This window comes from Bacillus sp. AFS088145, from assembly GCF_002564465.1.
In the GTDB taxonomy this organism is placed as follows: Bacteria; Bacillota; Bacilli; order Bacillales; family Bacillaceae_G; genus Gottfriedia.
The window spans coordinates 115343-230685 of sequence record NZ_NUUX01000005.1; the positions used below are offsets into that span (position 1 = coordinate 115343).

Genomic DNA, 115343 nt, shown 5'->3' on the forward strand with positions numbered 1-115343 from the left:
GTCAAATTTGATCGTTATCAAATTTTTAAGAGGCAGAATATTTCTGCAACTAGGGTGGTACCGCGAATAATTCGTCCCTACTGATACAATCAGTAGGGACTTTTTTATTAGTTTAAAACTGAATATAGAATATGCAATGAAGGGAATACAGTAATGTTTGTTTCACTGTTTAAGAGAGCTGATGGATGGTGTGAATCAGTACAAAAACAAGCATGAATTACGATCCTGGAGCATCTTTTTCGAAGTAAAGGTCGACATTTACTTTGAATAAGACGGTCATCGATCGTTAAATAAAACAAGTGGCAGATTTAATTCTGCAATTAGGGTGGTACCACGGTGAAAATCGTCCCTGTCGTTAGTGGCAGGGGCGATTTTTTTTTATAAAATCACAAGCTAGAAAGAGGAGATAGAAAATGGAATTACAAAAAAATTTACTACCAAGACATATTCGTTTCATGGCACTCGGTGGAGCAATTGGCACTGGTATTTTTAAAGGAACATCAGAAACTGTATCGATTGCAGGACCCGCAGTTATTTTTTCATATTTGTTTGCTGGATTATTGCTTCTTGTTGTGATGAGTGCGATTGCGGAAATGGCTATTGCGTTTCCAGGTTTGAATATGAAAGGATTTATTCGTAAAGCGTTTGGTACAAGAGTTTCTTTCGTAATTGGTTGGTTGTACTGTTTTATGTGGTTAGTTGTTTGTGTTATTGAAGTAATCGCAGCTGGTAGCTTTCTACAATATTGGTTTCCTTCACTGTCGTTATGGTCTTTAAGTTTTATTAGTGCAATTTTTATTGTGGCTGTTAATTTTATGAATGTGAAACGATATGGTGAAATAGAATTTTGGTTTGCAGGAATTAAAATTACAATGATTGTTTTATTTATTGCGTTAGGCGCTGGAATTTTATTTGGAATTATTCCAAGTGATCATAGCGGTTATGTACAAAATTATGTTCAGCATAAAGGATTTTTCCCACATGGCTGGTCAGGAGTATTTTCTGCTTTATTAATAGTCATTTTTTCTTACGGTGGTTCAGAACTAATTGGATTGACTTTAACAGAAACAAAAGACGCAGAAAAAGTAATACCAAAAGTTATAAAAGGGGTTATTTGGAGAATTGTTTTATTCTACACGCTTCCAATTCTGATTATTTGCGGATTAATTCCATGGAATGAAATTGGTAATCAAGAAAGTCCATTTGTTCAAGTTTTATCAACAGTAGGTTTCCAAGGTGCAGCTCATATTATGAACTTTGTTCTCATTACGGCGGTTTTATCTGCTGCAAATTCAGGAATTTATGGTTGTACACGAATGATGTATTCATTAGCAACTGAAGGTGAAGCGCCAAAGGTTTTTGCAAAAATTTCTAAAAATGGTGTACCAGTTTATACGGTGATTGTAAGTGCAATTATTTTAATTGGGGGCACTTTTGTAGCATATTTTTCACCTGATCGAGTATTCGGTTATTTAATGGCGATTCCTGGATTTACAGTATCATTAGTATGGATCAGTATTTGTTTAGCACAATTGAAGCTTCGCAAAACTTATACTAAGATGCCACACTATAAAGTATGGGGATTTCCGTACGTAACAACCTTTACAGTAATTGCATTAGGTGTGAGCTGTGTAGCATTTGCATTCAGTGAACAGAACAGGTTAAGTATTTTTGTATGCTTAGGAATGTTGATTGTATTAATTTTATGTTCATTTACAACAGGAAAAAAACAAATTCATTAAACAAAAAATAAAGGGCACCTCATTTGGTGCCCAAACTTATATCGATAAATTATTGATTGTTAGCCAATGCTAAAAGCTGTTCATTTACATTTTCATTTACAACTCCGCCATGGTAACAAATGATTGTTTCAATATCATATTTTGTTAATTTTTTAATGGACAATAGCGCTGTTTCCATATCAGGTGTAGCATTTGGATTTGGCCCCATAATTACGCCATCAGCTGCGACAACAGCATCACCTGCAATTAATGTTTTGCTTTGTTGATGATATAAACAAATGTGACCAGGAGTATGTCCAGGTGTAAAGATCACAGTGATTCCACCAGCATATGGTAAAACTTCTTCGTCAGATAAAGTTGTATTAACTTTAGCATTAAGTGGTGTATCATAGATTGCTTTTATTTTTTTTCCTATTTCTTCAGGAACAGATTCAATCATTTTTGCGATTCGTTCTGGATTTACTTTAATTAAAGCTTTATCGCCTTCAATATATGGCTTGTCTTCTTTATGTGCAAGCACTTTAATTTCTTGATGAGCAGTTTTTAAAAGCTCAGCAAGGCTCCCAATATGATCAATGTCTTGATGTGTAAGAATGATTTTAGACAGCTTGTTAAATTCTAATCCGGCTTTTTCTATCGCTTCACGAATTTCCCCAGTTTGCCCTGGCATTCCTGTATCTACTAAGATCACTTCTTGTTCATCCCAAAGTAATGTTGGGTTAATAATATTTACCTGTCCTGTAAAGTTCATTTCTAATTCAATTGTTTCAATACCTTTAGCTATTTTCATTTAAATGGTAAAAGCTTTTATTGCCTTTACCACACCTCCCTTTGTTTTATGTGAGCACTAAACTAGACATCTAAGGAAAGTTGCCTAGTTTAGTGTTCACATTATTTTTTTTGCTAAAAACTTATTTTACTTTTGCGTTTTTGAAACAGAAGAAATAAAGTCATCAATCATAACGTCAAAGCTGTCATCTACATTTACTGGATGTTGGAAATATCCAAGGAAATTCATAGAGACAAATCCGTGTAAAATGCTTCTTAATGCACGGCCTTGATGAATTAATAAAGTAGGGTCCGTAATATAAAACTTTAGAATTTGATGAATAATTCCAGTAGTTTCCCTAGCAAGTCGTTTAACATCATCATTTTCTGTACTCGGGATATTCATAAAAAGTCCATAACCAGTTCTATTATCAAATGCAAAATCACGGTATACATAAGCAATTTCTCTAATCGCTTGTTCACCACTTTTACCGACTAATCGTTGCATTAAAGTAGAATTTAATTTATTTAAAAGTGAAATCGTCATTTTCAATTTTAAATCGTCCATATTCGCAAAATGGTTATATAAAGATGGATATTTAATATCTAGTTTCTCTGCAATTTTTGGAAAGGTTACTTGATTAAGTCCGATTTCATTAGCCAATGAAAAAGCCACTTCAATAATTTTTTCTTTTGTTAAATTTCTTTTTTGAACCATTTTTTTGCTCCCGTCTCATGTTTAGGTAAGTTGTTTTTTAAAGAATATTAGGCTGATTTCCACTACCAATCAACTTATGTCCTTAAAGATACAATACCTAAATACAAAGTATTTTTAAAGAGAGACTATATTACTGAAAATAGTTTAACACTTCTGATGATAATTAGTAAACTATAAAATATAATTTACAAACTATAAAATATAATTTACAAACTATAAAATATAGTTTAGTGTTATTTGTATATTAAAACTTATTGTTATTTTTTATTTGTCTCATTCTCGGGACTTTTTTATATTGATTTTAATTTTTATCAAAAAGGAGGGGGAAATCTTGTTATTGTGGAAAAGAAATTTGATTGTTTGTTGGTTTGGAATGTTTGTAACGAGCATTGGGATGAGCCAACTTGGTCCGGTATTACCCCTATATATTGATAAACTTGGTGTTCATAATTCTGCATTAATTAGTCAATTTTCAGGGATTGCTTTTGGAGTAACTTTTATTATTTCAGCCATTTTTTCTCCTATTTGGGGTTTGGCAGCGGATAAGTTTGGACGAAAACCAATGCTGCTAAGAGCAAGTCTTGGTATGTCGATTATTATTTTTTGTATGGGTTTCGCACATAATGTCTATGTTTTAATTGGTTTAAGACTTTTACAAGGTGTCATTACCGGTTACGGTACAGCTTGTACAACTCTAATCGCAACGCAAACAGATAAAGAGCATGCGGGATCGGCATTAGGTACACTTTCAACTGCAAGTATAGCAGGTTCATTACTTGGTCCTATGATTGGAGGTTATATTGGAGAGACTGTAGGCTTACAAAATGTGTTTTTTTTAACAGGTGCACTCATGATGGTTGCGTTTGTTACAACAGCATTATTTGTAAAAGAATCATTTACTCGCCAAGATAAAAAAGTGCTTAAGTTTAAGGAAATATGGAGTATTATTCCGGATAAAAGCTTAATGATCACAATGTTCATTACTTTTTTTGTTTTAACAATAGCGCTTTATTCGATAGAACCAGTCATTACTGTCTACATTTCTCAGCTATCTGCTCATTCTACACATGTAGCATTGCTAGCGGGTATGGCATTTTCAGCATCAGGCTTGGCAAGTATTATTGCTGCTCCGAGATTAGGTAAGATTTCAGATCGAATTGGTCCACATAAAGTTATATTCGTTGCACTGATTGTTTCAGGTCTAATGGTTATACCCCAAGCATTTGTAAAAAACGCTTGGGAATTGATGGGACTACGATTTATTTTAGGTTTGGCAACGGCGGGCTTAACTCCGTCTATTAATACATTAGTTAAACGAATTACACCTGATGCCATTACCGGTCGAGTATTTGGATTTAATATGTCAGCTGGATATTTAGGCGTATTTGTCGGTTCCATTTTAGGTGGGCAAATTGGAGCATATTTAGGTGTGAAATACGTATTTTTTGTTACAAGTGCATTATTGCTACTTAATGCAATTTTGGTTTATGTTAAAGTGAATAAGAAATTGAATGTAAAAGAAGATTTTAAATTATCGATGTAAAAAGTTATAATTTTTGGGAGCTACTTAATGTGGCTCCCTTTAATAATAGTACCCTACATAACTTAGCAAGAAATGTCGGATTGATTAATTTCGTACCTGTTATTCTATTGATGAAGGAGGTTATAAAATGGATTTGTTAAAGAATATGAATGATGCTCTAGTATATATTGAAGAAAATCTGACAAGTGAGATTGACTATAAAGAACTTTCTAGACGGGCTTTTTGTTCTGAGTATCACTTTAAAAGAATGTTTTCGTTTCTTGCTGGAATTTCTCTTTCAGAGTATATACGTCGCCGCCGTCTTACCGCTTCTGCATTTGAACTTAAAGATCATAACAAGAAAATAATTGATATTGCTTTAAATTACGGATACAATTCTCCGGATTCCTTTACGCGAGCCTTTCAAAACTTACATGGAATTACTCCGTCAGAAGCTAGAAATAACGGTAATTCGCTAAAAGCATTTCCACGAATGACCTTCCAATTATCAATTAAAGGGGGAAATGAAATGAACTATCGTATTGAAGAAAAAGAAGCATTTCGAATCGTAGGGATCAAAAAGAGAGTTCCGATTATTTTTAATGGAGTGAATCCGGAAATTGCATCCATGTGGAAAACTTTAACGATGGAAAAAATAACGAAACTAAAAGAACTCTCCAATGTTGAACCCAACGGCATAATAAGTGCTTCAACAAATTTTTCTGAAGATAGAATGGAAGAAAAAGGAGAGCTTGATCATTATATTGGTGTTGCCACTACAAATGACTGTCCTAATGAGTTAACTCAGCTTGAAGTTCCTGCATCTACATGGGCAGTTTTCGAAGCAATTGGAAAATTTCCAGATGCATTGCAAGAAGTGTGGGGACGAATTTATTCTGAATGGTTTCCATCTTCTATTTACCATCAAGTAGAAGGTCCCGAAATTTTATGGAATGAACAGAAAGACATCACATCACCAACTTTTAAGAGCGAAATTTGGATACCAGTCTCTAAAAAATAAAAAAAAGAAAGAGGCATACGCTCTTTCAGGTTTCTGAATGATTGTTATTTAAGTGATCTAGTTTATTTGAAATACTTTTAAGAATTTGATTTTTCTCCTGTTGAATTTTTAGGAATTTTAAAAGAAACCAAATCATAAAGACAAAAGGTGCTATGTAAAACAAAATCGGTATGATTGAAAATAAAGGAAAAAACATGTTATGCATATTAATTTCACTCCTTTTGGAAGATTATACCATAATAATTAGATTAAAACCTTCTTATTATTGAAGGTTTTTTTATTTATAACTTATTCAGTTAGATTTTTGTTTAAGAATGATTTTAAAAGGAAAATTGCGTTATTTAGAGAATGTACTATTAATTAAGAAATTACTATAAGTCGAATTTAATAGTAGGAGAAAAAAATGAAAATAGTAAAACAATGGGTACAAGAAGATAGTGATTTTATTAGAAAAAAAGTAATTGAATTTAATGCTAAAAACCTTCCTGAAGAGAGGAAAGCACCGTCTGAAAATATAAGCTTTGTCGTTAGAAATGATCAAGAGGAAATAGTAGGTGGAATTACAGGAAGGATGTATTGGCACCATTTATCTATCGACTTCTTATGGGTGTCAGATGAATATAGACATGAAAGTTTTGGTAGTCAGCTAATGAATCAAATGGAAGAATTTGCAATCGAAAATGGATGTCGCCTTATTAAAGTAGATACTTTTAGTTTTCAAGCTCCAAAATTTTATAAGAAGCATGGTTTTAAAGTATTTGGAGTAATTGAGAATCATCCAAAAGGGTATAATCAATATTATTTTGAAAAAAGATTATAAGAAAAAAACTAAATTTTTGACGACATGAAGTTGCTTTTGCAGCTTATTTTTTTTAGCTTTTAGACTTAAATGGTATGATTAATTAAAAGTTGATGAGACAGGAGGAATCGTTAATGAGCGAGCTTAATTTATTGTTTCGAAAAAGAATCGGATTACGAGATACTGAATTGATTAACTTTAATAATTTAAATGACGTTCTTGAAAAAACTGCCAAAAATATACCTTTTGAAAATCTTTGTATTATAGAAAATAAAACGAATGAGATCACCCGAGAAAATTTAATTAGTAAATTATTAGTAAAAAATGAAGGTGGTCTCTGTTATGAATTGAATTCATTACTGTATTTATTTCTTCTTGAAAATGGGTTTAACGTGAGGTTAGCAAGAGGGGTTGTTTATGACAATATAGCTCAAAAATATCCTACTTTTGGAAGAACACATGTCACAATCCTATTAACACAAAATGAACAAACCTACTTAATTGATACGGGATTTGGAGCGAATCTTCCTTTAAAAGCAGTTCCCCTTACCGGTGAGATGATTACTTCTAGTAATGGTGAGTTTCGAATTAAAAAAGAAGACACAGAATTCGGGGATTATGTATTGCTGTTAAAACTAAAACATAAAGATCCCAATTGGAGAATTGGATATGCATTTGATTCACGCGATGTGATTTCGAATGTGTCCGAATTTAATGAAATTCAAACAATTATTGCTGACCACGTGGAATCTCCATTTAATAAAAACCCTTTAATGACTCAACTGACAAATGAAGGAAATAAAACTTTAACGATTACTTCTTTTACACAATGGATTAATGGTGTAGTCACAAAAGAGGATATTGATGAGATGAGATATAAGGAATTAGCAAAGCAACATTTTGGTCTTTAATAAAAAATAGATTTACGATTTATTAGTAAACACTTAGATAATTTTTGGTGAAAATTGTTAATAACTTTCATCAAACCATTCTATTGCCTATGAAAATTTAATGATCTATCATTTGCTTAATAAGTAATCAACCAAGTAATTTTAGGAGTGAAAAGCAATGAGTAGTGCAAACAGAGGTGTCAATATTGGTCCACCTCGTTTTAAAATAGCAGTTCATGCAATAGTTTGGTTGGCAAATAGTGGTGGAATGTTATCAAGCGCAATGATTGCAGAGCAAGTGGATTCTCATGCGACATTCATGCGAAGAGTAATGCAATCTTTATCCTCAGCGGGTATTGTAGAATCCAAAGGTGGACGTGAAGGTGGTTATATTTTAAAAAAGGCGATTGATTCAATTACCATAGGTGAAATCTATACTGCTGTTAATAAGGGTCCCATAGAACAAGAAATGTCAGTTGACTGTGGTGAAGCTGCAGAACAGCTAGATTTAGAAATAGAAAGAATACTATTTGAAGCGGAGCGCCATGCTTTAGATTATTTAAAGCAATTTACAATTGAAGATGTTATGAATCGAATTGATTTTTTTTTAAGGATTAAACTTAGTATACTAGCTTGATAAGGAATTAAAAGTACTAAATAATATAGCAGGTGATACTGCTTTTTTATTTTGTCTAAATTCTGTTTTTTAAATTGCTTTTATAAAAATGAAGGATAAAGAAATTATATTGCATTCTAATCAAAATTTTAAATTGAATAGTTACTTTTGTAGTAATATGTGCTTTTTTCAATTGCATATATATTAGTAAAGGGGTGATAAAAAAATGGATATTTTATCAATTATCTTGCAAATTTTATTAGCTCTTATGTTTTTAATTGCTGGGTTAGGTAAACTTTTTGGTTCAAAAACGAGTGTTGAAAGTTTTAACCACTTGAAATTAGCACAATGGTTCAGAGTAATTACTGGATTAGTAGAATTAGTTGGAGCGGCTTCACTGATTATTGGATTTTGGGAAGAAAGTTGGGTTCCAGCGGGTGGTTTATTACTAGGAGTTGTGGCAATCGGTGGAATAATTTCACATATCCGTGTTAAGGATTCGTTTAAACAAACTTTTACAATATTGTTATTAGGTATTATTGCGTTTGTACTTTTATGGATTAATTATTCTGATCTTTCAAGTTTCCCGGGATTTAATTAATTTACGATCAATATATGCAGGGATTAATAAGGCGACGACAGAATAATAATGACAGTACTTAAATCAATCTTATATGTAAAAAGGAGCGATTTTAATAATGTATGATATCGTAATTATCGGCGCCGGACCGGCAGGAGCAAGTGCTGCTTTATTTGCAGCAAAAGCTGGTAAAAAAACGTTAGTTTTAGACAACGACAAGAGTATTACGAAAAAAGCATGGATTGAAAATCATTATGGGGTTTCAGAAATTACAGGCCCGGATTTAATAGAAACAGGAAAAAATCAAGTTAGAAAATTTGGAGCTGAAATTATCCAAGGTACTGTAGGTAACATAGTGAGTACAGAAAATGGCTTCAATATTGAAACTGAAACAGCAACTTATGAGGCAAATCAAGTGATTTTAGCTACAGGCTTAAGTGTGGATTTAGCTGAAAATGTGGGACTAAAAACAAAGGCCGGAACAGAACCTCGCATAAAGACCGTACTTGATGTAGATTCGACTGGTAAAACAAATGTTGAAGGAGTATGGGCAGCGGGAACTGTTGCAGGAACAAGTGTGCATACGATTATTACAGCAGGTGATGGAGCAAAAGTTGCGATTAATGTTATTAGTCAATTAGATGGGAAACGATATGTTGATCACGATGTTTTGAAATCATAATCTATTATTAAATAAATAATTTAGCATTACTTCAATTGAAGTAATGCTTTTTTTATAAACTAATTTTAAATTTTTGTAGACTAATAGCTAATCTACTTAATAAAGATGTATCTGTAATAATTCATATTTTCAATCAATATATTAGAAAGTGAAATGAATGATGTTAGGAGGGGACCGATTGTCGGATGCATTTATAGCACGTTCTTTAGATGAGATTCAGTTTTGGTCAAGGATCATGAAAGAGCATTCACTCTTTCTTAAATTAGGCTTTAATTGTGATGATACTGAGTTAATTCAAGAAGCAGATCAATTTTATCAAGTTTTTGAAGCAATAGGAAATAAAGCCCAATCATTTTCGCTTCAAACGGATCCTCAGCAAATTAAACAGTTTAATAATGAGGTTCATCAAGCAGCTTCCATGATTTGGGCATATAAGCGGAAAATCCTTAATTTACTCCTTACTTGTAAAATAACGGGCAATAACTTTCCTTTATTAGTTGACCATACAAGTAGGGAAGCAGCTTATTTTGCAAATCGCTTGACTGAATTAAATAATGGTCAACTCCAACCGCTACCTGCTGCAATTATCCAGGAAAATGTTTTCTTTTTAAGAATTATGGCAGACCATGCAAAATTTATCGGACATTTATTAGATCCGTCAGAAAGAAAACTAGTAGATCAAGCGAGGGAATTTAGCCATGATTTTGATCAACTTTTATATCAAGCAGTAGATTTAGAATCAATGAGACCACAATCGGAAACAATACCGATACTTGATCAATTCCTTGATGAAAACCGAGTATCGGTAAAATCACTTAGAGATTTTAAGAAAACAGCTCGCGACCTAATAGAAGCTTGTAGAATTAAAAGTATCATTCACCCACTGCTAGCTGACCATGTATTTAGAGAAGCAGATCGATTTTTGCATATAATTGACGCGTTCGAAGCACAGTTAACAGGCAATAGAAATAGGAATGTTATACTGGACGACCATTAAGAACAACGGAAGTTACCAATATAGACAAGAAAAAAGAATCTGATTATAGATTCTTTTTTTACTGCGCGTTTTAATGGATAGGTTACGCATGAGTATATAGAAAAGGGCATCCTTTTTATGTAGAAATTATTTTCTCTGACTATAACTCTTTAACAAATCTTCAATTAAAAAGCCATTAATTTTCAATCCTGATAAATTGCAATTATTAATTTCGACATGACTTAAATCACAGTCCGTGAACTGACTATTTGTTAAATTGCAATTCTCAAATTTAATAGAACTAGAGTCATCTTCTGGAATGACAATATTACGGAAGATTGTACCAGCTAAATGAACATGATCAATTACTAAGTCTCTTAAATTACCATTTGTTATTTTTGTATTAGATAAATTAACATCTGAAATTCGAGTTCCAAATAAATTCACGTCATTTAATTCGAGATTTCTCATGTTTGCATTTGTAAATTTCGAATTCGCCAAGCTTACATTATTAAAGTCTAAGTTTTCAGCTCTTACTTCATTAAAAGTTGAAAAAGACATATCTGTTTTTTGTAACTCAAATAATGCAGTCTTCCAATTTGACATTTCTTCTCCTCCTAAAGCTTTGATAATTGAATATATTTAACTTTTTTCCTGAGAATCCCTTCACTCTTAATCATTTTTATTTTCGACAAATAATTGAATCAACTTTTATTTTGTATCTCATACTATATAAAAATCTTAAATCGTTTTGAAATAGTTTGACTTTTCAATATCTTTTTTATAAAATCTTTTTAACATTTGAATAAAAGCAATGAAGAGGAAAAGTAGAATAATGTTATTTTTTATAGAGAGCTTCGGTAGCTGAAAAGAAGCATGAATACTTATTTGAACAATGGCCTCGGAGCTTCGTACTGAACGTATATTTCATATTAGTAGGCTACGACAAGAGTTGGCACTTGTTACCAAAGTCACAGTATATAAGCATTTTTATGCTTTTCGTACTTGCAAAGACAAATGTATGCAAATACTTTGTGAACTAAGGTGGTACCACGTGGATATTAAACCTCGTCCTTATCTTTTATAGATAGGGGCGAGGTTTTTTGCATTTAATAAATTAGGAGGAATTGGAATGAATATTTTTATTGGAGGAGCTTGGCCTTATGCAAATGGTTCATTACATTTGGGGCATATTGCAGCTTTACTGCCAGGTGATATTCTAGCTCGATATTTTCGTTTAAAAAAAGAAAATGTATTATATGTTTCAGGAAGTGACTGTAATGGAACACCTATTGCTATTAAAGCAAAACAAGAAAATGTAACTTATAAAGAAATTGCAGATCGTTACCACCATGAATTTGAGGATAACTTTAAGAAATTAGGATTCACCTATGATTATTATTCAAGGACAGACGCCGAGTATCATCATCATACTGTACAAGAGATTTTCTTAACTTTATTACAAAATGGGTTAATTTATAAAAAAGAAATTGAACAATGCTTTTGTGAAGAATTTGAACAATTCCTACCAGATCGTTATGTAGAAGGAAATTGTCCAAATTGTGGTCAACATGCGCGTGGAGATCAGTGTGATTATTGCTCTGCTATTTTAGACCCTTTAGATTTATTAAATAAAACATGTAAGTTATGTGGAAATCCTCCATCTGTAAAAAAAACAGAGCACTTTTATTTTTCATTAAGCAAGTTACAAGAGTAGCTAAAGGAATATGTTGATTTTGCAAAAATGAGTGGATGCTGGCGTTCGAATGCTATCCAATTAACAGAACGATATTTAAATGAAGGGCTTCATGACCGAGCAGTATCAAGGGATTTGCCAAATGGAGTAAGCGTACCAGTCAAAGGGTATGAAAAGAAGAAAATTTATGTTTGGATCGAAGCAGTATCTGGTTATTATTCAGCAAGTAAACAATGGGCACTTAGCACGAATCAAGATGACACTAACTTTTGGAAAAAAGAAACAACATCATATTATATTCATGGTAAAGACAATATACCGTTCCATTCAATTATTTGGCCATCTATTTTAATTGGTTTAAAAAAAGAGACTCTTCCAACTCATATTGTTTCAAATGAATATTTGACGCTTGAGAAGAAAAAACTGTCCACTAGTAAAAACTGGGCAGTATGGGTACCATATTTAATCGAAAAATATCATCCAGATTCAATCCGATATTTTTTAACTATAAATGCTCCAGAAAATAGAGACACTGATTTTTCTTGGAGGGAATTTATTTATAGTCATAATAGTGAACTATTAGGCGCATATGGGAATTTTGTAAACCGCACATTAAAGTTTCTTGAAAAATACTATAATGCGGTAGTCCCAGAAGGGGAAATTGAACAATCGATTAGATTTGAAATTAAAGGGCTTTATAACGCTGTTGGTTCACAGATTGAATCGGCTAATTTCAAAAAGGCCATAGAGGAAGTATTTGAATTTATCCGATCTGCAAATAAATATTTTGATGAAGCTGCGCCTTGGAAACAAGTTAAGGAGAACTTGATTGAGTGTCATAACACGATGGTGAGTTGTGTATATGCTATTGCCAACCTGGCGCAAATCTTACATCCATTCCTACCTTTTTCGAGTAATGAAATAAAAGAAATGCTCAATTTACCAAACTTTGAATGGAAGGAAATTTCTCCGTTTTTAGTAAAAATTAACGAAGTAAAGCCTCTTTTTGAAAGAATTGATGTAGGTAGAATAGAGGAAGAATTAGAACAGTTAACTAACCAATCGAAAAATTAATAAAATAAAGCATTAAAAATCAGTATGATCTTTAATGCTTTTCTTATGGAAAAATATAAAATAATTGCTAAAGATTTTAATATAGAACGCTGATAAATTCAAAGGCTGTAAAGATAAAAGATCCAAAAATAATAGTTGCTCCTGTTGAAGTGAAATATTCATCAGGATCGATGATTACAGATGTTGTATGCCATCCATTAATATCAGGTGTTGCCTCACCAGTTGTACGTGGAGCAAATTTAATATAAAGCATGAGTAATAGAGCAAATAGACCAACAAATGGTGCAGTAGATGAAAATGGCATATCAAAATAAAGTGCAATTAAAAATGATATAAAATATAAAACTATAATTGATATACTTAATTTTAAGAATTGTTTAAGCCAGTAATTGCGTCGATTGATTGGCTGGTCGCGCAATACTTCTTTCATTTTCTGTGTATCCTTGTATCGAAAATATAATCCGACTGGCCATGCAATTAAGAAGCAGATAAAGGTAAAGGCTAAGCATAGTATAAGTTTTCCTCCGAAAGCTGTTATGAATAATGACATATTTTCCTCCAAAATTTAAATGATTATTATTATTTTATCAAACTTTAAAATTAAAAATATTGGAAAATGTAAAATCAAATAGAAAATGTAAACGTTTTATTTAACTGGCTTAATAATGTATATTATAAAATAATTGAATATAAGCACTATTCTAGTAATCTCATAAAAATTAGAATAGATAAATGAGGTGAGAAAATGAAGAATATTATCGTATACCATTACGATGCTTTTAGTAAAGAGCCCAATAAAGGAAATCCAGCTGGAGTCGTTTTAGATTGCGATTCTTTGACTGATTATGAAATGCAGGATATTGCGAAACAAGTGGGATTTAATGAAACTTCATTTCTATTAAATTCGAAAGTTGCTGATTATAAAATTCGTTATTTTACACCAGGGCATGAAATGGATTTATGTGGTCACGGGACAATGGCAGTCATATATGCTTTGGTCACTAGAGGGATCATTGAGTTTAAAAGTGAGTTAACGATCGAAACAAAGGCTGGGATTTTGCCAATCAAGATTCATAATTCAAATAATGAGATCTCCATAACGATGAAACAAAAAACACCAGAATTTGTAGAGTTTAAAGGCTCGATTGATGATGTAGCGTCCTCAATTGGTCTTAGTATGGAGGAAATCGATAAAAGTCTACCGACTCTGTATGGAAGTACAGGTGCCTGGAATTTACTTTTACCGATAAAAAAATTATCTTCATTTGAGAATATGAATCCTAATAATCTACTTTTTCCTAGTATATTGAAAGAAATTCCAAAAGCGTCCGTTCATCCATTTTGTTTAGAAACATACGATTCAAATGCAGATTTTCATGCTCGTCATTTTTCTTCTGCATTTTCAGGAACGATTGAAGATCCGGTTACAGGGACTGCTTCTGGGGTTATGGGAGCTTATTATGCTAAATATATTGATAATGATGCTAATGATGTAATTGAATTAGTTGTTGAACAAGGTACGGAAATTCAGAAAGACGGACGTGTAAAAGTAAATGTTAAAAAAGTAAATTCGACTTATGATATAGAAATTACTGGAAATGCGGTTTATGTTAAGGAGATGGAATATCAAATATAAAATGAAAAGGAGTACGGTATGTTTTTGAGCGATGAACTATATGGACAATACAATATTGATCAAGTACTTGTTGAATTAATAAATACAAAACCTATACAACGGTTAAAAAAAATCCATCAAGCTGGTGCTACATTTTTAGTGGATCATCATTTTAATGGAAATCGATATGACCATTCTATTGGCGTTATGTTGTTAATTAAAAAGTTAGGTGGTTCTGTAAGGGAACAAATAGCTGGTTTATTACATGATGTTTCTCACACGGCATTTTCTCATATTATTGATTTTGTTTTTGATAATAGTGAAGAAAATTATCATGAAACAATCTTTGAAAAAGTAATTTTAGATTCGGAGATTCCTTCAATACTTGAAAAATATCAAATAGATAGTAATGAAATTTTTGAAATAGACAATTGGGAACTACTTGAAAAAGAGCTTCCGAAGTTATGTGCAGATCGAATAGACTATACATTAAGAGATATGCATACATATTTTGGAACACCAAAAAAAGAAATTGAAGCATTTTTAAATTCATTAGTTATTGTAGATGGAGAAATCTGTGTAAACTCTATTGAAATGGCGGAGTGGTTTACAGTGATTTATTATCAACTTGCGATTGATTATTTTTTAGATCCGATTAGCATTTATTCATATGATTCACTTGCAAAGATTATTAAACTGGCATTACAAAATGAAATGATCAATTTAAACGATTTATTATTGGACGATATGCAGTTAATGACATTAATTCAAGAAAGCAATGATAAAGAAATTCTAGAATTAATAAACTGTTTAAATGCAAAAGTTGAGCTCGAAGAAAATGATCAGGATTATGATATTCATCGAAAAGGTAAAAGAAGGATTATCGATGTGTCTGTATCATTAGACGGAAAAACTATCCAACAATCATCTCTTTTATCAGACAAAATTGCTAAAATGAATAAGATCGCAATTGAAAAGTCTGAAAAAGGAACATTTGTAAAAATTAAAAGATAAAGTAAAAAGAAATTTGAAGTATGTAAATTATCTAGTTTGAAGCTAGGGGGAGTCCTATTGAAATCAGAGCTAGAACTTATGGAAATGCATATTAACGTATTATTTAAACACGATGAAGTTGGAAAAATAACACAGATAAATGAACCACCATATACAAAAGCACCAAGATTTTATATAGGAAGCACCAAAATGGGAAATGTGAAAAGGTTTTTAGATTGTCTCAAAAAAGAGGAACTAACTGAATTAGAGAAAGCCTTAGATACAAACTCTAGTATACCAATAGTAAATATCATGCAGATTTTAAGTGGAAATCATCAGATAGACAGTTTATGGATGGGGCCGGCATATGTATTTCAAACAGTTGGCAAGGCATCATCGAAAGCAATTAAAATTACCCAGGCAAATAAACAATATTTATTACCGAACTTTCCTTATACATATGAGGAGCTAGAAATGAAAGAACCATGTTATGCAATTATTGAAAATGACATAGCCGTATCGATTTGCTGTAGTGCCAGACAATCAGCCGAAGCTGCTGAAGCAAGCGTATATACACTCGAGGACTTTCGTGGAAAAGAGTATGGATTAATCGTTTCAAATGCATGGGCTGCGGACATCCAAGGCCAAGGGCTAACTGCTTTGTATAGTACTTCTTGGGATAATTATGCATCGCAGGCAGTTGCACGAAAATTAAAATTAGTTCAATATGGAACGGATTTACATTTTAGTTAAGGATGTATAAGTTGAATTGACCTATATTAAGAAATAATTCTCTTAAGATCATTAAAGGAGGATTTAAATGCAGTACTTTATCGGAATTGCGCCACCAGAGAATATGAAATTGATATGTCAAAAGAATTAGCCATCTTAAATTTAAGAACATTAAGTAGCATTACTTCTCAAAATGAAGTAGTGCTTTTTAATTGAAATATAAGTGTATTATTACTTGAAAGCTAATATAATTAATGAATGTTATTTAATCAATTTTAGTGTAGTAAATCTGTTTGAAAGAAGGAGAAGGATGGAGAATCAATTTTCAGTTAAACAGGCAAGTTTCCTAATATTAGTAACTTTGACTGGAATTATTAGTTCCGTCATATTACATATCTCTCTCGTATTTGGAATTTTACCAGGATTAATTTTTTTAATCGTATTAAGTTTAAAAAGAGGATATGCAGTTAGAAATATTATGAAGTTAAGCTATCAAGGGATGGGAAAAGTTAAAATTGTTCTCTTTATCTTATTTTTAATTAGCTTTTTACTTCCATCTTGGTATTTATCAGGAACGATAACATCGATGGTTTCGATTACTTTACAGGCAATAAATCCACATCATTTTTTTGTGTTTTGTTTTCTAACGACGATGATTTTTTCAATGATTTTGGGTTCGTCGATTGGAACATTAAGTGCTTTAGGAGTTCCTCTTATTAGTAGTGCCATACTACTGCATATACCTGTGGAAATATCGGCGGGAGCGGTTATTTCGGGTGCATTTGTTGGTGATCGAACGTCACCTTTTTCAAGCGCACATCAACTTTTAGCTAATATTCTTGAAACAACTGTTAAAAAACAAGGTAAAGCGATGCTTTTTACATCCATTACTGCTGTAATCGTAACAATCATATTTTTTAGCGTAATGGATTTACAGTTTGCGCAAGGAATTACCCAGACACATCATGAAATCGTGAGCAATAAGGATATTTCATTCATTCAATTTATTCCACCGATTTTATTAGTTGTACTTGTTTTATTTCGAATTAACATTATTTACTCGTATGTCATTAGTATTTTTTCTGGAAGTTTAATAGCTTTGTTTAATGGAATTTCTTTTAGTAAAATTGTGAATTCTTTTTGGCACGGAATTAATGGACTTGGTGGAGGGCTAAGTCATATGTATAGCTTGTTATTGTTTATTGCTGTAGCAGGAATTTATAATGCATTGTTAGAGGAGCTTAATATCATTCAGCCTATGCTAGATAAATGGCTTCAAACCTCAACTTCAATGTTATCCGATTCTCTAAAAACAATTGGTGCAACAGCTGTTATATGCGTAATAGCAGGTAACCAAACGATGCCTATTATTTTAACAGGACGATCTTTTTTAGCGCATTGGTCAAATAAATATAACAAAGAAGAATTGGCTCGGTTAATGGCGGATACAACTTTATTATTTCCAGCGATGATCCCTTGGAATGTTCTTGCAATCATGAGTAGTACAGTCATTAATATGAAGTTACATGAGTATTTACCTTATGCAATATTCTTATGGCTTCTTCCATGCTTAACGATTTTCATCAATGTATTTAAAAAAGTTAAGACTTACGAAACGAAGTATGAGGTCAGTTCTTAATCAGCAAGGGTAAAAATATAGAAAAAGAGATAAATAGCTAATATGCTATTTATCTCTTTTTTTCATACAACACTAGCAGACTGTATTTCTTTTAATTGTCTAACTGTAATACTGTATTTTGTACGTATAGCTTCTAATTCCATTATAGCCACATCTATGTATTCGGGATCTGCATAAATAAAATTAATTTCTTTTAGCTCTAAAAGTTTTTGTAAGCTTCTTAACTCATTATGTAAAAGTTGTGATGGCGTTTCATCAATTAAATGGTTTTTAGTAAAACGTTGAAAGAATGATTTGAATTTGACAGTTTTTCTACTAATTTGTTCTTGACTCGTTATTAATTTTGACATTCTGTAATCCTCCCTAAATATAGAAAATATCTACTATTTGAAGACGTAGGCTTGTCCAACTTAATAAACTTGAAAGAAACTTAAGAATTGGTTGTTCTAAATCTTATTACAGCGTTGGTAAAAATATTCATGTAAATTTTTAAAAATATATTTTTTTACTAAAATTGATTCTTTATAAAAAGATGGTTTAAAAGTAGAACGATTTAGAAAAGCTTTAAGTGTATTTACAATTTAATGTTTTGCACCATTCTGTTACACTAAAGGAACATAAAGGTTTTTCTTTATGCAAAATGAATAATTTGAAATAAGTGAGGTCAATATTTATGGAAAAGATTGAAGTAGGCGAAATTCTAACACTTAGCTATGATGAAGGAGACGAGCAAGATTACGAAGTACTAGGCTCAATTACGATTGAAGGTCATGAATATATAGCAGTAGGTTTACTTGAAGAAGTAGAAAAAGAAAGTGAAGAGGATATTGATGTTTTCTTCCTAAGAGTCGAAGAAGATGGCGAGTTTTACGATATAGAAACAGAAGAAGAGTTTGAAAAAGTTTCAGCTGCTTTTGATGAAGTCTTAAGATAATAAGATCAGAAATAAGTAGGATTAAAGCATTGGAATACGGGCAAAGGAATAGGAAGTATTTCATAATTTTAATAAAATTAGAACACTTGTAGATCATACAAAGTGTTCTTTTTTGTATGTTTATGTAGAAATATGTAGGTTTTATTAAAAATTAGCAGTACAAACTATTAAATTTTCGGTATACTACAAATAGCAATTATATTAGGAGGAAGCTTATGAAATTTTCATTTAGAAATTACGCTTTCCCTTTGATTTTACTAAGTAGTATCATCATAGGTTCAGTCATCGGTTACACTAACGAAAGCGTAGGAATAGCCCTTAAACCAATAGGGGATTTCTTTTTAAACTTATTATTCGTAGTAGTTGTACCGCTTGTGTTTTTCTCTGTAGCTTCAAGCTTTGCAAATGGTGGAGGAGAAAAATTCGGTAAGATTATGCGAAATATGTCAGGGGTATTTTTATTTACAGGTATTACTGCAGCAATCATAATGCTTGTTGTTATGAAAGTTTATCCACCTGCACATGGGGTTCATATCCCAATTGTTAAGCCAGATGCAACTGATAAAGTATCAGTAGCGGAGCAAATTGTAAATACATTTACGGTGAATGATTTCTCAGGCTTGTTCTCAAGAAGCAATATGTTAGCAATTATTGTATTTGCTGTATTAGTTGGTTTAGCAACGAATAAAGCTGGCGATAAAGCAGACATTGTTAAAAAATTATTATCAAGTGCTAATGTAGTAATTATGAATATGGTTAACTATATTATGTATCTTGCACCTGTGGGACTTGGAGCTTATTTTGCTTATCTTGTTCCAACATACGGAAAGGAATTACTAGGTTCATATGAGCGAGTTTTTGTTTTATATTATGTAACTGCTATTCTATTTTATTTTATTGTTTATAGTATTATTGCTTATATGGCCGGAGGTAGTTATGGATTTAGAATTTATTGGAAAAATGTATTACCTTCAACGTTAACATCTTTAGGAACTTGTAGTAGTGCAGCAACAATTCCAACAAATTTTGAATCAGCTGAACAAATGGGCGTATCTAAAAATATTAGAGAGACTGTTATTCCTTTAGCTAGTGCATTACACAAAGATGGATCTGTTATGGGTGGAGTCGTAAAAATTGCTTTTGCCTTTGGTGTATTTGGAATGAATTTCTCTGGTTTGAATATTTATCTTGTAACAATCGGTATTGCATTACTAGTGGGTATGGTAATGGGAGCAATTCCGAATGGTGGAATGATTGGGGAAATGTTAATTCTTTCTCTGTTTGGTTTACCAGTAGAATCTTTACCAATTCTTGCGGCAATTAGTACGTTAATTGATCCGCCTGCAACAATGTTAAATGCAACAGGTGATTTATCTGTAAGCATGTTAGTTGAGAGATTGACTAACGGGAAAAAGGCTGCATAAAAACGAAGACTGGGAATCTCCCAGTCTTTTATTTTTGTAAGAGTATTATTCCTTGTCTTCTCATTTTTCAAGTTTCAGTCATAATACCTCCATTTACATGAAGTACTTGGCCTGTTACATAAGAAGAGTCATCAGAGGCAAGATATATTTCAAATCAATCGATACAAAAAAGAACACATAGCTTATTATGTGTTCTCATTTTTAAAAGATTATTTTAAGTTTTCAGGGTTTAATCCTTTTAATTCTTCGATTACGAAAAGACCATCTTTACGGATTAAAACGTCATCAAAATAGATTTCTCCTCCACCGTATTCAGGACGTTGGATACAAACCATATCCCAGTGGATATTTGAGTTGTTACCGTTGTATGCTTCATCATAAGCTTGACCTGGAGTAAAGTGGAAACTTCCATCGATTTTTTCATCGAATAAGATGTCTCCCATTGGGTGTAAGATGTATGGATTTACACCAATTGCGAATTCACCGATAAAGCGTGCACCTTCATCTGTATCAAAGATTTTATTGATACGCTCAGTGTCGTTAGCAGTTGCTTCAACAATTTTACCTTCTTTGAATTTAAGTTGAACATTTTCAAAAGTAAATCCATTGTTAGGAGATGGCGTGTTATAAGAAAGTGTACCATTTACTGAATTACGAACAGGTGCTGTAAATACTTCACCATCTGGAATATTCATTTCACCAGCACATTTAATAGCTGGGATATCTTTAATTGAGAATGTAAGATCAGTTCCAGGTCCTTTAATTTGAACTTTATCAGTACGGTTCATTAATTCAACAAGAGCATCCATTGCTTTGTCCATTTTACCGTAATCTAAATTACATACATTAAAATAGAAATCTTCAAATGCTTCAGTGCTCATTTTTGCTGATTGAGCCATTGAATCAGTTGGGTAACGTAGTACAACCCATTTAGTATTTGGAACACGAATTGCTCTATGTACTTTTTGGCCTACAGTTTTACCATGGATTTTAGTTTTTTCGTCTGGTACATCAGAAAGTTCATTAATATTAACACCTGAACGTAAACCGATATAAGCGTCCATATCTTTCATTACATTTGCTTCGTATTCTGCTACTTTATTAAAGTGTTCTTCAGTAGCACCCATTAATAATGCGCGATCTACTTTATGATCCTTGATTGATACGAAAGGAAAACCACCAGCAGCATATGCTTCTTTAACTAAAGCTGTAACTAATTCAGTTTCTAGCTTAAAGTTTTCAATTAAGATTTTTTCTCCTGGTTGTAATTTTACTGAGTAATTGATTAAGTTTTTAGCTAATTTTGAAATACGTGGATCTTTCATTGAAAATTCCCTCCAATAATTATAACTATATACCTATTGTAAACTATTTAGTCAGTTTTGTTTACTAAAGTATTCTTTTTTTACTAAAGAATTTGAAAACTTGTTTTACGACTAGTTTAGTGTTTGGTAAAATTTGTAGTATAATACGAAATAAGTGATTAAATTTGTGGAAGGCTATGAAGGAAAGGGGTTTTTTCGAATGGATTTAATTTCTATTAGTGCATTAATCGCAGCAATTGCATTTGTGATCTTAGTAGTATTTATTAGTCGTACTTTATTCCGACTAGAAAGGGTATTTAGAGGTGTAGAGTCTACTATTGCTGAAACACAAAAAGATTTACATAATGTTTGTGTTGAAGCCGTTCAATTAGTACATACTTCGAATCATTTAGCAAATGAGGCTAAAATTTTTGTGAATAATTCGAATGAACTTACGAAAGATATGCGTGAACGAGCAAAATCCCTTGATGTATTAGCTAAATCAGTCGAAGAAGTCGGAGTTACAATCTCAGAAATGAATGAAAAAGTACGAGATACTGCTAATAATGTATCGAATACTGTAAAAGTTAGTACTGAAAAAATGTCCCAATTAGTAAATTGGGGAAATACAGCAATGGATTTATGGGAAAAGTACAAAACTAAGCGTGAGGGAAAAAAGAGAAATGGTAAATCGAATATCAACGATTCAACAGTTTGATGAACTAATTAACAACGAAGAGAAATTTGTGTTTTTAAAGCATAGTACAACATGCCCAATTAGTCATGCAGCTTATACTGAATTTTTAGCATTTGCATCTGCATATGAGAATGTACCATTGTATTTCCTACAAGTCCAAGATGACAGAGAATTGTCTAACTATATTGCTGAGAAAACGGCAATAAAACATGAATCTCCTCAATTATTTATTTTTGAAAATGGAGAAGCAGTTTATAATACTTCTCATTTTTCAATTAAGAAAGATTCAATTGAAAATGCTTTATTAAAAAAATAAAAAAACTGCACCTTAAATCGTAACTTAAGGTGCAGTTTTTTTATTCTACGTCAAAACCAGCAGCTTTCCACGCAGCAGTACCACCATCGATATATGCAACATCAGTGAATCCCATTTTTTTAAGTAAATATGCTCCTAAAGATGCTTGACCACCTGCGCCACATGTAACGAGAACAGGGCGATTTCGATCTGCTAATTTAGGCTCGCGTAAATGTTCAGGTAATTCTAAATCAGCACGGATTGGTAGCATTCCAAGTGAGATATTCAAACTGCTTGGTATTAATCCACATGCACCTGCATCAGCTGCGTCTTGAACATCAATTACTAATGTTTCAGGATTTGATTTAATTTTTTCACGAGCATCTGCTGAACTGATTCCTTGTACATTGTCACGTGCTTCTGCAACCATTTGTTTAAAAGTAATTGCCATTATTACTCCTCCAGTATAATGAAATTAGAAATCCCTAAATTTGGAAATCTCATCTATACAATACACCGAAAGTCTTATCCAATTCAAATTGATGGAGAAAATCATAAGATTTATAGGAAAAAAGTAATGAGAATTTATAATTAAAACAAGGGAAATGAAGTTACGTGCAGAAATTATTTATAGTTAAATTATTTTTACATATTAAAATCGAGCGTTGAAAGAAGGAGTAAATATGCCAGAAACATTTAAATTTAAGACATCAGATCAGCATTTGCATGCATCTTTTAGTAATGAATATGAACCAATTCAAATCATTCGTTCTGGTGATTCGATTGAATTTGATACGATTGATATCGGATGGGGTTATTCGAATCAAAATGGAGAAAGAGTAAGATTCGAGTCAAGGGAAAAGGAAGAAGAATGGGGTCATCCTATGATTGGTCCATTTTTTGTAGAAGGTGCTAAACCGGGTATGACACTTGAAGTTAAAATAAACGAATTAAAAGCTGGCTGGTACGGCTGGAATTGTGCAGGTGGTAAAAAGAATTGGCAAAATAACGCATTAGGTATTTCAGAAGAACTAGAAGTGACATTAAATTGGTTAATCAATGAAGAAAACAATACGGCGAAGACTAAAATTAGAGATAAGGAAGTTTCGGTACCATTAGTACCATTTTTAGGAGTTCTAGGTACAGCGCCTTCTGAATCAGGTGTACATTCGACCATACCACCGAGATATTGTGGGGGAAATATCGACTGTAAAGAGTTGGTAGAAGGTAGTACTTTGTATTTACCTATAGCCGTTGAAGGAGCACTTTTTTCTGCGGGTGATGGACACGCTGCACAAGGAGATGGGGAAGTATCTGGTCAAGCGATTGAATCTCCATTTGATAAAGTGAATCTAACTCTTACAGTAAGAGAAGACATGCAGATTAATATGCCACGAGCTAACACGCCGGTAGGGTGGCTTACTTTTGGCTTTGATGAAGACTTAAATAAAGCAACTAAAACAGCATTAAATGGCATGGTCGAATTAATTCAAGAGTTATATGCTATTGAAAAAACAGAAGCGGTTGCTTTAGCTAGTGTTTGTGTTGATTTGAGAATAACTCAAATTGTTAACCATATTAAGGGTGTCCATGCTGTTTTGCCTCATAATATTAATATCACTTCAATTTATTAAAATGAATAGATTTGAAAATTGGAGGTTAATGAAATGCCTTTTTGTACTTTAGATAATATTGACATAAACTATGAAATAATTGGAGAAGGAAAACCAATCGTTATGATTCATGGGTTTACTCCAGACTCCAGGTTAATGCAAGGTTGCATGGAACCGATTTTTACTAAGAAAAACGGTTATAAAAGGATTTACTTTGACCTTCCAGGTATGGGTAAAACTAAGGGCGGAACAAACATTAATACGACAGATGATATGCTGAATATCGTCTTAAAATTTATTGATATGATCATACCGAATCAATCATTTTTATTAGCCGGAGAATCTTACGGGGGATATTTAGCAAGAGGAATAATTGCTAATAGACCTGAAAAAGTCAAAGGCATTGCATTAATTTGCCCAATGATTATTCCAGAATTTGACAAAAGGTCGTTACCAAGCCATACCATAATAGTTGAAGATAAAAATTAAACGAACTTGAAAAAACTGATTTTCGTTCAAATAACGTAATTCTAGATGAGAAAACTTGGGTTCGCTATAAAGATGAAATTGTTAGCGGATGTTCAATCGCCGATCAGGAATTTTTATCTAAGATTAGGAATAACTACGGATTTTCATTTGAAATAGATAAAATTAAGTTTAATGAACCAAGTTTATTTTTATTAGGATTACAAGACTCGGTCGTAGGGTTTAAAGACGCATTTACTATTCTTGAAAAATTTCCAAGAGCAACATTTGCAATTTTAGACAAAGCTGGCCATAATCTTCAAATAGAACAAGTGAATCTCTTCAACTCGCTAATCAATGAATGGTTAGAAAGAGTATTAGAAATAGAAAAAGGACGTACTACTACTTAAGACCAAATAAAAAGAAGAGNNCTCTTCTTTTTATTTGGTCTCGCAACTATTCCCAATGAGAATACAAAATATTCACAAAAAAACATTTTTTTAAAATAATGCTCATGTTTTGATTAGCTTTCAATAAAGTGTCATAATAACAAATGAGATATTGGTATTTGCAAGGAGGATTTAAATTTGACTAAAAATGATTTAGAACAACTTAGAATTGAAATAGACGAGATTAATCATCAAATATTTGAGTTATTAAATAGAAGAGGCGAAATCGCAAAGAAAATTGGAATAGCAAAAATTGATCAAGGTGTTAAACGCTATGACCCAGTGAGGGAACGTAAGATGCTAGATCATATTGCCGAAATCAATGAAGGTCCTTTTAGTACGGCTACCCTCCAACATATTTTTAAAGAAATTTTTAAAAGTAGCCTAGAGCTTCAAGAAGAAGACGATAAAAAAGTTCTCCTTGTTTCAAGAAAAAGAAAATCAGAAAACACAATCGTAAATGTAAATGGTGTTAATATTGGTGATGGAAGCCCAATTATTATTGCTGGTCCATGTGCAGTCGAGAGCTATGAACAAGTTGATTCAGTAGCGAAAGTATTAAAGGAACAAGGAATAAAAATTATGCGTGGTGGTGCATTTAAACCACGTACTTCGCCTTATGACTTCCAAGGACTAGGTGAAGAGGGCTTAAAGATTTTAAAAGAAGTTGGCCAAAACCATGGGTTGGCAATTATTAGTGAAATAGTAAGCCCAGAACATATCGAAATGGCATTAGATTATGTTGATATCATTCAAATCGGCGCAAGAAATATGCAGAACTTTGAATTACTAAAAGCAGCAGGTTCTGTTAATAAACCAATTTTATTAAAACGAGGTTTATCAGCGACAATCGAAGAATTCATTTATGCAGCTGAATACATCATGTCAGAAGGCAATCAAGAAATTATTTTATGTGAACGTGGTATAAGAACTTATGAAAAAGCTACGAGAAATACATTAGATATAACAGCTGTTCCAATTTTAAAACAAGAAACACATTTACCAGTATTAGTAGATGTTACACATTCGACAGGTAGAAGAGACTTACTAATACCTGCAGCAAAAGCGGGACTAGCAATTGGAGCTGATGGTATTATGGCAGAGGTTCATCCAGATCCTGCAACTGCTTTAAGTGACTCATCTCAGCAAATGAATTTTGATCAATTTGACCAATTTATGTCTGAAGTTAATTCTTTTATAAATCGATAATCAACATAAAAGCGCTGGCTGAACAAAATCAGTTGGCGCTTTTTGAATAATTTGTGAACGTTTGTTTTAAATTAGCAATATATAGTGATAAACTACGAATAATTTACATTTTTTTCTAATAGGTGTATTGAACGAATATTCGTTTCACTATAAGATAGAATGAAGCACTATTTTTGTGGAATATTACGTTTTATGACTATTTTACCTAAATAAAAAACAAACTACATAATAGATAGAATAAAATAGAGGAGTGATGAATATGACGGTTACGATTTATGATGTAGCACGTGAGGCAAACGTTTCCATGGCTACAGTTTCACGAGTAGTTAATGGTAATCCAAATGTTAAACCTACTACACGAAAAAAAGTAAACGAAGCGATCAGCCGTTTAGGATATAGACCAAATGCAGTAGCAAGAGGACTAGCAAGTAAAAAAACAACTACAGTTGGTGTAATAATTCCAGATATTTCAAATACTTTTTATGCAGAACTAGCACGTGGTATTGAAGATATTGCAACAATGTATAAATACAATATTATCTTAAGTAACTCAGATGAGAATGTTGAGAAAGAAATAACATTAATAAATAATATGTTAGCAAAACAGGTTGACGGAATTTTATTTATTGGTGGAACAATTACGGATATTCATCAAGAAGAGTACGAAAAGGCTGGCGTTCCAATCGTATTAGCGACTACATATGATGAAGCTAATAAAATCCCTTCTGTAAATATCGACTATGCTCAGGCGGCATTTGATGCAGTAGATTATTTAATTAAAAAAGGTCACCAAAAGGTAGCATTCGTAAACGGACCTACTGAAACGAATATTATCGGATTAAGTAAGTTAGAAGGATATAAACGTGCTTTACAAGAAAATGGAATCGAATTCGATGAAGAGTTAGTAACTTATGGTGATAATACGTATGAATCAGGAAGTGAAGCTTTTGAAGCTTTCCATGAGCGTAATATTATTCCGACCGCGATTTTCGTAGCATCTGATGAAATGGCGATTGGCGTTATCCACAGTGCTCAAGACCACGGAATATTAGTACCGAATAATCTTGAGGTTTTTGGGTTTGATAATACAAGATTGGCATTAATGGTGCGTCCAAAATTATCATCTGTTGCTCAACCAATGTATGATATTGGTGCAGTTGCAATGAGATTATTAACGAAGTATATGAATAAAGAGACAGTGGAAGATCATACAGTCATTCTTCCGCATCATCTTCAAATTAGACAATCAACAAAGTAAATGATGAAAAGTAGCTTAGAATTTTAGTAATTCTAGGCTTTTTTGTTTTTATGGGGAACTTATTGGTGAAAGTAAATTTGGGTGGACCACAATTAAGTACTCAATAGGTGCAAATAAACTTGGGAGGTCCGTTAATGGTCTTAATTGGTTCAAATAAAAAGAGGGTGTCGTTGAATAAACGAAGGGGTGCAAATAAACATTGGAGAACCGCAAATAAAGTTTAAATAAGTGCAAATAAGAGGAGAATCGCAATTAAAATTGGTAAAAATGCAATTAAAATCTGAGTAATGCAATTAAAATTGGTAAATCTTAAAACGATCAGAATCGCAAATAAAATAATATATTACCTATACTGGGTGGGTATATAGAGCTAATTTTCTTCAATAGCAGCTCTTTTTTTAAGGGAAACTAGCAAGTTTGCTCTAAATCTATCTAAAAACGAACCAAATTTGAATTGGATTCTACTATTTCATGATCAAAAGTCTACCCAAATTAAAAAAGCCGTCGAGAATACCCCTCAGACGGCGTGTAGTATTTAAATAAAAGGCTTTTTTTGCTGAATGTGCAATGGCTCAAGTGACCGGTATAAGACTTGCTCGTTGTATTCCTCTATTTCCTTTTTTCTTGGAATAGGCTTTACGATAGATGGATTGTCTGTCCAGGTTGTAGGTAACTTAACATTAGCAATTTTCTGCCATTTTTCTAGCCAGTTGTCCGGTATTAAGTTAGAAGTTGGTTGTTGATTTGTCATAGCTAGCCATACTTGTGACCAAGCTCTTGGTACTACTCTCCAGTAATCGTATCCTCCACCAGCAACAGCAATCCATTTGCCATCGCAATATTTGTGAGCGATTTCGTGTGCGATTTTTGGGATTTCCTCGAATGTTTTCATTGTCGTACAAAGATGAGTTAATGGATCGTAACAATGCGAATCTGAGCCATTTTGGGTGAGAATTACATCTGGTTTGAAGTATTGGGCTATATCGTTTATTGCTTTTTTATAGCTTAATAGAAATGATTCATCCTCGGTGAATGCATCTATTGGAATGTTAAATGAGTATCCGAAACCTTTACCTTGTCCTCTTTCGGTTACCGCACCTGTACCGGGAAATAGGTATCTACCAGTTTCATGGATTGAGAGTGTACAAACAGTTGGGTCATCATAAAATGCCCACTGAACTCCGTCGCCATGGTGTGCGTCCGTATCTACATATAACACCTTTAAACCATATTTCTGTTGAATATATTTTATGGCGATTGCACAGTCATTATAAACACAAAAACCAGAGGCTTTTCGTTTAAAACCGTGATGTAGTCCACCACCTAAATTAAAAGCATGATTGGATTTTCCATCTAGAACAGCATCTACTGCCGTTAAGGTGCCACCAACAATTAAAGAACTGGCCTCGTGCATATTTTTAAAAATGGGTGTATCATCAGTTCCAAGTCCAAATTGTTCAGCGATATTTGCACTAACTGGTTCGCGGCTTGCTTTTTTTACTTGTTCGATAAATTGTAAATCATGAAAAAGGAGCAGCTCGTCATCTGTTGCTAATCTTGGTGGAATAATATCAGCATCATTTAATAGATTACTAGATTTTAATAGTTCATAAACTAATTGAGAGCGAATCGGATTAAATGGGTGTTTTTCGTTGAATTGATAGGCATGGTATTCTTCGCTATATACTAAGTATGCATCCTTTTTCATCATAATTCACTCGCTTCATTTGGCCAAAGAATTTTATATCCTTCAGTTTTTAAAGTTTGAATGATTGAAAGTGGATTCATCGTTTGAATTCTAAATACAAGAACCTTATGATCCACTTCTTTTGCAGGGTAAACAAGGACACTTACAATATTAATGTTTTCTTTTGAAAATACGTTAACAACGTCACTTAAAATGCCTGGATGATCATGGACTAAGATTTCTATTTGGGAGCTAGGTTGATAGGCTCCTGTTAACGTTACTAGAGTGTGTAATACATCAATTTCGGTCACAAGTCCTATTAATTTTCCGCTAGAAACAACAGGTAAACAGCCTATTTTATATTGATAGAAATAAGTTGCTACTTCTTCAACAAAGTCAATTGGACTGCAAGTAATGACATTAGTAGTCATAATTTTTTCAACAGGAACCTCAAGTACAGATGAAAATGCTTGTGGAAAAAGTGTTGAAGGTAAAGCATCGCGTACATCTCGATCAGAAATGATTCCAACCACTTGATCATCTTCATTAATGATTGGAATATGTCGTACATCACCAGTTCGAAAAATAGTTACTGCTTCACCGATTGTATTTTCTTTTTTAAAAGTAATGTTTGAACTGCGCATAATATCTTGAATAAGCATTATTTTGAATCCTACCTTTCGAGATTAAAGTTCAATTAGTACATATATCTTTGTAAAAAGCGTAGTGCGTCAAATGCTTGAATTTCTTCAGTTGTTACTCGTTTTCCCATTCTTACCATTAAACAGTTTGCTGGATGGGAACAGATTTCAGGATCATCAGTTGCAAATTGGATGAGTCCACCGGCATTCATCATTTTTTCCATCATTTTTCGATATTCCCATACATTTAAACCAGTACCTTTTAAATCCCAATGCCAATAATACTCTGTTGTGATAATAATATAGTCTTCCATTGCATCATCTAACATTGAGAGAATTAACATATTTTTAGCAACTGAAAAACCACGGAATTCAGGTATTACCTCAATTGCTCCAAGCTCGATTAAATTTTCTAGAGTTGTTTTTGACCATCTTTCAAGTGGGTCTGGATATAAATAAGTTACGTAACCTACTATTGTTTGATCAAGTCTAGCAATAATAATTCTAGCTTCAGGTAGACTAGCAATTTCAACAATTGCTTTATGTTGCTGTGCTGGTTGTCTAAAAGATGTTAAATTTTCATGAAAATGATATGTTTCAAGTAAGGCAGATTCGACTGGTCCCTCTATAATTAATTCACCATGCACAGTTTGGATTGTTTTTGAAAAATATTTTTTTGGGTGATCCAATATTTCTCACTCCCCTTAGAAAACACCTTTTTAATAATCATACTAAAAAATGCAGGAAAGACATACAGGAAAAAAAACAGTATGTGTCTAATACATATAAATGGTTAATTTATTAAAAATACTGAAAATTAAATCTTATCATTGTATAATGATAGTAGAGAATATCAAGGAGGGATTTATATGAAGGTGGAAGCGCTTCCGGTAAAAAATGGACAATTTAATTTAAAAAACTATGAGGAAACTTATAAAAATTTTAAGTGGGAAGATGTAGAAAAAGAGTTTTCTTGGTATACAACACAAAAGTATAATGTAGCTTTTGAAGCTATCGATCGTCATGCAAATTCTGATCGAAAAGATAAAGTTGCTTTGTATTACAAAGATGATAAGCGAAATGAAAAATATACATTTGAAGAAATGAAAATTAATTCAAATAAGGCTGCAAATGTTTTAAAACAATTCGGCGATGTTGAAAAAGGTGATCGAGTATTTATTTTCATGCCTCGTCAACCAGAATTGTATTTTGCACTTTTAGGAGCTTTAAAATTAGGTGCTATTGTTGGTCCTTTATTCGAGGCATTTATGGAAGGCGCTGTTAAGGATCGTTTAGAGGATAGTGAGGCAAAGGTATTAGTCACAACGCCAGCATTATTATCACGTGTTCCAGTTAATGATCTACCTGCGTTAAAAACAATCTTCCTTATAGGTGATGATGTTGAGGAAGGCGGTAAATTTGTAGATTTTAAAGCTCGTTATAAAGAGGCGAAAACAGATTTTGAGATTACATGGTTAAATCGTCATGATGGTTTAATTTTACATTATACTTCAGGGTCAACAGGAAAACCAAAAGGTGTTCTTCATGTTCAACAAGCGATGATTCAACACTATCAAACTGGTAAATGGGTGACGGATCTTCAAAAAGATGATGTATATTGGTGTACAGCAGATCCAGGTTGGGTAACTGGAACTTCTTACGGTATTTTTGGACCTTGGTTAAATGGTGCTTCTAACGTGATATTAGGAGGTCGTTTCAGTCCTGATGCTTGGTATGAAACAATTCAAGAATTTGGCGTAACGGTTTGGTATAGTGCTCCGACAGCATTCCGTATGCTAATGGGTTCAGGGGAAGACATTATTAAGAAGTATGATTTAAGTTCACTTCGACATATTTTAAGTGTTGGAGAGCCTTTAAATCCAGAGGTAGTTCGTTGGGGAGCAAAAGTATTTAATTTACGAATCCATGATAATTGGTGGATGACAGAAACTGGAGCTTCATTAATTTGTAACTATCCATGTATGCCAATTCGCCCAGGTTCAATGGGTAAACCATTCCCTGGAATCGAGGCAGCAATTGTTGATAATAACGGTAATGAAGTTGCTCCATATACGATGGGAAATCTAGCAATTAAAAAGGGTTGGCCATCGATGATGAACACAATTTGGAATAATGAACCAAAATTCCAATCATATTTCTTAAATGATGAGTGGTATGTTTCAGGTGATTCAGCTTATATGGATGAGGATGGATATTTCTGGTTCCAAGGTCGAGTAGACGATGTAATTATGACTTCTGGTGAGAGAGTAGGTCCATTTGAAGTAGAAAGTAAGCTTGTCGAGCATCCTGCAATTGCAGAAGCTGGTGTAATTGGTATACCAGATCCTGTAAGAGGTGAGATTATTAAGGCATTTGTTGCGCTAAGAGATGGTTATGTTGCTTCAGATGAATTGAAAGAAGAAATACGTAACTTTGTAAAATTAGGACTAGCAGCTCATGCAGCTCCTAGACAAATCGAATTCCGTGATAAATTACCAAAAACTCGAAGCGGAAAAATTATGCGAAGAGTATTAAAAGCATGGGAGTTAGACCTTCCAACTGGTGATTTATCAACGATGGAAGATTAATAACAAAAAACCATTGGGAAAAGATCCAATGGTTTTTTGTTGTTCTAAAATTTTCGATCGGAGCCACCACCGCCGGAGCTTCCTCCGCCACCGCCTCTTGGGCCACCGCTACCTGATGAGTTTAATAGTGCAGGTAATAAATTCAAAATGAAATAAGTAAGTACACCATTAAAGAACATCATATCAATGATGATAATTGCGATTACAATCGCAATGATAATGAATACTTTTAAAGTTGCCCATAAATTACTTGTCTTAGAATGACCAGTTTGTTCAGATCCATTTAAAATAACATTATATAGTGATTTATATGTGTTTGTTATTGCAAGGGATTCTTCACCTTTTTTCAAATATGGAATAGCACTCTGATCCAGAATGTTACCAGATCTAATATCTGTTACAACTCCTTCTAAACCATATCCTACTTCGATTCTTATTTGTCTATCTTTTTTAGCATATAACAAAAGTACACCATTATTTTTCTCTTTATTACCTAAACCATATTTTCGAAATGCTGTATTAGCATATTCTTTAATATCATTTCCTTCCAGACTTGGGATTGTTAATACCGCAAGTTGAGCAGAGGTAGTGTCCTCTAACTTTTTCCCTAATTGAATTAGAGTTTGTGTATCTTCTCTGTTAAGAACATTTGCATAATCTTGTACATAAATGTCTCCTACTTGAGAAGGTACTTTAATTTCAGCATTTGCTCCTGTAGCAAATGAAAAAAGAAATCCTATTAGGAATATTGATGAGAGAAATTTTCTCATTTATTACCATCGCCACTAAAGTCAACCTCAGGTGTAGCTTTATCTTTTTCAGATACTTCAAAGTAATCCTTCTTCTCGAATCCAAAAGGTCCAGCTACTAGTACACCCGGGAATTTTTTGATTTTTTGGTTGTATACAGTTACTGCATCATTATAATCTTTACGAGCAATAGCTAGTCGATTTTCAGTTCCTTCAAGGCTATCCATTAATGCTTGGAAATTTTGATTTGATTTTAAATCAGGATAGTTTTCTACTACTACTAATAGACGACTTAATGCTCCAGACAACTCTGCATCAGCTTTACTTTTATCAGCAGTCGTTTGAGCACCAGCTAATTTTGCGCGTGCATCTGTTACTGAAGCAATCACATCTTTCTCTTGTGTAGCATATCCTTTTACTGTATTTACTAAGTTTGGTATTAAATCTGAACGACGTTTTAGTTGGTTATCAACTTGTGACATTTTATTTGTTACATTTTCTTCCTGAGTCACAAAGCTATTATAGCTTCCTACACCCATAAAAATTAGAACGACTACAATAATTAAAGCAATCCATATTCCTTTATTCTTCAAGAAAAAACACTCCATTTCCAAAATATGTATTTTTAAAGATGTTAGTATTAATATTTAACCATATTATTTGATAGAAAGCATTTTTATTCAAATATTGAATGACAATTTAAATAAAATTAATAAAAATTTAATTATCTATTTGACTTAAACGTTTTATTTGTGATATAAATGTTTCATAACATTTTAATAGTGAGCGTTGAAAGGCTTAGTAGTGTGAATGGTATTGGATCAGAGAGCTAATGGTCGGTGAGAATTAGCACAGACATTGACATGAATTACACCCTGGAGCATTCTTTTTCGAAATTTGTTTAATGCAAATTAGGATTAGAACGGTTAACAACCGTTAATTGTATGAGAGGTAGCTAGATTTATTAGCTACAACTAGGGTGGTACCGCGATTATAATTATTCGTCCCTACTGTTTATCAGTAGGGACTTTTTATTTTGTTTAAACGACGTATAGAGCATAGAAGGGGTGGGCTAAAAATGGAAAATATCTTACAAGATTTAGAATTTCGTGGATTAATTAATCAAATGACAGATGAAGAAGGTCTACAAAAATTATTAAGCGAAGAATCTGTTTCATTATATTGTGGTTTTGACCCAACTGGTGATAGCTTACACATTGGTCACTTATTACCAGTGTTAATGTTAAAGAGATTTCAAGTTGCAGGACATAAACCAATTGGTTTAGTAGGTGGAGCAACTGGAATGATCGGTGACCCAAGTGGTAAGAAGGCAGAACGTACGTTAAATACTACTGAAACAGTAAAAATGTTCAGTGAACGAATTCGTACACAATTATTACCATTTTTAAACTTCGAAGGTGAAAATGCTGCTAAAGTAGTTAATAACTTTGATTGGACAGGCGAATTAGATGTTATTACATTCTTACGTGACATCGGTAAAAACTTCGGATTAAACTACATGCTTGCTAAAGATTCAGTTGCATCTCGATTAGAAGCAGGTATTTCATTTACTGAATTCAGTTACATGATTTTACAATCATATGATTTCTTAAAATTATACCAAGACCATAACTGTAAATTACAAATTGGTGGTAGTGACCAATGGGGTAATATTACAGCTGGTATGGAATTAATCCGTAAGACAGAAGAAGATTCTAAAGCTTTTGGTCTTACAGTACCTTTAGTAACAAAAGCTGATGGTTCTAAATTTGGTAAAACAGAAGGCGGAGCAGTTTGGTTAGACCCTGAAAAAACAACTCCATACGAATTCTACCAATTCTGGATTAATACAGATGACCGTGATGTAGTTAAATACTTGAAATACTTTACTTTCTTAACTAAAGAGGAAATTTTAGAGCTTGAGAAACAATTTAATGAAGCACCAGAACAACGTATTGCTCAAAAAGCATTAGCTGCTGAAGTAACAAAACTAGTTCACGGTGAAGAAGCTCTTGATCAAGCAATTAAAATTACAGAAGCACTATTTAGTGGATCTGTAAAAGAATTAACGGCTGCTGAAATCAAACAAGGTTTTAAAGACGTGCCTTCATTCAATTTAAGTGAAGCAGAAAAAGGATTAGTAGACTTACTAGTTGAAGCAAAAATTTCTCCATCAAAACGTCAAGCACGTGAAGATGTACAAAACGGTGCGGTTTATGTAAATGGAGATCGTATACAAGACGTTGCAACTGTGTTAACTAAACAAGATGCAATTGAAGAGCAATTTATTATTATCCGTCGTGGTAAGAAGAAATACCACTTGGTTACATTATAATATCGAACAAACAGTGAACGAAAAAGCAGTAGTTTGATTGGTAGTAGTTCAGAGAGCGAGTGGTTGGTGAAAACTCGTCTATGCAATCAAATGAATTACATTTCGGGAGTTTTCTTTTCGTAGTTAGTGGATCTAATGAAGGGAAGAACGTAAGTCTACGTTACAGATTCGAGTGATAAGGAATTTTTCTTATATAAGTATTTATTTCTTATAACTAGGGTGGTAACGCGATCGAGGTCGTCCCTATATTTTATAGGGGGGCCTCGATTTTTTATTGGCTTTTTTTGAAAGGGTGAAAATTATGGAGATATTTGCAACGAAAGATTGCCGAATATTGGCAAAACTTAATGAAGGTGTTCAAAACCTACATGCTGATTTATTTCCAGAGTTTTTTAAAATTCATAATCTGGCTGAAATAACTGAGTTTTTCAAGAGTGTAGTTGATAAACCAGAGCATCATTTTTTCGTTGTTAAAGATGTCGAAGAATTAGTCGGATATGCTTGGATTGAAATAAAACATATTCCTGAAGGACCGATAAAAAAGGCTTTCCGATTAGGGTATGTTCATCAGATAAGTATAAATGAAGAAAAAAGAAATAAGGGATACGGTTCATTCTTAATCCATAAAATTGCTTCATTTGCTAGTGAGAATAATCTTTTTAGAATTGAGCTAGATTACTGGATCGACAATAAAAATGCAAGAAGCTTTTATGAGAAACTTGGGTTCGTAAAGTTTCGTGAACACGTATATATGGATGTATAAATAAGGGAGAGTGTATAAAATGAAAAATATAGAATTAGGTGCGTTAATCGTACTGTTTGCAGCCATTATGTCTAGTTGTCTAGTTATATTAAAATCAGATCCACAAATTCCGCTTCTTTTATGTGTTGTTTGTTTAGCTGTGTTTGGATTATTTAAAGGATTTAAATGGGAACAGATTGAAAATGGGATGAAAAAGGGTATTCAAAATGGATTGTCACCTACATTAATCTTAATGATGATTGGTTTATTAATTGGTTCTTGGATGCTAAGTGGTACAGTACCAACTTTATTATTTTACGGAATTTCTGTTCTTTCAGCTAAATGGTTTGCAATCAGTGCAATTTTTATTACGATCATCGTTGCTAGTTTTACAGGTAGTACTTTTACGACAATTGCTACAGTTGGTGTAGCGTTAATGGGAATCGCTCATATTATGGGGATTCCACCAGCAATTGCAGCAGGTGCGATTATTAGTGGAGCGTGTTTTGGTGATAAAATGTCACCAATCTCAGATACAACGAATTTCGTTCCAAGTATTTTAGGAATAAAGGTTAATGAACATATTCGACACATGGCATATACAACAATTCCAGCATTAATTGTTACAGTTATTTTATTCTTAATCATCGGTATGGGTCATGGCAATACAGATATGGCGCAAGTTACAGAAATGAAAAAAGCAATTTCATCTAGCTTTGAAGTGAATCCGTTATTATTAATCCCATGTTTAATTGTTTTTATTATGGCATTTAGAGGTTTTTCAACTTTACCAACAATGTCTGCTGGTATTGTTAGTTCATTAGTTTTAGCATTTTTTATTCAAAAGGATATTACGCTTGCAAAAGTGTTTACAACATTACAAAATGGATTCCAAACGGATACAGGAAATGAAATGCTTAATTCGATTGTTAACCGTGGAGGATTACAATCGATGATGTGGTCTGTGTCATTAATATTTATTGCACTTGCTCTAGGCGGATTATTACAAGAGCTACGTGTATTCGAGACTTTAATACAATCATTATCTAATTTAAAACGTAAAGGGAATATTGTTATTGCAAGCACATTATCTGCAATGAGTGTAAATCTTTTAACAGGTGAACAATACTTATCAATTCTACTTCCTGGGCAATTATTAAAGGATGTATATATCAAAAAAAATATTCCACTTAAAAACTTATCACGTGCATTAGAAGATGGCGGAACACTTTTTAATCCAATCGTTCCTTGGAGTGTAAGTGGAGCATTTTTTGCTTCAACATTAGGAGTACCTGTTATTGATTACTTACCGTTTTCATTCGTACTATTTATTACACCTCTATTCAGTATGATAGCCGCTTTATTCGGTAAAGGAATAGAAGTTGAAAATAAAAGTGAAAGTTCAAGAAATGTCGCATAAACAAATTGTTTCTACGTAAACTAGTTTTTGTACGAACTGGTTAATGGAGGGAAAAAAATGAGTCATGCAGCAGGTGGTTCAAAGAAAAATCGTCCTAGTGATGCAAATCATGTAGATGCGAAAACGAAAGCACATCAAAAGAGACTTTCGAAGGATCAACATAATCCTATGGGCGATAAGTATCCTAGATAATTGAATAAATAATTTTGAATGAATCCCTTATACGGAAAGAAAGGATATTAGTTTCTTTTCGTATAGGGGATTTTTTATTTCACTGTAAAAGACAAGTCAAAATTTTTATGAGGAATAACGTTAAATATTTGTGGAATATTCCGAAATTTAGTGAAATCCACTTTATTATTCGATAAAATAAAAGTTAAAGTCATTTTATTTAAGGGGATAAAGGTAATGAGCTTTTTTAAAATTATTACATATACAGTTATCATTGGGATATTAAGTTATGTCTTCTGCATCGTTTTTATCGGTGTAAATAGCATTTTACAATATCAGCATAAAGTACCTAAAAATGCGGATTATGTTATTGTATTAGGTGCTGGTTTGAAAAAGGATAAGCCCACTAGAGCTTTACGCTATCGAATTGAAACAGCAGCGAAATATGCTAAGGAAAATAAAAGTGCAAAAATTATTGTTTCAGGTGGAAAAGGTCATGATGAATTGATATCAGAAGCTGAATGCATGAGGGTTGAATTAATCAAATTAGGAATTGAAGAGAATAGAATCGTTAAAGAAGATTTATCAACTAATACATACGAGAATATGAAATTCTCCAAAAAACTCATTCAAAACGATCAAGCTCAAGGAGTCGTTGTTTCAAATGATTATCATTTATTTAGATCTTTAAAATTGGCTAAAAAACAAGGGTTAAATGTAGTCGGTCTTCCTGCAAAAACACCAAAAGTAATCATACCGACAGCATACTTTAGAGAATGTTTATCTATTTTAAAAGCTATTTACTATAAACAAATGTAATAATCATAGGCAATCTATCATTTTTGTTAAAACTATTATTTAATTTGTACCAATGTCCATTTCATTTTTCTAAATGAAACATTTTATATTATATGGACTTGCTTGTCCAAATAATATGAAAGGAGTGACATTGATGGCAAAATTTTTATCTACTGGAGTATTAAGAAGACATTCTAGTACTCAGTTTTTAACAGTTGAAGCTCTTAATGTTGACCCGGATGACTCTCGTTCTGTGAGTGTTTTAATGTTTGACTGGTCAAGTGGTTTTCCGGTGATTCTTCCTATGGTTGACCCATCTACAGTAACAATTCCACCAAATCAATATAGAACATTTAGATCTTTCCAACTTCCAGCTACTTTATTTGCTTATGAAGTAAGAATTCTTCACCCGAAAGATCGTGATGTTGTAGTAAATGTATTTGGACTTAGTGATATTGCATTTGATCCACAAGAAGGTAATAATGCAATGCAGCATGACTTAGCGGTAGTGAAATTAAAATAATATAAAAGCTTATTTTAATACACCTCTCATTTCCGCATAAGTAGCCCTTCGAGTAATGTCGAGGGCTTTTTTTTATTTAAGCTTATCAAAAAATGAAGAAGAATAAACAAACTCCCTATCAAGTCTGGTAGGGAGTTTATGGCGTATGTATTATTAAGTTAATCTAGGTATAGGTATCATATTATTTATGATTCCTTTTTTGGTTCAAATTTTTATCTAAAACCAGAAAGTTAACTATGTTTGAACTATTTAATCACTGCATATGTAAAAGCAATTCCGACAGGTCTTTTATATTTACCGTCGGATTCTTTTTTGTCAGTTCCAATCCACGGATCATTCCATACTTCAAAATTATATATCGTTAAGTAATCTTTTGCTGTGATACGATAAGTTTTACGGCTGGAACACTTACTTCGTAGGAGTCAGAAATAGTATAGCTGCTTTTATAAGTAATACCTAATTCCTAATTCCCCAGCTATTGCTTTAATAGGTAAACCTGCTGTACCAGAAACTTCTATCTGTCTTGATTCAGTGATAGACATTGTTGCGGTACATTTACCTTTATAAGAACTCATACGAATAACTTCACCATTCCCATAGGTAGTATTTCCTTTTTTCACATATAACCCGTTACCCCATCTAGCTTTAATTGGAGTTGCAACTTCCTTGTTGAGATAACTGTCAATTTGGTCCTCTTTTATAACTACAGTGTATCCAAGAATATTTTCATCATCTAATGGATTAATGACACCTGACTTCTGGAGGTCGTTTAAAACATCTTCGTTTGACACATCTATTTGTAAGTCCCCAATTTCATTAACCCCTATTTCAACTCCAGGTTCATCTTTTGAAACTACAACATTCTGACCTATTTCAAAAGTATTTTTCTTTGCTAATTCCTCATTAACTTCTTTTAGTGAATCTAAATCTGTCAAAAGTTCAGTAGAAGGAGCATTCGAAACTTGTTCCTCTACTGTAAAATTTTTAATTTCTTCAGCTACAACATTCTCGGTCTTTTTGGATAAAAATGGATATGTAAATGTAAAAGCTAATACTAGAGAAAGAATAACGACTAAAGCTTTCTTCATATCAAACCTCCGAATTTATAGTATGTAAATATATTCACAAAGTAAGTATATAATAAATTTTGAGATTTGAGTGTGTCTAAAAAAAGTCTTTTTGTTTTAAAAATGGAACATTCCGAAGATAGATAGGGGATGTAGTTTTAATTTAATTTTCTTCAACGCTTTGTAAAGACAAAAGCCTATTATACTAAAAAAAATTGAATAAATAAAACTACATTAAAAACAATTTAGCCGATGTTTCCTAGAGTTTTATTGGATATATTATCCATTGATAACTTTACTATATTAGTAGAGTTAAGTGTTAGTCCTTATTTGAAATAAGATATTTCAAATAAGGACAGTCTATTTTGTTTATTATTAATGTGTTGTTACAGTGCTTTTTGAATATGATTCATTAAAACTCCAAGTAAAAAGGACCTTTCCAGTAATAGTGCTGGAATGGTCCTTTTTTCATTCGAATAGAATCGGATTATATAGTTTTAAAAGTGTCTGTCCACTAATTATACAATAAAATATCCCCCAAAAAACTCCCCCAATTTGTGGTGGTTAGTTGACTTTTGTTGTCAGAATATAAATATAAAAAAATCCCTAGAAATGTTGATATATCAACGTTTCTAGGGATTTTATAATGCTATTTACATAGCATTTTGATTAACGGTTGTAGAATTCAACGATAAGAGCTTCGTTGATTTCAGCTGGTAATTCAGAACGCTCTGGTAAGCGGTTGAAAGTACCTTCTAATTTGTCAGCGTTGAAAGTGATGTACTCAGGTACAAAGTTGTTAACTTCAACAGCTTCTTTAACTACAGCTAAGTTTTGTGATTTTTCACGTAAGCTGATAGTTTGGCCAATTTTCACACGGAAAGATGGGATGTCTACACGTTTGCCATCAACTAAGATGTGACCGTGGTTAACTAATTGACGAGCAGCACGACGAGTACGAGCAAGACCCATACGGTAAACTACGTTGTCTAAACGAGTTTCTAATAAGATCATGAAGTTTTCACCGTGTTTACCAGCTAATTTACCAGCGATATCAAAAGTGCGACGGAATTGGCGCTCATTAACACCAAACATGTGACGAAGCTTTTGCTTCTCTTGTAATTGTAAACCGTATTCTGATAATTTTTTACGTTGGTTAGGTCCGTGTTGACCTGGTGCGTAAGGGCGTTTTTCTAATTCTTTACCTGTTCCGCTTAATGAAATGCCTAAACGGCGAGATAATTTCCAAGTAGATCCTGTATAACGAGACATTGATTGTCTCCTCCTTTTAGTTTTTATTTTGGAGTAAAATAAAAACGTTCGTGTAGCCCCAGTTTGTTTATTTTGCTTTCATGTATCCTCGCTCCAGCAGCCAGAGTTACGCGATGACACCTCTTAAATAGTAGAGGAACAAAATAAATATCAAGCCTGTGCTTACAACGCTGCGTTATTTTACACAAAAAATATTATAACCAGATAGTATAAAATAGTCAAGGGCAGTTCTGTTTTTAGTTTTTATAAAAAGAAGAAAAAAGAAATCTAATAAAGGATTCCTTTTGAAATCAAATTTTCTTATCTAATTGTTTCTTCAATTAAATTTACGATTGCTTGAAGGTATTTTTGATCCGTTTCATCAAAACGATTGAATTCCGGACTATCGATATCTAATACTCCAATTACTTCATCGTTATGCATTAAAGGAATAACGATTTCTGAATTTGATGCAGCATCACAAGCGATGTGGCCAGGGAAGTCGTGAACATTATCGATTCTTTGAACTGTTTTTGTTTGAGCAGATGTACCGCAAACTCCCTTACCGTATGGTATACGCACACACGCAGGAAGACCTACAAATGGGCCTAAAACTAATTCATTGCGATCTCCATCTTTTAAATAAAATCCAACCCAATTTATTTGGTGTAAAAACTGATTTAATAAGGCAGATGTATTTGCTAAATTAGCAATTAGGTTATGTTCACCATCTATTAAAGCTTTAACTTGAGCTGTTAAAGTATTATATTGTTGTTCTTTTGTACCTGAATATTCGACTTTTTGAAACATTTGTAGACCCCTTTCCCTATTTCATGTGAAATATCATAGCATATTTCGAAAGAATACTGGTAATTTTGTCGACCGATTTGTAGAGGGAATTATCAGTATTTCGCTAATTAATAAAAGAATTGATGTTGTAAAAGAGGGTGACGAGTATGGAGCAAGATAAACTTGCAACAAAGAAGAAAGTCATCGAGACAGCGCTTACGTTATTTAAAATTAATGGATACCATGGTACTTCAGTAAGGGATATTTCTAAAAAAGCAAATGTAAATATTGCGACGATTTCATATTATTTTAAAGGTAAACAAGGTTTACTTGAACATATCATAGTAGATTTTTTAGAAGGATACGTTGAAATTTTAGATAAACACTGTTTGCCATTGTATGATAAAAATGCAAATTTAATTTTAATGAACCTTGTTGGTGAAGTACTTAATTATTACTTTTTAAAAAAGGAATATGCTTCGATTTTTTACAGAGAGCTGACAATCGACTCTGTCTTTATTCGTGAAATTATGATGACCTATTTAGCAAGAGAACGTTATACTTTTACTCAAATTTATGATGCTATTCGTGTGTCTAATGCGAAACTAACAATGCCATTTTCAGTCTTTTTCGTCCAATTAAAATCCTTCCTTTCAACACCGTACTTATTTCCAGGCTATTTAAATGAAGTATTGTATATACAGCAAAATGATAAGTATTTTTTTGAAAGATATAAAGAGTATGTAGAGAAGTGGATCGAATCACTATTCGATATGGATGAGAGACTAGTTAGTCGAGTAGAACTTTCATCCTAAAAGTTCGCCTTTTTCATTGTGAAAATCACAATGAAAAGGCGTTTTTCGTTGTTTGAAAATCTGAAATTTCTACAAGCTTTTACAGTATTTATTATAGTTTGATAAAAATATGAAAAAATTGAAAAAATTAAGCCAAAAATCAACTTTATCATGTTATTATTAACTATGACCTAAATAAAGAGCGATTTATTATTTCAAAAAATAACGTACAAATAAATAGATTCAGATAGCAGTAAAAGGAGGTACATCAGGGAAAATGACAATGACATTCTATGTAATTTTAGTCGTAATAGCTATTGTTATCGCATTAATGATTGTAGCCTTAACAATTCGACAACGTTTATTCAAAAAACTCGATGAACTTGAAGCGTGGAGAATGCAGTTAATGAGTAAGCCTGTTACGGATGAACTTTCAAAGCTAAAGGCCTTAAATATGACCGGCCAAACGGAAGAGCTTTTTGATAAATGGAGAACCGATTGGGATGAACTAGTTACAACTTTTTTACCGAAAGTAACTGATTCCATCTCAGTAATAGATGAGGCAATCAATAAATATCATTTCATGAAAGCTAAAGCAGGGATTAGTGAAATTGAGGAAAGCCTAACTGAAGCAGAATCAAGCATCGAAAAAATTCTAAATGAGGTAAGTGACCTAGTAGGTAGTGAAGAACAAAATAATTCGGATATTGAAATGTTAAACCAAGAGTATCTTGAGCAAAGAAAGCTTTTATTAACTCATCGTCATCTATATTCAATTTCTGAAACTCAGTTGGAACAAAAAATGGATGATATTAAGCAACAAATCCAATTATTTAATGAAACAACTGAAAAAGGAAACTATTTAGAAGCAAGAGGCTTAGTAAAGGAAATTGCTGATCAAGTACATATACTGAAAACAAATATGCAAATCATACCGGATATATATATTGAATCTTCTACTACAATGCCCTCTCAAATACATAATTTAACTGATGGTTTAAAGCAAATGAAAGCAGAAGGATATGCGCTTGATTTTGAAGCATTAGAAAATGAAACAATCGATTGTTCTAAAATATGTATCGACTGTGTCGAATTAATTAAGAAACTAGAAATCACAGAAGCCAATGACAAGCTTGAATTTGTGAAAGCAAAAGTCGATTCAATCTATGATTTATTAGAAAAAGAAGTAGAGAGTAAATTTGTAGTAGAAAAAGAAATATGGACTTCCCAAGAAGAAATTCAAAGGATTCGTGAAGATAATTTAAAAACAAAAGAAGAAACTCAATTAGTTCAGCAAATTTATGAATTAAGTGATGAAGATACTCAAGCTCAAAAAATGGTTGAAAAGCAAGTAAGTATCATTACAAAACGCTTTGAATTATTGCAGATTCGTGTAGCAGAACAAGACCTTGCTTTTTCTGTAATAAGAGAAGAATTAGATTTACTAAAAAAGCAAATGGAAGATGTTAAAGAATCTCATTTGATGTATGTTGAAATGCTAAAAGCACTTCGAAAAGATGAATTACAAGCTCGTGATCAATTAATTGAAATGAAACGATTAATGTTAGAGGTCAAACGTCTTGTTCAAATTTCTAATTTACCTGGTATGCCAGTTTCTTCTATGAAACAAATACAAGATGCTCAAGAAAATATGCAAATTGTTTATTTGGAATTAGAGAAAAAGCCATTAAAAATGACGCATGTATCATTTTTACTAGAAAAAGCAGCAACAGTTGTAAATGATTGCTATAATAATACGAAATATATGATTGAACAAGGATATTTCGTAGAAAAAGTGATACAATATGGAAATCGCTATAGAAGTAATAATGTACAAATGGCAACGTCAATGGACAAGGCAGAGCAATTATTTAGAGAATTTCAATATAACGAAGCTCTAGAAGAAGCTGCCGTTTCAATTGAAAAAATTGAACCTGGTGCAATCGATAAATTACAAGAAATACTAAATGAACAAAAGTACACACTACCCCTATAGATGTAAATCTTAGGGGTTTCGTCTGTTTTCAGATATAATGAAAAATGGACTCAAGCAATATGGAGGTACGTAAAAAATATGATTTATTTTGATAATAGCGCGACTACTAAACCTTATAAAGAGGTATTAGACACATATATTACTGTTTCGGACCAGTTTTTTGGAAATCCCTCTTCAATTCATAAGCTAGGTGGACGCTCAGAGCAATTACTCTCAAAAGCTAGAAACCAAATTGCAGAGCTTTTATCAGTTCAACCATCAGAGATCATCTTTACATCAGGTGGAACAGAGGGGAATAATTTAGCAATAAAAGGAACTGCCATGATGCATCGTTCAAGAGGGAAGCATTTAATTACGACTGAAATTGAACATCCGTCAATTTATGAAGCTTATAAACAATTAGAGGATCTCGGATTTGAAGTAACCTACTTATCCCCAAACGAGGATGGGTTTATTTCTGTTGACCAATTAAAAAATGCATTAAGAGATGATACGATATTAGTTTCTGTCATTCATGTAAATAATGAAACAGGAGCAATTCAACCGATAACCGAAATTGGTCGATTATTAACGGATTATCCAAAAGTATTTTTCCATGTTGACGCTGTTCAAGGGGTAGGGAAAGTACCATTGAATATTAAACAAGCTGCGATCGATTTATTATCTATTTCTGGTCATAAATTTCATAGTGTAAAAGGAACTGGAATTTTATATATTAGAGAAGGTGTAACATTATCATCTTTAATGACAGGTGGTTCACAGGAAAGAGAGATTCGCTCAGGTACGGAAAATCTAGCAGGAATTGTTTCGATGGCAAAAGCGTTAAGAATCACGCTAGAAAAACAAAAAACAATGAATGATCACCTATACAACATGAGAAATGAACTCATTCAACATTTAGAAATGATGGACTTCACTGTGTTGAACTCACCACAATCAGATTTTGCTCCTCATATAATAAATATTTCATTTGTAGGATTAAAGCCTGAGGTAATTGTCCATGCTCTATCTGAAGAAAATGTTTTTATTTCTACAAAATCAGCATGTTCTTCTAAAACTTTTGAGATAAGCCGTGTATTACAAAGTATGGGTAAGAGCGAAAAAGTAGCAAGTAGTGCTGTCAGAATAAGTCTTTCTTATGAAAATACTATGAGTGAAGTTGAGCAGTTTAACAAAATAATTAAAGAAGTAATTAAAAATTTATATAAAGTAATGGGGTAACAGCATGAATGTAGAATATATTTTAATTCGTTATGGAGAAATGACTACAAAAGGAAAAAATCGAGGTCGATTTACAAGTATATTAAGAGAAAATGTTCGAAATCGATTAAAAGCTTTTGAAAAAATTAAAATCACTGCAACGCGTGATCGTATGTATATAAAATTAAATGGTGAAGACCATGAGAAGGTTGCTGCCAACCTAAAAGAAGTTTTCGGAATTCATACGTTTAGTTATGCTAGAAAAGTTGATACTGAATTAGATGCAATTAAAAAAGGTGCTCTTGAAGCTATTAACGAGCTTGGTGATAGTGTTAAAACGTTTAAAGTAAACGTACAACGTAGTTATAAACAATTCCCATTAAACACGCCGCAGTTAAATCGCGAGCTAGGTGGGTATATTCTTCAAAATACAGAACACTTAACTGTAGATGTTCATCAGCCAGATGTAGCAGTTCGAGTAGAAGTGCGTGATGATGCTACTTATATTACTTGTGGAGAAGAATACGGTGCAGGTGGCTATCCAGTTGGAGTTGGCGGAAAAGTAATGTTATTACTATCTGGAGGAATCGATAGTCCAGTAGCAGCGTACATGTTGTTAAAACGAGGCGTGTCAATAGAAGCGATTCATTTTGAAAGTCCTCCTTTTACGAGTGATCGTGCAAAACAAAAAGTAATTGATTTAGCAAGTAAACTAACTAGATATTGTAGACGAGTGACTTTACATGTTATACCATTTACTGAAATTCAAAAAGCAATTCATAAAGAAATGCCTGCAAGCTACACAATGACAATCATGAGACGCGTTATGCTTAGAATTGCTGAGCAAGTTTCAGTTGATCGAAAAGCACTTGCTTTAGCAACTGGTGAAAGTTTAGGTCAAGTGGCAAGCCAAACATTGGAAAGTATGCATACAATCAATGAAGTAACTAATTATCCAGTTTTAAGACCACTATTAGCTATGGATAAATTAGAAATCATGGATATTGCTAAAAAAATTGATACGTATGATATCAGTATTAGACCTTATGAGGATTGCTGTACAATTTTTACTCCAGCGAATCCAGCTACAAAACCAAAACGTGATAAAGTGGCTCGTTACGAGAGTCATTTCGACTTTACAGAACTAATAAATGAAGCTGTGGTTAATAGAGAATCAATCATTTTTGAGAACGAAATGATTCGAAATCAATCGTCAAAAAAAGAAGAAGAAATCGATATCGACGCACTTTTATAAAATTACTAAAAATTACCAGTAAAAATATGAATGAAGATATGTGTTTTATCACACTCTATACTCACAAGGAGGTGACAACACATGTCAAATAGAAATAATTCAGGTAGCAATCAATTATTAGTTGATGGTGCTGAGTCTGCTTTAAACCAAATGAAGTATGAAATCGCTACAGAATTTGGTGTAAACCTTGGTCCAGATTCAACTTCACGTGCTAATGGTTCTGTTGGTGGTGAAATCACAAAACGTTTAGTACAAATGGCTGAACAAAGCCTTGGTGGATATTCTAGATAATAACATTTAAATAATTATGGATTAAGAGGTAGGGTAAAACCTACCTCTTTTCTATTTGCTCTACCTTTTCTTTTTGTTGATTTAATATTTTAGAATAATTTTGTTATAATAAAGGGAATAAATTAAAGGAGAGACCTGTTCATGTCATATATTGAAAATGAATTTATTAAAATTACAACTAAATCACAGGGAGCAGAGTTGACGGGTATCTATACAAAAAAAGATAATATAAATTATTTATGGAATGCTGACCCAGCTTATTGGGGGAGACATGCACCTGTTTTATTTCCGAATGTTGGTAAATTAATTGATAATCAATATAAAGTGGATAATAAAGTCTATGAGCTTTCTCAACATGGTTTTGCAAGAGATATGGATTTTCAATTAACTGAAATGAAAGAAGACTTTATCAACTATGAGTTAATCAGTAGTGAACAAACGCTTTTAAAATATCCATTTCAATTTTCATTAACTATTAATTATAAGATTAAGAACAATACTGTTTTTATTAAATATGTTGTAAAGAATAATGATCAGAAATCAATGCCATTTTCAATAGGGGCTCATCCAGCGTTTAACATACCTCTGAAGGAAGATGAAATTTTTGAGGATTATTACTTACAGTTTGAAGAGGAAGAAAGATTAGAAACAATTAAATTAGAAGGACCATATCGTAGTGGTAAAAGAGAACTAATCGGTCAAAATATTAAAAACTTACCATTAACTCGTGAATTATTTAAGGATGATGCATTAATTTTTGAAAAACTTAATAAAAACGTGCTGACAATTCGTTCGAAAAATCATAGTAATACGATCAAAGTTCATTTCGAAGGGTTTCCATACGTTGGAATATGGACTACACAAACAGCACCTTTTTTATGTATTGAACCATGGTATGGAATTGCAGATGAAATCGGCCCGGTAAAAGAAATGAAAAATAGACTTGGTATTCAAATGCTAAATCCAAGTGAAACATTTACTTGTACATACAGTATTACAGTTGAAAGTGATTGATTTAAAGTAAAGGTACGCGACGAGGAGTTTAGTACTCCCTATTTTGATTAAATAAACTATCTTTTTTAGGTAGTTTATTTTTTGTGAGTTTTTGTTTAAATTTTCTGAAAAATAGTCGAAAAATAGCAGGAATTGACTATACAATTAACGAAACCATTATTATTCTATTTTGCAAAATTCAAAATATAATTTTAGTAATGATCAAAAGGGGGACTAACTAAGATGAACAGTACAAGTCTAATCGCTCCAAAAGTATATAATCTAGTTTGGGAAATTGAAAAATTTGCTTCAACTGATAAAGTGGCGTTAAAGTGGGTAGACCTAAATGGAGAATCCCATCAATTAACATATAAGGAACTTTATAATAAAGTTCACCAATATGCTTTTACATTTAAAAATAGTGGCATCGAAAAAGGGGACAAACTTTTTGTCATGATGCCAAGATGTATTGAGACTTATGTAGTTTATTTAGCTATTTTAAAAATTGGATGTGTTGTAATCCCAGGATCTGAAATGTTGAAGGTTAAGGATATTCAATATCGTCTTGAACATAGTGAAGTAAAAGCGATTGTATCGCATGATGAATATATAGGTACGTTTAGCGATATTGCTAAAACTGGTAAATATAAATTATTTACTATTCATAATCAACAAAACGTGTGGACTTCATTAAATGACCAAGCAATTAGTGGAGCACATGTATTAACTGTGGAAACGAAAAGTGATGACTTAGCGTTTATTTCATATACGTCAGGAACGACTGGCAATCCTAAAGGTGTTGTACACACTCACAGTTGGGGCTATGCACATATTCGTACAGTTGCTTCGAATTGGCTGGATGTGACAGAAGATGATACTGTATGGGCTACTGCAGGTCCAGGATGGCAAAAGTGGATTTGGAGTCCATTTTTAGCGACATTGGGTAGTGGGGCAACAGGGTTCTTTTATGAAGGGAAATTTGATGCAGATACTTTCCTAACATTACTTAAGGAGCAAAATATATCAGTATTTTGTAGTACGCCAACCGAATACCGATTTATGGCAAAGGTTGAAAATCTAGATCAATATCAATTACCTACACTAAGAAGTGCTGTGTCAGCAGGAGAGCCTTTAAATCAAGAAGTAATCCGTACATTCAAAAAGCATTTCAATGTTGATGTAAGAGATGGTTATGGACAAACTGAAAATACATTATTAATCGGAACGATGAAGGATATTAAGGCAAAAGTAGGTTCAATGGGTATTCCAACACCAGGAAACTTAGTTGAAATCGTTGATGATGAAGGAAATCCAATCGGGGTTAATGAAGTAGGGCATATCGCAGTACATTTAAGCTCTCCAGCATTGTTTAAACATTATTATAATGATATGGAACGTACAAAAGCACAAAGAAAAGGTGAGTACTATTTAACGGGTGACCGAGCTAAAAAAGATGAAGATGGCTACTATTGGTTTGATGGACGTAGTGACGACATAATTATTAGTTCTGGTTATACAATTGGTCCTTTTGAAATAGAAGATGCGTTAGTACAACATAAGCTTGTAAAAGAATGTGCAGTTGTTGCTAGTCCGGATCCATTACGTGGTAATGTTGTTAAAGCATTTGTTGTTTTGACGGAAAATGCTACAAATCAAGATGACTTAGTATCTGAACTACAAGAACACGTGAAAAAAATTACTGCTCCATATAAATATCCACGTATAATTGAATTTGTCCAAGAGCTACCAAAAACAACTTCTGGTAAAATTCGCCGAGTAGAATTACGTGCGAAGGAACAATTACGTGAATCGAATTAAATATTTATGTTAAAATGAGGGAAAATTCCCTCTTTTTTTGATTTTAAGACAATTTATCTTGCAAGAAATAGCTTAAATTTAATGAACGGATGGTGGAATGGAAATGAAGAAGCTTTGGCATAATGGTTTATTTTATACAATGGTAAGTGAAGGGGAAACGGTAGACTCAATCATTACTGAAGATGAACAAATTTTGAAAACAGGAACATATGAAGCTTTGCTTTCTTTTTTAGACGGTGAACAATTTGAGAAAATTAATTGTAACGGAAAAATCGGTTTTCCAGGTTTTATTGATAGTCATTTGCATTTAATTGGTCATGGTGAAGCGATGAATCGTGTAGACTTGTCAAAGTGTCAATCATATGAAGAGATGCTTGAACGAATGAAAAAAGTTGTAAAAGACGCGCATCCAAATGAGTGGATTGTTGGGGAAGGATGGAATGAAAACGAATGGGAATCAAAAGAAGAATTCAGTATTGACGATTTAAATAGTTTATCAAGCACAAATCCAATTGTACTAAAAAGGACTTGTAGACATGTCTACTTTGTAAATTCTCTTGCACTTAGTCATGCAGCAATAAATGAACAGATGCAAATCGAAGGAGGGCAAATTGGCTGCTTTGAGGATGGTCGTTTAAACGGATTATTGTATGATGAAGCTGTCAATTTAATCATTAAAGCGATGCCGGCACCTGACGATCAGTACTTGTCAAAAGCAATTATTTCCGCTATTAAAGATTGTTATCAATACGGTATTGTTGGAGCAGTAACAGAGGATTTATCCTATTATGGAAACGCAAACCTAGTGATAGATTTATATGAGCGATTGTTAAATGAAGTACCATTTCATACTCATGTTTTAATTCATCATACGACTTTGGATGAAGTCAAAGGAAGATTACATAAAGGTAATAAGAATGTATCATTTGGAGGCGTAAAAGCATTTATTGATGGTTCATTTGGTGGTCGCACTGCACTATTAGAAAAACCTTATGACGACGATCAAAGCATAACAGGATTACAAGTGACTTCTCCAGAAAAATTAGAAGTAATTACAAAAAAAGCGCGTGAAAATGAATTGCCAATAGCATTTCATATGATTGGAGATCTAGCTGTTAAGCAAGCCGTTGATGTTGTTAAAAAATATCCAAATCAAACTCAGCTACCTGATCGATTTATACATTGTGCACTTTTATCTCCAAAATTAATTGAGGAAATGAAAGAACTAAACATCGTTGTAGATGTACAAACCTCATTTATATATGCTGATTACCCATGGCTAGTAGAACGTATTGGTCAAAGCCGAAATGAATATGCATATTTAATTAAAACACTGCTAAAAGAATCAATCTCTATAGCAAATGGTTCAGATACACCAATTGATACAATTAATCCGTGGCAAGGTATATATACAGCGGTTACCCGAAAAGCAAAGGACGGGATCGCATATAATATACAGGAAGCAATTAGCCTATATGAAGCAATTAAACTTTATACGATTGATAGTGCGACGTCAATTCGTCAAGAAGATAAAAGAGGTCTCATAAAAGAAGGATATTCTGCTGATTTTATTTTATTTGATGAAAATCCATTTGAGTTAGAAAAAGATAATCTACTGTATGTTAAATGTAGTGAAACTATTTGCCGAGGAAATATTGTCTATAAAAGAAATAGGTAAGTTAAGGACAAGCAAGAGTGTCCTAGAAATTGTTTGTTACCAACAACAACTAGTATTTATCAACGAAGTTCATCAAAAATCTAATATTTTACTACACAAAAAGAATGGTATGTAATTTTACCATTCTTTTTGTTTATCCAGAAGTTGGTTTGCCTATACTGATACAAAAAAGGGTGGTTTTTTGCTTTACATATACTCAATTCTAATTTTTATTGCAATCGTAGTTTTACTCTTAATCATTTTCGTCCTTTTTATAAATATGAAAGTCAATATTTTATCCGTTTATACAAATGAAGAACGATTTATGAATATTAAACTGTCTATCTTGAACAACCTATTGCATTTCGCCTTTACGATTCCTTTAAAGAAACCGAAAGAGGTAAAGGAGGACGTATCAGATTTAGAGAAAAAAAGGGATTTGTCTGTCCTACAACAAATTGATTTTTTCATAAATTTATACTCCAACGGACATACTATCATTACAAAATTTTTAAACACTGTACAAATTTACAATTTAACTTATCATATTCATTTTGGTGTCGGAAATTCTGCTTTAACAGGGATATCAATTGGGACAGCTTATAGTGCGATCGGAATTTTTGAAAACTTATTAAAGAAATTTACGATATTACATCATCCGCCAACGATCGATATCACGCCCAACTATTATACATCCGTAATGGAAACTACTGGTAAGATACGGTTTTCATTTTCGGTACGAAAGGCAGTCTTTGCGGGATTATTATTACTTAAAGCATATTTAAAAACTAGAAAAGACTTTAAAGCAACACATCCAATCGAAACTAATTAGAGGTGATTATCAATGAGTCAACATCCTATTGGAGACTTAATGCACGCGGCAATGGAAAATTTATCAGCAATGATTAATGTAAATACAATTATTGGTGATCCAATTTCAACACCAGATGGAAGCTTAATCTTAACCGTATCAAAAGTAGGGGTTGGCTTTGCAGCTGGTGGAAGTGAATTCCGAAATTACCATTTAGTAGATGGTGTTAAAGAAGCTGAAGTAAGAAGTCCACATCCATTTGGAGGAGGTACAGGTGGAGGTGCTTCAATCACTCCGATTGCCTTTTTAATTGTAGGTAAAGATGGTGTTAAACTACTTCATCTAGATCAAAATACACATTTAATCGAAAAGCTAATGGATTTAACGCCACAAGCGTTAGAAAAAGTAAAAAAATATATGAAGAAAAAAGATGATTCAGATAAACATGTGGACGATTTTGATTCAGATTTAGATTAAATATAAAATTTAAGTAAAGTTAATTGCATTCAAGGTTTCCTTCCAGTAAGATAAATGTTGTGAACATTTTGTAATTTTGGGAGGAAATATCATGGCATCTGTAACATTTAAAAACAATCCAGTAACTCTTATTGGACAAGAAGTAAAAGTAGGAGAAAAAGCTCCAAGCTTTACTGTATTAGCAAACGATTTAAGCCCTGTAACTTTAGAGGCTTCAGCTAATAAAGTACGCTTAATTAGCGCAGTACCTTCTGTAGATACTGGAATTTGTGATGCACAAACTCGTCGTTTTAACGAAGAATTATCAAACGTAGAAAACGTTGAAGTTTTAACAATTTCAATGGACTTACCATTCGCACAAAAAAGATGGTGTGCTGCTAGTGGTTTAGAAAATGTACATACTTACTCTGATCACCGTGATGCATCTTTTGGTGAAGCATTTGGTGTTTTAATGCAAGAATTACGTTTATTAGCTCGTGCAGTATTCGTAGTCGATTCAAAGGATGTTGTTACTTACGTTGAGTATGTAGCTGAAGGCACAACTCATCCAAACTATGAAGCAGCAATCGAAGCTGTAAAAGCTGCAAAATAATAACAATAACTCTATTAAGAGGTAAAAGGGCTGTCGAGTAGATCTCGGCAGTTTTTTTTGCATTAAAAAGGCATTCACAAATATGAATGCCTAAGTGTGTAAATATCAGACTGTTGTCAAGATTATTTACCTAAAGAAACTGATTTCTCAGTACAACGTTCCATAGCCGAGATAATAGATGAGCGGAAGCCTTGTTTTTCTAATTCAGCAATTGCTTCAATTGTAGCACCACCTGGTGTGCAAACTTGGTCCTTTAATTCCCCAGGATGTAATTCCGTTTCAAGTACCATCTTTGCTGCACCTAAAACTGCTTGGGCTGCTAACTTATATGCCTGGTCACGCGTTATACCTTGTAATACAGCTCCGTCTGCTAAAGCTTCGATCATTAAGTAAACATAAGCTGGAGAAGAACCACTAACTGCAGGAATCGCATCCATTAATTTTTCATTTACTAATTCGCATTTTCCGAAGCTATTGAAAATTTCCATTACTTCACTTAACTCTTCGTTGCTCACTACATGATTATGACAAAGTGCACTCATGCCTTCTCTAACTAAGGAAGGAGTATTTGGCATCGTTCTAACGATTTTAACCTCTTTACCGAAAGATTTCTCAACACCTTCAAGAGTAATTCCAGCGGCAATCGTAATGATCACAGTATTACTTGAAACAACTTCTTTAATTTCTTCAATAATAGTTGGATATAAATCAGGTTTAACTGCTAAAAACAAATAATCAACCTGCATTGCTAAATCGATATTACTATTTAATGTGTGAACATTATATAAATCTTTTACTTTTACAAGTGTTTCATTAGACCTTGCACTTACATAAATTTGATGCTTTTCAATTACATTCGATTCAATTAACCCACCAATCATAGCTTGGGCCATTTTACCGCAACCTATAAAACCAATCTTCTTATTCATTTGTTCTCACATCCAATATATTTAATAAATTGAATTATACATGAGGGGTTAAATATTACCAAATAATACATTATTAAAAAAAAATAATGTATGGATATCCACAAGGAATTATTTTTTGTAAAATAGAAATTGTAAAGAAAATTGACTCTTTATTTGGGGGTATTATGAAACAAATTTTAAAAGAATCAAATCATAAAACTACAATTGAGATTATTCAACAACTTATTCAAACATATGGTGGAACTTCATTAACACATTTAGGATTACTTGGAGATAAAAAAGTATTTCTTTCAGAAGATCAAAAATCTACATTTGTTTACCGTAAACAAGGTAATAAATTAGTTGTTCTATGTGATCCAATTGGTGAGATTTCTTTTGAAAAAATAAAGGAGTTTGAAAATTATTCAAGGAGTATAAAATGTATTCCGTGTTTTTATCAAATAGATGATAACTCAAAAAAGTTGTATGAAAAAGCTGGCTATCGATTGTTAAAATTAGGTGAAGAAGCAATAGTTGAATTAGAGGATTTCGAAATTGCAGGTAAAAAAGGAGCAAAACTAAGAACCAAAAGGAACAAATTCATTCGACAAGGATATCAATTTGAAGTGTCAATGCCTGGCCATTCTATAGGTCTACTTCAAGAGCTAAAAGGGGTCTCAGATGTATGGTTAAACGGAAGAGAAGAGCTATCCTTTTCAGTTGGTTCATTTCATTTTGATTATGTTTCAAATTTTCCGATAGGAATCTTAAGGGATAAAAATGGTCAAGTTATTGCTTTTGCGACATTACCGATTCAAGGACAAAATATAACAATCGATTTAATGAGATATTTAAAAGAATTACCATATGGAACGATGGATATGCTTTTTGTTTCCATTATGTTTTGGGCAAAAGAAAATGGATTTAAAAGCTGTAGCCTTGGAATGGCACCTTTAGCAAATGTTGGCCAAGATTCAAAATCATCAATCATCGAAAAATCTGCAAAAATGATCTTTAAATATGGTAACTCAATTTATAACTTTAAAGGATTATTAACTTTTAAAAGTAAATTTGCGAATAAATGGGAATCAAAGTACTTAGCATACAAACCATATACATTACTTTCGGTTATCACAAGCATATATCACCTAGTTCATGGAACTAAATCTTTGAACTATATAACTCGATTTATGAAGCCGATAGAAAAGAAAGTGAAAATTAGTTAACGAGGTCCTCTATATAAGAGGTCTTTTTTTATGCTTTTCATTATTGCTCCATGAAAAAGTTACTGTTCGTTATATCATAGTGACATTAATTCCAGTGCAATACAAAAAAACTACATAAAAAGTTCAAATTGTATTAAATAAAAGTAAACATTCATCATTTAAAATTAAATTAACAGTACTGGATTAAAATTGATTAAAAAAACCAAATACTTTCTAATAGAAGAAAATTATTAAAGTGGACACGTTTAAGAGCCATACGTATAATGAAACACAATGACTGTTCTATTATGAAAGTGAGGAAAGAAAAATGGTAAAAGAGAATTCAGTGGAATTTTTATTTAATTACATAGATGAATCGACAGAATGTTTAAAAGATAATTTAGAAATTTCTTATTTAGAGGCATTAATTGAAACGGGTGAAAATTTCTTTGAAGGGGAAGTTTTGCAAGAAGAAATTAATGGTTCACAAAAAGATAAGCTTATGAATACAATTCAACAATTTACATCAACTTCAAAAGATAATGAGAGTATCCGTAGAGCATTTCAATTAGCGATATTAAAAGGTATGAAGCAAGGTGTACAAACAAATCATGAAATGACTCCAGATGGTATTGCTTTTATTATTACTTATTTAGTTGGAAAACTTACTGAGGGGAAACAAAATTTAACTATCTTAGATCCGGCAATTGGTACTGGAAATCTTTTATTAACAATTTTAAATTCTTCAAAGGATAAATTTACTGATTCTGTTGGAATAGATGTAGACGACGTTCTTGTTAGAATCGCATTTGTTATAGGCAACTTACTAGGACATGAAATAGAACTATTTAATCAAGACAGTTTAGCGCCATTATTTGTAGATCCGGTTGATCTTGTTGTTTGTGATCTACCAATTGGTTTTTATCCAAATGCTGAACGTACAAAAGAGTTTACTTTACAAGCAAAAGAAGGCATGTCTTATGCTCATCATTTATTTATTGAGCAAAGTATGAACTACTTAAAATCTGGAGGATTTTTCATTTCGCTAGTTCCAAATCACCTATTTACTTCAGAGCAATCTACTCAATTACAAAGCTATATTAATGAAACAGGTGTTATTCAAGGATTGATACAGTTGCCAGTATCTGCCTTTAAGGACGAAAAACATCAAAAAAGTATATTAATAATCCGCAAAAATGCAGAAAATATGAAGAAGCCAAAACAGGCTTTATTAGTTGATTTTCCTAAGTTATCGAATATAAAAGCAGTTGAAGATATTATGCTTCAAATGAATGAATGGTTTAAAGAAAATTTACAATAATTGAACTTTTAAACACGTAAACTAATTTGTGTTATAATAATTTCAGCTAAAAAAATATAACAGTTTCATGTTTAAAGGAGATGTAAAAACATGGCAAATATTCTTGCTATTAATGCAGGTTCATCGTCATTAAAATTTCAATTAATTGAAATGCCTAGTGAAAAAGTACTTACAATTGGTTTGGTAGAGCGTATCGGTTTAAAGGATAGCGTTTTTGTAATTTCTGTAAACGGGGAAAAAATTAAAGAAGTAACTGATATTGCTGATCATTCTGTTGCAGTAAAAATGCTTCTTGAAAAGCTAACAGGTTTAGGAATTATTACTTCATTCGATGAAATTCATGGAGTTGGACATCGTGTAGTTCACGGTGGAGAACTATTTACAGATTCTGCTTTAATTACTGAAGAAGTTGAGCAACAAATTGATGAACTTTCTGATTTAGCTCCGCTTCATAACCCAGCTAACCTAGTTGGTATTCGTGCATTCAAAGAATTATTACCAAATATTCCTGCAGTAGCTGTATTTGATACTGCATTCCATCAAACAATGCCTGAAGAGTCTTACTTATATAGCTTACCTTATGAGTACTATAAACAATTTGGTATTCGTAAATATGGATTCCACGGTACATCACATAAGTATGTAACAGAAAGAGCTGCTGAATTAATTGGTAAGCCACTTGAAGAATTAAGACTTATTTCATGTCATTTAGGAAATGGTGCAAGTATTGCTGCAGTTGATGGTGGAAAATCAATTGACACTTCAATGGGATTCACTCCACTTGCAGGTGTAACAATGGGAACTCGTTCTGGTAACTTAGACCCAGCTTTAATCCCATTTATTATGGAAAAAACGGGTAAAACAGCTGAGGAAGTACTTGATGTATTAAATAAACAAAGTGGTATGCTTGGTATCTCTGGATTCTCAAGTGACTTACGTGATATTGAGACTGCAGCTGAAGAAGGTAATAAACGAGCTAAAATCGCTCAAAGTGTATTCATTGAACGTATCCACAAATATTTAGGTTCTTACGCTGCTCGTATGAAAGGCGTAGATGCGATTATTTTCACTGCTGGTATTGGAGAAAATGGTCCAGAAATTCGTCAAGCCGTTCTAGAAGGTCTTGAATTTATGGGGGTTTATTTTGACCCAAGTAAAAATAACTTTAGAGGAAAAGAAGCTTTCATTAGCTTTGATCACTCTCCAGTTAAAGTAATCGTAATTCCAACTAATGAAGAAGTTGTAATCGCAAGAGATGTAGTACGAGTTGGAATGAAATAATTTTTTAGTAAACATAAACGTAGAGCATACAAAAATAGATGACCTCATATTCTTAAATTGAGATCACTTTTTGGCTCTACGTTTTTTTATATTCGAGGTGATAGTATGGATCAAATGAAAGAGTATAATCTATGGCTTGAACTGAACGATTTGATTGAAAAGAAACAACAACAGCGAAATTTAAATAAACTTGAACTTATGTATCAAAATGCTTCTAATTTTCTCCTCCAAAAAATACCTCAGAGCTATTCGAATACTTTTAATGAATTTTTTTCAACTGCTTTTTTCCACACTCAATCATTAATACAAACAACAAAACAGTTTCAAGAAAAGAAATTAGATATTCTTAATCGAGCTCAAATTTTAAAAAGTGATGTTATCACAATAAGTGATTTAAGAAAGCTACCATTAAGACAATTGAATTTTTTAGCTGAACAAGAAATATCGAAAGCATTAATAGTCTCAAGTGTTCAAGGTGGAATAAGTGGAACTAGTACGAAGCTTGCTTTATTTGGTGATTTACCGGCTTTATTATTTATTAATCTTAAAACGGTACAAGAAATAGCTCTTTGTTATGGATATGATGTAAGTATTCCAAAAGAGATGGAATGTAGCTTAAAAGTATTACAAGGTGCAATCCTCCCATCAACCGAAAAATACGTTGTTTGGAGTAATTTAATGAACGATATTTTAAAGCATGAGGATTCTGACGTATTTGCAACTTGGGAAAATGAATTTAATGGAGAAGGGGTCTATTATACAGTCATATTACAAATGTGCAAGTTATTAATGATCCATTCATTACGGAATAAGGTTTTAGGTGGTATTCCTTTATTAGGAGTTACTGTTGGGGCAAAATGGAATGAATCATTTACAAAAAACATATTAGAATATACAAAGAAATTTTATCAATATCGTATATTATCGGAACGGATAAACCAGGAGCCAACAAATTAAATCGCAATTTGAGAAGCTAACAAATTATCTGTTAGCTTTTTTAATGTGGAATGAGTGGAAACGGACTTGAACCTCCATTAGACAATTTACTCTTAGCCCATCCAATACCCGTTTGGTTGTAAACGAGTATATGGTATGCTAATAGAAAACCATTCAAGGAGACAATTATGAAGCCTACATCAAGTTTTCAACTAGAACAATCCGTTGGAAAGTTACGAAAAGTGATTGACCAACTAAACAAGCAAATTAAAGAAGCATCTTCCGATAAAGTTGCGAATGAAACCATCAGACTAAAAGAGGAACTGAAAACAATCGGAGACACGCTTTTACAAATTCAAAAGCGCGAAAATGAATAAACATAATAATAGGGATACAGAAAAAAGCTAACAAATTTATTGTTAGCTTTTTAACCATGTATTTTTGTATCATTCGACATTTGTTGGTTACTTCTAAACCAAATCCAAAGATCGTTAATAATTGATGCTAATTCTGCAATATCAGAATTTAATTTACAGCTCAAAGCAAAATCAGATTCGTGATTTAATTGTTCTTGTTTATGATTAATCGAAAACTCTAAACGCTTAATTTGATCAGGTATTTCACCACGGATATATTCCCATTCAGTAATAATCATCAGTTGTTGATCGCGAGAGTAATCTTCCCAATCCAGCTTTAGGCTTGGTAGAAAAATACCTAATCGTTCATCGTATAAAAAATAATCTTGTAACATTTTTTACTCCCCCTCATGACTATATTATACATTGAAAAAAATTTGTGAAACATATTGATTTTTAAAATTCTAGATTTATGAAATGAAAATTGTTTGTAAATAGCCTAAAATCTAAAAATAAAAATTATTAAAATAAAAGGAAAATAATTCATAATAATAGAAAACATAGTTATCTTTTAATAAAATAATCTTACTATATTAAAGATATATGTATAAGATAATGACATAATTTTTAATGGACTGGCTTTATGCTTAAATAACACATTAAAAAGGTTAATGAGAATAGATTTTACAAATACATACAATTGATTGATTTATCTAGATGATTTTCAAAAATATATAAAATTATTTAGACTCGAAAGGAAGAGTTTTATGAGGCATGCTGTCATTACGGCAGGATCGAAGGGGTTAGGGAAGAAAGTAACTGAAGCATTTTTAAAAGATGGTTATTCAGTAACTGTTACGTACTTTTCTGATGAACAAGCTATCAAAGAGCGAAAAGAAGATTGGAAGGATTATTTGGACCGGATTCTTTTTGTAAAAGGTGATATTTGCGATAAACAATTTATTAGTGAGATTGTCTCAAAAACAATGGAGAAATTCGGTAGGGTTGATTGTCTTATCAATAATGCTGGTCCGTATTTATTTAACCGTAAAAAACTGGCTGACTACACTGATGAAGAGTGGGAATACTTGTTGTATGGAAATTTGCACAGCGTGTTTTATCTTTTAAAGAAAGTTATTCCAATTATGAGGAATCAAAAATATGGGCGTATCATAAATTATGGATTTCAAGGTGCCAATTCGGCTTCGGGATGGATTTATCGTTCTGCATTCAGCGCTGCTAAAGTAGGGCTAGTTTCATTAACAAAAACAATAGCCTATGAAGAAGCTGAAAACGGTATAACATCTAATATGATTTGTCCTGGAGATATTTTTGGTGATATGAAAGAAGCAAATCAAACTGATGCAAGTAAGGATGGAAAAGGTCTTGCACCAGTTGGAAGATCTGGAACTGGAGAAGATATAGCAAGAATGGTGCAATTTTTGTGTAAGGAAGAGTCTGATTTTATAACAGGTGATATATTTGAAGTCACTGGTGGCTTGGATGTCATTAATAAATACAGACATATTCCATTATCATGAGAATTCGTGGGACAATTCCATTTTTAAAGCATAAATTATAGTAAAAAAGATTCTGAATTAATATTTATTAAACGAAATTAAGCGTTTTCATTTTCTGCACTATATGTTTTGTGTTAATATAAAAATGTATTATTTTTTAATAAATAAAGCTCATCCTAAGAGGCACGAATTAAATAGATTTCAGGGGGAAATAACATGCGTATTGGGGTACCAAAAGAAATAAAAAACAACGAAAATCGTGTAGCAATGACACCAGCTGGAGTAATGAACTTAGTTGGACATGGACATTCAGTTTACATTGAAACAAATGCTGGACTTGGTTCAGGATTTACTAATGAAGAATACGTAAATGCTGGCGCAACAATTGTTGAAACAGCTGAAGAGGCTTGGAATAATGAAATGGTTATGAAAGTTAAAGAACCAATTCCAAGCGAATATGGATATTTCCGTGAAGGATTAATTTTATTCACATACTTACATTTAGCTCCAGAGCCTGAATTAACTAAGGCTTTAATTGATAATAAAGTAGTAGGAATTGCTTACGAAACTGTACAAGTTGGTAATACATTACCGTTATTAACTCCGATGAGTGAAGTAGCAGGACGTATGTCAGCTCAAATCGGTGCTCAATTCCTTGAGAAAAATAAAGGCGGAAAAGGTATTTTATTAGGTGGAGTACCAGGAGTACGTCGTGGAAAAGTTACAATCATTGGTGGAGGTGTAGCAGGAACAAATGCTGCTAAAGTAGCTGTTGGTCTTGGTGCTCATGTAACGATGATTGACTTAAATCCAGATCGTTTACGTCAATTAGATGATATTTTTGGTCATCAAATTACGACTTTAATGTCAAACCCTTACAATATTGCTGAAGCGGTTAAAGAATCTGATCTTGTAATCGGTGCAGTATTAATTCCAGGTGCAAAAGCGCCAAAACTTGTAACAAAAGAAATGATCGAATCAATGGAACCAGGTTCAGTTGTAGTTGATATTGCAATTGACCAAGGTGGTATTTTCGAAACAACAGATCGTATTACAACTCATGATTTCCCAACATATGAGAAGCATGGAGTAGTACACTACGCTGTAGCAAACATGCCTGGTGCAGTACCTCGTACTTCTACAATGGCATTAACAAATGTTACAGTACCTTATGCAGTTCAAATTGCTAACAAAGGTTATCAAAAAGCTTGCTTAGATAACTCTGCATTATTCAAAGGTATTAATACACTTGATGGATATGTAACTTACGAAGCAGTAGCGGAAGCTCACGGCTTAGAATACAAAGAAGCAACTACTTTATTGCAAGGTACATCTGTTTCTACAAACTAATAAATAGTAAAATCCCTTTATCAAAATCGGTAAAGGGATTTTATTTTAATCAATTCTAATATCATTCACTTTATTTTTATAGTGAAATTATATCATAATTTCCATTTTATGTAAAAAGGAGTGAAAGTATTGAAATTTATTATTATCCTTATTTTTCTGATTACAGGTATTTTCGGGTTTAACTGGCTAATGGGTTATCGTAATCAAAAGATTACAATAGATTTAGATGAGCGTTATTTAAATCTAAATGAATATGCGAAGGCTGTGAAGGCTGAATTAGAAAGCCAAGGTAAAACAGTTGATTACAGAGGAAATAGACTTTTTATCATAAATGGTAAATAATATCATCTAATTGAACGAAATGTATCAATGGGTGGTGTTCCGTTACAACATACAATCCTTCAAAAGGTTTTTTTAAGACTGTTGACAAAGGCTCGCTTTCTTCGTTGCTTCACCTGCCAACGCTTTGCTCATTACCGTCAAAAGGTAACTCCGCTTTTCACCAGGCTTCGCGTCCCGAAAGAAGACAAGCGCTTGCAATCAGTCTGAAAATCAAGTTTTAGAATTTTGTCTATACAATAAAGAATCCCAATCTTCATCTGAAGAAAGGGATTCTTTTTCTTTATTCCTGACTCAAATTATATTCTTCTTTCAACATGCTATATTGATACATATCACGATGAGCGCCTTTGAAAAACTCATGCTTGCGCAATATACCATCTAAATGAAAGCCTAATTTTGTAAGGAAATTTTGTGAAGCGATATTATATTCGTATACTTCACCATATATTTTTATGAGTTTTAATTCATTAAAAGCATAATTTAGTAGATAGTTTAATGCAAATGAACCAATTCCTTTATTTTGCATTGATTGTTCTCCAATTACGATTCCAAAAGCAGCATGATTATTCTCTTGATCAAGATTTCCTAATTCAATTCTTCCTACACAAATACCATTGTATTCGATTGCGAACAAGTGGAGATTAGGTTTAAGTCCGTCAAAATATTTTTCATAGCCTTGTACCATTTCATCTAAAGAACGTGGTTTTTCTATTCCTACAAGCTTACCAATCTCATTATCACATTCCCATTTATGCATAATAGGGATGTCTGACGGAAGTACTTGTCGAATATTTATTAATCCGTCTTGATTCATATTATAGGATGATTAATTCTTTAGGGAACTTCGTTAATGTCATTGCACCTGTTTCTGTAATAACGATATCATCTTCAATACGAACTCCACCAACATTTGGTACATAGATTCCTGGCTCAATTGTATATGACATGCCAGTTTTAATAATACCAGTATTTGAATCATTTACTGATGGGTAATCGTGGATACCAATACCTAAACCGTGACCAATACGGTGAACGAAATATTCGCCATACCCAGCGTCTGTAATAATTTGACGAGCAGCGCGATCAACATTTCCTAATACCTCTCCTGGTTTACTCACTTCGATTGCAGCAAGTTGACCTTTTAAAACGGTTTCATAAATTTCTCGTTGTTGCTCATTTGGTTGACCAAACATTACTGTACGAGTAATATCTGAGCAATATCCATCAACGATAAAACCTAAGTCCATAAGTACGAAATCACCTTTTTTAATTGGGTTTGTACCTGGATTTCCGTGTGGTAACGCTGAGTTTGCACCAGTTAAAATTAAAGTGCTAAATGAAGTTTTAGAAATACCTTTTTTCTTCATTTCGTATTCCATTTCAGCAATTAAATCCATTTCTGTTTTGCCTTCAGCAATACGATCAACAATAATTTGGCAAGCCATGTCAGCAGCTTCAGCAGCAACCTGCATACGACGAATTTCTTCACTATCTTTAATTAAACGTAAGTCATGTAATTTTTCCTCAGCTGCAAGGAATTGTACGCCAGGGAAAAGTTGTACTAATCTTTCATAGCGGCCAACAAGAAGATGTTCTTTTTCGATCGCCATACGATTAACTGTAATATTACGTTTTGCTAATGATTCTTGTATCATTGCCCAAGGATCTTGACTATCATTAAAGCCTATTACGTCATATTTCCAGCCAGCATTTTGTACATGTCCAACTTCCATTTGTGGACATACAAGTATTGGCTCATCATTTGGAAATACAAGACAAGCTAAAAGACGCTCATGTGGATTACAATGGAAATTAGTTAAATAAAATACGTTCTCAGTAGATGTAATAAATCCTAGTTGAATATCTTGCTCTTTTAACCAAGTTGATAGATTTTGTATACGGTGTTCCATTTGTAACATCCTTTCTTAAAAAACAAATTACTGCAATAAACAAAAAAGCCTTTACAGTATATAACACTCTTATTTTATCATTTTTTATCGAATTACGTAAAATAGTTAACTTATTTCTTATTTTTGTAATAGAAAATAATCTGTTAAAATGTGGTAGAGACTAATTTTATAATAAAGGAGCGACTTCATTTGAAAATTACATATTTTGGGCACAGTGTTATTTTAGTAGAACACGGTCAAGATTCAATTATTATTGACCCGTTTATTAACGGTAATCCACATACTAATGTGAAAGTAGAAAATATTAAAGTGAATTATATTTATGTAACACATGGTCATGGCGATCATTTAGGTGACACAGTTGAACTAGCAAAACGAAATGATGCAACTGTTATTGCTCCTGTGGAATTAGCAACTTGGATTTCGTGGCAAGGTGTCAAAGTTGTCCCTATGCATATCGGGGGAGAAAAAGAGTTTTCATTTGGTAAATTAAAATTAGTAGAAGCAATCCATGGTTCAAGTATTGTTGATGAAGAAAATAAACAAATAATTAATGTAGGACCACCATCAGGCGTTTTATTAAAAATAGCTGGTAAAACAATTTATCATGCTGGTGATACGGCATTATATAGAGGTATGAAAACATTAGGTGAGTATGAAACTATCGATATAGCATATTTACCAATTGGTAATCATTTTACAATGGGAATCGACGATGCAGTAATTGCTTCTGAATGGATTAACGCACAGCAAGTAATTCCGATGCATTATAATACATTTCCACCAATCCAAGTAGACCCAAATGAGTTCCTTGCAAAATTACCAAAGAATAATGGTTTCATTCATGAGCCAAATACAACAATTTCACTAGTGTAGTATAGGCCATCGAAAAAAATATTAGTACAGTATTAGAAGCACGTTGAAACGTGCTTTTTTTCATGGTATGAATTGTTATATAATAGTTAATAAAAATATTAATACAACCATTGAAAGCTTGGTGAGGTAATTGACTACAAAGCACGATCAAATACTAGAACATATTGAACAACTACCGGTCGGTCATAAAATATCAGTAAGACAAATTGCGAAAGATTTAAGTGTAAGTGAAGGTACTGCATATAGAGCAATTAAAGATGCGGAAAACAAAGGATTTGTTAGTACCATTGAACGTGTAGGTACGATTCGTATTGAAACGAAAAGAAAAGAAAATATTGAAAAATTAACTTTTGCCGAAGTTGTTAATATTGTTGATGGACAAGTTTTAGGTGGTAAAGAAGGATTACATAAAACACTTAATAAGTTTGTTATTGGTGCAATGCAGCTTGATGCGATGATGAGATATATTAGTGCAAATAATTTATTAATCGTCGGAAACCGAGTGAAAGCGCATGAATTAGCATTAAAAGAAGGATCAGCGGTTTTAGTAACAGGTGGATTTGATACAGATGAAAGTGTAAAACGTCTTGCGGATGAAATGAAAATGCCGATTATTTCTTCTAGTTATGATACGTTTACTGTTGCGACGTTAATTAATAGAGCAATTTATGATCAGTTAATTAAGAAAGATATAGTACTAGTTGAGGATATACTCATTCCAACTGAAAAAACAGCTACACTATCTCCATTTGATGAAGTTGAAAAGTGGTATGAACATAACAGAGAGACAGGTCATGGAAGATATCCTGTAATTGATGATCGAGGGAAGCTAATTGGAATTGTAACTTCAAAGGATATTATACATGAACAACGTACTCAGAGAATTGATAAAGTAATGACTAGACAACCAATAAGTGTAAATGAAAAAATGTCGGTTGCGGCAGCTGCTAGAATGATGGTTTGGGAAGGCATAGAGTTGCTACCAGTTGTAAATACAACGAATTACTTAATCGGTATTATTAGTCGTCAAGATGTACTTGAAGCATTACAGCAATTGCAACGACAACCACAAGTGGGAGAAACAATTGATGATATAGTTACTAGTCAATTTCATAATAATAAAGATCAAAAAAATGATGACTTTACGATTAGATGTAATGTAACTCCTCAAATGACGAATGTAATTGGTACTCTTTCACATGGCGTATTTACGACGATTGTAACTGAGGCAGGTAAACGAGCAGTTCGTGATATGAAAAAAGGGGATTTAATCGTAGAAAATATTACAATTTACTTCGTACAACCAGTTCAAATTGATGATGTAATTGAAATTAAACCAAAAGTTTTAGAATTAGGTCGTAAGTTTGGAAAAGTTGATGTTGAAGTATTTCAACAAGGAATTTTAGTAGGTAAAGCATTGATGATGATGCAGTTATTAGATCGTTAATTGGAAGCCTTATTGGGGCTTCCATTATTTTTTTAATTAAATATAAAAAAGCGGGAAAACAAATTCCCGCCTTTGAAGTTTATGGAAAAATCATCCCGTATTTTTAATTTGAAAGCAGTTTATGAACTCGTTTAACAAATTCATTATTTTCGTTTCTAGTATCAAAATCTTTTGCTAAGTCATATACAATTTTCTCTAATTTCTCTAAGTCATAAATAAATTCATCTTCATTTATTTTCAATTTTTTCGCCATAAATAATGCTGCTAGCCAAAACTCGAATTTATATGATAGATTCGAAAGATTATCACATAAATCAACATGTTTATAGAACAATTCAATTGCTCTGTCAGGATCACAAAAAGTTAAAAAAATCATTTGCTCACTTAGTTCAGGAATGTATTTTGTGCGATTGTATGTTACAAAATAAGCTTTTTGTTGAATAATTAATGCTTCATCTATTTTGCTTTCTTCTAATAAAGGAAGCAGTAATTTTGAGTAGGATTTGTGAATCGCTTCGTCACAATCAACTGAGCTATTCATTATTTTATTTTGCAAATTTAACGCTTCTTGAAGATGATCAATTTTTAGTAAATAAATCATTTCACCATACATTTCACATTTTTCACAATTACTTAAATGATCCCTTGGAGATTTTTTATATAGTTGATAGTTTTGTTTTGCGTAATCAATTTGATTTAAATATAAGTTCATTATAAATAGAGCTTGAAAATAAGGTCTTAAAGAATAGTTAGCAATCACTAAACGATTCTTAAAATCCTCAAAATAATGGTGAATTTCTTCTAACGAGAATCTCAGGGACTGAGGTATTATTTCTAGGAACCACTTGTACAGCCATAGGATTTGCTCTTGCTCGATACGTTCTTCGTTTTGATCATATAAATCTATGCACCACAAAAAGGTATCAATAAATAAGTCTATTTCACCAATAGAAAAAGCAGTTTCTGCTAATTCCATCTTAACGTAATATAGATATCCCCATTCCTCTTGATTCTCTAATTCTTCTGCAAAAGTAAGTAGTTTTTGAAGTTTAATACTAGAATGTGATAATTCTACTAGTTCATCAAATTTTGATGAAAATAGTTCTTCAGTCATCATGTAAGTTTTCTCACTTTCTAGATTACTATAAGATTAAACAGTTTGTTTATTTTCAATTGCTTTATAATGCTTATTCTGTAAGTATCCACGATATAGATTTGCCGCACCAAATAGAATGAAAATAATACCGACACAAATTGTTATTAATTCAAGCTTTGCTACAATTTGATTTATACCGTAAAGCAATAAGAATAATCCAAAAGTTAATCTTGCACGTGATCCTGCAATTTTTTTTGTTAATAGTTCGCTTGTAAAGAAAAATTTGGTAACGTAAAATAAGAAGAATAGAAAAGATATAATTACGATTGTTGCAATGCTATTCACTTAGCTTCCACCTTTCAATGACTAATACATAATTCTATTTTACAGTCATAGAAACTATATTTCAAAAGTTTTCATATAAAGGAGAGTTTAATGTTGAAGGAAAAAATTTTAAAAGATATACATTCGTTTGATACGATAATAATTCATCGTCATGTTCGCCCAGATCCAGATGCAATTGGTTCACAGTGCGGTTTAGCAGAGATGATTAAAGCAAGTTATCCTGCAAAAAAAGTATATGTAGTAGGACATTTGCCACAATCTCTAGAGTATTTATATAAAATGGATGAAATTGCAGATGAAATATATAAGGAAGCGCTTGTCATTGTTTGTGACACAGCCAATACTGAACGAGTAGATGATGCGAGATATTCAACTGGAAAGAAACTAATTAAAATTGACCATCATCCGAACGTAGATCCATACGGTGACATTATGCATGTAGATACTACTGCAAGTTCAACGAGTGAGTTAATTTTTGAACTGGCAGAGAGTAGTAATGAACAATTAGTCGTAACTGACACAGCTGCGAGACTAATATATGCAGGTATTATTGGAGATACAGGAAGATTCTTATTTCCAAGTACAACAGAAAGAACTTTTCATGCAGCTAGTAATTTGATAAAAAAGGATTTTTCGATTAATGAAATATATGACAATATGTATGAAACATCAATTGAGATGGCTCATTTAAATGGATATGTTCTTCAAAATTTTAAACTAACCGAAGAGGGAGTCGGTCATATAAACATGACAAAGGCTCTAATGGATGAATACAATGTAAACTCTGAACAAGCTTCATTGGCTGTAAGTTCACTTGGGCATATAAAAGGGGTAAAAGCTTGGGTTATCTTTTTAGAAGAAGAGGATTTAATTCGAGTACGTCTACGTTCAAAAGGACCAGTTATAAATGGAGTAGCTGCTATGTTTAACGGTGGTGGACATCCGCTTGCATCTGGGGCGAAAGTCTTCTCATGGGAAGAAGCAGAAAAAGTAGTCGAAGAATTAAAAAAAGTTTGTAGGGAAGAAAAATAAAGTTCTAAAAATAAATTTGAGAGGCTAATCGAATGCTAGCCTCTCATTTATTTTGTGCTTTTTATTTTTAATGTGATCTCTAATACGGTATCAAAGTAGATTGTATCTATTTCAAGTTTAAATCGCCGATCATCTTTAATATAAACTTTATTTTCGACTGCACGTCTTAATAATTCCCGATTTTGGGAAACGCTTTTTATATCTTGAGTCAGTAAATTACTTAGGTCATCCTTTACATCATCTATAAGTTGATGATTAGTAAATTCATTTAAATTGTATTGTTTGTAATTTAATATTGTCACTTTGATTTCTTGAACTGTTAAATTTCGTTTTTTTTCCTTGTTCATTCGTTCCATATTTTCAAAAAATATATTTTTATCTCTTAAATATTCTTTATTGAGCATTTTTAATTCAGATATTTGTTTTACTTGCTCTTCTTCTGTCACACCGTAAAAATAAATAAAGACAAGCCAACTAATAATAAACCCGAAAAAAATGCCTACAAAAAATTTTGCCCAAGCGTGGGAGAGTTGTTCTGGAGGAGCTTTCATTAAACATGTTCTCCTGTAAACCATTGCATAATGATTGTACCTGTATGAGTTCCTCCCATGGCAGCTATAATCATGAAAATTTGCTTAATGAATTCGATTGTTTCTCCTTCGAATAATCCTTTTTCAAAACTATAGAATGTATCAAATGTTCCACCAATCGCCCCAACAATTGCCCAAATTCGTAACTTCATTGATAAATCATACATGCTGCTAAGTGGCGGCTGTCCAATGACATAGTATCCGATTGAACCAATGATCGATCCACCTATTATAATTCCTAGTGAAATAAAATACATTGAAATTAATGCTGGTATAAATGGCAACTTAAGCTCCAATTGTCCTCACTCCCTCAATTAATATATATGGACAAAGTGTTAGGTGTATGATGAGTATTGAAGTAAGTTTAAAATAAAAGATTTGTTTTAATTTTCACGAACGAAAATAGAATGTAAGTTCGTATTTTGTGATAGAATAGATTATATTGAAAAGATGGTAAGGAGGAATGTAGATGAGTTTTGTTCATTTGCAAGTTCAAAGTTCTTATAGTTTATTGCAAAGCGCATGTAAAATAGATGAATTAATTAATGCTGCTGTTAGAGAAGGACATCCTGCGCTTGCTATTGCAGATGAAAATGTCATGTACGGGGTAATTCCTTTTTATCATGCGTGTAAAAAAGCAGGGATCAAGCCAATTATTGGGGTGAAAATCTCAATTTTAATGGATGAACATCAGTCTTATCCGATGATTTTACTAGCGAAAGATTTGGCTGGTTACCAAAACCTTTTAAAACTTACAAGTACAATAGGGACAAAATCACCAGAAGGAATTCCTAAAAAGTGGTTAACGGCATATAGTAACGGCATAATTGCAATTACGCCAGGAATCGAGGGAGAAATTGAAAACTTACTATTGAATGGAGAAATCGACAGAGCTATTGTTCAATTAAAAGAGTATCAATCAATTTTTGATCACTTTTTTGTTAGTATTCAAGATCACGGTTTACCTGAAGATCGTTTGCTATATCCATTAATTAAACAAGTACAAAAAGAAACAAACATCAGTCTAGTTGTTACAAATGACGTTCGATATATTGAAAAAGAGGATGCACTTATTCAAGATGCATTATTTTCAGTTAAAAATGGTACTAAGTTATCGGACGAATCAAGACCAAGATTACATTCGAACGAATATTATTATAAATCAAAAGCCGAATTATTGAAGTTGTTTTCTGACGAAGAAGAAGCATTTCAAAATACTATACATATTTCAGATATATGTAATGTAACGATTCCTTTTCATCAGCCCTTATTGCCTAAGTATCCAGTACCTGATGAATATTCAACAGTGGAATATTTAAAAATGGTTTGTGAAAATGGCATGATTGAGCGTTACGGGGAAATAAATGATGAACTTAAACAAAGATTAGAATTTGAATTAAATACAATCAATAAGATGGGATTTAATGATTACTTCCTCATTGTTTGGGACTTTATTAAATATGCACTTGAACAAGGGATATTTGTTGGACCAGGACGTGGTTCCGCCGCGGGATCTTTAGTGGCTTACGTATTAAAAATTACGAATGTAGACCCAATACATTATAATTTACTATTTGAACGTTTTTTAAATGAAGAAAGAATTACAATGCCAGATATTGATATTGACTTTCCAGATCATCGACGAGATGAAATGATTGATTATGTCGCTTCAAAATATGGTGATGTGCATGTTGCCCAAATTATTACATTCGGAACATTAGGAGCAAAAGCAGCCATTCGAGATATTGCTAGGGTAATGGGACTTTCACCAACTGAAATAGATCGGTACTCGAAGCTAATTCCATCATCGCTAGGAAATTCATTAAAAGATGTCTATGAGCAATCAAAAGCATTTAAAAGTCATGTTGAACATTCTGGTATTCATAAACGGATATTTGAGGTAGCTTGCCAAGTTGAAGGATTACCTCGCCATACAAGCATTCATGCAGCAGGTGTTATTATTTCTGAACTTCCGTTAACAAATGTTGTCCCGTTACAAGAGGGGAATCATGGAGTGTTTTTAACACAATATCCTGCAGAAATACTTGAAGAGCTTGGATTAGTAAAGATGGACTTCCTTGGCCTACGTAACTTAAGTTTATTAGAAGAGGTCTGTCGATTAATTTATGAAGCAAAAGGCGAAGTAATTAATTTGGAAGAAATTCCGTTAAAAGATCTAAAAACATTTGAAATTCTGAGTAAAGGAGATACCTCAGGCGTATTTCAGCTAGAATCATCAGGGATGAGGAGGGTACTACAGCAATTACAGCCTAATCAGTTTGAAGATATAGTGGCGGTAAACGCGTTATATCGTCCGGGTCCAATGGAGCAAATCCCTAGATTTATTCAATATAAACATGGATTGGAAAGGGTTACGTACCCTCATCCAGTTTTAGAAAAAATATTAAAACCAACACATGGAGTAATTATATATCAAGAGCAAATCATGCAAATTGCTTCAACTCTTTCAGGGTTTACTTTAAGTGAAGCAGATTTACTTCGAAGAGCTGTAAGTAAAAAGAAGAAGGAAGTTTTAGACGAAGAAAGAATTCATTTTGTAGAAGGTGCAATAGCTAAAGGTTATGATGAACAAGTTGCAAATGAAGTATACGATTTAATTGTCCAATTTGCTAACTATGGATTTAATAGGAGTCATGCTGTTGCGTATAGTATGATAGCGTATCAACTAGCCTATTTAAAGGCAAATTTTCCTCTAGAATTTTATGCAGCACTTTTATCGAGTTTTATAGGAAGTGAAGAGAAAGTATCGAATTATATTGGGGAAGCAAAATTGAAAGGGATCCCAATCTATCCACCTTCAATAAATAAAAGTCAATATGCATTTATAGTTGAAGGAAATGGAATTCGATATAGCTTATTAGCTATTAAAAATATAGGAATGGCAGCTGTAAGAGAAATTCTACAAAAGCGGCCATATAAAGATTTTTTTGAGGTGTGCATTAAAATTTCACCAAAAGCATTAAACCGAAAAAGTATAGAAAATTTAATTTTTTCGGGATGCTTTGATGAGTTTGAGCTCGACCGTGCAACACTATTAGCAAATATTGATATGATTTTTGATTACGTGGATATAGTAAGACCTGAAAATGAAGATCAATTTGATTTATTTCTTGATGAAGATTTTGTGCCTAAACCAGAAATTATTAAAGTTGAGCCAATGAAAATCTCAATTAAGCTTGAACTTGAAAAACAGGCTTTAGGTACTTATTTATCAGGCCATCCGATTAGTCAATACGAGAAGTTACTAAATGAAAGTGATGCCGGGACTATTTCATCAATTATGATGAAGAAAGATACAGAGCATCTACTGTTTGTCTATATTAAGGATTTAAGGATTACAAAAACAAAAAAACAACAGCATATGGCTTTTTTACAAGTTGAAGATTTAAGTACTTCAATTGATGCTGTTATATTTCCGACTACTTTTGAAAAAAACCGTCATAAATTAAAAGAAAAAGAAGTAGTTGTAGTTAAAGCAAAAGTTGATGAACGGGATGAAAGAAAACAATTAATAATAAATGAAGTCCTTACAATCGAAGAAATGGAAGAAACAAACGATCAAAAGAAGTATACTTTATTTATTAAAATTACGGGACATACTAATAAAAATATTTCCTACACAATACAGCAAACGCTCTCTAAGTTTAAAGGGCATGCGAAAGTTGTGCTTTACTATGAAGAAGATAAAAAAGCTGTTCAATTATCTGAACACTATTATGTGAATCCTTCTGTGAATTGTCTTTCGATGTTAAGAAATATTGTAGGAGATGCAAATGTTGTATTAAAGAAATAGACATTCTTCTCTAAACTATTTATTATTAACATACATGTGATATCATACAAAAAGAAAATTTTACCTTTTAAAGAGAAAATCACTAAGAAATATACAGTTGAAAAGTCAACTCGTCAACATTAGGGAGAGTGAATAGTTTGTCATTATTAAGTGAAGAAGCATTACATATGCATAGAGTACATCAAGGTAAATTAGAAACAGTTTCTAAGGTGCCAGTTACAAATGCTAAAGAACTAAGTTTAGCGTACTCACCAGGTGTTGCCGAGCCGTGTAAAGAAATTTACGAAGAAAAAAGCAGAGTGTATGAATACACAATGAAAGGTAATATGGTTGGTGTAGTTTCGGATGGATCTGCCGTTCTAGGATTAGGTAATATTGGACCAGAGGCTGCATTACCTGTAATGGAAGGTAAAGCTGCTTTATTTAAAAGCTTTGCTGGTGTTGATGCATTTCCAATCTGCTTAAATACGCAAGATGTAGAGCAAATCATTCAAACAGTAAAATTGTTAGAACCTACATTTGGTGGAATAAATCTAGAGGATATTGCAGCTCCAAACTGCTTTATAATAGAAGAACGCTTAAAGCGTGAAACAAATATACCGATATTTCATGATGATCAACATGGAACGGCTATCGTTACACTTGCAGGTTTAGTAAATGCTTTAAAAATAGTGAATAAAAATATGGCAGATATTAAAGTGGTTCTAAATGGTGCAGGAGCTGCAGGTATTGCTATATTAAAATTATTGTATCGTTTTGGTGTTCGCCAAATTATTATGTGTGATACAAAAGGTGCGATTTACGAAGGTCGTCCAAATGGTATGAATAGTGTAAAAAATGAAGTTGCAAAATATACAAATAAAGATAAAATACAAGGTAGCCTTAAAGAAGTACTTGAAGGGGCAGACGTATTTATTGGGGTTTCTGTAAAAGGAGCAGTAACTCAAGAAATGGTTCGTTCAATGAATGAAAATCCTATTATTTTTGCAATGGCTAATCCTGATCCGGAAATTATGCCTGAAGATGCAAAAGAAGCAGGAGCTTTAGTAATTGGTACTGGTCGAAGTGATTATCCTAACCAAGTAAATAACGTTCTTGCATTCCCAGGAATTTTCCGTGGTGCATTAGATGTTCGTGCTACTCATATTAATGAAGAGATGAAAATTGCTGCAGTAAATGCAATTGCAAGCTTAGTAAGTGAAGCTGATTTATCTCCAGATTTTATTATTCCAGCACCATTTGATCCTCGAGTGGCTCCAAAAGTAGCTGCTAGTGTGGCAAAAGCTGCAATGGAAACAGGGGTTGCGAGACTGAATGTTGACCCGAAAGAAATCGAAGAAAAAACAAAAAAACTAGCTCTAATTAAATAGTTTTATTACCAGATATCAATATTAATGGGGATAGTATTACAATACTAAAATTAAGTAATGTAGTACTATCCTTTTTTATCTGATATAATACTTAGATGTGGTAAAAAAGCGCAGAGATTGTTGGAAATTAAAGGAATTTCATAAAAAATGACTAAATTAATTTTTTAAGATTTTCTACAAATTTCAAGTTGGTTAAATGGTTGAAATGACGAAATTTAGCTGAATTTTATCGACAAATGTTAACAAAAAGTGTATAACATTTATAGTATCCTATTAGTATTTAGTACTAAAAAAGTTAGGAGGAATTAGGTTGCAAATAAAAGACTTATTTTCCAAAAAGAAAAAATATGCATCTATACCTTCAGAAGTAATGAGACAAGATTTACCTGACGGTGTTATGACAAAATGTCCTAAATGTAAAAAAATTAGTATTACAAAAGAATTAATAAAAAACCTAAAAGTTTGTAATAGTTGTGGATATCACCATCAAATGACAGCATTCGAAAGAATCGAAAGCTTAATTGATGAAGATACTTTTGAAGAGTTTGATCAAAATATGGTTTCTGCAAATCCTTTACACTTCCCTGATTACATAGAAAAGCTTGAAGGGGATCGTAAAAAAACAGAGCTTAACGAGGCTATTGTTACAGGAAAAGGAAAAATCGACGGTATTCCTGTTGTAATTGCAGTTATGGATGCAAGATTCCGAATGGGAAGCATGGGATCTGTTGTCGGAGAGAAAATAACTCGTGCAGTTGAGCGAGCTTCATCTGACGGTTCACCATTTATTATTTTTACTGCATCTGGCGGAGCTCGTATGCAGGAAGGTATTTTAAGTTTAATGCAAATGGCAAAAACTAGTGCTGCGCTTAAAAAGCATAGCGAACTAGGTTATTTAGCAATTTCAATTATGACAAATCCAACTACAGGTGGAGTATCTGCTAGTTTTGCATCTTTAGGCGATTTTAACTTTGCTGAGCCTGGAGCATTAATTGGTTTTGCTGGTAGACGTATTATTGAGCAAACGATCCGTGAAGAACTACCTGAAGACTTCCAAACTGCAGAATTCCTTTTGAATCATGGTCAACTTGATGCAGTTATTTCACGATTAGAATTACGTTCAAAATTATTTACAATCCTTAATTTACATCAAGGGGGTGTCTTGCAATAGTGGTTATGTTAGAATTCGAAAAACCGATTCATGAACTAAAGACGAAAATAGACGAACTTAAGGTTTATACAAGTCAACATGATGTTGATTTTTCTGAAGAAATCAGACGTTTAGAAGAACGTTTAAAAACCTTAGAAAATGAAATATACGGTAACATGGGAGTTTGGGATCGTGTACAAGTTGCTAGACATCCAGAACGACCAACTACTTTAGATTATGTTAATAGATTATTTACAGATTTCTTTGAGTGTCATGGTGATCGATTATTTGGAGACGATGCTGCAATCGTATCAGGTATCGCATCTTACCGTGGATTACCAGTTACTGTCGTTGGACATCAACGTGGTAAAGATACAAAAGAAAATATTAGACGTAATTTCGGTATGCCACATCCAGAAGGTTACCGAAAAGCACTTCGTTTAATGAAGCAAGCAGAAAAATTTAACAGACCAATTATCGCGTTTATCGATACAAAAGGTGCATATCCTGGTAAGGCAGCTGAAGAGCGTGGACAAAGTGAAGCAATTGCCCGAAATATTTTTGAAATGGCAGGCTTAAAAGTACCTACTATTTGTATTGTAATTGGCGAAGGTGGTAGTGGTGGAGCGTTAGCATTAGGAATTGGTAATAAGTTACTGATGTTAGAAAACTCAACTTACTCTGTTATTTCACCAGAAGGTGCAGCAGCATTATTATGGAAAGATTCTTCACAAGCACGTAGAGCAGCTGAAACAATGAAAATTACGGCTCCAGACTTATTAGAATTAGGTGTAGTTGACCAAATTATTCCTGAAGTAAAAGGTGGAGCACAAAATGATGTTGAACAACAGGCTAAATATATCGACAAGTACTTATACGAAACATTAAAGTCACTGGTAACTATGGATAAAGAAGAGCTAGTTCAACAACGATATGAAAAACACGCAAAGTTAGGGAAAATTTCTTTTAACCAATAATATTTAGTTTAACTTCTAGAGTGTGTGAAACAATATGTTAGCATGCTCTTTTTGTATTTTTTTTATAAATTTAGTAAAAAATAGCAATATGCATAAAGAGTCGTCATACTTTTTAAAAGTGTTTTATTCATTAAAAAAAGTTTATGAAAAAGTTCACATTATTTCTATTGTTTAAAAAGGCATTACATGGTACTTTATTAAAATGAATAAATGCATAAGGTAAAATCATTGAGGTGAATACATAATGAAAAGAATTGGCGTATTAACTAGTGGAGGAGACTCTCCAGGAATGAACGCTGCTGTACGTGCAGTTGTAAGGAAAGCGATTTTCCATGGTCTAGAAGTTTATGGTGTATACCAAGGTTATTCTGGTCTTATTAATGGAAATATTGAGAAGCTTGAGTTGGGTTCTGTTGGTGATATTATTCATCGTGGTGGGACAAAACTACTTAGTGCACGTTGTCCAGAATTTAAAACTTTAGAAGGACAAATGAAAGGGATCGAACAGCTTAAAAAGTTTGGAATTGAAGGGTTAGTCGTTATTGGTGGAGATGGCTCATATCAAGGTGCAAAGAAGCTGACTGAACATGGTTATCCTTGCGTTGGTGTTCCAGGTACAATTGATAATGATATTCCAGGTACAGATTTTACAATTGGATTCGATACAGCATTAAATACTGTTATTGATGCGATTGATAAAATTCGTGATACAGCGACATCACATGAGCGTACATATGTAATTGAAGTTATGGGTCGTAATGCAGGTGATATTGCTTTATGGGCAGGGTTAGCTGATGGAGCAGAAACGATTTTAATACCTGAATGTGACTATGATATGGATGATATTATTAGTAAATTAAACCGTGGTAGTGAGCGTGGTAAAAAACATAGTATCATTGTAGTTGCTGAAGGCGTCGGAAGTGCAATTGAGATTGGAAAAGTAATACAAGATCGAACTAACTTTGACACGCGTGTAACAGTTTTAGGCCATGTTCAACGTGGTGGTTCACCAAGTGCTGCTGATCGAGTTTTAGCAAGTCGTCTAGGAGCGAGAGCGGTTGAACTACTTATGGAGGGCAAAGGTGGACGTTGTGTTGGAATCCAAAATAATAAGTTAGTTGACCATGACATTATTGAAGCACTATCTAAAAAGCATGAACTTGATCGAGATATGTATCAATTATCTCAAGAACTTTCAATTTAATTAGATAGATTTAATTGGGCAATCGATTTCATAAATTTCGTAATAGTATAGAGTTTTATATAAATTTGGAGGGTAAAAAATGCGTAAAACAAAAATAGTTTGTACGATTGGTCCTGCTAGTGAATCGGTAGAAAAATTAGTAGAGTTAATTAATGCAGGAATGAACGTAGCACGTTTAAACTTCTCGCATGGTTCTCATGAAGAGCATGCTGCAAGAATTACAAGTATCCGCGAGGCTTCAAAAAAAACTGGCAGAACTGTAGCGATTCTTTTAGATACAAAAGGTCCAGAAATTCGTACTTTAGATTTTGAAGATGGCCAAGCAGAATTAAAAACTGGAAATGAAGTTATTATTACTACGGAACCAGTAGTAGGTACAGCAGAAAAATTTGCAGTATCTTACGAAGGATTAATTGACGACGTACATGTTGGTTCTAAAATTCTTATCGATGATGGTTTAATAGGATTAGAAGTAATCGGTATTGAAGGAAATGATATTCGTACTAAAGTGTTAAACAGCGGTTTAGTAAAGAATAAAAAAGGTGTAAACGTACCAAATGTACGTGTAAATTTACCTGGTATTACAGAAAAAGATATAAGCGATATCGAATTTGGTATTGAGCAAAAAGTTGATTTTATTGCTGCATCATTCGTTCGTAAAGCTTCTGATGTATTAGAAATTCGTGAGCTTTTAGGTAAACATGGCGCTGAGTATATTCAAATTATACCGAAGATCGAAAATCAAGAAGGGATCGATAATATCGATGAAATTCTTGAGGTTTCAGATGGTTTAATGGTTGCACGTGGTGATATGGGTGTAGAAATTCCACCAGAAGAGGTACCAATCGTTCAAAAACTATTAATTAAAAAATGTAATAATTTAGGTAAGCCAGTAATTACTGCTACTCAAATGTTAGATTCTATGCAACGTAATCCTCGACCTACACGAGCAGAGGCAAGTGACGTTGCAAATGCCATTCTAGATGGAACTGATGCAATTATGTTATCAGGAGAAACTGCTGCAGGCACATATCCAGTCGAATCTGTTTCAATGATGAACTCAATTGCGCTTCGAATTGAAAAAAGCTTACAATACGAAGAATTATTTAAAAAGCGTCAAAGAGAAAATAAAGGAACGATTACAGACGCAATTGGTCAATCGGTTGCAGCAACGGCTTTAAACTTAAAAGTAGCCGCAATTATTGCTCCTACTGAGAGTGGACATACTGCGAAAATGATTTCAAAATATCGTCCAAAAGCTCCTATTTTAGCTATTACATCTGATATTCGTATTTGTCGCCGCCTAACTTTAGTTTGGGGTGTTCAAACTGAGTATAGAGAAAGAGCAAACTCAACTGATGAAATGTTACAACATGCTATGGAAGCGGCTCAAGACGCTAAATTTGTTTCAAATGGTGATACGGTCATTATTACTGCTGGACTACCAGTCGGTGAAACAGGTATGACAAATATGATGAAAATCCATGTAGTAGGTGACGTGATTGCTCAAGGGCAAGGTATTGGTCGCAAAACTGCTGCAGGAAAAGTTGTCATCGCAAAAACAGGTGAAGAAGCTGTATCGAAAGTTACTCCAGGAAGTATTCTTGTAACAAATAGTACAGATCGAGACATGATGCCAGCGATTGAAAGAGCAGCTGCTATTATTACTGAAGAAGGTGGATTAACTAGCCATGCTGCAGTAGTAGGTGTTAGCTTAGGAATTCCAGTAATTGTTGGAGTTGAAAATGCAACGAACATCTTAGTAAACGGTCAAGCTGTTACAGTAGATGCTTCTAGAGGAATAGTTAGTACAGGACATAAAAGCATATTTTAAGATATAATAAAGAGAAGGACAAAGTTTCCTTCTCTTTATTTTTTGACATGAATAAGATTAATAAGAGATATTTTTAATTCTAAGCAAGAGGTGAGACTATCATGAAAAAACTTGTTGGTTGGCTATTGTTAATCCCATTGATTGATTTAATCTGTTTAACATTACTTGGTAGAGTAATTGGTTCCTTATCAGTATTTCTTTGGCTAATCGGTACGCTTTTGATTGGTATATATATCATGAGAACCGTATGGGTTACAGTTAAACAACAAGCCGGAGAACAGCTTCGGGCAGGCAAAATGCCAGATTTAATCATGATAGAGGGATTATCATTTTTCCTAATTGGCCTCCTGTTTTTTATTCCAGGACCAATTACCGACTTACTGGCAATCGTGTTACTAATTAAACCAATTCGAATCAAATTTGTTCAACAACTTATTTATTTTGTCATGAAAAGGCTAAAAGGTAATGTTGTTTGGACTGGATTTATAAAGAAATAAACATTAAAAATGCAAAATATTTTTTTATAAGAGACAAAAAACGAGAAAGCAGTTAGCTTTCTCGTTTTTCAGCGTGTTGAAATATAAAATGGTTAAACGTTTTTTAAGTGAATTTTATTGATAATATAATTCATTTTTTGATGATCTATTTATGATTTTAAATGTTAATAGGTTTATGCAGTTTTATAATATCAACAAATTCTAGTAATTGTTTATTCTTGAAAAGTAAAAAATATTTAAAGGCAAATTGTTAGAAAAACAGGTTCAAATAAGTTATGTTCGGTACTAATTGACCTACTAATTGATTAACAAGCTATTACGCTACTCTAAGTAAAGGATATTTAAATTTGATTTTTAGTATAACCATTTTTTTGATGAATAAGTTGATTGGAACGAAAGGATGCTCGACTCCTATGGGATAAGCGGGAAGGCTGAGACCCCGCAGGCGCGCCGAGGAGGCTCNNTCAGGTCTCGCCCCATGGAAAGCGAGCATCCTGTAATGGAAATCAACATCACTCTACTCCTTTTACAAAAATTTGATAATAAATTGACAAGTTTTTTTCAACAACGTAAAAACGAGAAAGCAGATAGCTTTCTCGTTTTTATTTTGAGTTTAATTCGAACCTCTAATATAATACCAAATTTCATGGAAGACTCTTGCTCGATACAAAGTTGATAAAATTACTAAAGTTACTGGACCAGCAATCAATCCTAGTAGACCAAAAAATTTGAAACCAACAAATAACGAGATTAAAGTAGGAAGCGGTTGTAATCCGATATTTGAAGATAGAACTTTTGGCTCTGCAAGTTGTCGTTGGACAATTACAACACCATATAAAATTGCTAAACCAATCGTTAATTTATAATCGCTAGACAAAAATGTATATAAGATCCATGGTACGAAAATTAAGCCAGTTCCTAAGTATGGAAGTAAGTCGATGAAACCGATTAGAATAGCTATAGTGATTGCAAAAGGAATTCTTAATATTAATAATCCGATTAAGACTAGCACTGTTGTCATAGAAATAAGAGTGATATGTGCTTTAATAAAACCAAATAAAGCTTTTCGTAAATCAATAAAAATGGTTTTGCTGTAATGTTGAATTCGATCTGGGGTGTATTTTGCGAATAAATTTTTTATTTTGTACCAATCTTTACTAATAAAGAATGTTGCTAATAAAGAAACGAATATTAAAGTAGCAGTATTTGGTAATAAAGCAATTACTAGTTTAATTCCTACAATAATTCCGTTTAATGCTTCTTTCCCTAGATTAATTGCAGAATCGCCAATCGATTGTATATTTGTGCGAATCGTTTGTTGTTGACCAGCACCGAGTTGACTATACTTGCTCATAATTAAGTCATATAAAGGAATCACCTTATCAGTAACAATATTTTCAACGAAATAAATTAATCGTTCAAAGCTTTCTGGAACAACTTGAATTAAATAGGTTGAACCTGAAATGATTTCCGTAATTAGTAATGTAAATAATCCTGCTAGAACAGCTAAAAGTAAAATAATTGATAAAAATGCTGCTATTCCTCTTGGTATTCTGGCTTTTTCGTTTAATAAATTTACTAGTGGATTTAAAAGGTATGCGATGATTAAAGCAATGATGAAAGGGTATGTAAGTTTTGAGATGAATAGTGCCACGTAAAGACCTAGAATAGTACATGCGATTACAAATAAAAACCGAATGATCTGAAAAACTAAAGTTCTATTCAAACTTTTACCTCCTTCCAAAGTGAAATGAGTCCTCTTGTCTTATTTTATCAAGAATTATTTTTTTATAATAGTAAAGTTTGATAGTATTTATTAATAAATTATACATTAAGGGGATACTAACAAATGAGTGAATCGACAATTTTTCTCTTAGTTTTATTATTAATTGGTGCAATTGCTAAAAATAACTCTTTAATTATTTCAATTATAGTATTGTTAGTACTAAAATATACTCCTCTAGGAGTTCGAGTATTTCCTTATATGCAATCAAAAGGTATTAATTTAGGTGTAACAATCATTACGATTGCTGTATTAGTACCAATCGCGACCGGTGAAATCGGTTTTAAAAATTTGATTGATGCATTAAAAACCCCTGTTGCCTGGATCGCACTACTCTCTGGTATCGCCGTGGCTCTTTTGGCAAAAGGTGGAGTACAATTATTAGCTACTAGTCCACAAATAACAGCAGCATTAGTACTAGGTACTGTACTGTCTGTAGCGGTATTTAAAGGGGTTGCAGTAGGGCCTTTAATTGGAGCTGGAATCGCATATCTATTCATTTGGATTGTAGAATTAATTAAGTAATTGCATAATAATTATATTTTAGTAAATTGTTTTCATTCACAAAAGTCAGATTATTGTTTATAATAAATGATAGTAGGGTTCCTTTCTATGTATACTCGGTAATTTAAAAGAGTTATACCAGTATATATATGTATTAATACTAGGGAAATTTTTGCGTAAAGGAGAGAGGGGAATATGACAGTTAAAAGTGGTTTAGAGGGTGTTGTAGCAGCTACGACTTCTATTAGTTCTATTATTGATGATACATTAACGTATGTAGGTATCGGTATTGATGAATTAGCAGAATATGCAAGTTTTGAAGAAGTAGTATATTTATTATGGCATCGCAAGTTACCAAATAAGGATCAGCTTAAAAAACTTTCTTCTCAATTAGCAGATAATGCTGAATTACCAGAAGAAGTTATTACTTACTTAAAATCAACTAATTTAAAAAATGTACATCCTATGACTGTATTACGTACAGTTATTTCAATGCTTGCATTGTATGATAAAAATGCTGAAGCAATGGACTCAGATTCAAATTATCTTAAAGCAATCCAACTTCAAGCTAAAATTTCAACATTTGTGGCAGCGTTTTCTCGAATTCGTCAGGGGCTTGAACCAGTCGCTCCTAATAAAGATTTATCATTCGCGGCTAACTTCTTATACATGCTGACAGGCGATAAACCTAATGATATTGCAGAAGAAGCAATTAATAAGGCTTTAGTACTACATGCTGATCATGAATTAAATGCTTCAACATTTACTGCACGCGTTTGCGTAGCGACATTATCTGATATTTATTCAGGTATTACAGCTGCAATTGGAGCTTTAAAAGGTCCATTACACGGCGGAGCAAATGAAAGCGTTATGAAAATGTTAGCTGAAATCGGTGAGATTGAAAATGTTGAATCTTACGTTCAAGAGAAAATGGATGCTAAAGCTAAAATTATGGGATTCGGACATCGCGTATACCGTGGTGGGGACCCACGTGCGAAACATTTAAAAGAAATGTCTCGTCAATTAGGTGCAATTACTGGAGAGATAAAATGGTACACAATGTCTGAAAAAATTGAAGAACTTGTTACAACTCAAAAGAATATTCCACCAAATGTTGATTTCTACTCTGCATCTGTTTATCACAGCTTAGGAATTGAACATGATTTATTCACTCCAATCTTTGCTATTAGCCGTATGTCTGGCTGGACTGCTCACATTTTAGAACAATATGAAAATAATCGTATTATTCGTCCGCGTGCAGATTATACAGGACCAGAGAAAAACTCTTACATTCCAATTGAAGAGCGTGCATAAAGAAGTAATTGAATACTTAAAATAGTATTTAATATTCGAATAATAGTGGTATAGTAAAGAGAGGAAGAGGAATCTTCCTCTCAAAAGCATGTATTTTAATGAATTTAATTTATTTATACAAGGGGGAGCATGTAATGCAAGCTGAAAAAATTACATTAGTAGACGGCCAATTAAACGTGCCAAACAATCCAATTATTCCTTTTATTGAAGGCGACGGGACAGGCCCAGATATTTGGGCAGCATCTTCACGTGTTTTAGATGCAGCTGTAGAAAAAGCATATAATGGTAATCGTAAAATTGAATGGAAAGAAGTTCTTGCTGGTGAAAAAGCATTTAATGTTACTGGTGAATGGTTACCACAAGAAACTTTAAACTTAATAGAAGAGTACATGATCGCAATTAAAGGACCTTTAACAACTCCAGTTGGTGGTGGTATTCGTTCTTTAAACGTTGCTCTACGTCAAGAATTAGATTTATTTGTGTGCTTACGTCCTGTACGTTACTTTGAAGGTGTACCTTCACCAGTTAAACGTCCAGAAGATACAGACATGGTAATTTTCCGTGAAAATACTGAAGATATCTATGCAGGTATTGAATATGAAAAAGGTTCTGAAGCAGTTCAAAAAGTTATCGAATTCTTACAAAAAGAAATGGGTGTTAATAAAATCCGTTTCCCAGAAACATCTGGTATCGGTATTAAACCAGTTTCTGAAGAAGGTACAAAACGTCTTGTACGTGCAGCAATTAATTATGCAATTCAAGAAAACCGTAAATCTTTAACTTTAGTTCATAAAGGTAACATCATGAAATTTACTGAAGGTGCATTTAAGAACTGGGGTTATGAAGTTGCTGAGCAAGAATTCGGCGATAAAGTATTTACATGGGCAGAATACGATCGCATCGTAGAAACAAGCGGTAAAGATGCTGCTAACAAAGCAATGGATGAAGCTGAAAAAGCTGGCAAAATCCTAGTAAAAGACAGCATTGCTGATATCTTCTTACAACAAATTTTAACTAGACCACGTGAGTTCGATGTAGTAGCTACAATGAACTTAAATGGTGACTATATTTCTGATGCACTTGCTGCTCAAGTTGGTGGAATTGGTATCGCTCCTGGAGCAAATATCAACTACGAAACTGGACATGCTATTTTTGAAGCTACTCATGGTACAGCACCTAAATACGCTGGATTAGATAAAGTAAACCCATCTTCAGTTATTCTTTCTGGAGTATTAATGCTTGAGCATATGGGTTGGAGTGAAGCAGCTTCTATGATTCTTAAGTCAATGGAAAAAACAATCGCTTCAAAAGTTGTTACTTATGACTTTGCTCGTCTAATGGATGGGGCTACTGAAGTGAAATGTTCTGAATTTGCAAACGAATTAATTTCAAATATGGAATCAGTTCTTGTATAATTAAATTGTGTTTGTAAACAAAAGGGAGGTATTTGTATGTCAATTCGTAGACGTAAAATTTCCGTAGTAGGTGCTGGATTTACTGGTGCTACAACAGCTTTCTTGCTTGCACAAAAAGAATTAGGGGATGTAGTAATAGTGGATATTCCACAACTAGAGAACCCTACTAAGGGCAAAGCCTTAGATATGCTTGAAGCAAGTCCAGTTCAAGGATTTGATGCTAACATTATTGGTACTAGTGATTATGCTGACACAGCTGATTCAGATGTAGTAGTCATCACAGCAGGTATCGCTCGTAAACCGGGTATGAGCCGTGATGATCTAGTATCAACTAACTCAAACATCATGAAAGCAGTTACTCGTGAAATCGTAAAATACTCTCCTAACTGTACTATCGTTGTTTTAACTAATCCGGTTGATGCAATGACTTATACAGTATACAAAGAAGCTGGTTTTCCTAAACACCGCGTTATAGGACAATCCGGAGTTCTTGACACAGCTCGTTTTAGAACGTTTGTAGCTCAAGAATTAAATTTATCCGTTAAAGATATTTCTGGATTTGTTTTAGGTGGTCATGGAGACGATATGGTACCATTAGTGCGTTATTCATATGCAGGTGGTATTCCATTAGAAAAATTAATTCCAAAAGATCGTTTAGATGCTATTGTTGAACGTACTCGTAAGGGTGGCGGAGAAATCGTTAATCTACTAGGTAACGGAAGTGCTTATTATGCACCTGCTGCATCTTTAGTAGAAATGGTTGAAGCTATACTTAAGGATCAACGTCGCGTGTTACCTACAATCGCTTATTTAGAAGGCGAATATGGGTATAGCGGTATTTACTTAGGAGTTCCTACAATTATTGGCGGAAACGGTATTGAACAAATTATCGAATTAGATTTAACCGCTGAAGAAAAAACAGCGTTAGATCGTTCAGTTGTAGCTGTCAAAAACGTTATGAACGTTTTAGCTTAAAAAGAAGACCCACAAGATAATTTCTAATTACCTTGTGGGTCTTTGATTTTTAGCCTACTTTAATATTCACCTTTAATAACAAAATACGAGCCACGAATCGTTCCAGCTAGTTTAGACTTCTGCCTAGCAAACTTAAACTTCTCTACTAACTCCATTGGAATTTCCATTCCGTCAGAAAGTTTAAAACCAACAGCACGCTTTTTAGGATCATCAACCGTATACATAACATTTACCGAAAGTCCATCCTCATAAAAGACGTAGGTAAATTTAATATTTTCCACTTGAAAACGAGAAGTTTCTAAAGGTTTAGCAGCGAATACGATATCACGTTCTTCTTTCAAAATTCGGTTAACATAATCAAGTGTCTCCTGACTTTCACTGGCAGGCACAACTGTAAATTCATGTTTGTACTTGTTCATAAAATAACGAGCTTCATTAGCGCGTAAACCAGCAAGTGCATCTACTACTGGGGAAGACTCTAAACCAACCGTAGACACATTTTTAAAATCAACTGTATAAGACATGTCCATCTCTCCTTTTCACTTAGCCAAACTTCAATTTAAGCATCTTATCTACTAAATTATACCAAAAACTTATGCATCCGAATGATGTTTCACGATATAAGTATGTACAAATTTTTTATGCAACAAACCATATGATTTTCATGCAAGGTAAACAGATTTAAAAGGTAGTATCTAATCGGAGTATTTAAATTACTTATAGAGGAGAAAGATAGAATTTTATCTTCCATAAGGGGGAAAATATGAATAGACGAATATTAAAATTTTTTATAAGTTTTTTATAAAAATTTTGCCGATTAAGAAGGAAATTTGCTGTTGTTTATCGAATTTTTAAAATATTAAGATAAACAGGGGGTTTAATATGTTAACTAAAAAAGCAAAAATCGGACGAAAACTTGAAGACATTTCAATTGGTGAAAAGTTAATTGTAACAGAACATATTGATGAAAAACATATTTACTTATACCTGGCTTTAACAGGCGATACAAACCCATTATATACTCAATACAACTATGCTTCGCAAACAAAATATAATAAACCGATTGTTCCAAGTTTTATTATAAGCGGGTTAGTTTCTGCAGCAGTTACAAAACATTTACCTGGCCCTGGAAGTCATATAATTAAAAAAGAACTACAATTCGATCAACATATTTATCACAATGAAACAATTTCAATTCATTTTGAAGTAGTTGAAATTAACTTAGATTTAAATGAAGTATGTATTAATGTAAGCGTTTTAAATAAAACGCAAACTGAAATTGCTAATGGAAAACTGACAGTAATTCCACCAACCGTAAACCAATCAAATGCTCTTCTATATGAAAATTTTTAACTTAAAGAATGTCTACTGACATTCTTTTTTTGTTGTTTTGCTTTTGTAGGAACTTTCCATCCCTGCTTTTTACGTTTTACGTCTGATAGAATTTTTAGTATGATTAAAAAGTAGATATAGATAAATAAATAGGATCAAAATGGATGAGGGTTTAACAATGACCTGGAGGAATATGAAATGAACAATAAAATTCTTGTAGTTGACGATGAAGAGCATATCTTAACTTTAATCAAATTTAACTTAGAACAGGCAGGCTTTCAAGTTGTTACAGCTACTGATGGGGAAGAAGGTTTACAAAAGGCTGTAGAGGAAAAACCGGAATTAATTGTTCTAGATCTAATGCTACCTAAAAAAGATGGTATGGAAGTTTGTAAAGAATTAAGACTTCAAAGAAATACTACGCCTATTTTAATGGTTACAGCAAAAGATGATGAGTTTGATAAAGTGTTAGGACTTGAACTTGGTGCTGATGATTACATGACAAAACCATTTAGCCCAAGAGAAGTCGTAGCTAGAGTTAAAGCTATTTTAAGAAGATCTAAAATTACTGAGACACCAGTACAGTCAAACGACGACGCTGATACTGTAATAATAGCTGATTTAAAAATCCTACCTGAGTACTATGAAGCATATTTCCAAGGTGAAAAACTGGAGTTAACACCTAAGGAATTTGAGTTATTATTATATTTAACGAAAAATAAAGGTAGAGTATTAACTCGAGATCAATTATTAAGTGCCGTTTGGAATTATGATTTTGCTGGAGACACTAGAATTGTCGATGTTCATATCAGCCATTTAAGAGAAAAAATTGAACTAGACTCGAAAAAACCAGTTTATATAAAAACAATTCGTGGATTAGGGTATAAATTAGAGGAACCAAGATTAAATGAGTAATCTAAATCGAAAATTGCTCTATGGATTCTCTGCAATAATAATCGTTATTCTTGTTATATTAGGAATCGTACTAGGGCAAATATTTAAATCCTTTTATCTGACAAACTATGATCAAAGAATTGAGAAAGAGACTAACTTAATTGCTTCAATAATGGAGTCGAATACACCATTAACAAAGAATATATCTAATCAAACGTTAAAAAAGATATCTAAGGACTTAAATATCGATATTATTTTATTTGATGATCATTATAATCTTATTGCTAAATCTAGCAATGAGAATGTGGAATTGAATATATCATCAAAGAATTTAAAAGATTATTTAGAACGACTTGATAAAGTAGAGAATGCAGCTAAATTTATCGAAAAAGATTCTGCAGCTAAATATTACGGCAAGAAAATAACAGATAAACATGGTAATAAGCAATTTTTGATTGTTGATTATTCAACTAAGTCAATCAAAGAAGTTTACAGAAGTATTTGGATGTTATTATTTTCATTATTAGGTTTTGTTTTATTTGCCATCATAATTTTACTGATCCGTTACTCGCATCAATTTTCAAAACCAATTGAAGATATTACACAAGTTGCAATTGAATTATCCAAAGGTAATTATAAAGCTAGAACATTAGCTGAAAGTAATGAATCGACAACAATGCTAAGTCAAGCAATGAATGTACTTGCAAAAAATCTACAAGAAATGACTAGTCAACAAGAAATGCAGCAAGATCGTTTAAACACATTGATCCATAATATTGGTAGCGGAGTTGTTTTAATTAATAGTAGAGGTCATGTAAACCTTATTAATAAAACATATCGAGAAACGTTCAAAATTGACTCCAGAAATATACTGGGCGAGCTTTATTATGACGCATTTAAGCATAAAGAAGTTATTGAAATTGTGGAAGAAATTTTTCTAAAAGAAATAAAAGTTAGAAAGCAAATCATTCTGCCATTATCAATTGAAAGAAAACATTTTGAAATATATGGTGCACCAATTATTGGGATAAATCACGAGTGGAAAGGAATCGTTCTTGTTTTCCATGACATAAGTGAATTAAAGAAATTAGAGCAAGTTCGAAAAGATTTTTTTGCAAATGTATCTCACGAGCTTAAAACGCCAATTACATCTATTAAAGGTTTTACTGAAACTCTACTAGATGGAGCAATGGAAAATGATGAGTTATGTAAAAACTTCTTATCGATTATTTTAACGGAAAGTGATCGTATGCAGACACTTATTCAAGATTTGTTAGACCTTTCAAAAATTGAGCAACAGAATTTTAAATTAGATCTTGCAGAAGTATCCGCAAAACAAGTTATTGAAGATGTTGAGCAAATGCTTAATCAAAAAGCAGAAGAGAAGAATATAGACTTCAAATTATACTTAAATAGTCCGTTAGTTGTATATGCTGATGCGTTAAGATTAAAACAAGTAATTATTAATTTAGTTGATAACGCAATTCACTATACTCCAGCTGGTGGTAAAGTATTTATTACTGCTTCTGAGACAAATGATCATATTGTTTTAAGGGTCAATGACACAGGAGTTGGAATTGGAAAAGAAGACATATCTCGTATTTTCGAACGTTTTTATAGAGTAGATAAAGCAAGAAGTAGGAACTCTGGAGGGACAGGCCTAGGCCTTGCGATCGTAAAGCATCTTGTCGAAGCTCATAAAGGCAAAATCGAAGTTGAAAGTAAACTAGGCCATGGGACATCATTCATTGTAACATTAAATAAAAATATTTCGATGTGACATTTACATTGTTTTTACACTGTATTTATTAATAATTAATAAAAAGTTGTTATAGTTATGATGAAAACCCCTTCATCCAAGGAGTTGTCTTAAACCGGGAGTAGTTATACTTCCGGGATTTTTTATATTTAAAACTGTTTTATTTTTTCATTAAGGTGTCCATACTAGTGGATACCTTTTTTATTGCACTTTAAGATCGTATAAATTGGCAGCGAGTAATCACCAATTTTAGGAATAAAGTATAAGTGCAACTACGCCTCTGCCTAAAAGGCTTGTCAGTCGACGAGTTTTCTTTATTTGATCATATTACTTTTATATTTTTTGGGGAAATTATGAGTGTTGAATCATACATCGGAGGGTGGATACAGATGTACGAATACGAATTTGTAAAAGTTAACACGAAAACATCAAATCGTCATTATTATGATGTAGTTGGGAACTATGCTAAAAGTGGCTGGCGCCTTCATCAGGTTGTAAACAATCAGCAAGCAATAGAAGGTTCATGTGTTGAACTAATTTTTGAGCGAGAAATCGACTTAAATTAATTACAGAGGTAGTCTTACGATTCATTCTTAAAAGTCATAATTATTCAACTTTAATCTCAAGTGAATAAAAACTTTTAAAATGCCTGAATCAAAGACGGCCTCTTTTTCTTTTATGAATAGTTCGTGTTAAAATGTTAAGAGCAAGGAAATGAGGAAATGATTAATTTCTTGAAAAGATAAAGTATGAAATAAAAATTATACATAAAAAGATAGTGAGATTTGTAATAGGAAGGGGATCTATTTTGAAGAAGAAATTGGTTTTAATTGATGGGAATAGTATTGCCTATAGAGCTTTCTTTGCATTGCCACTTTTGAGTAATGATAAAGGTGTACATACGAATGCAATTTATGGATTTACTATGATGTTACTGAAAATTCTTGAAGATGAAAAACCGACTCATATGCTTGTTGCATTTGATGCTGGGAAAACAACATTTAGACATAGTACATTTAAAGAATATAAAGGTGGAAGACAAAAGACTCCACCAGAGTTAAGTGAACAGTTTCCGCTTGTTCGCCAGCTATTAGATACATACGGAATTGCACGTTATGAATTAGAGAATTATGAAGCGGACGACATTATTGGTACACTTGCAGGTCAAGCTTCTAAAGATGAATATGAAGTAAAGGTTATCTCAGGTGATCGAGATTTATTACAGCTAGTCGATGATCGTATTACAGTAAGTATGACTAAAAAGGGTATTACTGAGGTTGAAGAATATACTCCTGCAGCAATTCATGAAAAGTATGAGATTACACCTGATCAAATTATTGATATGAAAGGATTAATGGGTGATAAATCTGATAATATTCCTGGTGTACCAGGTATTGGGGAAAAGACTGCAATTAAACTTTTAAAACAGTTTCAAACAGTAGAAGGTCTTTATGAAAATATAGAGGAAGTAAGTGGAGCAAAGCTTCTTCAAAATTTAAGTGAAAATAAAGATCAAGCCTTAATGAGTAAACAATTAGCGACAATTAATAAAAACTCACCAATTGAATTAACTGTAAATGACACAACGCTTCCGGAAGCTGATACGAATAAAGTAGCGGAATTTTTCAAATCTCTTGGATTTACATCATTGTTAGCTAAATTGGATATCAAAGAATCGATTGAAGAACTAGAAGAGATTAACTATGAAGTACTAGATTCAATTGAAGAGAAACATCTAGCTAATCATTCAAGCTTAATCGTTGAAATGATCGGAGAAAATTATCATACAGAAGAAATTCAAGGATTTGGTCTTTCAAATGAAAAAGGTCATTTCTTTATTCCAACAGCTGTAGGGTTAGAGTCGGATTTATTTAAAAAATGGCTCGAGGATGAGCGTGTTAATAAAAATGTATATGATGCAAAAGGTGCTTATGTTGCACTAAAGTGGAGAGGGATTAATTTAAAAGGTGTTAATTTCGACCCATTACTTGCTTCATATATATATGACCCTGCTCAGTCTAATAAAGAATTTGCTGATATTGTAAATGGTAAAATAGATTTTTCAATTCAAACTGCAGAAACGATTTATGGTAAGGGTGCAAAGCAAACTAAGCCATCAGATGAAGTTTTATCAGAATATATTGTTCGTAAAACAATTGCTATTGGCAAATTAAAAGAAACTTTAGAAGAATCATTGCGAAAAAATAGTCAATTTGAACTGCTAACAGAATTAGAATTACCATTAACGTTTATTTTAGGTGATATGGAATTTGAAGGAGTAACAGTTAGAGAAGAGACTCTTCGTACGATGGGTTCAGAACTAGCTAATACGTTAAAAGAGCTTGAAGAGTCTATTTATGAGTTAGCCGGTGAAAAATTCAATATTAATTCACCAAAGCAATTAGGTGTTATATTATTTGAAAAGTTAAATTTACCATCTGGTAAAAAAACAAAAACTGGTTATTCGACATCTGCTGATGTACTTGAAAAATTAGAGGCAGAACATGAAATCATTCGATTAATTCTTCACTATCGTCAAGTTGGGAAATTAAATTCTACTTATGTAGAAGGTTTATTAAAAGTGATAAATGAATCAGATTCCAAGGTTCATACACGATTTAATCAAGTATTGGCACAGACTGGTCGTTTAAGCTCAATTGATCCTAACCTGCAAAACATTCCTATTCGTTTAGAAGAAGGTAGAAAAATTAGAAAAGCTTTTGTCGCATCTAAAAAAGACTGGCTGATCTTTGCTGCCGATTATTCTCAAATTGAATTAAGGGTATTGGCTCATATAGCACAAGACGATAATTTAATGGATGCATTTAAAAATGACTTTGATGTTCATACAAAGACCGCAATGGATGTTTTCCATGTTAGTGCTGATGAGGTAACAAGTAATATGAGAAGACAAGCAAAAGCTGTTAACTTTGGGATTGTATATGGAATTAGTGATTATGGATTATCACAAGGATTAGGTATTACAAGAAAAGAAGCAGCTATATTTATTGAAAAGTACTTTGCTAGTTTTCCAAAAGTAAAAGATTATATGTCAGATATTGTTCAAAAGGCAAAACTAGATGGATTTGTAAGTACAATCTTAAATAGACGTCGTTATATTCCTGAAATTTCAAGCTCAAATTTTAATGTTCGTGGATTTGCTGAAAGAACAGCGATGAATACCCCAATCCAAGGTAGTGCTGCAGATATCATTAAAAAGGCTATGATTTTATTAGATGAGCGTCTTAAAGCAGAAAAACTTCAGGCAAAATTAATTTTACAAGTACATGATGAATTAATATTAGAGGCTCCAAAAGAAGAATTAGCAATATTAGAAAAAATCGTACCAGAAGTAATGGAACATGCTGTCGAGCTAGTAGTGCCATTAAAGGTTGATTATAATTTTGGAGATTCTTGGTTTGAAGCAAAATAAATAGATAGGATGACTTTGTATGCCTGAATTACCAGAAGTTGAAACGGTCAGACGAACTTTACTGGATTTAATAGTTGGGAAAACAATCTCAACAGTAATCGTTTCATGGGGAAAAATAATAAAGAAACCTAATGAAGTAGATGAGTTTCAGATTTTACTAAAAGGTCAAACAGTAGAAAATATAAATCGTCGAGGTAAGTTTCTACTATTTCAATTAAGTGATTTTACACTTGTTTCGCATTTAAGAATGGAAGGGAAATTTCGAGTGTTCCCAGCGGAAGAACCTGTCGCACCTCATACTCATGTTCGATTCCTATTTGAAGATGGAACAGAACTTCGGTATCAAGATGTTCGTAAATTTGGCACAATGCATTTATTTAATAAAGGTGAAGAGAATGAGGGACCACCACTTGCTAAATTAGGTCCAGAGCCATTTTCCGATGAATTTACTGCTGATTATTTAAGAAAAAAGCTTGAAAATACAAACCGAAAAATTAAAGTCGTTTTATTAGATCAGGAATTAGTAGTCGGTTTAGGCAATATTTATGTTGATGAGGTTTTGTTTAGGGCCAAGATTCATCCGGAAACACCTGCATCATCATTAAAGCCTAAACAAATAAAAATACTTGCAGAATCCATTACAGCAACTTTACAAGAGGCTGTGGATTTAGGTGGAAGCACAATTCGTTCTTATGTAAATTCACAAGGTCAAATAGGAACTTTTCAAGATATCATTAAAGTATATGGCAGAAAGGGTTTAGAGTGTCATAATTGCGGCCAACCAATAGAAAAAATAAAAGTTGGCGGTAGAGGTACTTCTTTTTGCCCGGTCTGTCAGCCTAAAAAAAATTAACATAAGGTTCCTTTCTTTCATACTATATCAAGAGTACGAAAGAGAGGAGCCTATTTTTATGGTAAATATGCTATCATTAATACTACTAGCATGCGCACTAAGCTTAGATAGTTGCAGTGTTGGTTTTACTTATGGACTTCGAAAAGTAAAAATTCCTTTAAAATCAATCATTACAATTGCATCTTGTTCAGGGATCATATTAATGACATCCATGGGGATTGGGCATGCAATTACAGACTTTTTTTCACCAATAATAGCAAAAAGAATCGGAGGATTTGTACTTGTATGTATAGGTTTATGGGTACTTTTTCAATTTTACCGATCAAATAAAGGATCAAATATAGAAGAAAAGAATGAGATTGAAGATAAAGGGATTGACTGGGAATTTGAAATTCTAGGTGTAGTCGTAAAAATTTTAAAGAAGCCTACAACTGCAGACATAGATCGTTCAGGTAGTATTAATGGATTGGAAGCGATGTTACTTGGGTTTGCACTTTCACTTGATGCCTTCGGGGCTGGTATAGGTGCATCATTACTTGGATTTTCTCCACTATTGACGGCAATCGTAACATCTACTGCAAGTGCTTTATTCTTATTATTTGGTATGAAATTAGGAAATGTGTTATCGAAAACATTGTGGCTTCAAAAGTTAACTTTTTTACCAGGTGTTTTTTTAATATTAATTGGATTAATGAAGATGTAATAAAAATTATGAAAGAGTGTATCCGAATGGATTTATTCCATTTGGTCCTCTTTATCTAGTGTTAGGAGAATAAAAGATGGGTAAAATTTTTGGACTAACTGGTAGCATTGCAAGTGGAAAAAGTACAGTTTCCAATTTCTTAAAGGAATTAAATGTTCCAATTGTTGATGCAGACGTAATTGCAAAAGAAGTGGTTGAAATGGGACAACCTGCATATAAAAAAATTGTTGAGGCTTTCGGAAGTGAGATTCTTTTAGATTCTGGTGAAATTAATCGACCATTTCTCGGAAGTATTATTTTTAATAGTAAAGAAAAGCGCTTACAACTGAATGAAATAGTACATCCGGAAGTCAGACGTGAAATGAAAGAACAAGCTGATCGATACATAAAACAAGGTGAACCACTTGTTATTTTAGATATTCCTCTTTTATATGAGGGTAACTCAATTGAATTGGTGGAAAAAGTAATCGTAGTGACAGTGTCGGAAGAAAATCAACTAAAGCGTTTAATGAATCGTAATGGTTTATCGAAAGAGGATGCACTTTTACGTATTGCATCTCAAATACCAGTTAAAGAAAAAGCAGCACGTGCTGACTATGTAATAAATAACAATGGTAGCTTTGAGGATACAAAAAGACAAGTTAAAGACCTATTAAATAAAATTATTTCATAAAATAATGTAAATAGTTTAACCAAAATCCAACTTATGTGTTATACTAATTGCAGGGATATAATAAACAGTATAACTTAATTGGGGGTTTACTTATGGTAAATGTAGCAATAAATGGATTTGGTCGAATTGGACGCATGGTTTTCCGTCAAGCAATTAAAAGTGGAGATTATAATATCGTTGCAATTAATGCAAGTTATCCTTCTGAAACTTTAGCGCATTTAATTAAATATGATACAGTTCATGGCAAGTTTGATGGTGAAGTAATTGCAAATGCAGATCATTTAATCGTTGATGGTAAGCGTGTGGAATTAATTAGTGAAAGAAATCCTGAGTTACTTCCATGGAACGAGCTTAATGTTGATATAGTAATTGAAGCAACAGGGAAATTTAATGACGCTGAAAAAGCAAAAATGCACATTACTGCTGGAGCTCAAAAAGTCATTTTAACAGCACCAGGTAAAAATGAAGATATCACAGTAGTAATTGGCGTAAATGATGATAAATTAGACCTAGAAAATCATCATATTATTTCAAACGCATCTTGTACAACTAACTGTTTAGCGCCAGTTGTAAAAGTATTAGATGAGCAATTTGGTATTGTTAATGGATTAATGACAACTGTTCATTCATTTACAAATGATCAAAAAAATATTGATAATCCACATAAAGATTTACGTCGTGCACGTGCTTGCAGTCAATCAATTATTCCAACAACTACAGGTGCAGCAAAAGCATTATCTAAAGTACTTCCACATTTAAATGGCAAGTTACATGGTATGGCTTTACGTGTTCCTACTCCAAACGTATCACTTGTTGACTTAGTTGTTGACTTAAAGAGAGAAGTAACTGTTGAAGAAATTAATGAAGTATTTGAAACAGCTACTAAAGGTTCAATGCACGGAATCATTGAATATTGTAACGAACCATTAGTATCAATTGATTTTAATACAAATACACACTCTGCAATTATCGATTCTCTTTCTACAATGGTAATCGATGGTACAAAAGTTAAAGTATTAGCTTGGTATGATAATGAGTGGGGCTACTCAAGACGCGTAGTTGATTTAGTGTCAATCGTTGCATCTAAAATAAAAAAGCTTGAAACTGTTTAATCATTAAAATATTGTACTTATAAAAAATTGTAAACGAATACAAAAGGCTAACTAGTTTATCTGGTTAGTCTTTTTGAAGTTGTATGACATATTTAGTAATAATATGAATTTATGACTACATAAAAGGGTGGAGTATGACTTAATATCTATGAAAGAAGAACGTTGAACTAGGATTAGAAAAAATTTTTTAGACCAGAAAAAGTTAAAAATCCTCTAAAAAGCATGGCTTCTGTTTAACTTGCTTTTTTTGTCATTCCAGCGTTTTCAGATCTGCCTGACGCAATTTCTTCACAATTAATTTAATAAATAACAAAAAAATAAAATTTATCTTGCAATTCAAATTTAAAAAAAGTATACTAACTTTCGTGAACTTCTAAAAGTATAACTAATTACTTAAAGGGTTAGGACCTCTTTGGACTAACTTTCCCCCGTGGTAGTTGATCATACTTTCGCAATAGAAGTCATGACAAATTATTTTAAGGGGGAAATGAATATGGATACTATGGGTCGTCACGTCATTTCAGAATTATGGGGTTGTAATACAGAAAAATTAAATGATATGAAATTTATTGAGGAAACTTTTGTTGATGCTGCGTTACGCTCTGGTGCAGAAGTTCGTGAAGTTGCTTTTCACAAGTTCGCTCCTCATGGCGTTAGTGGTGTCGTAATCATTTCAGAATCACACTTAACTATTCACAGTTTTCCTGAGCATGGTTATGCAAGTATCGATGTTTACACTTGCGGTGATAGAATTGATCCGAATGTAGCTGCAAACTTTATCGCTGAAGCTTTAGAAGCTGATACTCGCGAAAACGTTGAGTTACCAAGAGGAATGGGTCCCATTCAAGTTGATAATGTAAAAGTTGTAAATGGTAACTAAAAAGAATGGAGAGAGGTGATTTTTCATCTCTCTTTTTTGTTTTTTGATTTAAAGAGAATAGCATAATGCCTCATTTAGGCTACATATGGAGCGGAAACAGATGATTTAAACAGTCTAGTTTCCAATACTCTATTTTGAGAATGAACTAGCTTTACATAGAGAAAAATATTTCCATTAACATAAAATAATGAAATTTCGTTGATTAAGACGAAAGTAGGCTTTGTGACATTTAAGAAATAAACTTTAGTTTATTTTGAATTTGTTATAGTATAGAGTTATAATAATACGTTTAAACAATTAAGTGTTTGGAGTTGAACTATAACGATGAGATGTCCAACGTGTAACTTTAATGGGACAAGAGTACTTGATAGTAGACCAGTAGATGAAGGTCGTTCAATTAGAAGAAGACGTGAATGTGAAGAATGTCAGCATCGTTTTACAACTTTTGAGCGAGTAGAAGATAATCCTATTTTAGTTGTAAAAAAAGAGGGAGCTCGTGAAGAATTTAGTAAAGATAAGATGTTAAGAGGACTAATCAAAGCGTGTGAAAAACGCCCTGTCTCTTTATCTCAGCTAGAAGATATTATTCATAGCATTGAAAAAGAACTAAAAAATAGTGGCACTTCAGAAGTTCCAAGTGAAGTTCTAGGTGAAATGGTCATGGAGCATTTATCTAAAGTTGATGAAGTTGCATACGTACGATTTGCATCAGTTTATCGTCAATTTAAAGATATTAATGTATTCATTGATGAATTAAAAGATTTAATTAACAAAGAGCGAGGTAAAGACGAATAATACTTCGCTCTTTTGATTCAAGAAAGGAATGTTTGAATGTCTATTGATAAGCAACATTGGATGGATGTTCTACCTGCGGATCCTTATACTGTAATGGCAGCTGGGTATTTACATAATTTTCATAGGCAAGTATTGACGATGTTGTATCAACCAATAATTGGTAGTCAAGCTTTAAGTTTATATATGACACTTTGGAGTGAATGTGAACAAACGGACCTTAATCCTAATACATTAACACATCACTCTTTAATGCTTGGAATGAAAAGTAATTTAAAATCAATTTATGAACAAAGATTAATCCTTGAAGGAATCGGCTTACTTAAAGTTTATGAAGGATTTGAAAATAGTACAAAAAAGCTTCTATATGAGCTTCAATCTCCGCTAGATCCTCATTCTTTTTTCGAAGACCCTATCCTAAATATCTTTCTGTTTAAAACAATTGGAAAAACACAATATCAACGAACTAAAACCTTTTTTAGTAGACAGGCATTTTCGAAAGAAGGGTTTCGTGAGATTTCACGTTCATTTGATTCGGTATTCCAAGCAATTACAGTTGAGCAATTAAATGAAATTCAGCAAAGTAACGATCTTTCTACGTCAAATGATCATAGAATTTTACAAGACAATCAGCCGATTAAAATATCTGTCAAAATGGAAGAGTTTGACTATGCTTTATTTTTAGATGGTCTTTCAGATTCGTTTGTTCCAAAAAGAGCATTTACTACAGAAGTAAAAGAAACAATTTTAAAACTTGCATTTTTATATGGAATAAATCCAATTCAAATGAAAACAATTGTTATGCGCTCATTAAATGAAGATAATAAAATCAATATTGAGACGCTTCGACTTGAAGCAAGAGACTGGTATCAATTCCAACATCATGAAGCTCTGCCTACAATTGTAGAAAAGGTTCAACCTATTCAGCATAGACAAATGATCAATGAGCAGCCATCAACTCAAGAAGAAAAATTAATTCATTGCTTCGAAACGATATCTCCTCGCAGGTACCTTAAGGAGATATCGGGTGGAGCTGAACCAAGTGAAGCTGACTTGAAAATTATCGAAGAGATTATGATTGACCAAAAGCTTCTACCTGGAGTCGCAAATGTGTTAATTGACTATGTAATGATCCGTTTAGATAAAAAGCTTTCTAGAAATTACGTAATTAAGATAGCAAGTCATTGGGCGAGAAAAGGTGTAACAACAGTTAAACAGGCTATGGATCTTGCCCGTAAAGAGTTTGAAGAAACTAAACAGAGTGCAACTGCTGCAAAAACTCGCTCAAGTAATAGACGAAATAAAACAATTCGAACTGAGATTGTACCTGACTGGCTCCAATCGAGTGAGTCGAATGATTCACAGACTGCACCGGCAACAATCAATAACCAAAATGATTCTTTGATAGATGAAGAGCGGAAACGATTAGAAAAAGAACTAGAAATGTTTAAAAATAAAAAGAAACGTTAAATGGGAGGACGCTGATGGAACCTATTCAAAACGCATTTAGTGCATTAATGAAAAATAAACAATTCCAGGACACATTTCAAAAAATGCGACAAGAAGTCCGTAGTCACCCAAAAATAATTTCATTTTTAAATGAGCATAAAAATGAAATTACGGATCAAATGATTGATAGTAGCCTAGTTAAGCTATATGAGTATATTGGACAAAGTGTCAATTGTGAAGATTGCCCATCTTTTAAGGAGTGTAAAAATATGGTGCATGGTTATCATCCTCATTTGATTATTCAAGGAAAACGCATTGATGTACAATATGATCGTTGTCCAAATGGTGTGAAAAATGATAAACGCAAAAAACATGAATCATTGATAAAATGCATGTACTTACCAAAGGATGTTCTTCAAGCTTCTATGTCAAACTTGTCTTTAGAAGACCCTGGCCGTTTTGAAGCAATTTCTGCTGCTAGACAGTTTATTATGAACTATGAAAAAGGAAAAATGGCTCAAGGTTTATATTTACATGGTCCATTTGGGGTTGGAAAAACGTTTATTCTTGGGGCTATAGCAAATGAACTAGCAGAGGAAGAAATAACTTCAATGCTCGTTTATTTACCAGAATTTTTACGCGAACTAAAAAGCTCTATTAGTGATGGCACATTAGAGGAAAAAATTGAAGCTGTAAAAAAAGTGGAAGTTCTAATGTTAGATGATATTGGTGCAGAGCAAATGTCTAGTTGGGCAAGAGATGAAATATTAGGTACAATCCTTCAATACCGCATGCTAGAAAAATTGCCTACCTTCTTTACATCTAATGCTGATCTAAACCAATTAGAGCATCACTTAACATATTCTCAACGTGGAGAAGAAGAAAGAGTTAAAGCAGCACGTATTGTAGATCGTGTTAAGTTTTTAGCTAAACCAGTTAAAATTTCTGGTTCAAATTTAAGACATTCATAAAAAAACCAAAAAATGGCGTAAAATCACAAATTACTAAGTGATTTTGCGTCATTTTTTAATTATTTCTTTAATATATATAGGACTAGGTGGTGCTAGAAAGGGGGGAACAGGGTGATTGAAATTTTTTTCAATGAACCCATTGACGCAGCTTATGTCTACGAACGATTACAAAAACGCTTAAAAAAGCAATCGAGACCATACATTTTAAGAAGACACAAAATCAATACAATTTTAATCACATTTCCTCAAAACACTGAAGATTTAATAAAAAGTATTTTAGTTCCGACACTAGTACAATTTATTTTACTTCAAAAAGAAGATAAGTGGATTCAATCCATTTTACATACATCTTTTTTCTATGAGGAAGACGAGCAAAGTCAAATCATACCTATTGCACAATCATTATTAAGAGGAACTAGAAGAAGCATACCAAACCAGAAAAAAATTCGTAGAAGTAAAAATCTAGTTTCATATGCACTTTCTGAGTATTTAAAAGATGGAGTAAATTTTAGCTTCGATTCATTTATTACATTTCGTTTAAAGGAATATTATAAGCAGTTAGCCTATGTTTGTGAAATTGCAATAGATGAGTACAAATTAGAAAACGAATACCAAAATCTTATTGAGAGTCTAAGGCAACAGGTACTTAAAACGGATGCGATAATTCCTCATGTGCATATCGTTTTTGACGGGAAGTTTAGCGTATATGATCATCTCTTTTTACCTCTTACTAAAGATGTATTAAAAGAATATGGCAAACAAGTGGAAAATAGAGAGTATATTGATAACGAATTAATTTTGCCCTTAACGGCAATTGCGCCTAAAAGAATTCATTTATACACTTCATCAGTCGATATTTCATTAATCATTACACTTCAAAATATCTTTCAAGAACGAGTCCTAATACATACATTACAAGAGTTTTCACAGGAAAAATTGAAATGAAAATTTATAATTTAAAAAAGCATTGTCATAAATAAGTTTCTTTGATATAATAAATTTCGTTGCGAACAAAGCATACGAATATTGACAACATCATGTCGCTATGTTATAGTAACGAAAGAAAAGAATACTTATTTGTTGAAGAAGAAGCACCCGCTTCTCACCTGGATGACGCTACACGCTGTTATCAGGTAACAGAATCATTAATTACTTTGATACTGTCAGTGTGGGTGTATTTATATACCCACACTTTTTTGTTGGGTTATGATTGCTTCAACGATACAAATTAAGACTATTCTTACAATACCTTGGAGGTGTTTTACTATTAGCAAAGACATGATGGTAAACGATGGAATTCGTGCTCGTGAAGTTCGATTAATTGGTCCTAACGGAGATCAACTTGGAATCAAGACAAAACAAGAGGCTCTTGAGTTAGCTTCGAATGTTAATCTTGATCTAGTGATGGTAGCACCAACGGCAAAACCACCTGTATGTCGAATTATGGACTACGGAAAATTCCGTTTCGAGCAACAAAAGAAAGACAAAGAGAGCCGTAAAAACCAAAAAATTATTAGCATGAAAGAAGTTCGTTTAAGTCCTACAATTGATGAACATGACTTTAACACAAAGCTTCGTAATGCAATTAAGTTCTTAGAAAAAGGCGATAAAGTTAAAGCGTCTATTCGCTTCAAAGGACGCGCTATTACGCATAAGGAAATTGGACAACGAGTACTTGATCGTTTCTCAACTGCTTGTGCAGAAGTCGCAACTGTTGAGTCACATCCAAAAATGGACGGTCGTAGTATGTTCTTAGTCTTAGCACCTAAAAACGAAAAGTAATTTATTTGAGGAGGAAACACGATATGCCTAAAATGAAAACTCACCGTGGTTCAGCAAAACGTTTTAAAAAGACTGGATCTGGTAAATTAAAACGTGGTCGTGCATACACAAGCCACTTATTCGCTAACAAATCTACAAAAGCAAAACGTAAATTACGTAAAGCTTCATTAGTAAGCAAAGGCGATTTCAAACGTATCCGCTTTATGCTTACAAACATGAAATAAGAACGATAAACGTATTAGATAGATATCTAGGAGGGAAACAATATGCCAAGAGTTAAAGGCGGTACAGTTACACGCGCTCGTCGTAAAAAGGTTATTAAATTAGCAAAAGGTTATTACGGTTCTAAACATACATTATTCAAAGTTGCAAACCAACAAGTTATGAAATCATTAATGTATGCTTACCGTGACCGTCGTCAAAAGAAACGTGATTTCCGTAAATTATGGATCACTCGTATCAACGCGGCTGCTCGTATGAACGGACTTTCTTACAGCCGTTTAATGCACGGATTAAAATTAGCAGGTATCGAAGTTAACCGTAAAATGTTAGCTGACCTAGCTGTTGCTGACGAAAAAGCATTTGCTGAATTAGCAAACGCTGCAAAAGCTAACTTAAAATAATTCGTTTAAAAAATCCTTAACATTTGTTAAGGATTTTTTTTCACTTTAAAGTATAAATTGGCAACGAGGAAGTTAATTCGACGTGGTATCCAATTTTAGTAATAAAGTATAAGTGCAACTAAATCTCTGTCTTCGCCTTAAGGCTTGCCAATCGGCAAGTTTTCTTTATTTGAATAGATTTTTTAAACGAAACTAAATTCTTTTTTCATGTTTTTAACGTTTGATTCATGACAATATTTTGTGAAACCAGATGGAAATGAAAACTCTTTTTCTAATAAATTTATTTCTTCCTCATTATTATTCTGTACAGCTTTTTGAAGTCTTTCTAAGTAACTTCTACCTAGCTCAATTCGAGTAGCAATCTCTTCTTTATTTGATGAAACTTGGCCGTGGCCTGGAACTAACAATGAGAAATCAAACTTATTAATCAGTTCTTCTGCCTTATCTAAAGTATTGTAATAACTTTTTACACTATCAAATACAATCGGAAGTTCAAAATCAGATAAATAATCCCCTGTAACCCATATTCCTAAATTTTCAATAAAAAGGAATAACCCATCTTTCGTATGCCCAGGAGAATGATAAAATCTTAATGTTGTCTGTCCGATTTTAATTTCCTGACCATCTTCACTAATAATTAAATCAATTTTTGGAAATTGTATTGGCTGGGCATGATTAATATAATTATCATTGTAAAATTGACGGATTTTCGATAGTTTAATATCTTTTTCAGGATGGTTATGTAAATTTTCACTACCAATAGTCTTAGCGTTAGGAAATGCATAATAACCTATAATGTGATCAAAATCTCCATGTGTAAAGTATAAATAAATTGGTCGTTCATTTTTTATTGATTCAACAAATTCCTTTATCTCATTTATTTCATGAGGTAACCAAGTTGGATCCACAATAATAATACAATCGTCGGTTGCTACAACTGTTGAGTTTGTTTGAAATAATGCACTTTGAAATACTGTAAGATTGTCATTTTGAAATAAAATCATTGAATTACTCCTTTAATTTTTAGAAAATTATGCCGTTATTTAATATTGTACCAAATAATAGAAAAAACCTTAATGAAATAACTACAAAAGTGTCAGTTCATTAAGGGTATAACTAGAATGATTATCTTGGAAAGAAATTTGGCTTAAGCGTTGTATCATCGTATCGTTTATGAAATACATGAGTTGTAGCAGGCGACATAGGAGGAATTAACCACTTCCAATTACCTGTTAACTCACGGCAACATGATTCTTCTTGTTTTTCAAATTGAAGAAATTGCTGTGCAGCAGAATGATGATCAACAATACTAACACCATTTTTTTTATATGAATATAAAACGGCAATATTTAATTCAACTAGTGCACGATCTTTCCAAAGTGTACTGTTTCTTTTTGTATCTTGACCGATAATTTTTGCTACTTTAGGCAACAGATTAAAACGAAATTCATCAGCAAAATTTCGAGCACCGATTTCAGTTCCCATATACCATCCATTAAATGGAGCAGCGCTATAAGATATACCACCAATCTCTAGAGTCATATCTGATATCATCGGGACAGCATACCATTTAGTATTTAAAGGAGAAAAATCATATTCAGGATGTTCGATCGGTACTTCGAGTACGATTTCATTTGGGATCGTAAAATAGTCTGGTTCATGATTGTCTAAAGAATAAACAATGGGCAATATATCGAAGTTAGTACCATTTCCTTTCCAACCAAGACTCTCACATTCCTTTGTAAACTCGATCGATTTTGGGTCTCCAATTATTCCATTTTCAGTTTCGTAGCCGGCATATCGTATCAGCTGGTGATTATGGATTTTAAGAGAATTAATTGTTCCTAGTTTTGGTTTGAAAATTGTAATTGTAGGTAGAATCTTACCTGAATTTGTAGCATAGCTTATATGATGCAATATTTCGTTCTCTATACCTTTATCATCGTTAATATGGCGAGCATCTAAAACATGAAGCTTATCCCAAAATAGTCTACCGATACAACGGTTACTATTGCGCCACGCCATTTTCGCACCGTGCTCTAATTCCTCATAATTATGAGTGTAAAAACCAGTATCTCGTATTTCAGCTTCGATACTTTTTAATCGTTTTTCTATTTGATCGGATTTATCGAGTTCCTTATAGCATTGTGATATAAAGGAAAATGCTTCTTTATATAAAGCGGAAGTTGTTATCATATTAATCTCCAGATGGTTAATTTAAAAAACTAGTAATAATTTATAAGCTTTATTATTATACCCCACAAATAATTTAGAGAAAATTAATATAAAATTTATATGTTTTAATACGAAGGGCTGAAGAACTATCTAAAAATTTTGTCAAAAGGAATCCCAAATTGTATAATGTTATATGTACATAATCTTAATTAAAAAAAGGATGGATGAGTTTGTCTACTTTAGATGCAAAGTTACAAATGTTAAAAGAACTAACAGATGCAAACGGCGTAGCTGGATTTGAACATGAACCACGTGAAGTAATGAGAAAATATATTACACCACTTGCTGATGAGGTTGTAACTGATAATTTAGGAAGCTTAATAGCAGTTAAAACCGGAGACCCAAATGGTCCAAGAATTAAAGTTGCTGGACATCTTGATGAAGTTGGATTTATGGTTACACAAATTGATGATAAAGGATTTTTACGTTTTCAAACAATTGGTGGCTGGTGGTCCCAAGTAATGCTTGCTCAGCGTGTTACCATTTCAACAAAAGAAGGTAATATTACAGGTATTATTGGCTCGAAACCGCCTCATATTATGAGTGCAGAAGCAAGAAGAAAAGTAGTAGATATTAAGGATATGTTTATTGATATCGGTGCTTCAAGTAAAGAAGAGGCATTAGAATTTGGGGTTCGTCCTGGAGACCAAGTTGTTCCATATTTTGAATTCCAAACGATGAAAAATGAAAAATTATTATTAGCAAAAGCATGGGATAACCGTATCGGTTGTGCTATTGCAATTGACGTTTTAGAACAATTACAAGGCCAAGCACATCCGAATATCGTATTTGGAGTTGGAACAGTACAAGAAGAAGTAGGACTTCGTGGTGCAAAAACATCTACGTATAAAATTGAACCAGATATCGGTTTTGCATTAGATGTCGGTGTTGCAGGTGACATGCCAGGTGTATCTGAAAGAGAAGCACAAGGTAAATTAGGCAAAGGCCCACAAATCGTTTTATATGATGCATCGATGGTGTCTCATAAAGATTTACGTGAATTTGTAGTAAATGTAGCAGATGAAATTGGAATTCCATATCAATATGAATTCATGCCTGGTGGAGGAACTGACGCTGGTTCAATGCATATTACTATGAAAGGCGTTCCAGCATTAGCAATTACAATTCCAACGAGATATATTCATTCTCATTCTGGAATTCTTCATCGTGATGACTATGAAAATACAGTTAAATTAATCGTAGAAGTAATCAAACGATTAGATCGCGATACAGTAGATCGTATAACATATAACTAAGAAAAATCAATCCCTCATTTATTGAGGGATTTTTTTTGTAGTTTTAAATTAAAATTGCTTACATCTTGTATTTTAGGTGACCCCTTATAAGGAACTAAAAACCAAGATTTTGTAGTTATAGTACCTCATGAACCCATTATGAGTAATTAAACCTCAACATCTTGCTTTTTTACATCCCCATGAAACTTACTTGATAAAGTAATTTTCATATCTCCGAATAAACCTCATTTATTAAGGTTTTTTTGCTTCTTCTACATACCTAACCAACCTGATTTTCCCACTTTTTCATACCTTAACGTTATCGAACTGAAACAAATTGTATTATTCCTATAACTTGTTTGAAATAGTTTTGTCATATCTTATTGTTATCATGAATGCACGCTTTTCAAATAAGGATACTCGGAAATAGAGTTTGAAAAATGGTTTCTTAGGGAATTTTTTAAAGCTAATAAATAAAATTTAGACTCCAATTTTGTAAGTGGAGTTTCTTAAGGAGCCAAGACTTAATTAGTACTTGGCTGATTTTTTTTATGGGGAGAATCCTTATTTAAAATATGGAGAAGCAAAATAAATATAAAGTTTTGAGGTGAGTTAATGAAAGCAAAAGTTAAAGTGAAGAACGTAACAAAGGTTTTCGGTAAGTCTCCAAAGAACGCCATAAAGTTACTAGAAAAGGGATATTCAAAAAAGCAAATTTTAGAGCAGACAAACTCAACAATAGGGGTAAATAATGCTAGCTTTGAAATATTCCCGGGTGAAATTTTTGTTGTAATGGGACTGTCAGGTAGTGGTAAATCTACCTTGATTCGAATGCTCAATCGATTAATTGAACCAACTATTGGACAAATCTTGATAGACGATGAGGATATTGTAAAAATGAATCCTCAGCAGTTAAGAGATGTTCGTCGTAAAAAAATTAGTATGGTTTTTCAAAATTTTGCTTTGTTCCCGCACAAGACCATTCTTGAAAATACAGAATATGGTTTAGAAATACAAAATATTTCACAGGAAGAAAGAACTGAAAAAGCTTTGAAGTCATTAGAAATAGTTGGCTTAAAAGGATATGAGCATCAGTTCCCATCACAATTAAGTGGTGGTATGCAACAACGTGTTGGTCTTGCAAGGGCACTAACAAGTGACACGGATATTTTATTAATGGATGAAGCATTTAGCGCGCTCGATCCATTAATTCGTAAAGATATGCAGGACGAATTATTAGAACTGCAAGAGACGATGAAAAAAACGATTATATTTATAACACATGACCTTGATGAGGCCTTGCGAATTGGAGACAGAATTGCTCTTATGAAAGATGGTAACATAATGCAAATTGGTTCTCCTGAGGAGATCATGGTAAATCCAGCCAATGAATATGTTGAACGATTTGTAGAAGATGTAGACCTATCAAAAGTATTAACGGCGGCGCATGTGCAGAAGCGTGCTGAAAGAATTACGCCTGACCGTGGACCACGTGTTGCTTTACAAGTAATGAGAGACCAAGGATATTCAAGTATATTTGTGGTTGATCGTAGACAAAAGCTACTTGGAGCAATTACTGCTGAAGATGCTTCAAATGCTCTTATTAAAAATAAATCGGTAGAGGAAGCTATGCAGAAGGAAATTGTGTCTGTTTATGAAGATACTTTATTAACTGATGTAATTGGAGCACTTGCAACTTCTGTACTACCATTAGCAGTTATAGATAAAAATGAACGATTAAAAGGTGTCATTATCCGTGGAGCAGTTATCGGTGCATTAGCGGGTAAAACAGACGATTTAAATATAAAGGGAGGTTAAATATATGGGTATTCCAAAAATTCCGTTAGCTGATTGGATTGATAAAATTGTCGATTTGATCATTAAAACTTTCCATCCTCTATTTGGCGCAATAACCAACATCACAGAAACCCTTTTAAATAACCTTGTTAAAGTTTTAGGACTTGGCCCATCAATTATTCTAATATTATTAATTTCATTACTTGCTTTTTATACAAGTAGGTGGACAGTTGGTCTGTTTACGTTACTTGGCTTGTTATTAATAGATAATCTAGGACTTTGGGATGCTACAGTTGATTCGTTAGCATTGATCTTATCATCAATCGTAATTACAGTTGTAATTGGAATTCCTTTAGGGATTTGGACGTCACAAAACGATCGAGTGAAACAAGTGATTACACCAATACTCGACTTTATGCAAACAATGCCAGCATTTGTTTATTTAATACCAGCAATTCTCTTTTTCGGAATTGGTGTAGTTCCTGGTATTTTAGCTTCTGTTATTTTTGCTATACCACCAACAATACGATTAACTAATTTAGGTATACGTGAGGTTCCAAATGATTTAATAGAGGCATCAAATGCTTTTGGATCAACAACATGGCAAAGACTCTTTAAAGTACAGCTACCGTTAGCAGCACCTACTATTTTAGCTGGTATAAATCAAAGTATTATGCTTGCATTATCGATGGTAGTTATTTCATCACTAGTAGGTGCTCCAGGATTAGGTGCAGAGGTTTATCGTGCTGTAACCCAGATTAAGGTAGGGGAAGGATTCGAGGCAGGAATATCAATTGTTATCGTAGCGATTATTCTTGATCGAATTTCTCAAAATCTTCGTCAACCTGCTTATGGGAAAAAGTTTGCTAAAAAATATGTTTATGGATTTACTGTATTAATCTTTTGTATTTCGGCTATTTCAGTTGCCTTTGCAGGTGGCAAGGATCAAAAAACAGCTTCAAATAAAATAGGAGCACAAGTTAATTTTGAGATTACCGGAATTGACCCAGGGGCAGGGTTAATGAAAGCAACTGAAAAAGCGATGAAGGATTACGATTTAAAGGATTGGACTTTAAAAGAAGGATCTTCAGCTGCGATGACTGCTGAATTGAAAAAAGCGTATGAAAATAAAGAACCTATAATCGTTACAGGATGGACACCCCACTGGATGTTTTCAAAATATAAATTAAAGTATTTAGAAGATCCAAAAGGGTCATTTGGTAAAGATGAAGAAATTCATACAGTGGTTAGAAAAGGATTAAAAGAAGATGCTCCTGGTGCGTACAAGATTTTAGATAACTTTTCATGGAAACCTTCTGATATGGAAGAAGTGATGAGTGATATTCAAGACGGTGCGAAACCTGAAAATGCAGCGGCGAAATGGATTAAAAAGCATCAAGAACAAGTAAATAATTGGACGAAAGATGCTTCAAAAGGAAATGGTGAAAAAATTAGTATCGTTTATGTTTCATGGGAATCTGAAGTTGCCAGTACAAATGTGATTGGAAAAGTACTTGAAAACCAAGGCTATGACGTTACATTAAAACAGGTTGAGGCAGGACCGATGTTTGCTGGTATCTCAGATGGAAGTGCAGATGCAATGGTCGCAGCTTGGCTTCCGACAACTCATCAAGACTACATGAATGAGTACAAAAAACAATTAGTTGATCTTGGACCGAATTTAAAAGGGACAAAATTAGGCTTAGTCGTACCAGAATATATGAAGATTAATTCGATCGATGATTTAAAAGGTAAAACGAAATAGCCAAAATAAAAGGACTAACTAAAAGTTAATAACTTTAGTTAGTCCTTTTCTATGTTTTTAACAGATTAGATTACTGACTTACTCCATCTTCTAAAACTGTAAGTAGTTCATGCTTTTGATTTTCTGAAGCGTGATTCCAAAAAACTTCGAGAAGTACACCTAAACCTGGTAATACTTTTTCTTCGCCACTTTGAATAGCATCTACAATTGTTGCTTCTAATTGATCACTTTTATTACCTGAAATATTGTGAAGAACAGCTCCGCGAATATTAAAATTCATTTGGATTCTCCTTTCATATTAAGCTTTATTTAGTATTTGTAAACGGAAACGATTTTATGTATGATAAACGATATGAGATACGATGAAAGGTAAAGGAAACTTATGAAACAAATTGATTCCATACAAAATAATTCTGTAAAGGCTTGGAAAAAGCTACATACAAAAAAAGGAAGAGATAAAGCTAAACAATATATCGTAGAAGGTTTTCATTTAGTCGAGGAGGCAATTAAGCATGATGCACCGATTCTTCATTTATTAATTAGTGAAGATATTGACTTGCCTTCTAATCTTTCAACAGGGTCATTTGAAATTACGTATATATCTAAAGAGGTTAGTAAGGAATTAAGCGAAACAGAAACATCTCAAGGTATTTTTGCAATTATTGAATTTTCTTTTGTAAGAATTGATTTTGAGAAAGTGTCAAAATTATTATTAATTGATGAAGTTCAAGATCCAGGGAATGTAGGAACAATGATTCGAACAGCGGATGCTGCTGGTTTTGATGGGGTTATTTTAGGTTCTGGTACGAGTGATCTATATAATGCTAAAACAATTCGATCCACCCAAGGATCATTATTCCATTTGCCAATATTACGTGGTGATTTAGTTGAAGTAGTTTCTAATTTGAAAGATAAAGGAATAACTGTTTACGGAACATCTCTTCAAAATGCAAAACCGTTTAATGAAGTAAACGTTACAAATCGTTTTGCCATTATTGTAGGAAATGAAGGTAAAGGTGTGAATTCAACATTACTTTCATTAACTAATGAAAATCTATATATACCGATTTATGGTAAAGCTGAATCATTAAACGTTGGTATTGCTGCAGGGATTCTAATGTATAGTCTGTGAAAAATAATAGAAGCCTCATTTGAGCTTTCTAGATCAGTAAAAATGATTTAAATCATTTAGTAAATAATTATGTTGAGCAGTTGCATTAATTGAAAAAAATCAATATAATTAATTAAGAAAATTTAATACATAAAAAGCTTTGACAGAGAATAGTAAATTTGAATCTCTATTTAGGGAGAAGGTGCCGTAGACTGTAAGCACTTTTATAGTAGACCAAATTGAATTCACCTCTTGAGCTAGCGCCGGGACCATTTTTGAATGTAAAGGCGACTCGGTCTATCTAAGTAGATCGTTATATGAATGAAGTGAGCAGTTAGTTTTCTGTAACATATTAACTGTTAATTAGGGTGGTACCGCGATCAATCCTCGTCCCTTTTTTGGGAGCGAGGTTTTTTTATGTTTAAATTTATGAATTTGAATAGGAGGATTATTCATGCAAGAGCGTTTAGTTTCTTTACAAGCAGAAGCGATTAAGCAAATAGAAGAAGCAAAAGATTTAAAAGCATTAAATGAAATAAGAATTGCCTATCTAGGAAAAAAAGGTCCGATTACTGAGGCAATGAAAGCAATGAAGGATTTATCTCCTGAAGAGCGCCCAAAAATGGGTGCTGTTGCTAATGAAGTACGTGCGGCAATCCAAGAAAAACTTGAAGCAAAGCAAGTTGTATTAGAACAAAATGCAATTAATGAAAAATTGGAAAGTGAATCAATTGATGTAACACTTCCAGGAAGACCAGTTCATGCTGGTGGAGCTCATCCATTAAGAGCGGTCATTCAAGAAATTGAAGATTTATTTATTGGAATGGGATATGAAATCGCAGAAGGTCCAGAAGTAGAAAAGGACTATTATAATTTCGAAGCATTAAATTTACCAAAAGGTCATCCAGCTCGTGATATGCAGGATTCATTTTATATTTCTGAAGAAACATTAATGAGAACTCATACTTCACCTGTTCAAGCTAGAACAATGGAAGCAAACGCGGAAAAAGGACCAATTAAAATAATTTGTCCTGGTAAAGTTTATCGCCGTGATGACGATGATGCTACACATTCTCATCAATTTATGCAAATTGAAGGACTTGTAATTGGTGAAAATATTTCAATGAGTGACTTAAAAGGAACTTTACAACTTTTTGCGAAAAAGATGTTTGGTGAAGATCGTGAAATTCGCTTACGCCCAAGCTTCTTCCCATTCACTGAGCCTTCAGTAGAAATGGATATTTCTTGTATGAAATGTGGAGGAAAAGGCTGTAACATGTGTAAGCACACTGGATGGATTGAAATTTTAGGTGCGGGAATGGTTCATCCTAACGTACTTGAGATGGCTGGGTATAATCCAAAAGAAGTTCAAGGATTTGCTTTCGGTATGGGTCCAGAACGTATTGCATTATTAAAATATGGTATTGATGATATTCGTCATTTCTATACGAACGATATAAGATTCTTAAAGCAATTCCAACAAATGTAAGGTAGGAGGGGACTAAACATGTTTGTATCAACAAAATGGTTACAAGAATACGTTGATTTAAGTGGTGTTACACCAGACGAGCTTGCAAAATTAATAACAAAAGCAGGTATTGAAGTGGAAGGTGTTAATCATCTTTCAGAAGGAATTAAAAATGTTGTTGTTGGTTATGTAATGGAACGTGAACAACATCCAGAGGCAGATAAATTATCAAAATGTACTGTTGATGTCGGAGAAGAGCAACCAGTACAAATTATTTGTGGCGCACCGAATGTTGCTAAGGGTCAAAAAGTGATCGTGGCAAAGGTAGGCGCTGTTTTACCGGGGAATTTCAAAATTAAAAAAGCAAAATTACGTGGAGAAGTTTCTGAAGGAATGATTTGCTCTCTTCAAGAATTAGGAATTGAAGGCAAAGTAGTTGCAAAAGAATTCTCAAATGGCATTTTTGTTTTACCAAGTGATGCTGAAGTAGGAGCAGATGCATTAGACGTACTATATCGTGATGATGCAGTATTAGAACTTGGATTAACACCAAACCGAGCTGATTGCTTAAATATGATTGGTGTTGCCTATGAGGTAGCTGCAATTTTAGATCGCGACGTGAAACTTCCAGCGATTAGCGATCAATCAGCAACAACTGCTGATTATGTTTCAGTTTCAATTGAATCAAAAGAAGATGCACCATACTATAGTGCTAAATTAGTGAAAGGTGTAAAAATTGGTCCTTCTCCATTATGGATGCAAGCTCGT

Annotated in this window: 112 protein-coding genes, 2 pseudogenes and 7 other annotated features (2 of these 121 running past the window's edge); of the genes and pseudogenes, 85 read left to right on the forward strand and 29 right to left on the reverse strand. The window is 32.9% G+C overall.

Going from position 1 to position 115343, the window contains the following annotated elements; genetic code table 11:
• Positions 1 to 82 (forward strand) — a binding site (T-box leader) (it extends 150 nt beyond the left edge of the window).
• A 45-nt stretch (positions 83 to 127) separates the two neighbouring features.
• Positions 128 to 354: a binding site (T-box leader), on the forward strand.
• Between the two features lie 59 nt (positions 355 to 413).
• The gene (locus tag COI44_RS02520) at positions 414 to 1742 is read left to right on the forward strand and encodes an amino acid permease (protein WP_098426506.1); all 1329 of its coding nucleotides are present in this window, start codon (positions 414 to 416) and stop codon (positions 1740 to 1742) included.
• A 49-nt stretch (positions 1743 to 1791) separates the two neighbouring features.
• On the opposite strand, the gene COI44_RS02525 is transcribed toward COI44_RS02520, so the two are convergent.
• Positions 1792 to 2532, reverse strand: coding sequence for an MBL fold metallo-hydrolase (locus COI44_RS02525; protein WP_098426507.1), 741 nt, complete (start codon positions 2530 to 2532; stop codon positions 1792 to 1794).
• A gap of 126 nt (positions 2533 to 2658) precedes the next feature.
• Entirely contained in the window at positions 2659 to 3228 is a 570-nt protein-coding gene (locus COI44_RS02530) for a TetR/AcrR family transcriptional regulator (protein WP_097979166.1), read from the reverse strand.
• A gap of 331 nt (positions 3229 to 3559) precedes the next feature.
• Here COI44_RS02530 and COI44_RS02535 point away from each other — a divergent pair, with 331 nt between their 5' ends.
• From COI44_RS02535 to COI44_RS02575, 8 genes are all read left to right on the forward strand, one after another.
• Complete coding sequence (locus COI44_RS02535) at positions 3560 to 4771, forward strand: multidrug efflux MFS transporter (protein WP_098426508.1); 1212 nt, start codon at positions 3560 to 3562, stop codon at positions 4769 to 4771.
• 127 nt (positions 4772 to 4898) lie between these two features.
• Positions 4899 to 5771: an AraC family transcriptional regulator gene (locus COI44_RS02540; protein WP_098426509.1), complete on the forward strand. Its 873-nt coding sequence runs from the start codon at positions 4899 to 4901 to the stop codon at positions 5769 to 5771.
• 403 nt (positions 5772 to 6174) lie between these two features.
• The gene (locus COI44_RS02550) at positions 6175 to 6591 is read left to right on the forward strand and encodes a GNAT family N-acetyltransferase (protein ID WP_098426511.1); all 417 of its coding nucleotides are present in this window, start codon (positions 6175 to 6177) and stop codon (positions 6589 to 6591) included.
• A 113-nt stretch (positions 6592 to 6704) separates the two neighbouring features.
• Positions 6705 to 7481: an arylamine N-acetyltransferase family protein gene (locus COI44_RS02555; protein WP_098426512.1), complete on the forward strand. Its 777-nt coding sequence runs from the start codon at positions 6705 to 6707 to the stop codon at positions 7479 to 7481.
• 157 nt (positions 7482 to 7638) lie between these two features.
• The gene (locus COI44_RS02560) at positions 7639 to 8097 is read left to right on the forward strand and encodes an RrF2 family transcriptional regulator (protein WP_098426513.1); all 459 of its coding nucleotides are present in this window, start codon (positions 7639 to 7641) and stop codon (positions 8095 to 8097) included.
• Between the two features lie 205 nt (positions 8098 to 8302).
• Positions 8303 to 8677: a DoxX family protein gene (locus COI44_RS02565; RefSeq protein WP_098426514.1), complete on the forward strand. Its 375-nt coding sequence runs from the start codon at positions 8303 to 8305 to the stop codon at positions 8675 to 8677.
• Positions 8678 to 8774: 97 nt separating this feature from the next.
• Positions 8775 to 9338 (forward strand): FAD-dependent oxidoreductase, encoded by a 564-nt coding sequence (locus COI44_RS02570; protein WP_098426515.1) that lies wholly within the window; start codon positions 8775 to 8777, stop codon positions 9336 to 9338.
• Positions 9339 to 9516: 178 nt separating this feature from the next.
• Positions 9517 to 10335, forward strand: coding sequence for a DUF2935 domain-containing protein (locus COI44_RS02575; RefSeq protein WP_286163720.1), 819 nt, complete (start codon positions 9517 to 9519; stop codon positions 10333 to 10335).
• Between the two features lie 126 nt (positions 10336 to 10461).
• On the opposite strand, the gene COI44_RS02580 is transcribed toward COI44_RS02575, so the two are convergent.
• Complete coding sequence (locus COI44_RS02580) at positions 10462 to 10920, reverse strand: pentapeptide repeat-containing protein (protein WP_098426517.1); 459 nt, start codon at positions 10918 to 10920, stop codon at positions 10462 to 10464.
• Between the two features lie 199 nt (positions 10921 to 11119).
• Positions 11120 to 11393: a binding site (T-box leader), on the forward strand.
• 53 nt (positions 11394 to 11446) lie between these two features.
• On the opposite strand from COI44_RS02580, the pseudogene metG reads away from it, so the two are divergent.
• A pseudogene (gene metG, locus COI44_RS02585) lies at positions 11447 to 13084 on the forward strand (methionine--tRNA ligase).
• Between the two features lie 76 nt (positions 13085 to 13160).
• On the opposite strand, the gene COI44_RS02590 reads toward metG, so the two are convergent.
• Complete coding sequence (locus COI44_RS02590; RefSeq protein WP_098426518.1) at positions 13161 to 13634, reverse strand: hypothetical protein; 474 nt, start codon at positions 13632 to 13634, stop codon at positions 13161 to 13163.
• Between the two features lie 195 nt (positions 13635 to 13829).
• Here COI44_RS02590 and COI44_RS02595 point away from each other — a divergent pair, with 195 nt between their 5' ends.
• From COI44_RS02595 to COI44_RS02610, 4 genes are all read left to right on the forward strand, one after another.
• The gene (locus COI44_RS02595; protein ID WP_098426519.1) at positions 13830 to 14720 is read left to right on the forward strand and encodes a PhzF family phenazine biosynthesis protein; all 891 of its coding nucleotides are present in this window, start codon (positions 13830 to 13832) and stop codon (positions 14718 to 14720) included.
• A gap of 18 nt (positions 14721 to 14738) precedes the next feature.
• On the forward strand, positions 14739 to 15713 hold the full coding sequence (locus tag COI44_RS02600; RefSeq protein ID WP_098426520.1) for an HD domain-containing protein: 975 nt from the start codon (positions 14739 to 14741) through the stop codon (positions 15711 to 15713).
• Between the two features lie 57 nt (positions 15714 to 15770).
• On the forward strand, positions 15771 to 16445 hold the full coding sequence (locus tag COI44_RS02605) for a GNAT family N-acetyltransferase (protein WP_098426521.1): 675 nt from the start codon (positions 15771 to 15773) through the stop codon (positions 16443 to 16445).
• A 289-nt stretch (positions 16446 to 16734) separates the two neighbouring features.
• Entirely contained in the window at positions 16735 to 18063 is a 1329-nt protein-coding gene (locus COI44_RS02610; protein ID WP_098426522.1) for a Na+/H+ antiporter NhaC family protein, read from the forward strand.
• Between the two features lie 62 nt (positions 18064 to 18125).
• Here the strand turns inward: COI44_RS02610 and COI44_RS02615 are convergent, their stop codons facing one another.
• Positions 18126 to 18413 (reverse strand): hypothetical protein, encoded by a 288-nt coding sequence (locus COI44_RS02615; RefSeq protein ID WP_098426523.1) that lies wholly within the window; start codon positions 18411 to 18413, stop codon positions 18126 to 18128.
• 323 nt (positions 18414 to 18736) lie between these two features.
• Here COI44_RS02615 and COI44_RS02620 point away from each other — a divergent pair, with 323 nt between their 5' ends.
• Positions 18737 to 18997 carry a DUF1292 domain-containing protein gene (locus COI44_RS02620; protein ID WP_049819710.1) on the forward strand — a complete coding sequence of 87 codons (261 nt, stop codon included), beginning with the start codon at positions 18737 to 18739 and terminating at the stop codon, positions 18995 to 18997.
• A gap of 215 nt (positions 18998 to 19212) precedes the next feature.
• Positions 19213 to 20421 (forward strand): dicarboxylate/amino acid:cation symporter, encoded by a 1209-nt coding sequence (locus COI44_RS02625; RefSeq protein ID WP_098426524.1) that lies wholly within the window; start codon positions 19213 to 19215, stop codon positions 20419 to 20421.
• A gap of 67 nt (positions 20422 to 20488) precedes the next feature.
• On the opposite strand, the pseudogene COI44_RS24945 reads toward COI44_RS02625, so the two are convergent.
• Together COI44_RS24945 and COI44_RS02630 are read right to left on the reverse strand one after the other, a co-directional pair.
• A pseudogene (locus COI44_RS24945) lies at positions 20489 to 20569 on the reverse strand (SDR family oxidoreductase); the annotation flags it as partial.
• A 61-nt stretch (positions 20570 to 20630) separates the two neighbouring features.
• Positions 20631 to 21746, reverse strand: coding sequence for an aminopeptidase (locus COI44_RS02630; protein ID WP_098426525.1), 1116 nt, complete (start codon positions 21744 to 21746; stop codon positions 20631 to 20633).
• Positions 21747 to 21945: 199 nt separating this feature from the next.
• On the opposite strand from COI44_RS02630, the gene COI44_RS02635 reads away from it, so the two are divergent.
• Together COI44_RS02635 and ytxJ are read left to right on the forward strand one after the other, a co-directional pair.
• Entirely contained in the window at positions 21946 to 22443 is a 498-nt protein-coding gene (locus COI44_RS02635; protein ID WP_098426526.1) for a DUF948 domain-containing protein, read from the forward strand.
• Entirely contained in the window at positions 22409 to 22738 is a 330-nt protein-coding gene (gene ytxJ / locus COI44_RS02640) for a bacillithiol system redox-active protein YtxJ (protein WP_098426527.1), read from the forward strand. The genes COI44_RS02635 and ytxJ overlap by 35 nt, the downstream gene beginning before the upstream one ends.
• Before the next feature lie 40 nt (positions 22739 to 22778).
• Here the strand turns inward: ytxJ and COI44_RS02645 are convergent, their stop codons facing one another.
• Positions 22779 to 23168, reverse strand: coding sequence for a rhodanese-like domain-containing protein (locus COI44_RS02645; protein WP_098426528.1), 390 nt, complete (start codon positions 23166 to 23168; stop codon positions 22779 to 22781).
• Between the two features lie 232 nt (positions 23169 to 23400).
• On the opposite strand from COI44_RS02645, the gene COI44_RS02650 reads away from it, so the two are divergent.
• The 4 genes from COI44_RS02650 to ccpA all read left to right on the forward strand — a co-directional run bounded on the left by COI44_RS02650 (position 23401) and on the right by ccpA (position 27711).
• On the forward strand, positions 23401 to 24351 hold the full coding sequence (locus COI44_RS02650) for an acetamidase/formamidase family protein (RefSeq protein ID WP_098426529.1): 951 nt from the start codon (positions 23401 to 23403) through the stop codon (positions 24349 to 24351).
• Between the two features lie 33 nt (positions 24352 to 24384).
• Positions 24385 to 24819, forward strand: a complete 435-nt coding sequence (locus COI44_RS24800) for an alpha/beta fold hydrolase (protein WP_353616002.1) — start codon at positions 24385 to 24387, stop codon at positions 24817 to 24819.
• A 563-nt stretch (positions 24820 to 25382) separates the two neighbouring features.
• Complete coding sequence (locus tag COI44_RS02660) at positions 25383 to 26453, forward strand: bifunctional 3-deoxy-7-phosphoheptulonate synthase/chorismate mutase (RefSeq protein WP_098426530.1); 1071 nt, start codon at positions 25383 to 25385, stop codon at positions 26451 to 26453.
• A gap of 259 nt (positions 26454 to 26712) precedes the next feature.
• Positions 26713 to 27711 carry a catabolite control protein A gene (gene ccpA / locus COI44_RS02665; RefSeq protein WP_098426531.1) on the forward strand — a complete coding sequence of 333 codons (999 nt, stop codon included), beginning with the start codon at positions 26713 to 26715 and terminating at the stop codon, positions 27709 to 27711.
• Between the two features lie 535 nt (positions 27712 to 28246).
• On the opposite strand, the gene COI44_RS02670 is transcribed toward ccpA, so the two are convergent.
• The 3 genes from COI44_RS02670 to COI44_RS02680 are packed head-to-tail and all read right to left on the reverse strand — an operon-like array spanning position 28247 to position 30728.
• The gene (locus tag COI44_RS02670; RefSeq protein ID WP_098426532.1) at positions 28247 to 29419 is read right to left on the reverse strand and encodes an acetoin utilization protein AcuC; all 1173 of its coding nucleotides are present in this window, start codon (positions 29417 to 29419) and stop codon (positions 28247 to 28249) included.
• A complete protein-coding gene (locus COI44_RS02675) occupies positions 29419 to 30060 on the reverse strand; it encodes an acetoin utilization AcuB family protein (RefSeq protein ID WP_098426533.1) in 642 nt (213 codons plus the stop codon). Before COI44_RS02675 ends, COI44_RS02670 begins: the two co-directional genes overlap by 1 nt.
• A 35-nt stretch (positions 30061 to 30095) precedes the next feature.
• The gene (locus COI44_RS02680; protein WP_091023612.1) at positions 30096 to 30728 is read right to left on the reverse strand and encodes a GNAT family N-acetyltransferase; all 633 of its coding nucleotides are present in this window, start codon (positions 30726 to 30728) and stop codon (positions 30096 to 30098) included.
• Between the two features lie 180 nt (positions 30729 to 30908).
• Here COI44_RS02680 and acsA point away from each other — a divergent pair, with 180 nt between their 5' ends.
• Complete coding sequence (gene acsA / locus COI44_RS02685) at positions 30909 to 32627, forward strand: acetate--CoA ligase (protein ID WP_098426534.1); 1719 nt, start codon at positions 30909 to 30911, stop codon at positions 32625 to 32627.
• Between the two features lie 44 nt (positions 32628 to 32671).
• Here the strand turns inward: acsA and COI44_RS02690 are convergent, their stop codons facing one another.
• Positions 32672 to 33397 (reverse strand): TPM domain-containing protein, encoded by a 726-nt coding sequence (locus COI44_RS02690; RefSeq protein ID WP_098426535.1) that lies wholly within the window; start codon positions 33395 to 33397, stop codon positions 32672 to 32674.
• Positions 33394 to 33969: a LemA family protein gene (locus COI44_RS02695; RefSeq protein WP_069034636.1), complete on the reverse strand. Its 576-nt coding sequence runs from the start codon at positions 33967 to 33969 to the stop codon at positions 33394 to 33396. Before COI44_RS02695 ends, COI44_RS02690 begins: the two co-directional genes overlap by 4 nt.
• A 187-nt stretch (positions 33970 to 34156) precedes the next feature.
• Positions 34157 to 34388 (forward strand) — a binding site (T-box leader).
• A gap of 66 nt (positions 34389 to 34454) precedes the next feature.
• Here COI44_RS02695 and tyrS point away from each other — a divergent pair.
• From tyrS to COI44_RS02725, 6 genes are all read left to right on the forward strand, one after another.
• Positions 34455 to 35711: a tyrosine--tRNA ligase gene (tyrS, locus tag COI44_RS02700; protein ID WP_098426536.1), complete on the forward strand. Its 1257-nt coding sequence runs from the start codon at positions 34455 to 34457 to the stop codon at positions 35709 to 35711.
• 4 nt (positions 35712 to 35715) lie between these two features.
• Positions 35716 to 35959: a binding site (T-box leader), on the forward strand.
• A 53-nt stretch (positions 35960 to 36012) separates the two neighbouring features.
• Positions 36013 to 36474, forward strand: a complete 462-nt coding sequence (locus COI44_RS02705) for a GNAT family N-acetyltransferase (protein WP_142329211.1) — start codon at positions 36013 to 36015, stop codon at positions 36472 to 36474.
• 19 nt (positions 36475 to 36493) lie between these two features.
• Positions 36494 to 37873 (forward strand): Na+/H+ antiporter NhaC, encoded by a 1380-nt coding sequence (gene nhaC, locus COI44_RS02710; protein ID WP_098426538.1) that lies wholly within the window; start codon positions 36494 to 36496, stop codon positions 37871 to 37873.
• A 57-nt stretch (positions 37874 to 37930) separates the two neighbouring features.
• Positions 37931 to 38065 carry a hypothetical protein gene (locus COI44_RS24440; RefSeq protein WP_097979132.1) on the forward strand — a complete coding sequence of 45 codons (135 nt, stop codon included), beginning with the start codon at positions 37931 to 37933 and terminating at the stop codon, positions 38063 to 38065.
• 216 nt (positions 38066 to 38281) lie between these two features.
• On the forward strand, positions 38282 to 38863 hold the full coding sequence (locus COI44_RS02720) for a YdcF family protein (RefSeq protein ID WP_098426539.1): 582 nt from the start codon (positions 38282 to 38284) through the stop codon (positions 38861 to 38863).
• A gap of 133 nt (positions 38864 to 38996) precedes the next feature.
• The gene (locus COI44_RS02725; RefSeq protein ID WP_286163722.1) at positions 38997 to 39365 is read left to right on the forward strand and encodes a hypothetical protein; all 369 of its coding nucleotides are present in this window, start codon (positions 38997 to 38999) and stop codon (positions 39363 to 39365) included.
• 443 nt (positions 39366 to 39808) lie between these two features.
• Here the strand turns inward: COI44_RS02725 and COI44_RS02730 are convergent, their stop codons facing one another.
• The 3 genes from COI44_RS02730 to COI44_RS02740 all read right to left on the reverse strand — a co-directional run bounded on the left by COI44_RS02730 (position 39809) and on the right by COI44_RS02740 (position 42493).
• A complete protein-coding gene (locus tag COI44_RS02730; protein ID WP_098426541.1) occupies positions 39809 to 40453 on the reverse strand; it encodes a hypothetical protein in 645 nt (214 codons plus the stop codon).
• 648 nt (positions 40454 to 41101) lie between these two features.
• Complete coding sequence (gene rpsD / locus COI44_RS02735) at positions 41102 to 41704, reverse strand: 30S ribosomal protein S4 (RefSeq protein WP_097979126.1); 603 nt, start codon at positions 41702 to 41704, stop codon at positions 41102 to 41104.
• A 300-nt stretch (positions 41705 to 42004) separates the two neighbouring features.
• A complete protein-coding gene (locus tag COI44_RS02740) occupies positions 42005 to 42493 on the reverse strand; it encodes a GAF domain-containing protein (RefSeq protein ID WP_098426542.1) in 489 nt (162 codons plus the stop codon).
• A 146-nt stretch (positions 42494 to 42639) separates the two neighbouring features.
• Here COI44_RS02740 and refZ point away from each other — a divergent pair, with 146 nt between their 5' ends.
• The 11 genes from refZ to tpx all read left to right on the forward strand — a co-directional run bounded on the left by refZ (position 42640) and on the right by tpx (position 54356).
• Positions 42640 to 43287, forward strand: a complete 648-nt coding sequence (gene refZ, locus COI44_RS02745) for a forespore capture DNA-binding protein RefZ (protein WP_098426543.1) — start codon at positions 42640 to 42642, stop codon at positions 43285 to 43287.
• 256 nt (positions 43288 to 43543) lie between these two features.
• Entirely contained in the window at positions 43544 to 45262 is a 1719-nt protein-coding gene (gene ezrA / locus COI44_RS02750) for a septation ring formation regulator EzrA (protein WP_098426544.1), read from the forward strand.
• 78 nt (positions 45263 to 45340) lie between these two features.
• Positions 45341 to 46483 (forward strand): cysteine desulfurase family protein, encoded by a 1143-nt coding sequence (locus COI44_RS02755; protein WP_098426545.1) that lies wholly within the window; start codon positions 45341 to 45343, stop codon positions 46481 to 46483.
• Positions 46484 to 46487: 4 nt separating this feature from the next.
• Positions 46488 to 47717 (forward strand): tRNA uracil 4-sulfurtransferase ThiI, encoded by a 1230-nt coding sequence (gene thiI / locus COI44_RS02760; RefSeq protein WP_098426546.1) that lies wholly within the window; start codon positions 46488 to 46490, stop codon positions 47715 to 47717.
• Between the two features lie 81 nt (positions 47718 to 47798).
• Positions 47799 to 48008, forward strand: a complete 210-nt coding sequence (locus COI44_RS02765; RefSeq protein WP_098426547.1) for an alpha/beta-type small acid-soluble spore protein — start codon at positions 47799 to 47801, stop codon at positions 48006 to 48008.
• Between the two features lie 141 nt (positions 48009 to 48149).
• Entirely contained in the window at positions 48150 to 49022 is an 873-nt protein-coding gene (locus tag COI44_RS02770) for an aldose 1-epimerase family protein (RefSeq protein ID WP_098426548.1), read from the forward strand.
• A 222-nt stretch (positions 49023 to 49244) separates the two neighbouring features.
• The gene (gene mbcS / locus COI44_RS02775; protein WP_098426549.1) at positions 49245 to 50819 is read left to right on the forward strand and encodes an acyl-CoA synthetase MbcS; all 1575 of its coding nucleotides are present in this window, start codon (positions 49245 to 49247) and stop codon (positions 50817 to 50819) included.
• A gap of 103 nt (positions 50820 to 50922) precedes the next feature.
• A complete protein-coding gene (locus tag COI44_RS02780) occupies positions 50923 to 52497 on the forward strand; it encodes an amidohydrolase (RefSeq protein WP_179886987.1) in 1575 nt (524 codons plus the stop codon).
• 181 nt (positions 52498 to 52678) lie between these two features.
• On the forward strand, positions 52679 to 53308 hold the full coding sequence (locus COI44_RS02785; protein ID WP_098426551.1) for a DUF2953 domain-containing protein: 630 nt from the start codon (positions 52679 to 52681) through the stop codon (positions 53306 to 53308).
• A gap of 12 nt (positions 53309 to 53320) precedes the next feature.
• A complete protein-coding gene (gene ytfJ, locus COI44_RS02790; RefSeq protein WP_097979115.1) occupies positions 53321 to 53764 on the forward strand; it encodes a GerW family sporulation protein in 444 nt (147 codons plus the stop codon).
• A gap of 91 nt (positions 53765 to 53855) precedes the next feature.
• Positions 53856 to 54356: a thiol peroxidase gene (gene tpx / locus COI44_RS02795; protein WP_098426552.1), complete on the forward strand. Its 501-nt coding sequence runs from the start codon at positions 53856 to 53858 to the stop codon at positions 54354 to 54356.
• A 122-nt stretch (positions 54357 to 54478) separates the two neighbouring features.
• Here the strand turns inward: tpx and proC are convergent, their stop codons facing one another.
• Positions 54479 to 55285 carry a pyrroline-5-carboxylate reductase gene (gene proC, locus COI44_RS02800; protein WP_098426553.1) on the reverse strand — a complete coding sequence of 269 codons (807 nt, stop codon included), beginning with the start codon at positions 55283 to 55285 and terminating at the stop codon, positions 54479 to 54481.
• A 164-nt stretch (positions 55286 to 55449) separates the two neighbouring features.
• Here proC and COI44_RS02805 point away from each other — a divergent pair, with 164 nt between their 5' ends.
• The 5 genes from COI44_RS02805 (at position 55450) to COI44_RS02825 (ending at position 60384) form a co-directional block, all read left to right on the forward strand.
• Positions 55450 to 56490, forward strand: a complete 1041-nt coding sequence (locus COI44_RS02805; protein WP_179886988.1) for a phosphatidylglycerol lysyltransferase domain-containing protein — start codon at positions 55450 to 55452, stop codon at positions 56488 to 56490.
• 307 nt (positions 56491 to 56797) lie between these two features.
• Positions 56798 to 57790, forward strand: coding sequence for a class I SAM-dependent methyltransferase (locus tag COI44_RS02810; protein WP_098426555.1), 993 nt, complete (start codon positions 56798 to 56800; stop codon positions 57788 to 57790).
• Positions 57791 to 57880: 90 nt separating this feature from the next.
• Positions 57881 to 59071, forward strand: coding sequence for an acetate kinase (locus COI44_RS02815; RefSeq protein WP_098426556.1), 1191 nt, complete (start codon positions 57881 to 57883; stop codon positions 59069 to 59071).
• Positions 59072 to 59176: 105 nt separating this feature from the next.
• On the forward strand, positions 59177 to 60028 hold the full coding sequence (locus COI44_RS02820; RefSeq protein WP_098426557.1) for an EcsC family protein: 852 nt from the start codon (positions 59177 to 59179) through the stop codon (positions 60026 to 60028).
• Between the two features lie 167 nt (positions 60029 to 60195).
• Positions 60196 to 60384 carry a hypothetical protein gene (locus tag COI44_RS02825; protein WP_098233714.1) on the forward strand — a complete coding sequence of 63 codons (189 nt, stop codon included), beginning with the start codon at positions 60196 to 60198 and terminating at the stop codon, positions 60382 to 60384.
• A 50-nt stretch (positions 60385 to 60434) separates the two neighbouring features.
• Here the strand turns inward: COI44_RS02825 and COI44_RS02830 are convergent, their stop codons facing one another.
• Complete coding sequence (locus COI44_RS02830) at positions 60435 to 60758, reverse strand: hypothetical protein (protein WP_098426558.1); 324 nt, start codon at positions 60756 to 60758, stop codon at positions 60435 to 60437.
• Positions 60759 to 61130: 372 nt separating this feature from the next.
• Between COI44_RS02830 and COI44_RS02835 the strand changes: the two genes are divergently transcribed.
• The 3 genes from COI44_RS02835 to COI44_RS02845 all read left to right on the forward strand — a co-directional run bounded on the left by COI44_RS02835 (position 61131) and on the right by COI44_RS02845 (position 63575).
• Positions 61131 to 61904, forward strand: a complete 774-nt coding sequence (locus COI44_RS02835) for an SDR family oxidoreductase (RefSeq protein ID WP_098426559.1) — start codon at positions 61131 to 61133, stop codon at positions 61902 to 61904.
• A gap of 195 nt (positions 61905 to 62099) precedes the next feature.
• Positions 62100 to 63233 carry an alanine dehydrogenase gene (gene ald / locus COI44_RS02840; RefSeq protein WP_098426560.1) on the forward strand — a complete coding sequence of 378 codons (1134 nt, stop codon included), beginning with the start codon at positions 62100 to 62102 and terminating at the stop codon, positions 63231 to 63233.
• Positions 63234 to 63362: 129 nt separating this feature from the next.
• Positions 63363 to 63575 (forward strand): hypothetical protein, encoded by a 213-nt coding sequence (locus COI44_RS02845; protein ID WP_286163723.1) that lies wholly within the window; start codon positions 63363 to 63365, stop codon positions 63573 to 63575.
• Between the two features lie 280 nt (positions 63576 to 63855).
• On the opposite strand, the gene COI44_RS02850 is transcribed toward COI44_RS02845, so the two are convergent.
• On the reverse strand, positions 63856 to 64389 hold the full coding sequence (locus tag COI44_RS02850; RefSeq protein ID WP_098426561.1) for a GNAT family N-acetyltransferase: 534 nt from the start codon (positions 64387 to 64389) through the stop codon (positions 63856 to 63858).
• A 1-nt stretch (position 64390) separates the two neighbouring features.
• Entirely contained in the window at positions 64391 to 65485 is a 1095-nt protein-coding gene (locus COI44_RS02855) for a M24 family metallopeptidase (protein WP_098426562.1), read from the reverse strand.
• Between the two features lie 189 nt (positions 65486 to 65674).
• On the opposite strand from COI44_RS02855, the gene COI44_RS02860 reads away from it, so the two are divergent.
• Both COI44_RS02860 and COI44_RS02865 read left to right on the forward strand, forming a co-directional pair.
• Complete coding sequence (locus COI44_RS02860) at positions 65675 to 66361, forward strand: metal-dependent hydrolase (protein ID WP_098426563.1); 687 nt, start codon at positions 65675 to 65677, stop codon at positions 66359 to 66361.
• Positions 66362 to 66491: 130 nt separating this feature from the next.
• Positions 66492 to 67808 (forward strand): DRTGG domain-containing protein, encoded by a 1317-nt coding sequence (locus tag COI44_RS02865; protein ID WP_098426564.1) that lies wholly within the window; start codon positions 66492 to 66494, stop codon positions 67806 to 67808.
• 103 nt (positions 67809 to 67911) lie between these two features.
• Here the strand turns inward: COI44_RS02865 and COI44_RS02870 are convergent, their stop codons facing one another.
• Positions 67912 to 68925 (reverse strand): hypothetical protein, encoded by a 1014-nt coding sequence (locus tag COI44_RS02870; protein ID WP_098426565.1) that lies wholly within the window; start codon positions 68923 to 68925, stop codon positions 67912 to 67914.
• A gap of 33 nt (positions 68926 to 68958) precedes the next feature.
• Entirely contained in the window at positions 68959 to 69249 is a 291-nt protein-coding gene (locus COI44_RS02875; RefSeq protein ID WP_098426566.1) for a YtpI family protein, read from the reverse strand.
• 93 nt (positions 69250 to 69342) lie between these two features.
• Here COI44_RS02875 and COI44_RS02880 point away from each other — a divergent pair, with 93 nt between their 5' ends.
• Positions 69343 to 70281: a DHH family phosphoesterase gene (locus COI44_RS02880; protein ID WP_098426610.1), complete on the forward strand. Its 939-nt coding sequence runs from the start codon at positions 69343 to 69345 to the stop codon at positions 70279 to 70281.
• A gap of 47 nt (positions 70282 to 70328) precedes the next feature.
• Here the strand turns inward: COI44_RS02880 and ytrI are convergent, their stop codons facing one another.
• Both ytrI and ytrH read right to left on the reverse strand, forming a co-directional pair.
• On the reverse strand, positions 70329 to 70832 hold the full coding sequence (ytrI, locus tag COI44_RS02885; RefSeq protein WP_098426567.1) for a sporulation membrane protein YtrI: 504 nt from the start codon (positions 70830 to 70832) through the stop codon (positions 70329 to 70331).
• Positions 70832 to 71167, reverse strand: a complete 336-nt coding sequence (ytrH, locus tag COI44_RS02890; protein WP_286163724.1) for a sporulation membrane protein YtrH — start codon at positions 71165 to 71167, stop codon at positions 70832 to 70834. The genes ytrI and ytrH overlap by 1 nt, the downstream gene beginning before the upstream one ends.
• A 173-nt stretch (positions 71168 to 71340) precedes the next feature.
• Between ytrH and dnaE the strand changes: the two genes are divergently transcribed.
• The 7 genes from dnaE (at position 71341) to COI44_RS02925 (ending at position 81717) form a co-directional block, all read left to right on the forward strand.
• Positions 71341 to 74685 (forward strand): DNA polymerase III subunit alpha, encoded by a 3345-nt coding sequence (dnaE, locus tag COI44_RS02895; RefSeq protein WP_098426568.1) that lies wholly within the window; start codon positions 71341 to 71343, stop codon positions 74683 to 74685.
• A 167-nt stretch (positions 74686 to 74852) separates the two neighbouring features.
• Positions 74853 to 76055: an NADP-dependent malic enzyme gene (gene ystJ, locus COI44_RS02900; protein ID WP_156339694.1), complete on the forward strand. Its 1203-nt coding sequence runs from the start codon at positions 74853 to 74855 to the stop codon at positions 76053 to 76055.
• 370 nt (positions 76056 to 76425) lie between these two features.
• On the forward strand, positions 76426 to 77226 hold the full coding sequence (accD, locus tag COI44_RS02905; RefSeq protein WP_098232217.1) for an acetyl-CoA carboxylase, carboxyltransferase subunit beta: 801 nt from the start codon (positions 76426 to 76428) through the stop codon (positions 77224 to 77226).
• Positions 77226 to 78182 (forward strand): acetyl-CoA carboxylase carboxyl transferase subunit alpha, encoded by a 957-nt coding sequence (gene accA / locus COI44_RS02910; RefSeq protein ID WP_483295413.1) that lies wholly within the window; start codon positions 77226 to 77228, stop codon positions 78180 to 78182. The genes accD and accA overlap by 1 nt, the downstream gene beginning before the upstream one ends.
• A gap of 244 nt (positions 78183 to 78426) precedes the next feature.
• The gene (gene pfkA / locus COI44_RS02915; protein ID WP_098426570.1) at positions 78427 to 79386 is read left to right on the forward strand and encodes a 6-phosphofructokinase; all 960 of its coding nucleotides are present in this window, start codon (positions 78427 to 78429) and stop codon (positions 79384 to 79386) included.
• A 79-nt stretch (positions 79387 to 79465) separates the two neighbouring features.
• Positions 79466 to 81220, forward strand: coding sequence for a pyruvate kinase (gene pyk / locus COI44_RS02920; RefSeq protein ID WP_098426571.1), 1755 nt, complete (start codon positions 79466 to 79468; stop codon positions 81218 to 81220).
• A gap of 101 nt (positions 81221 to 81321) precedes the next feature.
• A complete protein-coding gene (locus tag COI44_RS02925) occupies positions 81322 to 81717 on the forward strand; it encodes an FxsA family protein (protein WP_098426572.1) in 396 nt (131 codons plus the stop codon).
• A gap of 613 nt (positions 81718 to 82330) precedes the next feature.
• On the opposite strand, the gene ytvI is transcribed toward COI44_RS02925, so the two are convergent.
• The gene (ytvI, locus tag COI44_RS02930; RefSeq protein WP_098426573.1) at positions 82331 to 83443 is read right to left on the reverse strand and encodes a sporulation integral membrane protein YtvI; all 1113 of its coding nucleotides are present in this window, start codon (positions 83441 to 83443) and stop codon (positions 82331 to 82333) included.
• 123 nt (positions 83444 to 83566) lie between these two features.
• On the opposite strand from ytvI, the gene COI44_RS02935 reads away from it, so the two are divergent.
• The 4 genes from COI44_RS02935 (at position 83567) to mdh (ending at position 87708) form a co-directional block, all read left to right on the forward strand.
• Positions 83567 to 84025, forward strand: a complete 459-nt coding sequence (locus tag COI44_RS02935; protein ID WP_069034597.1) for a DUF441 domain-containing protein — start codon at positions 83567 to 83569, stop codon at positions 84023 to 84025.
• A 174-nt stretch (positions 84026 to 84199) separates the two neighbouring features.
• Entirely contained in the window at positions 84200 to 85318 is a 1119-nt protein-coding gene (citZ, locus tag COI44_RS02940) for a citrate synthase (protein ID WP_098426574.1), read from the forward strand.
• Between the two features lie 134 nt (positions 85319 to 85452).
• A complete protein-coding gene (gene icd, locus COI44_RS02945) occupies positions 85453 to 86733 on the forward strand; it encodes an NADP-dependent isocitrate dehydrogenase (protein WP_098426575.1) in 1281 nt (426 codons plus the stop codon).
• Positions 86734 to 86769: 36 nt separating this feature from the next.
• Positions 86770 to 87708, forward strand: coding sequence for a malate dehydrogenase (gene mdh, locus COI44_RS02950; protein WP_098426576.1), 939 nt, complete (start codon positions 86770 to 86772; stop codon positions 87706 to 87708).
• Positions 87709 to 87767: 59 nt separating this feature from the next.
• On the opposite strand, the gene COI44_RS02955 is transcribed toward mdh, so the two are convergent.
• Positions 87768 to 88232 (reverse strand): hypothetical protein, encoded by a 465-nt coding sequence (locus COI44_RS02955; RefSeq protein ID WP_025568414.1) that lies wholly within the window; start codon positions 88230 to 88232, stop codon positions 87768 to 87770.
• A gap of 358 nt (positions 88233 to 88590) precedes the next feature.
• Here COI44_RS02955 and COI44_RS02960 point away from each other — a divergent pair, with 358 nt between their 5' ends.
• From COI44_RS02960 to rplT, 17 genes are all read left to right on the forward strand, one after another.
• A complete protein-coding gene (locus COI44_RS02960) occupies positions 88591 to 89061 on the forward strand; it encodes a MaoC/PaaZ C-terminal domain-containing protein (protein ID WP_025568415.1) in 471 nt (156 codons plus the stop codon).
• Positions 89062 to 89238: 177 nt separating this feature from the next.
• A complete protein-coding gene (locus tag COI44_RS02965) occupies positions 89239 to 89955 on the forward strand; it encodes a response regulator transcription factor (protein WP_098426577.1) in 717 nt (238 codons plus the stop codon).
• The gene (gene pnpS / locus COI44_RS02970) at positions 89948 to 91714 is read left to right on the forward strand and encodes a two-component system histidine kinase PnpS (RefSeq protein WP_098426578.1); all 1767 of its coding nucleotides are present in this window, start codon (positions 89948 to 89950) and stop codon (positions 91712 to 91714) included. Before COI44_RS02965 ends, pnpS begins: the two co-directional genes overlap by 8 nt.
• Before the next feature lie 368 nt (positions 91715 to 92082).
• Positions 92083 to 92259 (forward strand): DUF4177 domain-containing protein, encoded by a 177-nt coding sequence (locus tag COI44_RS02975; RefSeq protein WP_179886990.1) that lies wholly within the window; start codon positions 92083 to 92085, stop codon positions 92257 to 92259.
• Positions 92260 to 92501: 242 nt separating this feature from the next.
• Entirely contained in the window at positions 92502 to 95126 is a 2625-nt protein-coding gene (gene polA / locus COI44_RS02980; RefSeq protein WP_098426580.1) for a DNA polymerase I, read from the forward strand.
• Positions 95127 to 95145: 19 nt separating this feature from the next.
• Positions 95146 to 95979 (forward strand): DNA-formamidopyrimidine glycosylase, encoded by an 834-nt coding sequence (mutM, locus tag COI44_RS02985; RefSeq protein ID WP_098426581.1) that lies wholly within the window; start codon positions 95146 to 95148, stop codon positions 95977 to 95979.
• Positions 95980 to 95998: 19 nt separating this feature from the next.
• A complete protein-coding gene (gene ytaF, locus COI44_RS02990) occupies positions 95999 to 96682 on the forward strand; it encodes a sporulation membrane protein YtaF (protein ID WP_286134016.1) in 684 nt (227 codons plus the stop codon).
• Positions 96683 to 96758: 76 nt separating this feature from the next.
• A complete protein-coding gene (coaE, locus tag COI44_RS02995; protein ID WP_098426583.1) occupies positions 96759 to 97355 on the forward strand; it encodes a dephospho-CoA kinase in 597 nt (198 codons plus the stop codon).
• Between the two features lie 92 nt (positions 97356 to 97447).
• Positions 97448 to 98467 carry a glyceraldehyde-3-phosphate dehydrogenase gene (locus COI44_RS03000; RefSeq protein ID WP_098426584.1) on the forward strand — a complete coding sequence of 340 codons (1020 nt, stop codon included), beginning with the start codon at positions 97448 to 97450 and terminating at the stop codon, positions 98465 to 98467.
• 493 nt (positions 98468 to 98960) lie between these two features.
• On the forward strand, positions 98961 to 99347 hold the full coding sequence (speD, locus tag COI44_RS03005; protein ID WP_088013420.1) for an adenosylmethionine decarboxylase: 387 nt from the start codon (positions 98961 to 98963) through the stop codon (positions 99345 to 99347).
• A gap of 324 nt (positions 99348 to 99671) precedes the next feature.
• Positions 99672 to 100142 carry a transcriptional regulator NrdR gene (gene nrdR / locus COI44_RS03010; protein ID WP_025568424.1) on the forward strand — a complete coding sequence of 157 codons (471 nt, stop codon included), beginning with the start codon at positions 99672 to 99674 and terminating at the stop codon, positions 100140 to 100142.
• Positions 100143 to 100178: 36 nt separating this feature from the next.
• Positions 100179 to 101609, forward strand: coding sequence for a replication initiation and membrane attachment family protein (locus COI44_RS03015; protein ID WP_098426585.1), 1431 nt, complete (start codon positions 100179 to 100181; stop codon positions 101607 to 101609).
• A 14-nt stretch (positions 101610 to 101623) separates the two neighbouring features.
• Positions 101624 to 102559: a primosomal protein DnaI gene (gene dnaI, locus COI44_RS03020; RefSeq protein ID WP_098426586.1), complete on the forward strand. Its 936-nt coding sequence runs from the start codon at positions 101624 to 101626 to the stop codon at positions 102557 to 102559.
• A gap of 111 nt (positions 102560 to 102670) precedes the next feature.
• Positions 102671 to 103504: a sporulation protein YtxC gene (gene ytxC, locus COI44_RS03025; protein WP_098426587.1), complete on the forward strand. Its 834-nt coding sequence runs from the start codon at positions 102671 to 102673 to the stop codon at positions 103502 to 103504.
• Positions 103505 to 103636: 132 nt separating this feature from the next.
• Positions 103637 to 103763: a sequence feature (ribosomal protein L20 leader region), on the forward strand.
• A 74-nt stretch (positions 103764 to 103837) separates the two neighbouring features.
• A complete protein-coding gene (gene infC / locus COI44_RS03030; RefSeq protein ID WP_069034593.1) occupies positions 103838 to 104341 on the forward strand; it encodes a translation initiation factor IF-3 in 504 nt (167 codons plus the stop codon).
• 23 nt (positions 104342 to 104364) lie between these two features.
• Positions 104365 to 104565, forward strand: a complete 201-nt coding sequence (gene rpmI / locus COI44_RS03035; RefSeq protein ID WP_025568429.1) for a 50S ribosomal protein L35 — start codon at positions 104365 to 104367, stop codon at positions 104563 to 104565.
• Positions 104566 to 104607: 42 nt separating this feature from the next.
• Positions 104608 to 104964, forward strand: coding sequence for a 50S ribosomal protein L20 (gene rplT / locus COI44_RS03040; RefSeq protein ID WP_025568430.1), 357 nt, complete (start codon positions 104608 to 104610; stop codon positions 104962 to 104964).
• 182 nt (positions 104965 to 105146) lie between these two features.
• On the opposite strand, the gene COI44_RS03045 is transcribed toward rplT, so the two are convergent.
• Positions 105147 to 105968: an MBL fold metallo-hydrolase gene (locus COI44_RS03045; protein ID WP_098426589.1), complete on the reverse strand. Its 822-nt coding sequence runs from the start codon at positions 105966 to 105968 to the stop codon at positions 105147 to 105149.
• 121 nt (positions 105969 to 106089) lie between these two features.
• On the reverse strand, positions 106090 to 107160 hold the full coding sequence (locus COI44_RS03050; RefSeq protein ID WP_098426590.1) for a nitric oxide synthase oxygenase: 1071 nt from the start codon (positions 107158 to 107160) through the stop codon (positions 106090 to 106092).
• 209 nt (positions 107161 to 107369) lie between these two features.
• Here COI44_RS03050 and COI44_RS03055 point away from each other — a divergent pair, with 209 nt between their 5' ends.
• The 3 genes from COI44_RS03055 to COI44_RS03065 all read left to right on the forward strand — a co-directional run bounded on the left by COI44_RS03055 (position 107370) and on the right by COI44_RS03065 (position 111996).
• Positions 107370 to 108455: a M42 family metallopeptidase gene (locus COI44_RS03055; RefSeq protein WP_098426591.1), complete on the forward strand. Its 1086-nt coding sequence runs from the start codon at positions 107370 to 107372 to the stop codon at positions 108453 to 108455.
• Between the two features lie 594 nt (positions 108456 to 109049).
• Positions 109050 to 110252, forward strand: coding sequence for a quaternary amine ABC transporter ATP-binding protein (locus COI44_RS03060; protein ID WP_098426592.1), 1203 nt, complete (start codon positions 109050 to 109052; stop codon positions 110250 to 110252).
• A 4-nt stretch (positions 110253 to 110256) separates the two neighbouring features.
• The gene (locus tag COI44_RS03065; RefSeq protein WP_098426593.1) at positions 110257 to 111996 is read left to right on the forward strand and encodes a glycine betaine ABC transporter substrate-binding protein; all 1740 of its coding nucleotides are present in this window, start codon (positions 110257 to 110259) and stop codon (positions 111994 to 111996) included.
• Positions 111997 to 112066: 70 nt separating this feature from the next.
• On the opposite strand, the gene sspI is transcribed toward COI44_RS03065, so the two are convergent.
• Positions 112067 to 112276, reverse strand: coding sequence for a small acid-soluble spore protein SspI (sspI, locus tag COI44_RS03070; protein WP_098426594.1), 210 nt, complete (start codon positions 112274 to 112276; stop codon positions 112067 to 112069).
• A 102-nt stretch (positions 112277 to 112378) separates the two neighbouring features.
• On the opposite strand from sspI, the gene COI44_RS03075 reads away from it, so the two are divergent.
• The 3 genes from COI44_RS03075 to pheT form a co-directional block, all read left to right on the forward strand.
• Positions 112379 to 113128: a TrmH family RNA methyltransferase gene (locus tag COI44_RS03075; RefSeq protein WP_098426595.1), complete on the forward strand. Its 750-nt coding sequence runs from the start codon at positions 112379 to 112381 to the stop codon at positions 113126 to 113128.
• A 130-nt stretch (positions 113129 to 113258) separates the two neighbouring features.
• Positions 113259 to 113505: a binding site (T-box leader), on the forward strand.
• Between the two features lie 56 nt (positions 113506 to 113561).
• Positions 113562 to 114596: a phenylalanine--tRNA ligase subunit alpha gene (gene pheS / locus COI44_RS03080; protein WP_056472299.1), complete on the forward strand. Its 1035-nt coding sequence runs from the start codon at positions 113562 to 113564 to the stop codon at positions 114594 to 114596.
• An 18-nt stretch (positions 114597 to 114614) separates the two neighbouring features.
• Positions 114615 to 115343, forward strand: partial view of a phenylalanine--tRNA ligase subunit beta gene (gene pheT, locus COI44_RS03085; RefSeq protein ID WP_098426596.1) — the 5' portion only. 1686 nt of this gene lie beyond the right edge of the window; 729 of the gene's 2415 nt are visible here — the first part of the coding sequence; its start codon is at positions 114615 to 114617; its stop codon lies beyond the right edge, outside the window.

Bases quoted from the DNA above. Each gene is read 5' to 3' on its own strand.
- COI44_RS02740 (WP_098426542.1), bottom strand. From the start codon at position 42,493: ATGTTTCAAAAAGTCGAATATTCAGGTACAAAAGAACAACAATATAAT.
- COI44_RS02825 (WP_098233714.1), top strand. From the start codon at position 60,196: ATGAAGCCTACATCAAGTTTTCAACTAGAACAATCCGTTGGAAAGTTA.
- ccpA (WP_098426531.1), top strand. From the start codon at position 26,713: ATGACGGTTACGATTTATGATGTAGCACGTGAGGCAAACGTTTCCATG.
- mdh (WP_098426576.1), top strand. From the start codon at position 86,770: ATGTCAATTCGTAGACGTAAAATTTCCGTAGTAGGTGCTGGATTTACT.
- pnpS (WP_098426578.1), top strand. From the start codon at position 89,948: ATGAGTAATCTAAATCGAAAATTGCTCTATGGATTCTCTGCAATAATA.
- COI44_RS02835 (WP_098426559.1), top strand. From the start codon at position 61,131: ATGAGGCATGCTGTCATTACGGCAGGATCGAAGGGGTTAGGGAAGAAA.
- COI44_RS03065 (WP_098426593.1), top strand. From the start codon at position 110,257: ATGGGTATTCCAAAAATTCCGTTAGCTGATTGGATTGATAAAATTGTC.
- COI44_RS02730 (WP_098426541.1), bottom strand. From the start codon at position 40,453: ATGAAGAAAGCTTTAGTCGTTATTCTTTCTCTAGTATTAGCTTTTACA.
- COI44_RS02690 (WP_098426535.1), bottom strand. From the start codon at position 33,397: ATGAGAAAATTTCTCTCATCAATATTCCTAATAGGATTTCTTTTTTCA.
- COI44_RS02600 (WP_098426520.1), top strand. From the start codon at position 14,739: ATGTTTTTGAGCGATGAACTATATGGACAATACAATATTGATCAAGTA.
- COI44_RS03075 (WP_098426595.1), top strand. From the start codon at position 112,379: ATGAAACAAATTGATTCCATACAAAATAATTCTGTAAAGGCTTGGAAA.
- COI44_RS02820 (WP_098426557.1), top strand. From the start codon at position 59,177: ATGGATCAAATGAAAGAGTATAATCTATGGCTTGAACTGAACGATTTG.
- COI44_RS02850 (WP_098426561.1), bottom strand. From the start codon at position 64,389: ATGAATCAAGACGGATTAATAAATATTCGACAAGTACTTCCGTCAGAC.
- nrdR (WP_025568424.1), top strand. From the start codon at position 99,672: ATGAGATGTCCAACGTGTAACTTTAATGGGACAAGAGTACTTGATAGT.
- COI44_RS02720 (WP_098426539.1), top strand. From the start codon at position 38,282: ATGAGCTTTTTTAAAATTATTACATATACAGTTATCATTGGGATATTA.
- COI44_RS02815 (WP_098426556.1), top strand. From the start codon at position 57,881: ATGGCAAATATTCTTGCTATTAATGCAGGTTCATCGTCATTAAAATTT.
- COI44_RS02570 (WP_098426515.1), top strand. From the start codon at position 8,775: ATGTATGATATCGTAATTATCGGCGCCGGACCGGCAGGAGCAAGTGCT.
- COI44_RS02830 (WP_098426558.1), bottom strand. From the start codon at position 60,758: ATGTTACAAGATTATTTTTTATACGATGAACGATTAGGTATTTTTCTA.
- COI44_RS02550 (WP_098426511.1), top strand. From the start codon at position 6,175: ATGAAAATAGTAAAACAATGGGTACAAGAAGATAGTGATTTTATTAGA.
- COI44_RS02560 (WP_098426513.1), top strand. From the start codon at position 7,639: ATGAGTAGTGCAAACAGAGGTGTCAATATTGGTCCACCTCGTTTTAAA.
- COI44_RS02555 (WP_098426512.1), top strand. From the start codon at position 6,705: ATGAGCGAGCTTAATTTATTGTTTCGAAAAAGAATCGGATTACGAGAT.
- COI44_RS03050 (WP_098426590.1), bottom strand. From the start codon at position 107,160: ATGATAACAACTTCCGCTTTATATAAAGAAGCATTTTCCTTTATATCA.
- speD (WP_088013420.1), top strand. From the start codon at position 98,961: ATGGATACTATGGGTCGTCACGTCATTTCAGAATTATGGGGTTGTAAT.
- ystJ (WP_156339694.1), top strand. From the start codon at position 74,853: ATGCATAGAGTACATCAAGGTAAATTAGAAACAGTTTCTAAGGTGCCA.
- proC (WP_098426553.1), bottom strand. From the start codon at position 55,285: ATGAATAAGAAGATTGGTTTTATAGGTTGCGGTAAAATGGCCCAAGCT.
- ytfJ (WP_097979115.1), top strand. From the start codon at position 53,321: ATGAGTCAACATCCTATTGGAGACTTAATGCACGCGGCAATGGAAAAT.
- COI44_RS02565 (WP_098426514.1), top strand. From the start codon at position 8,303: ATGGATATTTTATCAATTATCTTGCAAATTTTATTAGCTCTTATGTTT.
- COI44_RS02780 (WP_179886987.1), top strand. From the start codon at position 50,923: ATGAAGAAGCTTTGGCATAATGGTTTATTTTATACAATGGTAAGTGAA.
- citZ (WP_098426574.1), top strand. From the start codon at position 84,200: ATGACAGTTAAAAGTGGTTTAGAGGGTGTTGTAGCAGCTACGACTTCT.
- acsA (WP_098426534.1), top strand. From the start codon at position 30,909: ATGAAGGTGGAAGCGCTTCCGGTAAAAAATGGACAATTTAATTTAAAA.
- COI44_RS02540 (WP_098426509.1), top strand. From the start codon at position 4,899: ATGGATTTGTTAAAGAATATGAATGATGCTCTAGTATATATTGAAGAA.
- COI44_RS02925 (WP_098426572.1), top strand. From the start codon at position 81,322: ATGAAAAAACTTGTTGGTTGGCTATTGTTAATCCCATTGATTGATTTA.
- pheS (WP_056472299.1), top strand. From the start codon at position 113,562: ATGCAAGAGCGTTTAGTTTCTTTACAAGCAGAAGCGATTAAGCAAATA.
- accD (WP_098232217.1), top strand. From the start codon at position 76,426: ATGAGACAAGATTTACCTGACGGTGTTATGACAAAATGTCCTAAATGT.
- pfkA (WP_098426570.1), top strand. From the start codon at position 78,427: ATGAAAAGAATTGGCGTATTAACTAGTGGAGGAGACTCTCCAGGAATG.
- COI44_RS02650 (WP_098426529.1), top strand. From the start codon at position 23,401: ATGCCAGAAACATTTAAATTTAAGACATCAGATCAGCATTTGCATGCA.
- COI44_RS02620 (WP_049819710.1), top strand. From the start codon at position 18,737: ATGGAAAAGATTGAAGTAGGCGAAATTCTAACACTTAGCTATGATGAA.
- COI44_RS02705 (WP_142329211.1), top strand. From the start codon at position 36,013: ATGGAGATATTTGCAACGAAAGATTGCCGAATATTGGCAAAACTTAAT.
- COI44_RS03000 (WP_098426584.1), top strand. From the start codon at position 97,448: ATGGTAAATGTAGCAATAAATGGATTTGGTCGAATTGGACGCATGGTT.
- COI44_RS02590 (WP_098426518.1), bottom strand. From the start codon at position 13,634: ATGTCATTATTCATAACAGCTTTCGGAGGAAAACTTATACTATGCTTA.
- COI44_RS02615 (WP_098426523.1), bottom strand. From the start codon at position 18,413: ATGTCAAAATTAATAACGAGTCAAGAACAAATTAGTAGAAAAACTGTC.
- COI44_RS02770 (WP_098426548.1), top strand. From the start codon at position 48,150: ATGTCATATATTGAAAATGAATTTATTAAAATTACAACTAAATCACAG.
- COI44_RS02675 (WP_098426533.1), bottom strand. From the start codon at position 30,060: ATGCTTATTCAAGATATTATGCGCAGTTCAAACATTACTTTTAAAAAA.
- COI44_RS02595 (WP_098426519.1), top strand. From the start codon at position 13,830: ATGAAGAATATTATCGTATACCATTACGATGCTTTTAGTAAAGAGCCC.
- ytxJ (WP_098426527.1), top strand. From the start codon at position 22,409: ATGGTAAATCGAATATCAACGATTCAACAGTTTGATGAACTAATTAAC.
- sspI (WP_098426594.1), bottom strand. From the start codon at position 112,276: ATGAATTTTAATATTCGCGGAGCTGTTCTTCACAATATTTCAGGTAAT.
- COI44_RS02725 (WP_286163722.1), top strand. From the start codon at position 38,997: ATGGCAAAATTTTTATCTACTGGAGTATTAAGAAGACATTCTAGTACT.
- COI44_RS02610 (WP_098426522.1), top strand. From the start codon at position 16,735: ATGGAGAATCAATTTTCAGTTAAACAGGCAAGTTTCCTAATATTAGTA.
- COI44_RS02810 (WP_098426555.1), top strand. From the start codon at position 56,798: ATGGTAAAAGAGAATTCAGTGGAATTTTTATTTAATTACATAGATGAA.
- COI44_RS03060 (WP_098426592.1), top strand. From the start codon at position 109,050: ATGAAAGCAAAAGTTAAAGTGAAGAACGTAACAAAGGTTTTCGGTAAG.
- COI44_RS02530 (WP_097979166.1), bottom strand. From the start codon at position 3,228: ATGGTTCAAAAAAGAAATTTAACAAAAGAAAAAATTATTGAAGTGGCT.
- coaE (WP_098426583.1), top strand. From the start codon at position 96,759: ATGGGTAAAATTTTTGGACTAACTGGTAGCATTGCAAGTGGAAAAAGT.
- infC (WP_069034593.1), top strand. From the start codon at position 103,838: ATGATGGTAAACGATGGAATTCGTGCTCGTGAAGTTCGATTAATTGGT.
- COI44_RS02630 (WP_098426525.1), bottom strand. From the start codon at position 21,746: ATGAAAGATCCACGTATTTCAAAATTAGCTAAAAACTTAATCAATTAC.
- thiI (WP_098426546.1), top strand. From the start codon at position 46,488: ATGAATGTAGAATATATTTTAATTCGTTATGGAGAAATGACTACAAAA.
- COI44_RS02975 (WP_179886990.1), top strand. From the start codon at position 92,083: ATGTACGAATACGAATTTGTAAAAGTTAACACGAAAACATCAAATCGT.
- COI44_RS02965 (WP_098426577.1), top strand. From the start codon at position 89,239: ATGAACAATAAAATTCTTGTAGTTGACGATGAAGAGCATATCTTAACT.
- COI44_RS02960 (WP_025568415.1), top strand. From the start codon at position 88,591: ATGTTAACTAAAAAAGCAAAAATCGGACGAAAACTTGAAGACATTTCA.
- mbcS (WP_098426549.1), top strand. From the start codon at position 49,245: ATGAACAGTACAAGTCTAATCGCTCCAAAAGTATATAATCTAGTTTGG.
- pyk (WP_098426571.1), top strand. From the start codon at position 79,466: ATGCGTAAAACAAAAATAGTTTGTACGATTGGTCCTGCTAGTGAATCG.
- COI44_RS02635 (WP_098426526.1), top strand. From the start codon at position 21,946: ATGGATTTAATTTCTATTAGTGCATTAATCGCAGCAATTGCATTTGTG.
- COI44_RS02525 (WP_098426507.1), bottom strand. From the start codon at position 2,532: ATGAAAATAGCTAAAGGTATTGAAACAATTGAATTAGAAATGAACTTT.
- COI44_RS03015 (WP_098426585.1), top strand. From the start codon at position 100,179: ATGTCTATTGATAAGCAACATTGGATGGATGTTCTACCTGCGGATCCT.
- rpmI (WP_025568429.1), top strand. From the start codon at position 104,365: ATGCCTAAAATGAAAACTCACCGTGGTTCAGCAAAACGTTTTAAAAAG.
- COI44_RS02520 (WP_098426506.1), top strand. From the start codon at position 414: ATGGAATTACAAAAAAATTTACTACCAAGACATATTCGTTTCATGGCA.
- COI44_RS02755 (WP_098426545.1), top strand. From the start codon at position 45,341: ATGATTTATTTTGATAATAGCGCGACTACTAAACCTTATAAAGAGGTA.
- refZ (WP_098426543.1), top strand. From the start codon at position 42,640: ATGGAGCAAGATAAACTTGCAACAAAGAAGAAAGTCATCGAGACAGCG.
- icd (WP_098426575.1), top strand. From the start codon at position 85,453: ATGCAAGCTGAAAAAATTACATTAGTAGACGGCCAATTAAACGTGCCA.
- COI44_RS02805 (WP_179886988.1), top strand. From the start codon at position 55,450: ATGAAACAAATTTTAAAAGAATCAAATCATAAAACTACAATTGAGATT.
- mutM (WP_098426581.1), top strand. From the start codon at position 95,146: ATGCCTGAATTACCAGAAGTTGAAACGGTCAGACGAACTTTACTGGAT.
- rplT (WP_025568430.1), top strand. From the start codon at position 104,608: ATGCCAAGAGTTAAAGGCGGTACAGTTACACGCGCTCGTCGTAAAAAG.
- dnaE (WP_098426568.1), top strand. From the start codon at position 71,341: ATGAGTTTTGTTCATTTGCAAGTTCAAAGTTCTTATAGTTTATTGCAA.
- COI44_RS02580 (WP_098426517.1), bottom strand. From the start codon at position 10,920: ATGTCAAATTGGAAGACTGCATTATTTGAGTTACAAAAAACAGATATG.
- tyrS (WP_098426536.1), top strand. From the start codon at position 34,455: ATGGAAAATATCTTACAAGATTTAGAATTTCGTGGATTAATTAATCAA.
- COI44_RS02765 (WP_098426547.1), top strand. From the start codon at position 47,799: ATGTCAAATAGAAATAATTCAGGTAGCAATCAATTATTAGTTGATGGT.
- COI44_RS24800 (WP_353616002.1), top strand. From the start codon at position 24,385: ATGCCTTTTTGTACTTTAGATAATATTGACATAAACTATGAAATAATT.
- COI44_RS02870 (WP_098426565.1), bottom strand. From the start codon at position 68,925: ATGATGACTGAAGAACTATTTTCATCAAAATTTGATGAACTAGTAGAA.
- ytrI (WP_098426567.1), bottom strand. From the start codon at position 70,832: ATGAAAGCTCCTCCAGAACAACTCTCCCACGCTTGGGCAAAATTTTTT.
- ald (WP_098426560.1), top strand. From the start codon at position 62,100: ATGCGTATTGGGGTACCAAAAGAAATAAAAAACAACGAAAATCGTGTA.
- COI44_RS02670 (WP_098426532.1), bottom strand. From the start codon at position 29,419: ATGAAAAAGGATGCATACTTAGTATATAGCGAAGAATACCATGCCTAT.
- COI44_RS02625 (WP_098426524.1), top strand. From the start codon at position 19,213: ATGAAATTTTCATTTAGAAATTACGCTTTCCCTTTGATTTTACTAAGT.
- nhaC (WP_098426538.1), top strand. From the start codon at position 36,494: ATGAAAAATATAGAATTAGGTGCGTTAATCGTACTGTTTGCAGCCATT.
- ezrA (WP_098426544.1), top strand. From the start codon at position 43,544: ATGACAATGACATTCTATGTAATTTTAGTCGTAATAGCTATTGTTATC.
- rpsD (WP_097979126.1), bottom strand. From the start codon at position 41,704: ATGTCTCGTTATACAGGATCTACTTGGAAATTATCTCGCCGTTTAGGC.
- COI44_RS02955 (WP_025568414.1), bottom strand. From the start codon at position 88,232: ATGTCTTATACAGTTGATTTTAAAAATGTGTCTACGGTTGGTTTAGAG.
- COI44_RS24440 (WP_097979132.1), top strand. From the start codon at position 37,931: ATGAGTCATGCAGCAGGTGGTTCAAAGAAAAATCGTCCTAGTGATGCA.
- dnaI (WP_098426586.1), top strand. From the start codon at position 101,624: ATGGAACCTATTCAAAACGCATTTAGTGCATTAATGAAAAATAAACAA.
- tpx (WP_098426552.1), top strand. From the start codon at position 53,856: ATGGCATCTGTAACATTTAAAAACAATCCAGTAACTCTTATTGGACAA.
- COI44_RS02855 (WP_098426562.1), bottom strand. From the start codon at position 65,485: ATGGAACACCGTATACAAAATCTATCAACTTGGTTAAAAGAGCAAGAT.
- COI44_RS02935 (WP_069034597.1), top strand. From the start codon at position 83,567: ATGAGTGAATCGACAATTTTTCTCTTAGTTTTATTATTAATTGGTGCA.
- COI44_RS02645 (WP_098426528.1), bottom strand. From the start codon at position 23,168: ATGGCAATTACTTTTAAACAAATGGTTGCAGAAGCACGTGACAATGTA.
- COI44_RS03045 (WP_098426589.1), bottom strand. From the start codon at position 105,968: ATGATTTTATTTCAAAATGACAATCTTACAGTATTTCAAAGTGCATTA.